Annotated in this window: 65 protein-coding genes and 4 pseudogenes (1 of these 69 only partly in view); 22 read left to right on the top strand and 47 right to left on the bottom strand. The window is 72.6% G+C overall.

The window, feature by feature from the left end:
- The 5 genes in view from EDD93_RS38810 to EDD93_RS38830 are tightly spaced (each overlapping or abutting the next) and all read left to right on the top strand, a layout consistent with a single transcriptional unit that may run on beyond the window.
- Positions 1-830, top strand: partial view of a KamA family radical SAM protein gene (locus EDD93_RS38810; protein WP_260256158.1) — the 3' portion only. 583 nt of this gene lie to the left of the window's left edge; 830 of the gene's 1413 nt are visible here — the last part of the coding sequence; the start codon falls outside the window, past its left edge; its stop codon occupies positions 828-830.
- Entirely contained in the window at positions 827-1906 is a 1080-nt protein-coding gene (locus EDD93_RS38815) for an L-erythro-3,5-diaminohexanoate dehydrogenase (RefSeq protein ID WP_123531752.1), read from the top strand. The genes EDD93_RS38810 and EDD93_RS38815 overlap by 4 nt, the downstream gene beginning before the upstream one ends.
- Positions 1903-3486, top strand: a complete 1584-nt coding sequence (locus tag EDD93_RS38820) for a lysine 5,6-aminomutase subunit alpha (RefSeq protein ID WP_123531754.1) — start codon at positions 1903-1905, stop codon at positions 3484-3486. Before EDD93_RS38815 ends, EDD93_RS38820 begins: the two co-directional genes overlap by 4 nt.
- Positions 3483-4301 carry an OAM dimerization domain-containing protein gene (locus EDD93_RS38825; RefSeq protein WP_123531757.1) on the top strand — a complete coding sequence of 273 codons (819 nt, stop codon included), beginning with the start codon at positions 3483-3485 and terminating at the stop codon, positions 4299-4301. The genes EDD93_RS38820 and EDD93_RS38825 overlap by 4 nt, the downstream gene beginning before the upstream one ends.
- A complete protein-coding gene (locus EDD93_RS38830) occupies positions 4298-5815 on the top strand; it encodes an amino acid adenylation domain-containing protein (RefSeq protein ID WP_123531759.1) in 1518 nt (505 codons plus the stop codon). The genes EDD93_RS38825 and EDD93_RS38830 overlap by 4 nt, the downstream gene beginning before the upstream one ends.
- Before the next feature lie 294 nt (positions 5816-6109).
- Here EDD93_RS38830 and EDD93_RS38835 read toward each other — a convergent pair whose 3' ends face one another.
- On the bottom strand, positions 6110-6367 hold the full coding sequence (locus tag EDD93_RS38835) for a DUF5302 domain-containing protein (protein WP_123531761.1): 258 nt from the start codon (positions 6365-6367) through the stop codon (positions 6110-6112).
- Positions 6368-6577: 210 nt separating this feature from the next.
- On the opposite strand from EDD93_RS38835, the gene rfbH reads away from it, so the two are divergent.
- Positions 6578-7879, top strand: a complete 1302-nt coding sequence (gene rfbH / locus EDD93_RS38840) for a lipopolysaccharide biosynthesis protein RfbH (RefSeq protein ID WP_123531763.1) — start codon at positions 6578-6580, stop codon at positions 7877-7879.
- 70 nt (positions 7880-7949) lie between these two features.
- On the opposite strand, the gene hflX is transcribed toward rfbH, so the two are convergent.
- Entirely contained in the window at positions 7950-9362 is a 1413-nt protein-coding gene (gene hflX, locus EDD93_RS38845; RefSeq protein ID WP_123531765.1) for a GTPase HflX, read from the bottom strand.
- Positions 9363-9838: 476 nt separating this feature from the next.
- Between hflX and EDD93_RS40665 the strand changes: the two are divergent.
- Positions 9839-10540, top strand: a pseudogene (locus EDD93_RS40665) (IS701 family transposase); the annotation flags it as partial.
- A 502-nt stretch (positions 10541-11042) separates the two neighbouring features.
- Here the strand turns inward: EDD93_RS40665 and EDD93_RS38855 are convergent.
- From EDD93_RS38855 to EDD93_RS38950, 12 genes and pseudogenes are all read right to left on the bottom strand, one after another.
- Positions 11043-12989 (bottom strand): helix-turn-helix domain-containing protein, encoded by a 1947-nt coding sequence (locus EDD93_RS38855; protein WP_123531768.1) that lies wholly within the window; start codon positions 12987-12989, stop codon positions 11043-11045.
- Between the two features lie 317 nt (positions 12990-13306).
- A complete protein-coding gene (locus EDD93_RS38860) occupies positions 13307-14008 on the bottom strand; it encodes a 4'-phosphopantetheinyl transferase (protein WP_123531770.1) in 702 nt (233 codons plus the stop codon).
- Positions 14009-14015: 7 nt separating this feature from the next.
- On the bottom strand, positions 14016-14759 hold the full coding sequence (locus tag EDD93_RS38865; protein WP_123531772.1) for a bifunctional 2-polyprenyl-6-hydroxyphenol methylase/3-demethylubiquinol 3-O-methyltransferase UbiG: 744 nt from the start codon (positions 14757-14759) through the stop codon (positions 14016-14018).
- Complete coding sequence (locus EDD93_RS38870; protein ID WP_123531774.1) at positions 14756-16063, bottom strand: activator-dependent family glycosyltransferase; 1308 nt, start codon at positions 16061-16063, stop codon at positions 14756-14758. The genes EDD93_RS38865 and EDD93_RS38870 overlap by 4 nt, the downstream gene beginning before the upstream one ends.
- Positions 16064-16148: 85 nt before the next feature.
- Positions 16149-17351, bottom strand: a complete 1203-nt coding sequence (locus EDD93_RS38875; RefSeq protein ID WP_123531776.1) for a hypothetical protein — start codon at positions 17349-17351, stop codon at positions 16149-16151.
- Positions 17352-17364: 13 nt separating this feature from the next.
- A complete protein-coding gene (locus EDD93_RS38880) occupies positions 17365-22833 on the bottom strand; it encodes a type I polyketide synthase (protein WP_260256159.1) in 5469 nt (1822 codons plus the stop codon).
- 85 nt (positions 22834-22918) lie between these two features.
- Complete coding sequence (locus EDD93_RS38885; RefSeq protein ID WP_123531780.1) at positions 22919-27700, bottom strand: SDR family NAD(P)-dependent oxidoreductase; 4782 nt, start codon at positions 27698-27700, stop codon at positions 22919-22921.
- A 29-nt stretch (positions 27701-27729) separates the two neighbouring features.
- Complete coding sequence (locus EDD93_RS38890; protein ID WP_260256160.1) at positions 27730-38826, bottom strand: type I polyketide synthase; 11097 nt, start codon at positions 38824-38826, stop codon at positions 27730-27732.
- A 31-nt stretch (positions 38827-38857) separates the two neighbouring features.
- A pseudogene (locus tag EDD93_RS38895) lies at positions 38858-44560 on the bottom strand (SDR family NAD(P)-dependent oxidoreductase); the annotation flags it as partial.
- Positions 44555-44656: pseudogene (locus EDD93_RS40915) on the bottom strand (polyketide synthase docking domain-containing protein); the annotation flags it as partial. The pseudogenes EDD93_RS40915 and EDD93_RS38895, both read right to left, overlap by 6 nt.
- Positions 44653-57624: an SDR family NAD(P)-dependent oxidoreductase gene (locus EDD93_RS39845; protein ID WP_185092673.1), complete on the bottom strand. Its 12972-nt coding sequence runs from the start codon at positions 57622-57624 to the stop codon at positions 44653-44655. The gene EDD93_RS39845 and the pseudogene EDD93_RS40915, both read right to left, overlap by 4 nt.
- Before the next feature lie 100 nt (positions 57625-57724).
- Positions 57725-58936, bottom strand: coding sequence for a cytochrome P450 (locus EDD93_RS38950; RefSeq protein WP_123531786.1), 1212 nt, complete (start codon positions 58934-58936; stop codon positions 57725-57727).
- A gap of 360 nt (positions 58937-59296) precedes the next feature.
- Here EDD93_RS38950 and EDD93_RS38955 point away from each other — a divergent pair, with 360 nt between their 5' ends.
- The 10 genes from EDD93_RS38955 (at position 59297) to EDD93_RS39000 (ending at position 69397) form a co-directional block, all read left to right on the top strand.
- Positions 59297-60526: a macrolide family glycosyltransferase gene (locus EDD93_RS38955; RefSeq protein WP_123531788.1), complete on the top strand. Its 1230-nt coding sequence runs from the start codon at positions 59297-59299 to the stop codon at positions 60524-60526.
- A gap of 63 nt (positions 60527-60589) precedes the next feature.
- Entirely contained in the window at positions 60590-61846 is a 1257-nt protein-coding gene (locus EDD93_RS38960; RefSeq protein WP_123531790.1) for a cytochrome P450, read from the top strand.
- A gap of 53 nt (positions 61847-61899) precedes the next feature.
- Positions 61900-62346 carry an FdtA/QdtA family cupin domain-containing protein gene (locus tag EDD93_RS38965; protein ID WP_123531792.1) on the top strand — a complete coding sequence of 149 codons (447 nt, stop codon included), beginning with the start codon at positions 61900-61902 and terminating at the stop codon, positions 62344-62346.
- Positions 62343-63482, top strand: a complete 1140-nt coding sequence (locus EDD93_RS38970) for a DegT/DnrJ/EryC1/StrS aminotransferase family protein (RefSeq protein ID WP_123531794.1) — start codon at positions 62343-62345, stop codon at positions 63480-63482. The genes EDD93_RS38965 and EDD93_RS38970 overlap by 4 nt, the downstream gene beginning before the upstream one ends.
- Positions 63483-63537: 55 nt before the next feature.
- Positions 63538-64443: a glucose-1-phosphate thymidylyltransferase RfbA gene (gene rfbA, locus EDD93_RS38975; RefSeq protein WP_123531906.1), complete on the top strand. Its 906-nt coding sequence runs from the start codon at positions 63538-63540 to the stop codon at positions 64441-64443.
- A gap of 72 nt (positions 64444-64515) precedes the next feature.
- Positions 64516-65556: a dTDP-glucose 4,6-dehydratase gene (rfbB, locus tag EDD93_RS38980; protein ID WP_123531908.1), complete on the top strand. Its 1041-nt coding sequence runs from the start codon at positions 64516-64518 to the stop codon at positions 65554-65556.
- Positions 65540-66139 (top strand): dTDP-4-dehydrorhamnose 3,5-epimerase family protein, encoded by a 600-nt coding sequence (locus EDD93_RS38985; RefSeq protein WP_260256162.1) that lies wholly within the window; start codon positions 65540-65542, stop codon positions 66137-66139. The genes rfbB and EDD93_RS38985 overlap by 17 nt, the downstream gene beginning before the upstream one ends.
- Positions 66136-66936 (top strand): thioesterase II family protein, encoded by an 801-nt coding sequence (locus EDD93_RS38990; RefSeq protein ID WP_123531796.1) that lies wholly within the window; start codon positions 66136-66138, stop codon positions 66934-66936. The genes EDD93_RS38985 and EDD93_RS38990 overlap by 4 nt, the downstream gene beginning before the upstream one ends.
- Positions 66926-68359 (top strand): NDP-hexose 2,3-dehydratase family protein, encoded by a 1434-nt coding sequence (locus EDD93_RS38995; RefSeq protein ID WP_221217396.1) that lies wholly within the window; start codon positions 66926-66928, stop codon positions 68357-68359. The genes EDD93_RS38990 and EDD93_RS38995 overlap by 11 nt, the downstream gene beginning before the upstream one ends.
- 45 nt (positions 68360-68404) lie before the next feature.
- On the top strand, positions 68405-69397 hold the full coding sequence (locus EDD93_RS39000) for a Gfo/Idh/MocA family protein (RefSeq protein ID WP_123531798.1): 993 nt from the start codon (positions 68405-68407) through the stop codon (positions 69395-69397).
- Here the strand turns inward: EDD93_RS39000 and abc-f are convergent.
- The 14 genes from abc-f to EDD93_RS39065 all read right to left on the bottom strand — a co-directional run bounded on the left by abc-f (position 69387) and on the right by EDD93_RS39065 (position 89915).
- Positions 69387-71042 carry a ribosomal protection-like ABC-F family protein gene (gene abc-f / locus EDD93_RS39005; protein ID WP_221217397.1) on the bottom strand — a complete coding sequence of 552 codons (1656 nt, stop codon included), beginning with the start codon at positions 71040-71042 and terminating at the stop codon, positions 69387-69389. The genes EDD93_RS39000 and abc-f overlap by 11 nt on opposite strands.
- A 402-nt stretch (positions 71043-71444) precedes the next feature.
- Positions 71445-72266, bottom strand: coding sequence for an AfsR/SARP family transcriptional regulator (locus tag EDD93_RS39010; protein ID WP_123531802.1), 822 nt, complete (start codon positions 72264-72266; stop codon positions 71445-71447).
- 148 nt (positions 72267-72414) lie between these two features.
- The gene (ahcY, locus tag EDD93_RS39015; RefSeq protein WP_123531804.1) at positions 72415-73851 is read right to left on the bottom strand and encodes an adenosylhomocysteinase; all 1437 of its coding nucleotides are present in this window, start codon (positions 73849-73851) and stop codon (positions 72415-72417) included.
- Between the two features lie 143 nt (positions 73852-73994).
- Entirely contained in the window at positions 73995-77492 is a 3498-nt protein-coding gene (metH, locus tag EDD93_RS39020; protein ID WP_123531806.1) for a methionine synthase, read from the bottom strand.
- 125 nt (positions 77493-77617) lie between these two features.
- A complete protein-coding gene (gene metK, locus EDD93_RS39025; RefSeq protein ID WP_123531807.1) occupies positions 77618-78841 on the bottom strand; it encodes a methionine adenosyltransferase in 1224 nt (407 codons plus the stop codon).
- A 74-nt stretch (positions 78842-78915) separates the two neighbouring features.
- Entirely contained in the window at positions 78916-81039 is a 2124-nt protein-coding gene (locus EDD93_RS39030; RefSeq protein ID WP_260256163.1) for a condensation domain-containing protein, read from the bottom strand.
- A 182-nt stretch (positions 81040-81221) separates the two neighbouring features.
- Positions 81222-82073, bottom strand: coding sequence for a 4'-phosphopantetheinyl transferase superfamily protein (locus tag EDD93_RS39035; RefSeq protein WP_311318363.1), 852 nt, complete (start codon positions 82071-82073; stop codon positions 81222-81224).
- Positions 82074-82140: 67 nt separating this feature from the next.
- On the bottom strand, positions 82141-83898 hold the full coding sequence (locus EDD93_RS39040) for an acyl-CoA dehydrogenase (RefSeq protein WP_123531811.1): 1758 nt from the start codon (positions 83896-83898) through the stop codon (positions 82141-82143).
- A gap of 279 nt (positions 83899-84177) precedes the next feature.
- Complete coding sequence (locus tag EDD93_RS39045) at positions 84178-84438, bottom strand: acyl carrier protein (protein ID WP_123531916.1); 261 nt, start codon at positions 84436-84438, stop codon at positions 84178-84180.
- A gap of 247 nt (positions 84439-84685) precedes the next feature.
- Positions 84686-85642: an aromatase/cyclase gene (locus tag EDD93_RS39050; RefSeq protein ID WP_123531918.1), complete on the bottom strand. Its 957-nt coding sequence runs from the start codon at positions 85640-85642 to the stop codon at positions 84686-84688.
- A 25-nt stretch (positions 85643-85667) separates the two neighbouring features.
- Entirely contained in the window at positions 85668-86450 is a 783-nt protein-coding gene (gene fabG, locus EDD93_RS39055) for a 3-oxoacyl-ACP reductase FabG (protein WP_123531813.1), read from the bottom strand.
- A 2-nt stretch (positions 86451-86452) separates the two neighbouring features.
- On the bottom strand, positions 86453-88162 hold the full coding sequence (locus EDD93_RS39060; protein ID WP_123531815.1) for an FAD-dependent oxidoreductase: 1710 nt from the start codon (positions 88160-88162) through the stop codon (positions 86453-86455).
- A complete protein-coding gene (locus tag EDD93_RS39850) occupies positions 88159-88299 on the bottom strand; it encodes a hypothetical protein (protein ID WP_185092674.1) in 141 nt (46 codons plus the stop codon). The genes EDD93_RS39060 and EDD93_RS39850 overlap by 4 nt, the downstream gene beginning before the upstream one ends.
- Complete coding sequence (locus EDD93_RS39065; RefSeq protein WP_123531817.1) at positions 88296-89915, bottom strand: class I adenylate-forming enzyme family protein; 1620 nt, start codon at positions 89913-89915, stop codon at positions 88296-88298. The genes EDD93_RS39850 and EDD93_RS39065 overlap by 4 nt, the downstream gene beginning before the upstream one ends.
- Positions 89916-90064: 149 nt before the next feature.
- Here EDD93_RS39065 and EDD93_RS39070 point away from each other — a divergent pair, with 149 nt between their 5' ends.
- On the top strand, positions 90065-90571 hold the full coding sequence (locus EDD93_RS39070) for a nuclear transport factor 2 family protein (RefSeq protein ID WP_260256164.1): 507 nt from the start codon (positions 90065-90067) through the stop codon (positions 90569-90571).
- Between the two features lie 58 nt (positions 90572-90629).
- Positions 90630-91088 carry a nuclear transport factor 2 family protein gene (locus EDD93_RS39075; RefSeq protein WP_123531819.1) on the top strand — a complete coding sequence of 153 codons (459 nt, stop codon included), beginning with the start codon at positions 90630-90632 and terminating at the stop codon, positions 91086-91088.
- Between the two features lie 7 nt (positions 91089-91095).
- Here EDD93_RS39075 and EDD93_RS39080 read toward each other — a convergent pair whose 3' ends face one another.
- The 6 genes from EDD93_RS39080 to EDD93_RS39105 all read right to left on the bottom strand — a co-directional run bounded on the left by EDD93_RS39080 (position 91096) and on the right by EDD93_RS39105 (position 96637).
- Positions 91096-92028 carry an MBL fold metallo-hydrolase gene (locus tag EDD93_RS39080; protein ID WP_398906706.1) on the bottom strand — a complete coding sequence of 311 codons (933 nt, stop codon included), beginning with the start codon at positions 92026-92028 and terminating at the stop codon, positions 91096-91098.
- A 64-nt stretch (positions 92029-92092) separates the two neighbouring features.
- The gene (locus EDD93_RS39085; RefSeq protein ID WP_123531821.1) at positions 92093-92356 is read right to left on the bottom strand and encodes an acyl carrier protein; all 264 of its coding nucleotides are present in this window, start codon (positions 92354-92356) and stop codon (positions 92093-92095) included.
- Between the two features lie 54 nt (positions 92357-92410).
- Positions 92411-93667, bottom strand: coding sequence for a ketosynthase chain-length factor (locus EDD93_RS39090; protein WP_123531822.1), 1257 nt, complete (start codon positions 93665-93667; stop codon positions 92411-92413).
- Positions 93664-94929, bottom strand: a complete 1266-nt coding sequence (locus tag EDD93_RS39095; RefSeq protein ID WP_123531824.1) for a beta-ketoacyl synthase — start codon at positions 94927-94929, stop codon at positions 93664-93666. Before EDD93_RS39095 ends, EDD93_RS39090 begins: the two co-directional genes overlap by 4 nt.
- 40 nt (positions 94930-94969) lie before the next feature.
- Complete coding sequence (locus tag EDD93_RS39100; protein ID WP_260256165.1) at positions 94970-95773, bottom strand: thioesterase II family protein; 804 nt, start codon at positions 95771-95773, stop codon at positions 94970-94972.
- A 42-nt stretch (positions 95774-95815) separates the two neighbouring features.
- Positions 95816-96637, bottom strand: coding sequence for an AfsR/SARP family transcriptional regulator (locus tag EDD93_RS39105; protein ID WP_123531828.1), 822 nt, complete (start codon positions 96635-96637; stop codon positions 95816-95818).
- A 329-nt stretch (positions 96638-96966) separates the two neighbouring features.
- Here EDD93_RS39105 and EDD93_RS40015 point away from each other — a divergent pair, with 329 nt between their 5' ends.
- Positions 96967-97239, top strand: coding sequence for a hypothetical protein (locus tag EDD93_RS40015; protein WP_221217398.1), 273 nt, complete (start codon positions 96967-96969; stop codon positions 97237-97239).
- Positions 97240-97276: 37 nt separating this feature from the next.
- Here EDD93_RS40015 and EDD93_RS39115 read toward each other — a convergent pair whose 3' ends face one another.
- From EDD93_RS39115 to EDD93_RS39130, 4 genes are all read right to left on the bottom strand, one after another.
- Positions 97277-97690: a MarR family transcriptional regulator gene (locus tag EDD93_RS39115; protein ID WP_123531830.1), complete on the bottom strand. Its 414-nt coding sequence runs from the start codon at positions 97688-97690 to the stop codon at positions 97277-97279.
- Entirely contained in the window at positions 97690-98226 is a 537-nt protein-coding gene (locus EDD93_RS39120; RefSeq protein WP_185092675.1) for a MarR family transcriptional regulator, read from the bottom strand. The genes EDD93_RS39115 and EDD93_RS39120 overlap by 1 nt, the downstream gene beginning before the upstream one ends.
- Positions 98227-99208: 982 nt before the next feature.
- A complete protein-coding gene (locus EDD93_RS39125) occupies positions 99209-100228 on the bottom strand; it encodes a 3-oxoacyl-ACP synthase III family protein (RefSeq protein ID WP_123531832.1) in 1020 nt (339 codons plus the stop codon).
- Positions 100225-100989 carry a thioesterase II family protein gene (locus tag EDD93_RS39130; protein WP_123531834.1) on the bottom strand — a complete coding sequence of 255 codons (765 nt, stop codon included), beginning with the start codon at positions 100987-100989 and terminating at the stop codon, positions 100225-100227. Before EDD93_RS39130 ends, EDD93_RS39125 begins: the two co-directional genes overlap by 4 nt.
- Positions 100990-101199: 210 nt before the next feature.
- Between EDD93_RS39130 and ccrA the strand changes: the two genes are divergently transcribed.
- Together ccrA and EDD93_RS40670 are read left to right on the top strand one after the other, a co-directional pair.
- Positions 101200-102552 carry a crotonyl-CoA carboxylase/reductase gene (gene ccrA, locus EDD93_RS39135; RefSeq protein WP_123531836.1) on the top strand — a complete coding sequence of 451 codons (1353 nt, stop codon included), beginning with the start codon at positions 101200-101202 and terminating at the stop codon, positions 102550-102552.
- A complete protein-coding gene (locus EDD93_RS40670) occupies positions 102549-104297 on the top strand; it encodes a 3-hydroxyacyl-CoA dehydrogenase family protein (RefSeq protein WP_123531838.1) in 1749 nt (582 codons plus the stop codon). The genes ccrA and EDD93_RS40670 overlap by 4 nt, the downstream gene beginning before the upstream one ends.
- 63 nt (positions 104298-104360) lie before the next feature.
- Here EDD93_RS40670 and EDD93_RS39145 read toward each other — a convergent pair.
- From EDD93_RS39145 to EDD93_RS39185, 9 genes and pseudogenes are all read right to left on the bottom strand, one after another.
- Positions 104361-106964, bottom strand: a pseudogene (locus EDD93_RS39145) (AAA family ATPase); the annotation flags it as partial.
- Positions 106895-107740, bottom strand: coding sequence for a 4'-phosphopantetheinyl transferase superfamily protein (locus EDD93_RS39150; RefSeq protein WP_123531842.1), 846 nt, complete (start codon positions 107738-107740; stop codon positions 106895-106897). The pseudogene EDD93_RS39145 and the gene EDD93_RS39150, both read right to left, overlap by 70 nt.
- Complete coding sequence (locus tag EDD93_RS39155) at positions 107737-109644, bottom strand: polyketide synthase (protein ID WP_123531843.1); 1908 nt, start codon at positions 109642-109644, stop codon at positions 107737-107739. The genes EDD93_RS39150 and EDD93_RS39155 overlap by 4 nt, the downstream gene beginning before the upstream one ends.
- A 28-nt stretch (positions 109645-109672) precedes the next feature.
- Positions 109673-110518: an acyl carrier protein gene (locus tag EDD93_RS39160; protein WP_260256166.1), complete on the bottom strand. Its 846-nt coding sequence runs from the start codon at positions 110516-110518 to the stop codon at positions 109673-109675.
- A 137-nt stretch (positions 110519-110655) separates the two neighbouring features.
- Positions 110656-111375 carry a ScbR family autoregulator-binding transcription factor gene (locus EDD93_RS39165; RefSeq protein ID WP_148083935.1) on the bottom strand — a complete coding sequence of 240 codons (720 nt, stop codon included), beginning with the start codon at positions 111373-111375 and terminating at the stop codon, positions 110656-110658.
- A gap of 16 nt (positions 111376-111391) precedes the next feature.
- Positions 111392-112222 carry an AfsR/SARP family transcriptional regulator gene (locus EDD93_RS39170; RefSeq protein ID WP_123531849.1) on the bottom strand — a complete coding sequence of 277 codons (831 nt, stop codon included), beginning with the start codon at positions 112220-112222 and terminating at the stop codon, positions 111392-111394.
- Positions 112223-112463: 241 nt separating this feature from the next.
- Entirely contained in the window at positions 112464-113120 is a 657-nt protein-coding gene (locus tag EDD93_RS39175) for a ScbR family autoregulator-binding transcription factor (protein ID WP_123531851.1), read from the bottom strand.
- A gap of 76 nt (positions 113121-113196) precedes the next feature.
- A complete protein-coding gene (locus tag EDD93_RS39180; protein ID WP_123531853.1) occupies positions 113197-114783 on the bottom strand; it encodes an acyl-CoA carboxylase subunit beta in 1587 nt (528 codons plus the stop codon).
- Between the two features lie 111 nt (positions 114784-114894).
- Positions 114895-115110, bottom strand: coding sequence for an acyl-CoA carboxylase subunit epsilon (locus EDD93_RS39185; protein WP_148083936.1), 216 nt, complete (start codon positions 115108-115110; stop codon positions 114895-114897).
- Positions 115111-115343 lie beyond the last annotated feature (233 nt).

Consider the following 115343-nt stretch of genomic DNA (forward strand, 5'->3'; position numbering starts at 1 on the left):
CCAAGTACCGCTTCGTGATGCGCCCCGCCGACCGGCTGGACCGCATGATCGACTACCTGCGGGCCACCCCGACGGTGCGGGACGTCGTCGTCTCGGGCGGCGACGTGGCCAACGTGCCCTGGCCCAGGCTCGCGTCGTTCGTCGGCCGGCTCCTGGAGATCGATTCGATCCGGGACATCCGGCTGGCCAGCAAGGGCCTGATCGGGCTGCCGCAGCACTGGCTCGCCCCGCAGGTCGTCGACGGGGTCGCGAAACTGTCCGCCGAGGCCCGCGCGCGGGGGGTGTCGCTGGCCCTGCACACCCACGCCAACGCCGCCCAGCAGATCACCCCGCTGGTCGCGGAGGCGTCCCGGGCTCTGCTCGACGCGGGCCTGCGCGACATACGCAACCAGGGCGTACTGCTCGACGGGGTCAACGGCACGACGGAGGGGCTGCTCGACCTGTGCTTCGCGCTGCTCGACTCCGCCGGGATCATGCCCTACTACTTCTACCTCTGCGACATGATCCCCGGCGCCGAGCACTGGCGGCTGCCGCTGGCGCGCGCCCAGGAACTGCAGCACTCACTGATGGGTTACCTGCCCGGGTTCGCGACCCCGCGGCTGGTCTGCGACGTGCCGTACGTCGGCAAGCGCTGGGTGGACCAGGTGGACGGCTACGACCGGGAGCGCGGCATATCCTCCTGGACGAAGAACTACCGCACGACCGTCGACCACGACGACCCGGCGGCGCTGGAGCGGGTGCACCACTACTACGACCCGGTGCACACGCTGCCCCGGGCGGGCCGGGAGTGGTGGACGAGCGCACAGGCGCTGATGGGCGGGGCGTCATGACGACCGCACCGGTGGACACCGCGTCCGCACTGGGGCTGCACCGGGTGCGCGAGCCCAGGGGCGTGCTGCCGCAGGCGGCCCTCCGGCTCGACACCGATCCCCGGCCGGCCCCGGACGAGGTCCGTATCGACGTCAGTTGTCTGAATCTGGACGCCGCGTCGTTCCGGCAACTGCGCGAGGAGCACGGCGGGGACGGCGACGCCGTGCGGGCCGCGGTGTGCGCGCTCGTGCGGAACCGCGGCAAGATGCACAACCCGGTGACCGGGTCCGGCGGCATGCTGATCGGCACCGTCGCCGAGGTGGGGCCCGCCTCACCGCTGGGTCTGCGCCCCGGCGACCGGGTGGCGACCCTGGTGTCACTGACCCTGACGCCGCTGGAGATCACGGACGGACTGCGCGACTGGGACGGGCTGAGCGAGCGGGTCCCGGCGCGCGGTCACGCCATCCTGTTCGGCCGCTCCGTCGCCGCCCTGCTCCCGGACGACCTCCCCGACGAACTGGCCCTGTCGGTACTGGACGTGTGCGGCGCCCCGGCGCTGACCGCGCGCCTCGTCACCGCGTACGCGCACCGTGGAACCGCTCCCTCGGTGCTGGTGCTCGGCGCCGGCGGCAAGTCCGGTTCCCTGTCGCTCGCCGCCGCCCGCCGCGCCGGTGCCGGCCGGATCACCGGCGTGGTGCCCGGCTCCGCCGAGGAGACGGCCCTGACCGCCGCCGGCCTCGCCGACGAGGTGGTACGGGCGGACGCCCGGGACGCCGTCGCCCTGCACGCGCTGATCGAGAGCCGTGGCGGCCCCGCCGACGTGACGGTCGTCTGCACCGACGTGGCGGGTTGCGAGCACGCCGCGATCCTGGCCACACGGGACGGCGGCACCGTGGCGTTCTTCTCGATGGCGACATCGTTCAGCACCGCCGCGCTCGGCGCCGAGGGGCTGGCCCGCGATGTCACGCTGCTGATCGGCAACGGATACCAGCCCGGCCACAGCGCCCTGGCCCTCGACCTCGTGCGCGAGGAGCCGGGCGTGCGCGCTCTGTTCGACCGGGTGCGGGTCCCCGCAGGCGACGGAGCCGGGCGGTGAGCGCCCCCGCGCCGCCCGTCGCAGGCAAACTGGGCCTCGATCCGGGCACCGTCGCCCGCGCCCGCGCGCTGGCCGCCCGGGTCGGCCGCCCCGTCGTCGAGCTCGCCCGCTCCCACACCACCGCCTCCGTGGAGCGCGCCACCCTGCGCCTGGCCGGACTCAACGGCGCCGACGCCGAGGGCATCCCCTGGGTGAACCGGCTCGTCGACGCCGTGGCCGACTCCGTCGGTCTGGAACACGGCGTCTGCCTGCCGGTCTGGGACGCCCTGCGCACCGGGCCGTACCACGACCTGACCGCCCTGGCGGCCCACGCCACCGCCCGTACCGTGCAGTTCCGCGTCCCCGAGGGCGAGGACGCCGAGCAGGCCGCCCGGACGGCCCACTCCGCGGTCGCCCGGGGCCTGGCCGCCATCGACACCCGGCGCGCCGAACGGGAGCGGCTGGTCGGCGACCTGAGTGACCCTCCCTCTCCCTGGCTCTATCTGATCGTGGCGACCGGCGACATCTACGAGGACATCCGGCAGGCGCAGGCGGCGGCGCGCGGCGGCGCCGATGTGATCGCGGTGATCCGCTCGACGGGTCAGTCGCTGCTGGACTACGTGCCGCAGGGCGCGACCCGCGAGGGCTACGCCGGCACGTACGCCACCCAGGAGAACTTCCGGCTGATGCGGGCCGCGCTCGACGAGGTGTCGGCCGAGCTCGGCCGCTACGTACGGCTCACGAACTACGCGTCCGGCCTGTGCATGCCGGAGATCGCCGCACTGGCCGGTCTCGAACGCCTCGACATGATGCTCAACGACTCGATGTACGGAATCCTCTTCCGCGACATCAACCCGGTGCGCACCTTCGTCGACCAGCGCTTCTCCCGGCAGCTGCACGCCCGTGCCGGCATCGTCATCAACACCGGCGAGGACAACTACCTCACGACCGCGGACGCCGTGGACGCCGCCCACACGGTGACGGCGAGTCAGCTCCTGAACGAGTACTTCGCCAAGGAGGCGGGGCTCCCGGACGGGCAGCTCGGTCTCGGTCACGCCTTCGAGATCGACCCGGACCGGCCGGACTCGTTCCGTCTGGAGCTGGCGCACGCGATGCTCGCCCGGGAGCTGTTCCCCGACGCACCGCTGAAGTGGATGCCGCCGACCCGGCACATGACCGGTGACGTCTTCCGCGGCTATCTCCTCAACGGCTTCTTCAACCTCGCGGGCGCGCTGACCGGACAGAACATCCTGCTGGTCGGAATGATGACCGAGGCCGTCGTGACACCGTTCCTGTCCGACCGCGACCTGGCGCTGCGCAACGTCCGCTACGTCCTTGGCTCGGCGGGTTCGCTCGCCGAGGACTTCCGCCCCGCGCCGGGCGGGTTCATCGCGAACCGCGCCCACCAGGTGCTCGGCGAGGCGGTGGACCTGCTGGAGAACATCTGCGACCGGGGGCTGCTGCACGCCATCGGGCAGGGCACGTTCGGCGGGATGCGGCGCCCCTCGGACGGCGGCCGGGGCTCCGACGGCGTCGTGGCGCGCGCGCCCGGCTACCGCAATCCGGCCGCCGATCTCCTGGAAGGAAACGAGGGCGGATGAGCACCGATCCCAGCAACACCGCTTCCCCGTACGGCGACACGCGGCACGGCGGCGTCGTCCGCCCGTACGGCGACACCACCGACGACGGCATGGTGCAGCTGTCCTACACCCTGCCGCTGCCGCACGGCCCGCTGGCCGAGGGCGCCGCGCTGCAACTGGCCCGCCGTATGGGCATGGAGCGCCCGATGGTCGTGCACAGCAAGGCGGTCGGCGGCAGCGACTTCAGCTTCTTCGTCGTGTACGGAGCCGTGACCCACTCCGTGGACCTCGACCGGATCGTGATCGCCGAGCGCGGCTACCCCCTGCTGGCAGCCAAGGACGCCGACGCGGCGGTACGCGACAGGCTCGGCCGCAGGCTCGTGGTCCTCGGGGCCTGCATCGGCACGGACGCACACACCGTGGGGATCGACGCGATCCTCAACATCAAGGGCTTCGCCGGCGAGAAGGGCCTGGAGTACTACAAGCAGATGCGGGTCCTGAACCTGGGCGCACAGGTCCCGGTCGGTGATCTGGTGCGCCGGGCCCGCTCCGAGGGTGCCGACGCCGTCCTCGTCTCACAGGCCGTCACCCAGCGGGACGCCCACCTCACCAACGTCCGGGAGCTCAGCGCCGAACTGCGCGCCGAATTCGCCGAGCACGAACGGCCCCTGCTGGTGGTCGGCGGTCCCCGCTTCGATCCGGATGCGGCGGCGACGCTGGGCGCGGACCGGGTCTTCGGCCGGGGCACCACGCCGGGTGACGTCGCCAGCTACCTGGTGCACGCCCTGGCACCGGCTCCCTCCGTGACCGAGGCCGTTCTGCAGGACGTCCGATGACCGCCGCCTCCGCCGGCCGCATCGACACCCGGTTCACCGCGGTGGCCGCCCGCAACGCCGCCCGCACCGCCGTGTCCGACGCCGGGGGCGAGGTGAGTTACCTCGAACTGGACTGGCTGGCCGACGCCGTCGCGCGCCGCTTGGAGGGCCGCACCGGGCCCGGCCGGCTGGTCGCGCTGCGTGCCGCCCGGACCCGTTACGCCCCGGGAGCCGTCCTGGGCATTCTGCGTTCCGGCGCCGCGTACGTACCCATCGACCCCGGCTACCCGGCCGCCCGCCAGGAGTACCTCCTGCGGGACTCGGGGTGCGAACTGGTCGTCTCCGACAGCGGGCTGCTGGACGGGGAGGTCCCGGTCGCGAAGGCGGGCCCGTTCGTCCTGGCGGCCCGGACCGTGTCCGGGGCGGACGCAGCACCGGGCGGCCGCCGGGTGCCCGACGACACCGCCTACGTCATCCACACGTCCGGGTCCACCGGTGCCCCCAAGGGCTGCGTCGTCGGACACGGTCAGGTGCTGGCCCTGCTGGACGCGGCGGTACCACTGCTGGGCACGGGCCCGGACGACGTGTGGACGCTGTTCCACTCGCTCAGCTTCGACTTCAGTGTGTGGGAGCTGTGGGGCCCGCTGCTGTACGGCGGCCGCACGGTCGTCGTCGACCGTGAGACCGCCACGGAACCCCTGGAGTTCGCCCGTCTGCTCGCGAGCCGGGGCGTCACCGTCCTCAACCAGGTGCCCTCCGCCTTCCGCAACCTGACCGCCGAGGCCATCGCCGAGAAGGTACGGCTGCCCGCACTGCGCCGGGTCGTCTTCGGCGGCGAGGCTCTGATCCCCGCCGATGTGAGGCGCTGGTGGGCGGCCGGGATCGCCCCGGACGCCGAACTGGTCAACATGTACGGGATCACCGAGACCACGGTCCACGTCACGTACTGCCCGCTCACCCCTGCCGTTCTGGAGGGTGCGGCGCCAGGCCGTACGCCACTCGGGCGTCCGCTGCCGCACCTGTCGGTCTCGCTGCGCGACGCCGGGGGCCGGCCCGTCCCGGCCGGGGAGCAGGGCGAGATGTGGGTCGGCGGGAGCGGGGTCGGCAACGGCTACATGGGACGCCCGGAACTGACCGCTCAGCGCTTCGTCGACCCGGGCGACGGCTCCGGCCGGCACTACCGCAGCGGTGACTGGGCCGTGGCCGACGAGAACGGGCTGCTGTACTACGCGGGCCGTCAGGACGGCCAGGTCAAACTGCGCGGCTTCCGCATCGAACTGGGCGAGATCGAGTCGGCGCTGCGCGCGGTGCCGGGTGTCTCGGGCGCGGCCTGCCTGGTGACGGACAGCCCTCACGGGGACCAGTCCCTCACCGCGTACGTCGTGGCGGAACGCGAGGCCGTCCCGGCGGGCACGGTCCGCGGGGCGCTCGCAGCGCGGCTGCCGGCCCACATGATGCCGCAGCGGATCCGCTACCTGGACCGGCTGCCGCTGACGCACAACGGCAAGCTGGACCGGGCCGCGCTGGCCGCCTGAGGGCTGTCCCCCGGGCCGCTCTCCCACACGCTCACTCTCTCTCCCACACGCTCGCTCTCTCTCGCACGCTCGCACTCGTGCCCGCGTGGGAAGACAATCACCGCACCCTCCGACGGAACATATTTCGGCCGGAATGCAGAGCTCATTCCAGGAAATCATCGAGTGATTCTCCAGCGAGAATCCAGGGAAACTCCGACGGGCCTTCCGGAGAGGAATCACCGAGCGCACGAAAAAAGGGTCGCCGCGACCCCCCGGGAGGGGATCGCGGCGACCCTCAGAAATGCCCGTCCGGAGTCAGCCGGCCTTGCGGCGGAAATTCCGGTGCTGGCGGTTGAGACCACTGGCGCCGTTGATCTTCAGCCGCGCCTCGTGATGCGCCTGCTGGGACCTGGCGTTGCGGGACTTGCGCTCCAGAGCCTCCTGGAACTTGCGCTTGGCGTCGGTCTCGGCGGCATTGGTCTCGACGGCGCTGGTCTCGACGACGTCGGTTTCGACGGCATTCGTTCCGGCCGCTTCGGTTTCGGCCGCGTTGGTTTCCGGCGTATCAGTCATGCATTACCTCCTGAGCATGTTCCAGAGCATTTTTAGTGTGCCATCCGAGCGACCGTCCGGCGAGCCCCTTTCGGTCTCGACAGAAGATTTTTCGCCACCCGACGCCATTCCTCCCCGACCTGATGAAATCAAGCGGCGCTCCACCGGTTCGATGTGTTTTCGGGCCTAGGCTCACGGTTCCGTCAGCGGTGCCATCAGAAGGGAACGACCATGGGCGAGACCAAGGACCGGATCGCGGAGCTCGTCCGTGAGTACCACCGGGAGCAGGCTCCGGGCCCCTTCGAGCCAGGTGTCTCCCCGGTACAGGTCTCAGGCGCCGTGCTGAGCGAGGAGGACCGGCTGGCGCTGGTCTCCGCGGCGCTCGACATGCGGATCGCCGCCGGCGTCAGCTCCCGGCGCTTCGAGCGGGACTTCGCCCGCTTCATCGGCACCCGCAAGGCCCACCTGACGAACTCCGGCTCCTCCGCGAACCTGCTGGCGCTGAGCTCCCTGACCTCCCCGCAGCTGGAGGAGCAGCGCCTGAAGCCGGGCGACGAGGTCATCACGGTGGCGGCGGGCTTCCCGACCACGGTCAGCCCGATCCTGCACAACGGCCTGGTGCCGGTCTTCGTGGACGTCGAGCTGGGCACGTACAACACGACCCCCGAGCGGATCGCCGCGGCCATCGGGCCGAAGACCCGCGCGATCATGATCGCGCACTCCCTGGGCAACCCGTTCCAGGTCGAGGAGGTCGCTCAACTCGCCGAGGAGCGAGGCCTGTTCTTCGTCGAGGACAACTGCGACGCGGTCGACTCCACCTACCGGGGCAAGCGCACCGGCTCCTTCGGCGACCTGTCGACCACCAGCTTCTACCCCGCCCACCACATCGCGATGGGCGAGGGCGGCTGCGTCCTGACGAGCAACCTGGTGCTGGCGCGGATCGTGGAGTCCTTCCGCGACTGGGGCCGGGACTGCTGGTGCGAGCCGGGCGAGGACAACCGCTGCATGAAGCGCTTCGACCAGCAGATGGGGAAGCTGCCGCACGGCTACGACCACAAGTACATCTTCTCCCACGTCGGGTACAACCTGAAGGCGACCGACCTGCAGGCGTCCCTGGGCCTGAGCCAGCTGGGGCGCATCGAGGAGTTCGGCGCCGCCCGCCGCCGCAACTGGGCCCTGTTGCGCGCCGGGCTCGACGGGCTGCCCGGCCTGCTGCTCCCGGAGCCGACGCCGGACAGCGACCCGAGCTGGTTCGGCTTCCTGATCACGGTGGACCCGGACGCGGCCTACACCCGCGCCGCGCTGGTGGACTTCCTGGAGTCGCGGCGCATCCACACGCGCCGCTTCTTCGCGGGCAACCTGACCCGCCACCCCGCGTACGCCGAGCGGCCGCACCGGATCGCCGAGCCGCTGACCAACAGCGATCTGATCACGGACCAGACCTTCTGGATCGGTGTCTACCCGGGCATCACCGAGGAGATGATCGAGTACGTCCTCTCCTCCGTCCGCGACTTCACCACCCGCGCCCACTGACCCACGGGATCCCGCACACGGGCCGGCCCCCTCCCGAGGCATTCGGGAGGGGGCCGGCCCGTGGGGCGTGTCAGGCGGTGTAGGCCTCCAGATCGGCGGCGAGGGGGGCGTCGACGTTCGCCTTCAGGCGGGTGCCGTTCTCCTCGTGCGACTCCTCCAGCACCTCACCCGAGTCATGGACGCGCGCCACCAGCTGCCCCTCCGTGTAGGGGACCAGCACCTCCACCTCGATGTCGGGGTGCGGGAGTTCCTCCATGACGCGGGCCAGGAGGTCTTCGATGCCCTCGCCGGTACGGGCCGACACCGCGATCGCCGTCGGCTCGGCGAGCTTGAGCCGCGCGAGCGCGTCGGCCGTCGCCGCGTCCGCCTTGTTGATGACGACGAGCTCCGGCACGCCCTCTCCGCCGATCTCGCCGATAACCGTGCGCACGGCCTCGATCTGGGACTCCGGGTCGGGGTGCGAGCCGTCGACCACGTGCAGGATGAGGTCCGCCTCCGCGACCTCCTCCAGAGTGGAGCGGAACGCGTCGACGAGCTGGTGCGGCAGGTGTCGCACGAAGCCGACGGTGTCGGCCAGGGTGTAGGCCCGCCCGCCGGGCGTCTCGCTGCGGCGCACCGTCGGGTCGAGGGTGGCGAACAGGGCGTTCTGGACGTGGACTTCGGCGCCGGTGAGGCGATTGAGCAGCGAGGACTTGCCCGCGTTGGTGTAGCCGGCGAGGGCGACCGAAGGGACCTGGTTGCGGCGCCGTTCCTGCCGCTTGAGGTCGCGGGCGGTCTTCATCTCCTCGATGTCCCGGCGCATCTTGGCCATCTTGTCGCGCAGCCGGCGCCGGTCCGTCTCGATCTTCGTCTCGCCGGGGCCTCGGGTGGCCATGCCACCGCCCGCGCCGCCACCGCCGCCCATCTGCCGGGACAGTGAGGCGCCCCAGCCGCGCAGCCTCGGCAGCATGTACTGCATCTGCGCGAGCGCGACCTGTGCCTTGCCCTCGCGGGAGGTGGCGCGCTGGGCGAAGATGTCGAGGATCAGGGCGGTCCGGTCGACCACCTTGACCTTGACGAACTCCTCCAGGCGGACGAGCTGGGCGGGGCTCAGCTCGCCGTCGCAGACCACGGTGTCCGCACCGGTGGATTCGACGAGAGCGCGCAGCTCCCCGGCCTTGCCCGAGCCGATGTACGTGGCCGGGTCCGGCTTGTCGCGGCGCTGGATGACACCGTCGAGGACCAGAGCGCCCGCGGTCTCGGCGAGGGCGGCGAGCTCGGCGAGGGAGCTCTCGGCCTCCGCGACCGTGCCGGAGGTCCACACGCCGACGAGCACCACGCGCTCCAGGCGGACCTGGCGCTGCTCGACTTCGACGACGTCCCGGAGTTCGGTGGACAGGGCCGGGACACGGCGCATGCCGGTTTCCTGGGTGGTGTCGATGGCGTCGGCGGCGGCGATGCGGCCGCCGCCGGCGGCGGTGGGCTCGTGATCTGTCGCGGTCATGCGTTTCCTCTCACTGGGGTGGGGGTCGGGGGGGCGAGGAGGCCGGTGAGGCGGATGTCCGCCGAGAGGCGGTCCCAGCCACTCGTGGCGGGGGTGTGCGCGCGTGGAGCGCGTGCTTCCACGCTCACGGAACGGGCCGCAGGAGACGAGGTCGGCCCGTCACACTCTACGGAGTTCGGGCATTTTTCTCCGTGCCACAAGGGCTCGAACGCTCAAGGATCGCTTGAGCCCGGCGGGGCCGGGGCGCTGACGGGGCGACAGCCGGGGCCGCGGGCCGGAGCGTGGTGGCGGGGCCACCACCCGCCGCCGGTGCGGGGCGCGCACCGCGGCACGAGGAGGGCCGAGGGGGTGCGGGCCGGAAAGTGTGTATCCGACCTACCTGGGCCTCGGCCGGGCCGCCGGAGACGGTGGAGGGGTCCCAGCGATCGCAGCTCCGGGCCCGGCGGATTCCGGGCGTCGAGACCCCGAGGAGCGTCATGAGTGCCACTCTCCACACGGTGGAAGCCCCGGCCCTGCCGCCCGGTCCGGCGGCCGGTGCGTCACGGGCCCTGGTCGCGTCGGTGCTGTCCTCGCTGCGCCGCCGCGACCAGCGGCACAAGGGCGAGCTGTACGTGAACGGGCTCCTGCACGCCCCGGGCCGCAAGACGATGCGCAATCTGGCCGCGAGCACGGACGAGCCGGCGGCGGAGCAGAGCCTGCACCACTTCATCAGCTGCTCGACGTGGGACTGGTCCCCGCTGCGGGCGGAGCTGGCGGCCCGGATGGACCAGCTGCTCGCGCCGAAGGCCTGGGTGGTGCGCCCGCTGGTCATTCCGAAGACGGGCCGTCATTCGGTGGGCGTGGGGCGCCGGTTCGTCCCGCAGCTCGGGCAGGTGGTCAACAGCCAGCACGGGTACGGACTCTGGCTGGCCTCGGGGGCCGCATCGGCCCCGGTGAACTGGCGGCTGTCGCTGTCCGGCGACTGGCTGGAGGACACCGAGATGCGCCAGCGGGCGGCGATACCCGACTCGGTGGACGCCGGTTCCGCGGAGGGCCTCGTCCTGGACATGGCGCTGGAGACGGCGGGCTGGGGGGTGACCCGGCTGCCCGTGGTGACGGACGCACGCGAGGAGGCGGTGCCCTCGATGGTGCGGGCCTTCTCCCGGGCCGGGCTGCCCTTCCTGCTGCGGATCGGTGGCAGTACGGGCCTGCTGGCCCCGGCTCTGTCCGGTAGCGGGAGCCGGTCCGTGTCGGCCCCGGCGGGACACCTCGCCGAACTGGCACGCTCCCAGCGCCGGCCGGTGGAGTGGTTCGAGCCGGTGGGTAGGGGGCTGCCGAAGACCTCGCTGGTGTCCCTGCTGCCGGTACGGCTGCCTGGGCCGCGTCAGGCGTTCGACGGGGTGCCGTCGGCGGACGCGCCGCTGACGCTGGTGGGGGTGTGGTCGCCGAACAGCCGCGAGGCATCGGAGCTGTGGCTGACGAACCTGGCCGGTGCGAGCCGGAGCACACTGCTGGGGCTGGGCAGGCTGATCGGGCGGGCCGATGCCGATTTCACGGGCACGAGCCTGCCGGTGGGGGCGCTGGACTTCGAGGGCCGCTCGTACCACGGCTGGCACCGGCACGTGACCCTGGTGTCGCTGGCGCACGCGGTGCGGCTGCTGGGCCCGGGGGCGCGCCGGCCGCACGTCGGCCGGGTCGCGCTCACGCCGGTTCCCATGACCGGGGGTCGTCGGGTGCGGGACTCTGGAAGATACGTGCCCGTTGCAGGCGCAGGGCGAGCTGGAGTTCCAGCGAGCGTTCCGGTTGCTGCCAGTCCGGGCCGAGCAGCTGGGTGATGCGCTCCAGCCTGCGGGAGACCGTGTTGGGGTGGACGTAGAGGATCTCGCCGGCCCGGGTGGGGCTGCCGGCGGCGGTGAACCAGCCGTCGAGGGTCTCGACGAGGTTGCCGAACCGCTCGGCGTCGTGGTCGAGGAGCGGGCCGAGGGTGCGTTCCACGAACCCGGGGGCGTCGTGCTCGTCGCCGAGCAGCATGCCGATGAACCCGAGGTCGCGGGCGGCGGCCGAGCGCCCGGCGCCGCCGAGCGCGGTGAGGGCGTCCAGGCAGCGGACGGCCTCCTGGTGGGCGCGGCGGACCGCGTCCGGGCCCCGGGCGACCCGGGCCGCCCCCGCCGTGACGGGTGCGCCGGTGGCCTCGGCGAGTTCCGCGCGGACCTGGGCGGCGCAGGCGGCCGGGTCGTCCCCGGGCAGGAGGAGGGCGAGCCGGTCGCCCTGGACGGTCTTCATGCCCCGGTGGCGGCGGGCGTGGCCGGCGGCCCAGCTCTCGACGAGGTCGGCCGCCGCGTTACGGGGACGGGCGACGACCATGACGTGGGGGCGTTCCAGACGGTCCGCCAGCCGCCGGGAGCGCCGCTCCAGGCCCTCGGCGGACCCGTCCCAGGTGACGAGGTCCTCCAGGAGGTCGTCGTCGGCCCGCCCCCCGACGTCCGTGGAACGCTGCATGACGAGCAGCAGGGACACGGTGCGTGCGTAGGAGAGGATCTTCTCGCCGGGCCACCCCGAGGTGCCGGTGGCCGGCTCCGCAGGGTGGAAGTGGAGCGAGCCGACGTCCTCGGAACGGACGGAGAGCGGCACGACCAGGGTGCCGCCGGTCAGCGGGCAGGCGATGCCGGTGGCCGCGGCGTTGAGCCGTACGCGCTCCAGTTCGGCACTGTCGGGGCGGGGGGTGTGGCCGTGCCCGGCGAGGCGTTCGCCGCCCGGACCCCGGACGGAGATGCCGCCGCCCAGCTCGGCGACGGCGCGGGCCAGGAGTTCGTCCATGCCGATGCCCTCCAGGACGAGGCGGACCAGGTCGTCCTGGAGGTTCTTGGCCTGCAGGGCGTCACTGAGTCCGGCGCGGGCCCTGGTCCCGGCGTCCTCGAGGACGGTGTTGGCGGCCTGCACGGTCTCCAGCAGGCGGGAGGTCTCGATGGCGACGGCGGAGAGGTCGGCGAGGGAGCACATGAGCGACACGTCGTCAGGGGTGAAGTGCCGGGTCCTGCGCTCGGCCACGTAGAGGAAGCCCAGGCAGCGGTCGCCGGCGCGCAGCGGGACGCCGAGCACGGCGTGGAGGGACTCGGCCTGCAGGAGGTCTTCGAGGGCGTCCGTGTGGCCGGCCCCGTCGTCGGCCAGATGGTCCGCGGTCCAGAAGGGGCCCGGCAGTTCGCCCAGGGTGCCGCCGGCGAGGGCGGCCGCGGGTATGCGGTGGCCGGCGGTGCGGGCGCTGACGGCACCGTCCGCGGTGCCCACGGTCAGGTCTCCGGTGGTCTCGTCGGCCAGGGCGGTGCAGGCGAGGTCCGTGTTGAGCAGCAGCCGGGCGCGGCGGGTGATCAGACGGAGGGTGGCGTCGAGCCGGGAGGGCGCGGTGAGGTCGAGGGCGGTGCCGACGAGCGCGGCGAGTTCGGCCTCGCGCTGGCGGCGCCTCTCGAAGAGGGCGTTGACTTCCAGGGCGAGGCCCTTGGCGCGGGTCAGCTGGTCGATCAGGTGGGGCGCGGCGCCGGAGCGGCGGGCGCGGGCGACGAGCTGCTCGTACGCGTGGGCCGGTGCCTCCTCCGCGAGGAGTTCGAGAATGTGCAGGACCTCGGTCCCGGTCTGCGAGTCCTCCTCTGTCATCCCAGCCCCCCAGCGGATGAATCGGCCTGATCCTGACGACCCGGGGAACGTAACCGGCCCGCCGACAGGGCGTCAACCGGCTTCCGGCGGGCAGGTCGGCGGCAGCCGCGGTGACCGGGCCACCGCGGGAGGGCCGTGCCGGGGCGCCGGGGGGTTCTCCGAACACCTTGAGCGGCGGCGCGCCCCGTACCTACGCTGGCAGGTTCGCCGCGGCGCGGGGGCGCGGGAGGGGTGGGCGCGGGCCGGGCGGGCCCGGCGGGCGGGAAGTCCCGGGAACGGGCGGGGCGTTACTCCGCCGGTTCACGAGCTGTTCTGCCTCACGGCGCGAACGGATCCCGAGCGGTGCCGGAGGATCGGCGGGCCGGGGCCGGGACGGCCACGGCGGTCAGCAGGATTCCGTCCGCCACCGTCCACCGGCCGGTCAGCCCGGTCAGGGCCCGGCCGTCGAGCACCGGTCCGGGGATCCGCATCCGGGCGGTGAACGTCCGTGCGGCCGGGTCGAGTTCGAGTTCTGCGGAGTCGAAGTCCAGGGTCCGGTGGGTGAGCGGGGACCAGGCCTTGAACACGGACTCCTTGGCGCTGAACAGCAGCCGGCCCCAGTGGGTGCCGGGGTGGCGGCGGGCGAGTTCGCGCAGCTGCTCGCGCTCGGTGGCCGAGGCGACTCCCCGGGTCACGCCCGGCGGCAGCGCCAGGTGCGGCTCCGCGTCGATGCCCAGCGCCCGCCAGCGGTCGGCGGGCGCCAGGGCGGCGCCCCGGTAGCCCTCGCAGTGGGTGAGGGAGCCGGTCGTGCCGGCGGGCCACAGGGGTTCGCCGCGGCGGCCGGTGAGCACCGGCCCGGCGGCCCGCCCGAGGGCGGCGAGCGCCCGGTGGGCGCACACGCGGGCCGTGGCGAACTCGCGGCGCCGCTCCTCGACGGCGTCGCGGACCAGGGCCCGCTCCTGCGCGAAGAGGAGTTCCGGCGGGAACTCCCCGTGGGTGTCGGCCGAGACCGTCCCGGGCGGGAGGATCTCCTCGATCACGCGGTCGTCACGTCCGGACGCCGATGAAGAGGCCCCGCCCGGACGGGCCGCCCTCCTGGAACTCGACGGCGAGGCCGGCGCGGACGAAGGCCAGCTCGTAGGCCTCGCGCGTGAAGAGGGTGATGAGGTGGGTCTCGGAGAGGTGCGCGATGTCCTGGCCGGGCTCGGCGATCAGGTAGTGCACGTCGATGCGGGTGGCGTCGCCCTCCAGCCGCGAGTGCGAGACGCGGGAGACGGTCTTGCCCTCGGCCTCGGTGATGGACGCGCCGACGAAGCCCGGGGTGAACGTGGCGGGGAACCACCAGGGTTCGACCAGGACGACGCCGCCCGGTTCGAGGTGGGCCGCGAAGCGGGCCAGGGCCGCGTCGAGTTCGGCCTGGTCGCGCATGTGGCCGATGGAGCTGAACATGCAGGTGACAGCGGAGAAGGTGGTGCCGATCGCGAAGTCGCGCATGTCGCCGAGGTGGACGGGGACGTCCGGGTTGCGGCGTACGGCGATGTCCCGCATGTCCGCGGAGATCTCCACGCCCTCGACGGTGTCGAAGGCCCGGGTGAGGTGTTCCAGGTGGAGGCCGGTGCCGCAGGCCACGTCGAGGAGGCTGCGGGCGCCGGGGGCGCGGGAGGCGACCAGGGCGGCCAGGTCGGCCGCCTCGTTCGCGTAGTCCTTGCCCTTGCCCTGGTGGACCAGGTCGTAGAGGCGGGCTATGCCGTCCGCGTAGCCGCTGTCCGCGGGGGCTTCGGTGGTGGTCACGTCGTCTCTCCTTGGCTGGGGTGTGCGGTGTGGGGGCGGCCCCGTCGGGCCGCGAGGCGTTCGAGGGCCGGGACGAGTTCGGCCGGCGCCGGGTCGGCGAGGGCCTCGTCGCGCAGCCGGTGCGCGGCCGCGGTGATCGAGGGGTCGGTGAGGGCCCGTACGACCGCTTCGCGCAGGGAGGCGGCGTCGAGCTTCTCGGGCGGCAGGTCGATGCCGGCCCCCTGCCGCTCGTGCAGGCGGGCCTTGAGCGGGGCGTCCCACAGGGAGGCCACGATGATCTGGGGCACGCCGTGCAGGGTGGCGGTGTAGCCGGTGCCGGCGCCGCCGTGGTGGACGATCGCGGCGCAGGTCGGCAGCAGTGCGTCCATCGGGACGAAGTCGACGACCCGGATGTTGGCGGGGAGGGCCTCGCGGTCCTGGAGCTGGGTCGCGTCGAAGGTCGCGACGATCTCGGCGTCGATGTCGCCGAGGGCGTGCAGCAGTTCCTCGAAGGGCACCGCGTCGCGGCCGAAGGTCTCTCGGGCGGAGACGCCGAGGGTGACGCAGACGCGCGGCCGGGCGGGCGGGGTGTGCAGCCAGTCCGGTACGACGGCGGGCCCGTTGTAGGGGACGTAGCGCATCGGCAGCAGTTCGCCGGGCACGGGTATGCGCAGGCTCGCCGGGGCCGGGTCGACGGTGGCCTGCCCTCGGACGACCTCCTCGACGGCGGCGGCGTCGGGGGTGGCACCGAAGCGTTCGAGGGTCCACGTCAGCCATTCGCCCATCGGGTCCTCGCGGCGCTCCTCGGGCTGTGCGGCGAGCAGTTCGAGGAACTGACGGCGCGCGTTGAGGACCACGTCGGGGCCCCACAGCAGGCGGGCGTGGGCTGCGCCCGTGACGTGCGCGGCGACGGGTCCGGCGTATGTGAAGGGCTCCCAGAGCACCAGGTCGGGCCGCCAGGCGCGGGCGAACTCCACGATGGCGTCGATGGTCGTGTCGCCGTTGAGCGGCGCGAACGACATGGCCGTCATCATGGTCTGCTGGCCGAGGGCGTGCTCCCAGCCGATCGGCTCGGTGACCGTGTCGGCGAAGTCGAAGCCCGCCTGGTACGGGGTGGGGTCGCCGCCGATCTGCGTCATCAGCTCGACGATCGAGTCGAGGTCGCCGACGGGTACGGCGGTCAGCCCGGAGCCGTTGATGACGTCGGTGAGCGCCGGCTGGCTGGCCACCCGGACGTCGTGCCCGGCGGCGCGCAGCGCCCAGGCCAGCGGCACCAGGTTGTAGTAGTGCGTGTTGTGCGCGAAGCACGTGATCAGTACGCGCATGGCATCGTCCGCCCTTGTCTGGCTCTTCGCGGTCGGGGTCGTGGTCCTCGGTGGCAGGGGCCGCCGCTGCGGCCGGCTCCGGCCATCAGGCGGTCCTGGCGACGGGGAAGCGCGCCGGGGCGCCCAGGACCGGTGAGCGCAGCCGCACGACCTCCTCGCCGGCGGTGCGCAGGGCGGGCAGGGCCTCGGCGAGCGCGCCGAGCGCCGCGCGGGCGATCACCGTGACCAGCCAGCCGGAGAGCGCGAAGTGCAGGTCGGTGGGGAGGCCGAAGGGTGCGGCGTCCGCAGGGGCCTTCGGGTCGCGGTTGATAGCGGCGACGAGGAGGGTGACGCGGCTGCCGGCGGGCAGTTCGGTGCCCGCGAGGACGGTGTTGGCGCGGGCGGTGCGGGTCTCCAGCCGGACGGGCGGGGCCTGGCGCAGGGTGCCCTCGACGGCAGTGGCGGCCAGGGCGGGATCGGCGGCCAGCCGCTGCCAGGCACCGGGTTCGGCGAGCAGCCCGCGCACGGAGTTGGCGATGAGCACGGCGGTGGTCTCGGCGGCGCCGACGGCGAGCGTCCGGGCGGCCCGGACGGTGTCGGCACCGGCCTCGTGGAGTCCGTCGGTGAGCAGCGCGGAGAGGGTGGCCTCGGCCCGCTCCGCGGTGCGGACGACGGCGTGGGGCTGGGGGGAGAGCAGTCCGTCGAGGGCGTGCCGGCAGTCGGGCAGGATCCGGACGAACCGCGTGTGGGCGGCTTCGGGCAGTCCGAGCTGTTCGGCGATCACCTGGCCGACGAGGCGGCGTGCGAAGTCCTCGGCGAGGTCGAAGCGGTCGCCGAGCCCGGCGAGGATCGCACGGGCGAGCTTCACCGTCCGCTTCTCCACGCACTCCTCCTCCGGGGCCCACAGCATGGGGCCGCCGAGGGCAGTGAGCGGGGCCAGGCGGGCGGCGGTCTCCCGGTCCACGGCGAGCGCGGCGCTGCGGTACGGGAGCCCGTCAGCGGCGGCGGCCTCCGGGCCGGGTCCGGGGCCGTCGAAGGCGGAGCCGGCGACGACCTCATCGGCGACGGCTCGGTCGGCCGTCACCCAGGTGTCGAGCGGCGCGCTGTGGAACAGCGGCCCCTCGGCGCGGATGCGCTCCTCGTAGGGGCGGGGGTCCTCGGTGCCGGAGCGCAGGATCAGGCCGTAGGGATCGTTCCGGGTTCCCGCGAACCACTGTGCGGCGCGGGCGAGTTGGTTTCCTCGGGCCCGTCGGGCGTCGGCCAGGGCAGTCTCGCGGCCCGGGGTGTCGGTCAGCAGCTCCGCTGTCATGTGCGACTCCTCGTCATCGGTCACCGCCGGGCAGCGCGTCGAGCCAGGCGTCGACGGTGCGGGCCATGGCCGGGGCGTGCTCGGTCATCATCGTGAAGTGGTTGCCGGGTACGTCGGCGACGGTGCGGGCGCCGTCCCAGACGGACCGCCAGTCCGTCAGCGGGTCGGTCCACGCGGCCATGGGTTCGCCGGCCCGCAGGTGCAGGACGGGGGCGCGGGTGGGCCGGGGGGTCCAGTCCAGGAGCAGCCGGTGGAAGGCGCCCATGGCGGTGAGCCGGGTGTCGTCGAGCGGTACGACCGCGCGGTCCGCGGCCCAGCGGAGCATGACGTCCCGCCAGGTGCCCATGGCCCCGGGGGCGCTGGGGGTGTAGATGTCGGCCAGTACCAGGGCGGCGGGGCCGGTGCCCCGGGCCTCCAGGTGCCGGGTGAGCGCGTGGGCGACGTTGGCTCCGGCGGAGTGGCCGATCAGGGCGTACGGCCGGCCGGCGGCGTACCGGGCGATGGCCTCGGCGTGGGTCCCGCACAGCGCTTCGAGGGTGCCGGGCAGCAGTTCGCCGGGCCGGAAGCCGGGGTGGGGCAGCGCCGCCACGGTGCGGCGGCCGGCCAGGGCCGCGGCGAGGGCGGCGAATTCGGCCGGACCGGAGACGGCCGTGGTGCCGGTGACCGCGATGAGCAGCGGTCCCCGGTCCCCGGCGGGTCCGTCGGTCAGCCGGACGGGGGTGACGGGCTGCTGTCCGGGGTCGGTGAAGACCGGGCGCAGGGCGGAGACGGCGCCGAGTGCCTCGACGGCCTCGGCGACCCTGCTGTCGGCGATCGCGGAGCGGTAGACGGCGACCAGGGTAATGTCGCCGGTGCCGTCGCCCCCGGCCGGGGGGCCCGCCGCTCCGGCCGGGTCCTGCAGGAGGTCCAGCAGGTGGGCGGCGAGCAGGTCGGGGGTGTTGTGGTCGTAGAAGGCCTCGGGTTGCAGTTCGGTGGCGGCCGCGGTGGCGAGCCGGCGCCGGAGCTGCCCGATGGCCAGGGAGTCGAACCCGGTCAGGGTGAAGGGCTCGTCGGCGGCGATCTCGTCGGGGCTCTCGTACCCGAGCACGGCGGCGGCCTCGGTGCGGACCAGGGTCCGGACGGCTGCGGCGCGTTCGGCGGGGCCGAGGGCGGCGAGTCCGGGGCGCGGGTCGCGCGGCCGGGGGCCGGCCGGGGCCCCGTGGCCGGCGGCCGGGGCGGCGGCCACGGGGACGACGGCGGGGACGACGAGGCCGGAGATGAGCGGGCTGGGCCGGTGGGAGGTGAACCCGAGGGCGAACCGTTCCCAGTCGGTGTCGGTGACAGTGATCTGGGCCTCGCCGGCGGCGACGGCGCGGAAGAGTTCGGTGAGGGCGTCCTGCGGGTCCATGGGGCGCACTCCCCTGCGGCGCAGGTACGCGGCGCCCTCGCCGTCGCCCATGCCGCCGCCGCCCCACAGGCCCCAGGCCACGGAGGTGGCGGGCAGGCCGTCGGCGCGGCGCCGTTCGGCGAGCGCGTCGAGCGCGGCGTTCGCCGCGGCATAGGCGCACTGCCCGGCGCTGCCCCACACCCCCGCGCCGGAGGAGTAGAGGACGAAGGCGTCGAGGCCGAGGTCCCGGGTGAGTTCGTCGAGGTGCTGGGCACCGGCGACCTTCCCGGCGTAGACCTCGGAGACGAGTTCGGGTCCGGTCTCGGTCAGCGGGCTGACCTGGGGTACGCCCGCGGCGTGGAAGACGGCGGTCAGCGGGGTGTCGGAGGGGATCCGTCCGAGGAGCGCGGCGAGCGCGTCCCGGTCGGCGACGTCGCAGCTCGCGAAGGTGGCCTTGGCGCCGAGGGCGAGGAGGTCGGCCTCCAGGTCCGCCGCGCCGGGGGCCCGGGCCCCGCGCCGGGTGACGAGCAGCAGGTGCTCGGCGCCCTCCCGGGCGAGCCGGCGGGCGAGGTGGCCGCCGAGGGCTCCGGTGCCGCCGGTGACCAGGACGGTGCCGCGGGGGCGGTACGGGCCGGGGACACGCGGCGCGGGGGCCGCTGTGAGCCGGCGGCCGAGGGTGCCGGAGCCGCGGACGGCCACCTGGTCCTCGGCGCCGCCGAGGGCCCCGGCCAGCAGCCGCCAGGCCTCGTCCTGTCCGGGTTCGGCTCCGGTCGCGGTCGCCGGCAGGTCGACCAGGCCGCCCCACAGCGTGGGGAGTTCGAGCGCGGCGACGCGTCCGAGGCCCCAGAGCTGGGCCCCCGCCGGCCCCGGCCGCTCACCGGGGGCGGTAACCACGGCTCCTCGGGTGGCGCACCAGAGACGGGCCGTCATGGACGTCTCCGCCATCGCCTGGACAAGGGACAGCGTGGCCCGGACAGCGGCCGGGACGAGACCGGTGGCGGGCTCCTCCCGGTCCTCCGCGCCCAGCAGGGAGAGGACCCCCTCGACGGGAGCGGCTGTGTCGCTCCGGGCATCGGTGAGCAGTGCGGCGAGGGCGGCCCGGTCGGTCCGCCCTGGGCCGACGGGGAGCCGCCGGACGTGGGCGCCCCGGGCGCGCAGGGCCCGCTCGGCGTGGTCGGTGACGGCTCCGGAGGACTCGACCAGCAGCCAGGTGCCGGTCAGGGGGGCGCCGGCGGGGGCGGGCAGCGGGCTCCAGGTGACGTGGTGGCGGCGCGGTCCGCCGGCCGGGCCGTGTCCGCCGCCTCGGGGGGTGGGGGCGATCCAGTACCGGCGGTGCTGCCAGGCGTACACGGGCAGCGGCACCGGCCGGGCCGGGGCGGTGGGGAAGAGCCGTCCCCGGTCGAGAGCGGCGCCCCGGGTCGCGGCGGTGGCCACCGCCCGCAGCAGGGTGGCGGTCGCGGGGCGGCCTCGGCGCAGTACGGGGACCATGGCGGCCGGTTCCGTACCGGGGTCGTCGACGGACAGCACCTCCTGGGCCATGCCGCAGAGAACGCCGTCGGGGCCGAGTTCGACGAAGGTGGCCGCGCCCAGGTCGCGGGCGGTGCGCACGCCGTCTGCGAAGCGGACCGCCGCGCGGACGTGTCCGGCCCAGTAGGCGCCGGTGCGCAGGTCGTCGCCGGCGGCCCGGCGTCCGGTGACGTTGGAGATGACGGGGATCCGGGGTGCCCGGTACGAGAGCCCGTCGGCCAGGGCCCGGAACTCCTCCAGCATGGGGTCCATGAGCGGGGAGTGGAAGGCATGACTGACTGTCAGGCGCTTGGTTTTGACGTCCCGTTCGGCGAGCAGTTCCGCCGCCTGTCCGACGGCCTCCCCGGTGCCGGAGAGAACCACGGACCGGGGGCCGTTGACGGCGGCGACGGCGAGGACGTCCTCGCGGCCGGCCAGGAGCTCGCCCAACTCGTCCTCGCCGGCCCGTACGGACAGCATCGCGCCGCCGGCCGGGAGGGCCTGCATCAGCCGGCCGCGTGCGGCTACGAGGGTGCAGGCGTCGTCGAGGCCGAGGACGCCTGCCACGTGGGCGGCGGCGATCTCGCCCACGGAGTGGCCGAGGACGACGTCGGGGCGCATGCCCCAGTGCTCCAGCAGCCGGAACAGGGCGGTTTCGACGGCGAAGAGGGCGGCCTGTGCGTACTGGGTCCGGTGCAGCAGGGCTTCGTCGGGGGTGCCGGGGGCGGCGTCGAGCACGGCGGCGAGCGGGCGGTCGAGGTGCGGGTCGAGGCGTTCGGCGACGGCGTCCAGCGCTTCGGCGAACACCGGTTGGGCAGCGCGCAGTTCGCGGGCCATGCCGGGGCGCTGGCTGCCCTGTCCGGTGAAGAGGAAGGCTGTCCTGGCCTCGCGGCGGCGCACTCCCGTGACGACGGAGGGTGAGGGGTCGCCCCCGGCGAGGGTTCCCAGGGCGCGGGTGAGTTCCTCGTACGAGCTGCCGAGGACGACGGCCCGGTGCTCGAAGGCTGTGCGGGTGGTGGCCAGCGCGTGGCCGACGGCCTGTGCGGTGGCACCGGCGGCGGCCGCTCCGGCGAGGTGCGCGTGCAGCCGGCCGGCCTGGGCCCGGAGGGCTTCGGCGGAACGGCCGGAGAGGAACCAGGCGGTCGGCCGCTCCTCCCCCGGCCCGTCCCCGGGGGAGGCTGCGGGAGTCGTGCCCGGGGTTTCGGCACCGGCCGCGTCCTCGGTGTCCCGCGCCGCTTCCTCCACGATCAGGTGGGCGTTCGTACCGCCGACGCCGAAGGCGGAGATCCCGGCGCGGCGCGGGCGCGGGCCCGCCGGCCAGGCCACCGGCTCGGTCAGCAGCCGTACCCGGCCGGAGGACCAGTCGGCGTGCGGGGTGGGGGTGTCCGCGTGCAGGGTCCTGGGCAGCAGTCCGTGGCGCATGGCCTGGATGGTCTTGATGACGCCGCCGACGCCTGCGGCGGCCTGCGAGTGGCCGATGTTGGACTTGAGGGAGCCGAGCCACAGGGGCCGGTCCGCCTCGCGGCCCTGTCCGTAGACGTCGAGCAGGGCCTGGGCCTCGATGGGGTCGCCGAGCTGGGTGCCGGTGCCGTGCGCCTCGACGGCGTCGATGTCCTCGGGGCGCAGTCCGGCGTCGGCGAGGGCCTGGCGGATGACGCGCTGCTGGGAGGGGCCGTTGGGGGCGGTGAGGCCGTTGCTGGCGCCGTCCTGGTTGACGGCGGAGCCTCGGATGACGGCGAGCACCGGGTGCCCGTTGCGCTCGGCGTCGGAGAGCCGTTCCAGTACGAGCACGCCGGCGCCCTCCGCCCAGCCGGTGCCGTCCGCGTCTGCGGAGAAGGCCTTGCAGCGGCCGTCCGCCGCGAGGCCCTTCTGCCGGGAGAACTCGACGAACGCGGCGGCGTCGGGCATGACGGCCGCGCCGCCGGCCAGTGCGAGGCCGCACTCCCCGCGGCGCAGGGCGGCGACGGCCAGGTGCATGGCGACCAGCGAGGAGGAGCAGGCCGTCTCCACCGTCAGGGCCGGGCCCTCAAGTCCGAGGACGTAGCTGATCCGGCCGGAGAGCACGGCGTCGGCGCTGCCGGTCAGGAGGTAGCCCTCGGAGCCTGCGGGCACCCGGTCCAGATCGGTGGCGTACTCGGCGTGGGCGGCACCGATGTAGACGCCCGTACCGGTCCCGCGCAGGGTGCGCGGGTCGAGGCCGGTACGTTCCAGGGCCTCCCAGGACACCTCGAGGAGCAGCCGCTGCTGGGGGTCCATGACGACGGCCTCGCGCGGCGAGATCCCGAAGAACGCGGCGTCGAAGTCGGCTGCGCCGGCGAGGAATCCGCCCTGGTTGCAGTAGGTGGTTCCGGGCGACTCGGGGTCCGGGTCGTAGAGCCCTTCGAGGTCCCAGCCGCGGTCCTCCGGGAAGGGCGCGACGGCGTCCGTCCCGGAGGCGACCAGCTCCCAGAGTGCCTCGGCGGAGTCGGCTCCGCCCGGATACCGGCAGGCCATGCCGACGACTGCGACGGGCTCGTGGGCGGCCGCGGTCAGCTCCCGGTTGCGCCGGCGCAGCCGCTCGGTCTCCTTGAGCGAGGTCCGGAGCGCCTCCATGAGCTTTTCGGAGGACATGGCCATCGGTGGGGCCCCTCTCTGAGTCGGGCGGAGCTGCGTTCGGACGGAGCGGCGTTCTCGCGGCCGCCGGCTGGGGTACGGCTCAGGCCGCGTCGCGCAGCGCCAGCTCGATCAGCGCGGCCTCGTCGAGTTCGTCGAGTTCGTCGAGGGCGGCGATCTCGTCGAGGTCGCCGCTTGCGCGGGCGGCGCCGAACCGGTCCGCCCCATCGAACCCGCCGCCGCCTGAGAACCGCTCGGGCGCCGCCGTACCGGGCGCCGCGGAGGCCAGGGCGAGCAGCGTGTCCAGCAGCTCCGCCTCGCGCAGCACGCCCAGCGGGATCGTGGCCAGGGCGGCCCGGATCCGCTGCTCCTCGGGGGTACCGGTGCCTGCTGGGGCGGCCGGGCTGAGGACTTCGGCCAGATGGGCGGCCATGGCGGCGGCGGTGGGGTGGTCGAAGACCAGGGTGGGGGGCAGCTTGCGGCCGCAGGCGCGGCTGAGCCGGCCCGCCAGCTCGCCTGCGGTGAGGGAGCTGAACCCGAGGTCCTTGAACGCCTCTTCGGGGTCGACGTCCTCGGGTCCGGTGTGGCCGAGCACGGCCGCGACGCTGCCGCGGACCTCGTCGAGCACGATCTCGTAGCGCTCGGCGGGGCCGGCTGCGGCGAGCCGGGCGGGCAGCCCGTCCGCCCCGGCTCCGTCGGGCTGCCCGCCGGACGCCCCGGCGGTTCCGTCGCCGCCGGATCCGCCCACGCCGGGCAGTTCGCCGATCAGCGGGCTGGGGCGGAACGTCGTGAACCCCTTGGCGAAGAGCGGCCAGTCCATGTCGGCGAGCGCGACGCAGCCGTCCTCGCGGTCCAGAGCCCGTGCCAGGGCCTGCACGGCCCTTACGGGGTCCATGGCCCGCAGTCCTCGGCTGCTGAGGAACTCCTCGCCGGCGCCCTCGCCCATGCCGCCGCCGCCCCACAGGCCCCAGGCCACGGAGGTGGCGGGCAGGCCGTCGGCGCGGCGCCGTTCGGCGAGCGCGTCGAGCGCGGCGTTCGCCGCGCCGTAGGCGCTCTGGCCGCCGCTGCCCCAGACTCCGGCCCCGGAGGCGTACAGGACGAACGCGTCGAGTTCCCGGGTGCGTGTCAGCTCGTGCAGGTGCTGGGCACCGGCAACCTTGCCCGCGTACACCTCGGCGAGGGAGTGGGCGTCGGTGTCGAGGAAGGCGGCCGAGTGCGGGACGCCGGCGGTGTGGAAGACGGCGGTGGGCGGGTGGGCGTCGAGGAGGGCGGCCAGCGCCTCGCGGTCGGACACGTCACAGGCGGCGAGGGTGACTTCGACACCCAGGGCACGCAACTCCTCGGCCAGCCCGGCAGACCCGGGAGCATCCGGACCGCGGCGCCCGGTCAGCACCAGATGCCCGGCCCCGGCCCCCGCGAGCCAACGCGCGACATGAGCACCGAGAGCACCGGTACCACCCGTCACCAGGACAGTGCCCCGGGGGGTGTAGGTGCGGCGGGCGGGGACGCCGGCAGCGGGAACGAGCCGGCGGCCGTAGCTGCCGGAGGCGCGGACGGCGATCTGGTCCTCGTCGGCGATTCCCGCCAGGGCGGCGGCCAGCCGCTGCCAGGCGCGTGCGTCGGGGGCCTCGGGCAGGTCGACCAGGCCGCCCCAGAGGAGGGGGTGCTCCAGTGCGATGCCTCGGCCGAGTCCCCAGACCTGTGCGCCTTCGGAGCCGGGCCGTTCGGCGGGCGAGACGGCGACGGCGCCACGGGTCACGGCCCAGAGCTTCGCGGTGAGGCCGGCGTCGGCCGCTGCCTGCGCGAGGAGGGCGGTGCCGAGCACGGCGAGGGCCAACTCGGGGCTCTCGGGGTGTGGTCGCCGGTCGGTTCCGAGGAGGGAGAGGATGCCGTCGACGGGCCGGGCGGTGCCTCCTGCGGTCTCCTCGCCGCTCTTGTACGCGGTGAGCAGGCCGGTCAGGGTCTCGCGGGTGGCGGTGTGCGCGTCGAGGGTCAGGCGTTCGATGCGGGCACCGTGCCGGACGAGGGTGGCCTCGGCCGCGTCGGCGAACGCGTCCGCGTCGGCGTCCGGGCCTTCGGGGAGGACGAGGAGCCAGCGCCCGGAGAGGTCGGGGGCGGTGGCGGATACCGGCTCCGCGAGGCCCTTCCAGGTGGTGCGGTAGCGCCAGGAGTCCGTACCGGTCGGGTCGGCGGCGGGCGCGGACCGGGCGGAGGGCTCCAGCCAGTAGTCCTTGTGCTGGAAAGCGTAGGTGGGCAGGTCGACAACCCTGGCTCCGGTGCCGTCGAAGAGGACACCCCAGTCGATGTCGACGCCACGGACGAACAACTCGGCGGCCGAGGTCAGGAAACGCTCCCAGCCACCCTCATCACGCCGCAACGAACCACCGGCCAGGACATCCCTGCCCTCGGCGGTCTCCTGAATACCCATGATCAGCACAGGATGCGCACTGGACTCGATGAACGTCCCGAAGCCCCGATCCAGGAGCAGCCGGACCGTCTCCTCGAAACGAACCGTCTGCCGAAGATTCCGGTACCAATACGCGGCGTCCAGCACCGTCGTATCAACCAGCTCACCGGTCACCGTCGAATAGAACGGAATCTCCGAACGACGCGGCGTGATCGGAGCCAGGACGTCGAGGAGTTCGGTCTCGATCCGCTCCACATGCGCGGAGTGCGACGCGTAGTCCACCGGCACCTGCCGAGCCCGCACCTCCTCACCCTTATACGCGGCCACGATCTCCGTGATCGCATCGGCATCACCGGACACCACCGTGCTCGACGGACCATTCACCGCCGCCACACTCAACCGACCGACCCACTCCACCCCGGCAAGACGCTCCTCGACCTCCGCCAACGGCAACGGAATCGACGCCATGCCGCCGAGGCCGGCCAGCTCACGGCCGATCACACCCGCCCGCAACGCCACCACACGAGCCGCGTCCTCCAAAGACAACGCCCCCGACACGGCAGCGGCCGCGATCTCTCCTTGGGAGTGCCCCACCACCGCATCCGGAACAACCCCGAACGAACGCCACAACTCAGCGAGCGACACCATCACAGCCCACGTGACCGGCTGCACCACACCCACATCGTCCAGCGAACCCCCCGCACGCACCACCTCAACCACATCAAAATCAACAAACGGCGCCAACGCATCCGCACACTCACGCAACCGGGCAGCGAACACCGGCGAGGACTCCAACAGCCCCGCACCCATCCCCACCCACTGCGTCCCCTGACCCGGGAACACCAACACCCGACGCCCCACCGGACCCACCGAGTCCTCGACGATCCGGGACCCGAGCGTGACCTGACGGTGCTCGAACACCGAACGCGAGGTCACCAGCGAATACCCGACATCCAGCAGACGCGGCGCACCCTCCACCTCAAGACGGGCCCGCAACCGCTCCGCCTGGACCTTGAGCGCCGCCCCCGACTTCGCCGACACCACCAACGGAACCACCGGCAACTCACGAACCACCGACTCCTCCGCCGCATCCGGCACAGGAGCCTGCTCAAGAATCACGTGGGCATTGGTCCCGCTCACACCGAAGGAGGAGACGCCCGCACGGCGCGAACGTCCGGTCTCCGGCCACGGACGCGACTCGGTGAGGAGGGAGACGACGCCGTCCTCCCAGTCGACCTGCGAGGACGGGGCGTCCACATGCAAGGTCTGCGGCAGCACGCCCTCCTGCAGGGCCATCACCATCTTGATGACCCCGCCGACACCGGCGGCGGCCTGGGTGTGCCCGATGTTCGACTTCAACGAGCCCAGCCACAGCGGTCGTTCGGGGGTGTGCGCACTGCCGTACGTGTCGATGAGGGCGTGCACCTCGATGGGGTCGCCGAGCTTGGTGCCGGTACCGTGCGCCTCGACCACGTCGACGTCGCCGGCGGTGACCTGCGCGTCGGCGAGGGCCTGGCGGATGACGCGCTGCTGGGCGGCGCCGCTGGGAGCGGTGAGGCCGTTGCTCGCGCCGTCCTGGTTGACGGCCGAGCCCCGCAGTACCGCGAGGACGCGGTGACCTTTGCGCACGGCGTCGGAGAGCCGTTCCACCAGGATGATGCCGGCGCCCTCTCCGGGGCCGAACCCGTCGGCGGCATCGGCGAAGGCCTTGCAGCGCCCGTCGGCGGCCACGCCGCGCTGGCGGGAGAACTGTACGAAGACGGCGGGTGTGGACATGACGGTGACGCCGCCGGCGAGAGCGAGGTCGCACTCGCCCGAGCGCAGTGACCGGGCGGCCTGGTGGAGGGCCACCAGGGAGGAGGAGCAGGCGGTGTCCACGGAGACGGACGGCCCTTCGAGGCCCAGCGTGTAGGAGATGCGGCCCGAGGTGAAGCTGACCACCCCGCCGGTGAGCAGGTCGCCCTCCAGCTGTGCGGAGGGCTCGTGCACTCCGGAGGTGTAGCCGCCGTCCCAGGCGCCGACGAACACACCGGTGCGGGACCCGGCCAGGGACCGGGGGTCGATCCCGGCGCGCTCCAGGGCCTCCCAGGAGGTTTCGAGCAGGAGCCGCTGCTGCGGGTCCATCGCCACCGCCTCACGGGGCGAGATCCCGAAGAAGCCCGGGTCGAAGGCCCCGGCGGACCCGAGGAAGCCGCCTTCGCGGCAGTACGAGCGGCCGGCCGCGTCCGGGTCGGGGTCGTAGAGCCCCTCGACGTCCCAGCCCCGGTCGCCCGGGAAGGGCGAGACCGCGTCGGTGCCGCCGGACACGAGGTCCCACAGGTCCTCGGGGGAGCCGGCGCCGGGGAAGCGGCAGGCCATGCCGACGATCGCGATCGGCTCGTGGGCCCGTGCCTCCAGTTCCTTGAGGCGCTCGCTGGTGCGGTGCAGTTCGGTCGTGGTCCGCTTCAGGTACTCGCGGAGCTTCTCTTCGTTCGCCATGTCTCGTCACCCGTCACGTGCTGTGCGGTTCAGAACCGCTCGTCGATGAATGCGAAGATCTCGTCGTCGTCGGCGTCCTCGATGGACTCGGCCACCGATTCGGCCTTCGCGTCCGCTGGATGCGTGCTGCCGGGTCCGCCGCCGATTCCGCCCCACAGGCCGGTGAGGGCGGTGAGCCGGTTGGCGATCTCCTTGTGCGCTGTTTCGTCGGGGGTGGCGGTGCCGTCGGCGGTCTGTCCGGCGAGGGCACCGAACAGGGCCTCCAGGCGGTCGAGTTCCGCCATGACGGAGGTGCCGCGCGCGTCCGTGGCGGCCTCGGGTGCGGTCCCGTCCTCGGGCGCCAGTTCGCGGCGCAGGTGCGTGGCGAGGGCCTCCGGGGTCGGGTGATCGAAGACCAGGGTGGCCGCAAGGCGCAGACCGGTGGCCTCGGCCAGCCTGTTGCGCATCTCGACGGCGGTGAGGGAGTCGAACCCGAGCACCTTGAATGCCCGGTCGACGATGATGCCTTCCGGTCCGCCGTGGCCGAGCACGGCCGCGGCGTGGATCCGTACGGTTTCCAGGACCAGTTCCTGCTGCTCCTGGGGGGCCAGGCCGGCGAGCCGGTCGGCGAGGGTCTGCTCGGGGCTGTCCTGGCTGGGCCGGTCGGTCCGGTTCTCCGTGCCGCCGACGAGCGAGCCGAGGAAGGCGGGAACGGGGCCGGCTGCGCGCAGGGCCGCGTGGTTGAGCCGGATCGGGACCTGGAGGGGGCTGTCGACGGCCTGCGCGGCGTCGAAGAGCGCGAGCCCCTCGGCGTCGGTGAGGGGCATGACGCCTCCTCGGGCGAGCCGGCGGTGCATTCCGCTCTGGTCGAGGTGTCCGGCCATGCGGCTGCTGCTGGACCACAGTCCCCAGGCGAGGGACACGGCCGGCAGGCCGAGGGAGCGGCGGTAGCCGGCGAAGGCGTCGAGGAAGGCGTTGGCCGCCGCGTAGCCGCCCTGGCCGGGGCTGCCGAAGAGTGCGGAGGACGAGGAGTAGAGGACGAAGGCGGACAGGTCGAGGTCGCGGGTCAGTTCGTGCAGGTTGAGCACGGCGTCGACCTTGGGCCGCAGGACGGTGTCCAGGCCCTCGGGGGTGAGTGTGGGCAGGGTGCCGTCGGCGAGGACGCCGGCGGTGTGGACCACGGCGGTCAGCGGCTGGTCCTGCGGTATGTCCGCGAGGAGCGCGGCGAGCTGTTCGCGGTCGGCCGCGTCGCAGGCCCGTACGGCGACCTCGGCGCCCAGGGCGGTCAGTTCGGCGGCGAGGTCGCGGGCGCCCTCGGCCTCGATGCCCTGGCGGCCGGCGAGCACGAGGTGGCGGACGCCGTGCTCGGCGACCAGGTGGCGGGCGGCAATGCTGCCGAGGGTGCCGGTGCCGCCGGTGACCAGGACGGTGCCGTACGGCCCGAAGGACGGCGGCAGGGTGAGGACGAGCTTGCCGGTGTGCCGGGCCTGGCTGAGGGTGCGGAACGCCTCGCGGGCGTGCCGGATCTCGTAGACCGTCAGCGGCAGGGGCTTCAGGACCCCGGCCTCGAAGAGGGTGAGCAGTTCGCGGAGCATCTCGCCGACGGTCTCGGGACCGGCCTGCACCAGGTCGAAGGCCTGGTAGACGGTGCCGGGGTGGTCGGCGGCGATCTGCTGCGGGTCGCGGACGTCGGCCTTGCCGAGCTCCAGGAAGTGACCGCCTCCGGGGAGCAGCCGCAGACCTGCGTCGACGAAGTCGCCGGCGAGGGAGTTGAGGACGATGTCCACGCCCTTGCCGCCGGTCTCGGCGAGGAACTCGTCGGCGAACTTCAGGGTGCGGGAGTCGGAGATCGCCTCGTCGCCGAGGCCGAGGCGTCGCAGGGTGTCCCACTTGCCGGTGCCGGCCGTGGCGTACACGGTCAGTCCGTGGTGGCGGGCCAGCTGGAGGGCTGCCATGCCGACGCCGCCGGCGGCGGCGTGGATCAGGACGCGCTGGCCGGGTGCGGCCTTGGCGAGGCGGGTCAGGGCGTACTGGGCGGTGAGGAACACGGCGGGCACGGACGCGGCCTCGGCGTAGGTCCAGCCGGAGGGGATCGGGGCGACCATGCGGTGGTCGGCGATCGCGTACGGGCCGAAGCCGCCGGTCCACATGCCGAGGACGCGGTCGCCGGGGGCGAGTCCGGTCACGCCGGGCCCGACCTCGGTGACGACGCCCGCGCCCTCGGCTCCCATGACGCCTTCGCCCGGGTACATGCCGAGGGCGATGAGGGTGTCGCGGAAGTTGAGCCCGGCGGCGCGTACGGAGACGCGCACCTGCCCGTCCCGGAGTTCGCCCAGGGTGTCGGGCGCTTCGGCGAGGCGCAGCCCCTCCATGGTTCCGGTGCCGCTGGTGGTGAGCCGCCAGGCGGTGGTGTCGACGGGCGGTACGAGGGTGTCGCCCCGGGCGGCGTCGGTGCCGGGCCTGGCGAGCCTGGGGACGCGGACGCCGGTGCCTCGGACGGCGGCCTGGGGTTCGCCGCAGGCGAGGGCGGCGGCCAGGGCGGTGCCGTTGACGGAGTCGGTGTCCACGTCGAGCAGGGCGAAGCGGCCGGGCTCCTCGGACTGGGCGGAGCGGATCAGGCCCCAGACGGTGGCTGCGGCGGGATCGTCGAGTTCGTCGTCGGCGCCTGCGGCGACGGCGCCCCGGGTCACCAGGGCGAGGGTGGTGGCGGTGAGGGCGCTGCCGTGTTCCAGCCAGGTCTGGGCGAGGTCCAGGGCCCGGTGGGCGGTGGTGTGCGCGGAGGGCGCGTCGGGGCGGGGCAGGTGCGGGAAGGAGACGACGGCGGTGTCCGGCGCCTGTCCGGCGGCGGCGGCTTCGAACAGTTCGTCCAGGCCCGGGTACCAGTCGCAGGAGGTGCCGGTGGTCTCCAGCGCGGAGGCGACCTTGGCGTGGTCGTCGCCGACGACGGCGATCCTGCGTACGGGCAGGGCCGGGGCGGCGGGCAGCGGCTGCCAGTCGACCTCGTACAGGGCGCCGTTGCGCTTGGCGCGGCCCTCGGGGCCGACGGCGAACTGGTCGTCGGAGACGGTCCGTACGACGAGTTCGTCGACGGAGAGGACGGGCCGGCCGGATTCGTCGGTGCACAGCAGGCGCACCGCCTCGGCGCCGGCCGGGGAGATGCTGACGCGCAGCCGGGCGGCGCCCTCTGTGTACAGGCGGACGCCACGCACGGCGAACGGCATGCGGGCCTTGCCGTCCTCGGGGAAGAACGACCCGAGGTTCATGGCCTGCAGGGCGGCGTCGAAGAGCGCGGGGTGCAGTCCGAAGCCGGCGGTGGCGTCGCCGGCCTGCGGCGGGAGGGCGACCTCGGCGTGGACGGTGGTGCCTTCGGCCCAGCCGGTGGAGAAGCCCCGGAAGAGCGGGCCGTAGTCGTAGCCCCGGTCGGTGAACCGTTCGTAGAAGGCTTCGGGGTCGGTGTCGGCGGGCCGGGCGGCTGCCGGGGGCCATACGGCCGGGCCGACGGGGGCGGGTGCGTCCTCGGCGGGGGCGACGACGGCCTCGGCGTGGCGGCGCCACGGGGAGCCCGGGTCGGCGCCGGCCTCGCGGGAGTGGACGGTGAGGGTGCGCCTGCCGTCGTCGGCGGCGGCGGTGACGAGCAGGTTCAGCTCGACGGCGCCGTTGTCGGGGAGGACCACGGGCGCCTGCAGGATCAGCTCGTCGAGGCGGTTGCAGCCGTGCTGGCGGCCGGCCCACAGGGCGAGGTCGACCAGGGCGGCGCCGGGCAGCAGAGCCGTACCCATGAGGGCGTGGTCGGCCAGCCACGGCTGGGTGTCGGAGCCGAGCCGGGCGGTGTAGGCGACCGAGCCGGACTCGGGGAGTTCGACGCCGGCGCCGAGCAGCGGGTGGCCGGCCTCGCGGATGCCGATGCCGGCGGCGTCGCCGCGGCGGGCGGGTGCGTGGTACCAGTAGCGCTTGCGCTGGAAGGGGTAGGTGGGCAGATCGACGCGGCGGGAGTCGGTGCCGAAGAGGGCGTCGGCGTCGATCTCGACCCCGCTGATGTGGGCCATGCCGAGCGCGGCGCCGAACCAGCGGGCGCCGCCCTTCTCCCGGCGCAGGGTGCCGAGCACGGCGGCCCGCCCGCCGACGTCGGCGGCGGTCTCCTGCACGGAGGTGGCGAGCATCGGGTGCGGGCTGGGCTCCAGGAAGACCTCGTAGCCGTCCGCGATGAGGGAGCGGGTGGCCAGCTCGAACTCGACGGGCTCGCGCATGTTCCGGTACCAGTACGCGCTGTCGAGGGCGGTGGTGTCGAGGAGTCCGCCGGTGACGGTGGAGTAGAAGGGGATCTGCCCGGTGCGCGGGGAGACCGGTGCCAGGACCTCCATGAGGTGGTCCTTGAGGGCGTCGACCTGGGCGGAGTGCCCGGCGGTGTCGACGCCGGGGATGGCGCGGGCGTGGATGCCCTCGGCGGTGAGCTCCTCCAGGAGTTCGCGGAGGGATTCGGGGTCGCCCGCGACGGCGGCGGTGCCGGGGCTGTTGACGGCGGCGACGGACAGCCGGTCGCCGAACCGCGCGAGGCGGACACGTATCTGCTCGGCGGGCAGGGACACGGCGAGCATGCCGCCCTTGCCGGCCAGGGTCAGCCAGGCCTGACTGCGCAGGGCCACGATCCGGGCGGCGTCGTCGAGGGAGAGGCCGCCGGAGACGTACGCGGCGGCGATCTCGCCCTGGGAGTGGCCGACGACGGCGTCGGGGTGCACCCCGATGGCCCGCCAGGCCTCGGCCAGGGACACCATCATCGTGAACAGCACGGGCTGGACCACGTCGACGCGGCTGAGCGCGGGGGCGCCGGGCACCTGCCGCAGCACGTCCATGACGGACCAGTCGAGGTACGAACGCAGGGCGGCGTCGCAGGCCTGCGCGGACTCGCGGAAGGCCGGCGAGCGGTCGAGTAGGCCCTCGGCCATGGCGGGCCACTGGGAGCCCTGGCCGGGGAAGACGAACGCGATGCGGTCGCCGGGACCGGCGGTGCCCCGGAGCACGGCCAGGTGCGGCCGGTCCTGGGCGAGGGAGTTGAGGGCGTCGAGGAGTTCCTCACGGCTCTCGCCGATGACGGCGGCCCGGTGCTCGAAGCGGGAGCGGGCCGCGACCAGGGTGTAGCCGGCGTCGGCGGGGTGCATGCCGGGGTGCTCGACGAGCCCGGCGCGCAGCCGGGCGGCCTGGGCGCGCAGGGCCGAGTCGGAGCGGGCCGAGAACAGCAGCGGGACGGTGACCTCGTCCCACCAGTCCGTGGCCCGGCCCTCGTCCTGGGCGCTGTCGTCGGCGGGACCGGCCGCGGTGTCGGAGCGCGGCGCCTCCTCGACTATGACGTGAGCGTTGGTGCCGCTGATACCGAAGGCGGACACGGCGGCGCGGCGCGCGGTGGCGCGCTCGGGCCAGGGCACGTCGTCGGTGAGCAGGGACACCGCTCCCGTGGTCCAGTCGACCCGCTGGGTCGGCTCGTCCACGTGGAGGGTGCGGGGCAGTGTGCTGCCGCGCAGGGCGAGGACCATCTTGATGACGCCTGCCACACCTGCGGCGGCCTGGGTGTGACCGATGTTGGACTTGACCGAGCCGAGCCACAGCGGGTCGTCGGCGGGCCGGGCCTCGCCGTAGGTGGCCAGTACGGCCTGGGCCTCGATGGGGTCGCCGAGCTCGGTTCCGGTGCCGTGCGCCTCGACGGCGTCGACGTCCTCGGGGCGCAGTCCGGCGTCGGCGAGGGCCTGGCGGATGACGCGCTGCTGGGAGGGGCCGTTGGGGGCGGTGAGGCCGTTGCTGGCGCCGTCCTGGTTGACGGCGGAGCCTCGGATGACGGCGAGCACCGGGTGCCCGTTGCGCTCGGCGTCGGAGAGCCGTTCGACGAGGAGCATGCCGGCGCCCTCGCCGAGGGCGACGCCGTCGGCGCCCGACGCGAAGGCGCGGGAGCGCCCGGAGGGGGACATGACGCGCTGGCGGGAGAACTCGACCAGCATTTCCGGGGTCGACATGACGGTGGCACCGCCGACCAGGGCCATGCCGCACTCGCCCCGGCGCAGCGACTGGACGGCCAGGTGCAGGGCGACCAGCGAGGCCGAGCAGGCGGTGTCGACGGTGACGGCGGGGCCTTCGAGGCCGAAGACGTACGAGAGGCGGCCGGACATGACACTGGCGGAGTTGCCGGTGCCGAGGTAGCCGTCGAAGTCCTCCTCGCTGTTCTGCAGCAGCGGCATGTAGTGCTGGCCGTTGGTGCCGACGAACACGCCGGTGCGGGTGCCGCGCAGGACGTTCGGGTCGAATCCGGCGCGTTCGCAGGCCTCCCAGGAGGTTTCGAGCAGGAGCCGCTGCTGCGGGTCCATGGCGAGGGCCTCGCGCGGGGAGATCCCGAAGAACTCCGGGTCGAAGTCGGGGGCCTCGTGGAGGAACCCGCCCTCACGGACGTAGGTGCGGCCCTGGGCCTCGGGGTCCGGGTCGTACAGCCCGTCGAGGTCCCAGCCCCGGTTGGTGGGGAAGGTGGTGATGGCGTCGCCGCCGTGGGTCACGAGCTGCCACAGTTCGTCGGGCGTGTTGATGCCGCCGGGGAAGCGGCAGGCCATGGAGACGATGGCGATGGGCTCGCTGTCGCCGCCGGCGGGCGTGGTGGCGAACGGGGCCGCTGTGTCGGGTTCCCGCACCCCGCCGGCCAGCTCGCCGAGGTGGCGGGCGACGGCCTCGGTGGTGGGGTGGTCGAAGACGAGCGAGGGGGCCAGGCTCAGGCCGGTGGCCTCCCGGAGCCGGTTGCGGAGTTCGACCGCGGTGACCGAGTTGAAGCCCAGTTCCTTGAAGGGCCGTTCGGAGGCGATGCCGTCGCCGGTGGCGTGGCCGAGCACGGCGGCGACGTGTGTGCGCACGAGGCGCACCAGCTCGCGCTGCCGTTCCTGGTCGGTCTTGTCGCGCAGGGCTGCCGCGAGGCCGGTGCCGCTGCTGTCCCGCTCGTCGGCGGCGGCCCGCTCGGCGGCCCGGAGCCGCTGGACGACGGGCAGTTCGTCGAGGAGGGCCGAGGGCCGGGCGGCGGTGTACGCGGGCTCGAAGCGCTCCCAGTCGATGTCGGCGACGGCGATGCCGGTCTCGCCGCGTCCGACGATCCCGTCGAGCACGTCGAGGGCGCGCTCCGGGTCGAGGAAGGACAGGCCGGTACGGAACAGCTGCTCGGCGGCGGGGCCGACGGCGACGCTCTGCCAGGGGGTCCAGGCCACGGAGGCGGCGGGCAGTCCGCGGCTGCGGCGGCCCTCGGCGAGGGCGTCGAGGTACGCCGTTCCGGCCGCGTAGCCGCCCTGGCCCGCGCCGCCCCAGACACCGGCGACGGAGGAGAAGACGACGAACGCGTCGAGTTCCGCGTCCGCCAGCAGGGCGTCGAGGCGGGTGGCGAGGTCGGTCTTGGCCGCGACGGAGGCGGCGAAGCCCTCCATCGTGGTCTCGGTGAGCAGGGTGAGGGGGGTCGTCGGCGGGGCGACGTAGACGGCGGTAGGGGTGTGCTCGGCCAGGAGTGCACGAAGCCCGTCCTGGTCGTCGAGCGCGCAGGGAAGGACGGTGGTGCGGTCGGCCAGGCCGGCGAGCGGCCCTTCGGTCCCGGCGGTCTCGTCCGTGAGGGTGCCGGTGAGCCCGGCGAGGACGATCCGTTCGGCGCCGCCGGTCAGCAGGCGGCGGGCGAGCGGGCCGGCCACGGCGGCGATGTCGCCGACGACGAGGACGGTGCCGCGCGGGCGGGTGACGGCGGCGGCCGGTGCGGCCGGCGCCTGGATCAGGCGGCGGCCGTACGTGCCGGAGGCGCGGACGGCGACCTGGTCGTCGGTGCCCGGGGCGGCGAGGATGCCGGCCAGCTGCTGGAAGGCGCGGGCGTCGGCGTCGGCCGGCAGGTCCGCGAGTCCGCCCCAGCAGACGGGGAGTTCGAGGGCGGCGACCCGTCCGAGGCCCCAGACCTGGGCCTGTACGGGGGACGGGGTCTCGGCGGGGGACACGGCCGCGGCGCCGAAGGTGACGGCCCACAGCCGGGCCTCGGTGCCGGCGTCGGCAGCGGCCTGGGCGAGGGTGAGGGTGCTGGCGAGGCCCAGCGGGACGGCCGGGTGGTCGGGGTGCGTGCCCTCCGCGAGGGCGAGGAGGGACAGGATGCCGGTGAGCGGCTCGGTCCCGGCCCGGTCGGCGGACTCGGCGAACCGGGCCCGCAGCAGGGACCGGTCGGCGGTGGCCGGGTTCACGGCGAACGGCTCGACGGTGGCGCCCCGGGCGGCCAGTGCCTGTCGGGCGGACTCGGCGGCCGGGGAACCGGTGAGTGCCTCGGGGAGGACGAGGAGCCAGCGCCCGGAGAGGCGGGCGGCGGGGTCCTTGGCGCTCAGGCCCTTCCAGGTGGTGCGGTAGCGCCAGGTTGCGGGACCGGAGGCCTCGGCGGCGGCGACTGCGGGAGCAGCCGTCTTCTCCAGCCAGTAGTGCTCGTGCTGGAAGGCGTAGGTGGGCAGGTCGACGATCCTGGCCCCGGTGCCGTCGAAGAGGACGCTCCAGTCGATGTCGACGCCACGGACGAACAACTCGGCGGCCGAGGTCAGGAAACGCTCCCAGCCACCCTCATCACGCCGCAACGAACCACCGGCCAGCACATCGACCCCGGCCGCATCAGCACTCTCCTGAATACCGATACCCAGCACCGGATGCGCACTGGATTCGACGAAGGTCCCGAAGCCCCGATCCAGGAGCAGCCGGACCGTCTCCTCGAAACGAACCGTCTGCCGAAGATTGCGGTACCAATACGCGGCGTCCAGCACCGTCGTATCAACCAGCTCACCGGTCACCGTCGAATAGAACGGAACCTGAGAACGGCGCGGCGTAATCGGGGAAAGGACGTCGAGGAGCTCGGTCTCGATCCGCTCCACATGCGCGGAGTGCGACGCATAATCCACCGGAACCTGACGAGCCCGCACCCCCTCACCCTTATACGCGGCCACGATCTCCGTGATCGCGTCCGCGTCACCGGACACCACCGTGCTGGAAGGGCCGTTAACGGCGGCCACACTCAGCCGACCCGCCCACCCAGCACCGGCAAGACGCTCCTCGACCTCCGCCAACGGCAAAGGAATCGACGCCATACCGCCGAGGCCGGCCAGCTCACGGCCGATCACACCCGCCCGCAACGCCACCACACGAGCCGCATCCTCAAGAGACAACGCCCCCGAAACAGCAGCCGCCGCGATCTCACCCTGCGAATGCCCCACCACCGCATCCGGAACAACACCAAAGGAACGCCACAACTCGGCCAACGACACCATCACAGCCCACGTCACCGGCTGCACCACACCCACACCATCCAACGAACCCCCCGCACGCACCACCTCAACCACATCAAAATCAACAAACGGCGCCAACGCATCCGCACACTCACGCAACCGAGCAGCAAACACAGGCGAAGACTCCAACAGCCCCGCACCCATCCCCACCCACTGCGTCCCCTGACCCGGGAACACCAACACCCGACGCCCCGTCTCGCCGGCCACACCCTCGACCTTCAGATCACCGAAGGAGACCGAGCGGTGCTCCAGATGCGAACGCCCGGCAGCAAGACTCACACCCACATCCAGCGGACGCAGCGCAGGATCCGTCTCCATCCGGGCACGCAACCGGGAAGACTGCGCTTCCAGGGCGGCTGCCGACTTCGCGGACACCACCAACGGAACCACCGGCAACTCACGGATCGGGGTGTCGTCGGCGGGTTCCGTAACAGGAGCCTGCTCCAGGATGACGTGGGCGTTGGTCCCGCTCACGCCGAACGCGGAGACCCCCGCGCGGCGCGAACGTCCGGTCTCCGGCCACGGACGCGACTCGGTGAGGAGGGAAACCGCGCCTGCGTCCCAGTCGACCTGTGAGGACGGGGCGTCCACGTGCAACGTCCGGGGCAGCACACCCTCCTGGAGCGCCATCACCATCTTGATGACACCACCCACACCCGCAGCGGCCTGCGCGTGACCGATGTTCGACTTCAACGAGCCCAGCCACAGCGGCTGCTCCGCCGAGCGCCGCCCGTAGGTGGCCAGCAAGGCCTGCGCCTCGATCGGGTCACCCAACCGGGTCCCCGTGCCGTGCGCCTCGACCGCGTCCACATCCGCAACCCCCAGACCGGCACTGGCCAGAGCCGCCCTGATCACCCGCTGCTGCGAAGGCCCATTCGGCGCCGTCAGACCATTGCTCGCACCGTCCTGATTCACCGCCGAACCCCGCACCACCGCCAGCACCCGACGCCCCGCAGCCACCGCATCCGACAACCGCTCCACCAACAGCACACCCACACCCTCGGCCCACCCCGTGCCGTCGGCGGCGTCCGCGAACGCCTTGCACCGACCGTCCGAAGCCAGCCCCCGCTGCTGCGAGAACTCCACGAAGGTGCTGGGTGTGGCCATGACGGTGACGCCGCCGGCGAGGGCGAGGTCGCACTCGCCGGAGCGCAGTGACTGGGCGGCGAGGTGAAGGGCCACCAGCGAGGAGGAACAAGCCGTATCGACCGTGACCGCCGGGCCTTCGAGACCCAGCGCATAGGAGATGCGACCGGAGACCACACTGCCGGAGCTGCCGGTGCCGCCGTAGCCGCCGGCGTCCTCGCCGTGGGCGGCCCGGTCGGTTCCGTAGTCGTGGTACATCGATCCGACGAAGACGCCGGTGCGGGAGCCCTTCAGCGAATCCGCCGGAACACCCGCCCGCTCCAACGCCTCCCACGACGTCTCCAACAACAACCGCTGCTGCGGATCCATCGCCACCGCCTCACGCGGCGAAATACCGAAGAACCCCGCATCGAACCCACCCGCACCATGAAGGAAACCCCCCTCACGCACATACGAACGCCCCGCAACACCCGGCTCCGGGTCAAACAGCGACTCCACATCCCAACCACGGTCACCCGGGAACGGCGACACCGCATCCACCCCCGACGACACCAACTCCCACAACCCCTCCGGAGAACCCACCCCACCCGGGAAACGGCACGCCATCCCCACGATCGCGATGGGTTCGCTGCCGCGCTCCTCGACCGCGCGCAGCTTCTCTCGGGTCTCGTGCAGTTCGGTCATGGCACGGCGCAGGTAGTCGCGGAGCCTGCCCTCGCTGCCGGTGGCGTCGTTGTGGGTGTCGTTAGCAGACACAGCTCTCCCCTGGAGGTGTCGGTGCCGGACTTCAGGCAGTGCGGAAGTCATTGTCGAGCAGCTGGAAAAGCTCGTCGTCGGAGGCGGAATGGAGTAGTTCGGTGACGTCGCCGGTGTCCGGGGCGTCCGGATCCGGGGTGTGCCCGGCCGGGTCCGCGGCGGTGGTGCCGAGGTCGGCGAGCAGTGCCGCGAGGCGGTCGGCCATGGTCTGCCGGGCCTCTTCTCCGAGGTCCGGCAGACTGCCGGCGCGGCTCGCGGCCTCGGTGAGCTGGTCGAGCAGGGCGAGTACGGAGGCCTCGGCGCCCGGCAGTTCCCCATCGAGGTGTTCGGCGAGGGCCAGGGGCGTCGGATGGTCGAAGACCAGGGTCGCGGTCAGCCGCAGTCCGGTGGCCTCCGTGAGCCGGTTGCGCAGTTCCACGGCGGTGAGTGAGTCGAAGCCGGCTTCGTTGAAGCTGCGGTTCGGGGCGATTTCGGCCGGGCCGGCGTGACCGAGCACGGCTGCCACCTCGGTGCGTACGAGATCGAGGAGGAACGCGGCGCGTTCGGCGCGGGGCAGTGCCGCGACCCGGTCGGCGAACCCGGCGGTCTCCGCGTCGGTGGTCCCGGCGGTCGGCCGTGCGGTGTGCGCGGCCGGGCGGCGGCGGGCGGCGGGTCCGGTGAGGGTGTGCAGGACCTCGGGCAGTGCGCCTCCCGCGTCGCGGGCTGCGGCGGGGTCGATGCGCAGGGGTAGCAGAACGGGTTCCTCGCGGGTGCAGGCCGCGTCGAAGAGGGCGAGGGCCTCGGGGTGCGAGAGGGGGACGAGCCCGCTGCGGCGGAGCCGGGCGGCGTCGGCCGCGGAGAGTTCGCCGGCCATGCCCTCGCCGGCCCAGGGGCCCCAGGCGAGGGAGAGGGCGGGCAGGCCCTGGGCGCGCCGCCAGGAGGCGAAGGCGTCCAGGTAGGCGTTGGCGGCGGCGTAGGTGGCCTGTCCGGCGCTGCCGAGGAACCCGGCCGCGGAGGAGAAGAGCACGAACGCGTCGAGGTCGTGGTCGCGGGTGAGTTCGTGCAGGACCTGTACGGCGTCGGCCTTGGGCCGCAGTACGGCGGCGAGGCGGTCGGCACTCTGGGCGGTGACCAGTCCGTCGTCGAGTACGCCCGCGGTGTGGACCACGCCGGTCAGGGGGTGGGCGGCGGGCAGTTCGGCGAGGAGCGCACCGAGGGCCTCGCGGTCGGCGGCGTCGCAGGCGGCGACGCGGACCGAGGCGCCGGCCCCGGTGAGTTCGGCGGTGAGCCGGGCCGCCTCGGGGGCGTCCGGGCCGCGCCTGCTGGTCAGCAGCAGCCGGCGTACGCCGTGCCGGTGGACCAGGTGGCGGGCGACGACGGAGCCGAGGCCGCCGGTGCCGCCGGTGACCAGCACGGTGCCCTCGGCGTTCCAGACGGTGCCGGTGGCGGGTTCGGTGCCGGGTGCGGCACGGACAGCGGCCGGGGCGTGCGGGGTGCCGTCGCGCAGGGCGAGCTGCCCGGGTGCGTCGCCCCGGGCGATGGCGGCGGGCAGGGCGGCGTACGAGGCCGGGGCGGTGTCGAGGTCGACGAGGGCGAAGCGGCCGGGGTGCTCGGTCCGCGCGGAGCGCAGGAGGCCCCAGGCCGCGGCGGCTGCGGGGTGGGTAACGGGACCGGCGCAGTCGACGGCGCCGTGGGTGAGCAGGGTCAGGCGGGCTCCGGCGAGGTGTGGGGCCAGGAGCCAGGACCGGGCGAGTGCGAGGGCGCGGGTCCCTGCCTCGTGCGGGTCCCGCGGTCCGCGCAGGTCGGCGAGCACCTGGACGGGTGTGCCGTCGCCGGTGCGTACGCCGTCCAGGTCCTGCAGGCCGGTGCAGTGCCGTACGCGTGCGCCGGCGGCGGTCAGGGCCTCGGCCACGGCCGGGTCGTGGTCGCCCACGAGGTACCAGTCGGCGTCCTGGACGGTGACCGCCCCGGCGGCGGGCGCGGTCCGCAGGGGGTTCCATGCGGGGCGCAGCAGCAGTTCGGCAGAGACGCGGTCGGCGGCCACGCGGTCGGCGGAGATCCGGCGCATGGCGAGGGAGCGGGCGGCGAAGACGGCCCGGCCCCCGGGGTCGGCGGCGGTGACCGCGACGGAGTCGGGGCCGGCCGGGGAGATCCGGATCCGCAGGGCGTCGGCGCCCGCTGCGTGGAGCGTGGCGCCGGTCCAGGCGAAGGGGACGAGCCCGTGGGCGTCCTCGCGGGTGGCGGTCACGGCGTGCAGGGCGGCGTCGAGGAGGGCGGGGTGGATCCCGTATCCGGGCGCCTCGGCCGCCTCGGGCTCGGGCAGGGCGGCGTACGCGTAGACGTCCTCGCCGAGCCGCCAGGCTGCGCGCAGGCCCCGGAAGGCGGGGCCGTAGCCGATGCCGGCCGCTGCGAACCGCTCGTACTCCCCGTCGAGCGCGACGGGTTCGGCGCCCTCGGGCGGCCAGGTGCCGGTCAGGCCCGTGAGGTCGGGGCCGTCGGCGGACGGGCCGGCGGGCTCGGTGCGGCCGGTGGCGTGCAGGGTCCAGCCGTCGTCGTCGGGGCCGTCGGCCCGCGCACCGGCCGGAGCGGAGTGGACGGCGACCGGCCGGGTGCCGTCGTCGGCGGCCGGGCCGTGCCACAGGCGCAGCCGTACGGGCGTGTCCTCGGGCAGGACGAGCGGGTGCTCGAAGGCGAGTTCCGCGACGCCGTCCTCGCCGGCTGCGGTCAGGGCGAGTTCGAGGAGGGCGGTGCCGGGGAGGACCGGCCGGCCCGCGAGGGTGTGCTCGGCGGTCCACGGGTGGGTGCGGGTGGACAGGGTCGCCGTCCACACGGTGCCCCGGGCGTCGGGGAGCGCGACGACGGCGGCCAGCAGGGGGTGGCCGGCCGGGGAGAGGCCGGCGGCGGCCAGTGGGGCCTGCGGGGCGGGGGCGTCGAGCCAGTAGCGGCTGCGCTGGAAGGCGTACGTGGGCAGTTGGGCGGCCAGGGCGGTGCCGGCCCCGGGGTCCGGCGCGGGGGCGGTGGCCACGGGCAGACCGTGCACGTGGGCGGTGGCCATGGCCTGCTCGAAGGCGACGCCCTCGGGGCGGCCCCGGCGCAGCACGGAGAAGGTGAGGGTGGCCGGGCCCGTCTGCCGGGGTTCCGGCTCGTCGGTATCGAGGGCGGCGCGGCTCATCGCGGTGAGCACGGCCTCGGGACCGAGTTCGACGAAGGTGTCGATGCCTTCGGCGCGCAGGGCGCGCAGACCGTCGAGGAAACGCACCGGGCGGCGCGCGTGGCGGACCCAGTGGTCCGCGCCAAGCACGTCGCCTTCCGCTTCCGCGATCTCTCCGGTCAGGTTCGACATGACAGAAATCTTGGGCAGTCTGTATTCGAGACCGCGAGCGATCGTTTCGAACTGTGTCAACATGCCGTCCATGTGCGGCGAGTGGAAGGCGTGACTGACCTTCAGGAGCTTGGCGGCGCGACCGAGGCTCTTCCAGTGCTCGACCAGTTCACCGACGGCGTCCCCGTCCCCGGCGACGACGACGGCGTTGGGTCCGTTGACGGCGGCGAGGTCGAGTTCGGCCTCGCGGCCCACGAGCTGGGGCTCGATCTCCTGAGCGCTCGCGGCGATGGCGCCCATGGCGCCGCCCCCGGGCAGCTCGCCCATGAGGCGGCCCCGGGCGGCGACCAGGCGGGCCGCGTCGGCGAGGGTGAGCACGCCGGCGACGTGGGCGGCGGTGATCTCGCCGACGGAGTGTCCGGTCACGGCCTCCGGGTGCAGGCCCCGGGAGGTGACGAGGGCGTAGAGGGCGGCCTCAAGGGCGAACAGCGCGGGCTGGGTGTACTCGGTGCGGTCGAGCAGCGCGGCGTCGGCGGAGCCGGGCCGGGCGAACATCACCTCGCGCAGCGGGCGCCCCAGGTGCGGGTCGAACGCGGCACAGATCTCGTCGAGGCTGTGCGCGAACACCGGCTGGGACTCGTACAGTTCGCGGCCCATGCCGGGGCGCTGGCTGCCCTGGCCGGTGAAGAGGAAGGCGGTGCGACGGCCGGCGGCCGCGCGGCCGGTGACCACGCGGGCCGGGTCGGTGCCCTCGCCGGCGGCCAGGGCCTCGACCCCGCGCAGCAGTTCACCGGCGTCCGTCCCGAGCACCACGGCGCGCTGAGGGAACGCGGTGCGGGAGTGAGCGAGTACGGAGGCCACGGCGGCCGGGTCGGCCGGGCTCCCGGCGCGGTCGGCGGCGGTGAGGTGGCCGGCGAGCCGCCGGGCCTGGGCACGCAGGGCGGTCCCGTCGCGGGCGGAGAGGGCCCAGGCGAGGCTGCCGGGGGGCGGGGAGGCCGCCGGGTCCTCCCGGTCCTCGCGGTCCTCGGGGGTGGGTGCGGGGACGGCGGGTGCGGGTTCGGCCGGCGTCCGGTCCTCCTCCAGGATGATGTGGGCGTTGGTGCCGCTGGCGCCGAATGCGGAGACGCCGGCCCGTCGGGGCTCGCCCGGCCGCTCGGGCCACGGGGTGTGCTCGGTGAGGAGGGAGACCGCGCCGGCCGACCAGTCGATCCGGGTGGACGGCGTGTCGGCGTGGAGGGTCCGGGGCAGGGCGCTGTGCCGCAGTGCCAGCACGGTCTTGATGACGCCCGCGACGCCGGCGGCGGCCTGCGTGTGCCCGATGTTGGACTTGAGGGAGCCGAGCAGGAGCGGCGAGGAGGCCGGCCGGCCCTGGCCGTACGTGGCGAGCAGCGCCTGTGCCTCGATGGGGTCGCCGAGCCTGGTGCCGGTGCCGTGTGCCTCGACGGCGTCGACCTGGTCGGCGGTGAGCCGGCCACTGGCGAGGGCGGCGCGGATGACCCGCTGCTGGGCCGGGCCGTTGGGGGCGGTGAGACCGGCTCCGGTGCCGTCCTGGTTGACGGCGGAACCCCGGATGACGGCCAGGACCGTACGGCCTTCGCGCCGGGCGTCGGAGAGCCGCTGGAGCAGCAGCATGCCGGCGCCCTCGCCGAAGCCGGTGCCGTCGGCGCCGTCGGCGAACGCCTTGCAGCGGCCGTCCTCGGCGAGCCCGCGCTGCCGGGAGAAGTCGATGAACATCGTCGGCGTGGACAGGACGGTCGCGCCGCCCGCGAGCGCGAGGTCGCACTCCCCGGCGCGCAGGGCCTGCGCGGCCAGGTGGACGGCGACGAGCGAGGAGGAGCAGGCGGTGTCGACGGTGACGGCGGGGCCGCGCAGGCCGAAGGTGTAGGAGATCCGGCCGGAGGCGACGCTGCCGGCGCTGCCGTTGACGAGGTAGCCCTCGAGCCCCTCGGGTATGCGGCCGCCGGGGACGTGCGGGACGCGGGCGCCGTAGTCGTCGTACATCACGCCCGCGTACACGCCCGTACGGCTGTCGCACACGGTGTCGCGATCGAGCCCTGCCCGCTCCAGCGCCTCCCAGGAGGTTTCGAGCAGGAGCCGCTGCTGCGGGTCCATGGCGAGGGCCTCGCGCGGCGAGATCCCGAAGAACTCCGGGTCGAAGTCCGCGCAGTCGTAGAGGAATCCGCCTTCGCGGGCGTAGCTGGTGCCGTGCGTGTCCGGGTCCGGGTCGTACAGCGCCTCCAGGTCCCAGCCCCGGTCCTCGGGCAGCGCGGAGACGACGTCGGTGCCGGACTCCAGGAGCTTCCAGAGCGCCTCGGGGGTGTCGGCCCCGCCGGGGAGGCGGCAGCTCATCGAGACGATGGCGATCGGCTCCCGGGCGGCCTCGGCGATCTCTTCGGCGGCGCGCAGCCGGGTGCGGGTGGTGACGAGCTCCGCGGTCACGCGCTTGAGGTAGTCGCGGATCCTGTCGGTGCTGCCGGCGTCGTCGGTGCCGGTACCGGTGCTGGTGCCGTTGGCGGCGCTTCCCGTCACAGCTGCTCCTCGATGAAGGCGAAAAGTTCGTCGTCGGCGAGTTCGAGCGCCGGCTCGGGGGTGGCGGCCGCGGGCCCGCCCAGGACGGTGACCAGGGCGGCCAGCCGACGGTGGACGACCTCGCGACGGATGTCGTCCTCGGCGAGCTTGGTCACGGCGGCCTCCAGGGCCTCCAGTCCGGCGAAGGCGGCCTCGCCGGCCTCCCGGCCACCGCCCGCGGCGGTGTCCAGCTCCTCGCCGAGGTGCGTGGCGACGGCCTGAGCGGTGGGGTGGTCGAAGACCAGGGAGGCGGCAAGGCGCAGTCCGGTCACGGCGTTGAGCCGGTTGCGGAGTTCGACCGCGGTCAGGGAGTCGAAGCCGATCTCGCGGAAGGCGCGGGCCGGTTCGACCGCCTCGGGCCCGGCGAAGCCGAGTACGACGGCCACCTCGGCCCGGACCAGTGCCAGCAGCTCCCGGCCCCGAGCGACGGCGCCGAGCGGTGCCAGCCGCCGGGTCAGCGCCTGGGCGGCGCTCTCGCCGGAGCCGGTGGCGGCTGTGCCGGCCGACGCGGCTGCCGGTGTGACGGCCGAGCCCCTCGGGGCGGTGGGAGCCGGGACCAGGCCACGCAGCAGGGCGGGAACGGCCTCGGGGCCGTGCGCAGCCCGCTCACGGCGCAGGGCCTGAGCGTCCAGACGCAGCGGTACGAGGAGTGCCTCGCCGCCCGGTTCCCCCTGGCCCGCGAGGGCCAGGTCGAAGAGGGCGAGGCCCTGGTCGTTGGTCATGGGCGCGATGCCGGAGCGCCGCATACGGCGCAGGTCGGCCTCGGAGAGGTGCCCGGTCATTCCGCTGGCCTCGCCCCACAGGCCCCAGGCCAGGGAGACGGCGGGCAGCCCGGCCGCGCGGCGGTGCTGCGCCAGGGCGTCCAGGAAGGTGTTGGCCGCGGCGTAGTTGGCCTGGCCGGGGCGGCCGAGGAGACCGGCGGCGCCGGAGAACAGTACGAAGGCGGACAGCGGCAGGCCCCGGGTCAGCTCGTGCAGGTGCAGAGCGGCGTCGGCCTTGGGCCTCAGTACGGTGTTCAGCCGCTCGGCGTCGAGGGCGGCGAGTGCCCCGTCGTCGAGCACACCGGCCGCGTGGATCACCGCGGTCAGCGGGTGCGCCGGGTCGATGCCGTCGAGCAGGGCCGCGACGGCGGGGCGGTCGGCCATGTCGCAGGCAGCGATCTCGACGCGGGCGCCGAGCGTGGTCAGCTCCCCTTCCAGTTCTGCGGCCCCGGCCGCGTCCCGGCCGCTGCGGCTGACGAGGAGCAGTCGGCGGGCGCCGTGGGCGCTGACGAGGTGGCGAACGAGCAGGCGGCCGAGGGTGCCGGTCGCCCCGGTGACCAGCACGGTCCCCTCGGGGTCGAACGCGGTGCGGGTGGTGCCGGTAGTGCTGGTGGTGCCGGTGGTGTCGACCCCGGTCCCGGCGGTCGCCGCTCGGGTGAGAGCGGGAACGAGTACTTCGCCGGCCCGCAGGGCGAACTGGGGCTCGCCGGTGGCGAGCACCGCGGCGAGCGCGTCCGCCGAGGCGGGCGTGCCGTCGGTGTCGACGAGCGCGAACCGGTCCGGGTGTTCGGTCTGGGCGGACCGTACGAGCCCCCAGAGGCCGGCAGCCGCGAGTCCGTCCGCGGTGTCGTCGGCGGTGGCCGCGAGGGCCTGCCCGGTCAGCACGGTCAGGGGGATCTCCGCGAGGGGCCCGTCCTGCTCGAGCCAGTCCTGCACCAGGGCCAGGCCCCGGGCGGTGAGGGCGCGCACGTCCTCCGGCGTGGTCTGCGGACCGGCCGGGAACTGCGCGACCACGGCGTCCGGCAGGGCGGCGCCCGCGTCGACGGCGGCGCGCAGTGCCGAAGCGTCCGCGTGCGCCCCGGCCTCGGCGAGACCTGCGGCGGCGAGACCGAAGCCGTCGGTGCCGAGTACCGCCAGGCGGGCCGGCGGCTCGACCGCGGGCCGGCCGGCGGGCCGCTGCCAGGCCACGCGGTAGAGGGGGAGCCCGCTGTCGGCGGTGGCGCCGAGCAACGCGTCCAGGCGGTCCTGCGCCAGGGGCCGCATCACGAGGGCGTCCAGGGTGAGGACGGGGGCCGCGGTGAGGTCCGTGGCGTCGAGGCGTACCGCGCCGTCCCCGGCAGGGGTGATGCGCACGCGCAGCGAGTCCGCGCCCGTCGCGTGCAGGGTGATGCCCTTCCACGCGAACGGCAGCAGCACGGAGCCGTCCGGCACGTCGAGCAGCCCGCCGGCCAGCCAGGGCTGCAGGGCCGTGTCGAGCAGCGCGGGGTGTACGCCGTAGCCGGCCGCGTCGGCCCGGACCCGAGCGGGCAGCCGGACCTCGGCGAACACCTCGCCGTCGCCGCGCCACAGGGCCTCGATGCCGGCGAAGACCTCGCCGTACTCGTAGCCGAGGTCGGAGAACTGCCCGTAGACGTCGGCGGGTTCGACTTTCTCGGCGCCGGTGGGCGGCCAGGCCGTGGCCCAGTCCGCGACGGCCGGGGGTGCGGAGGGGGCGGCGGGGGCGACGAGGCTCTCGCCGTGCCGGGTCCACGCGGCTTCTTCGGCGCCGGCGGTGGCCTCGGGGCGGGAGTGGATGGTCAGCCGTCGGCGGCCCTGCTCGTCTGCGGTCTCCACGCGCACCTGGATCTGCGCGGCGCGGTGGCCGTCGAGGACGAGCGGGGCCTCCAGGGAAAGCTCCTCCACGGTGGCGCAGCCGGTCGCGGCCGAGGCGTGCAGGGCGAGCTCGACGAAGGCCGTGCCGGGCAACAGGGTCCGGCCTCGGACGGCATGGTCGGCGATCCACGGGTGCTCGGTGAGGGAGATCCGGCCGGCGAACACCGTCTCGCCGGTCGAGGCGACCGGCAGCGCGCCGCCGAGCAGCGGGTGGGTCTCCCACACCATGCCGAAGCGGGCGGCCGCTGCGTCGCCGACGCCTGCGGGCGAGGTCGGCGCCCAGTGGCGGGTGCGCTGGAAGGGGTAGGTGGGCAGGTCGACGGTCCTGGCCCCGGTGCCGTCGAAGGGGGCGGTCCAGTCGATGTCGATGCCTCGGACGAAGAGTTCGGCGGCCGAGGTAAGGAAACGCTCCCAGCCACCTTCCTCACGCCGCAACGAACCACTGACGACGACGTCGAGCCCGGCCGCATCGGCACACTCCTGAATACCGATACCCAGCACCGGATGCGCACTGGACTCGACAAACGTCCCGAAGCCCCGATCCAGGAGCAGCCGGACCGTCTCCTCGAAACGAACCGTCTGCCGAAGATTGCGGTACCAATACGCGGCGTCCAGCACCGTCGTATCAACCAGCTCACCGGTCACCGTCGAATAGAACGGAATCTCCGAACGACGCGGCGTGATCGGGGAAAGCACGTCGAGGAGTTCGGCCTCGATCCGCTCCACATGCGCGGAGTGCGACGCATAATCCACCGGAACCTGACGAGCCCGCACCCCCTCCTCCACATACGCGGCCACAATCTCCGTAATCGCATCGGCATCACCCGACACCACCGTGCTCGAAGGACCATTCACCGCGGCCACACTCAGCCGACCCGCCCACCCAGCACCGGCAAGACGCTCCTCGACCTCCGCCAACGGCAACGGAATCGACGCCATACCCCCCAACCCGGCCAGCTCACGGCCGATCACACCCGCCCGCAACGCCACCACACGAGCCGCATCCTCAAGAGACAACGCCCCCGAAACAGCAGCCGCAGCGATCTCCCCCTGCGAATGCCCCACCACCGCATCCGGCACAACCCCAAAGGAACGCCACAACTCGGCCAACGACACCATCACAGCCCACGTCACCGGCTGCACCACACCCACACCATCCAACGAACCCCCCGCACGCACCACCTCAACCACATCAAAATCAACAAACGGCGCCAACGCATCCGCACACTCACGCAACCGAGCAGCAAACACAGGCGAAGACTCCAACAACCCCGCACCCATCCCCACCCACTGCGTCCCCTGACCCGGGAACACCAACACCCGACGCCCCACCGGACCCACAACGTCCTGGACAACCCTGGCGCCGACAGTGACCTGGCGGTGCTCGAACACCGACCGCGACGTCACCAGCGAATAGCCGACATCCAACAGACGCGGCGCACCCTCCACCCCCAGACGGGCCCGCAACCGCTCGCCCTGAACCCCGAGCGCCGCCCCCGACTTCGCCGACACCACCAACGGAACCACCGGCAACTCACGAACCACCGACTCCTCCACCGCATCCGGCACAGGAGCCTGCTCAAGAATCACGTGCGCATTGGTCCCGCTCACACCGAACGCGGAGACGCCCGCACGACGTGGACGACCGGTCTCCGGCCACGGACGCGACCCGGTCAGCAGCTCGACCGCACCCGCATCCCAGTCCACCTGCGAGGACGGCGCATCCACATGCAACGTCCTCGGCAGCACGCCCTCCCGCAACGCCATCACCATCTTGATGACCCCAGCCACACCTGCGGCGGCCTGCGGGTGGCCGATGTTCGACTTCAGGGAGCCGAGCCACAGCGGCTGCTCCGCCGGGCGCTGCCCATAGGTGGCCAGCAGTGCCTGCGCCTCGATCGGGTCACCGAGCCGGGTCCCCGTCCCGTGCGCCTCGACCGCGTCCACATCCGCAGTCCCCAGACCGGCGTTGGCGAGGGCCTGGCGGATGACCCGCTCCTGGGAGGGACCGTTGGGGGCGGTGAGGCCGTTGCTGGCACCGTCCTGGTTGACGGCGTCACCGCGGATTACGGCGAGCACCGGGTGGCCCTTGCGGACGGCTTCCGACAGCCGCTCGACGGCGACCACGCCGGCGCCCTCGGCCCAGCTGGTGCCGTCGGCGGCGTCGGCGAAGGCCTTGCTGCGGCCGTCGACGGCCAGCCCGCGCTGCCGGGAGAACTCAACGAACAGGCCGGGGGCGGCCATGACCGTCACACCGCCGGCGAGGGCGAGGTCGCACTCCCCCGCGCGAACCGCCTGCGCGGCCATGTGCAGGGTGACGAGGGAGGAGGAGCAGGCGGTGTCGACGGAGACGGACGGGCCTTCGAGGCCGAGCACGTACGAGATGCGCCCGGACACCACGCTCGCGGACTTGCCGGTGAGCAGGTAGCCCTCGTGTTCCTCGGACGCCTCGTGCAGCCGGGAGGCGTACTCCTGGTGGGTGAGGCCCACATAGACGCCGGTACGGGTGCCGCGCAGGGACAGCGGGTCGATGCCGGCCCGCTCCAGGGCCTCCCAGGAGGTTTCGAGCAGGAGCCGCTGCTGCGGGTCCATCACCAGGGCCTCGCGCGGCGAGATCCCGAAGAACTCGGCGTCGAACTCGGCTGCCTCGTGGAGGAACCCGCCCTCGCGGACATACGTGGTGCCTCGGCGGCCCGACTCCGGGTCGGGCTCGTAGACCTCGTCGAGGTTCCAGCCGCGGTCGGTGGGCGCGGCGCCGATGACGTCGCGTTCGGCCATGACCAGGTCCCACAGGGCCTCGGGGCTGTCGGCCTCGCCGGGGAAGCGGCAGGCCATGCTCACGATCACGATCGGGTCCTCCGCGTCCCCGGCTGCTCGGACTGCGGGGACGGGGGCGGGGGCCGTCTCGGGGGTGTCTCCGAGGAGCTTGCCGAGCAGGTACGTGGCGAGCACGGCCGGATTGGGGCGGTCGAACACGACGGTGGCGGGCAGCCGCAGACCGGTGGCACCGGCGATGCGGTTGCGCAGCTCCAGCGCGGTGAGGGAGTCGAAGCCGGTGTCCTTGAACGCCCGGTCGGCGCGGACGGCGTCGGTGCTCGGGTGCCGCAGCACCGCTGCGGCCTCACCGCGCACGAGCTCGACCAGCGTGCGGATCCGTTCGGCCTCGGGGAGTGCGGCGAGCCGCTGGGCCAGTCCGTCGGCGGGGCCCACGGAAGCTCCGACGGGGTCCTGCTGCCGCGCCTCCTCCAGCGCGTGCCGGGCTTCCGGCACGGTGTCGAAGACGGGCCCGGGGCGCAACGCTGCGGTGCGCGGGGCGAAGTCGGCCCAGTCGACGTCCAGGACGGTGACGCAGGTGTCGCCCAGGTCGAGCGCGCGGTGGAGGGCCTTGATGCCTTCGTCGGGGTCCATGGCCCTGATGCCGCGGCGGCTCAGGCTCTCCTCGCCGGCGCCCTCGGCCATGCCGCCGCCGCCCCACAGGCCCCAGGCGATGGAGGTGGCGGGCAGGCCCTCGGCGCGGCGCTGCTCGGCGAGTACGTCGAGGGAGGCGTTGGCTGCGGCGTAGGCGGCCTGGCCACCGTTGCCCCAGGTGCCGGTGACGGAGGAGAAGAGGACGAAGGCGTCCAGTTCCAGGCCTCGGTCGCGGGTGAGTTCGTGCAGGTGATGCGCCGCGTCGGCCTTCGGGGCCCGGACCCTGCGGAAGGCCTCGGCGGTGACGGAACCGATCACCCCGTCGTCGAGCACGCCGGCGGTGTGGAAGACGGCGGTGGGCGGGTGGGCGTCGAGGAGGGCGGCCAGCGCCTCGCGGTCGGACACGTCACAGGCGGCGAGGGTGACTTCGACACCCAGGGCACGCAGTTCCTCGGCCAGCCCGGCAGCCCCGGGAGCATCCGGACCACGGCGCCCGGTCAGCACCAGATGCCCGGCCCCGGCCCCCGCGAGCCAACGCGCGACATGAGCACCGAGAGCACCGGTACCCCCCGTCACCAGGACAGTGCCCCGGGCCGTCCAGCGGGAGTCCTCGGCCGTCCCGGCGGTGGTCTGACCCGCACGGGTCACCCGGCGGCCGTAGCTGCCGGAGGCACGGACGGCGACCTGGTCCTCGGCGCCGGGTCGACCGCCCTGGGCCAGCGCGGCGGCCATCCGGTCGAAGGCACGGTCGTCGGGGTGCGCGGGCAGGTCGACGACGCCTCCCCAGAGGGTGGGCAGTTCGAGCGCGGCGACCCTGGCGAAGGCCCACACCTGCGCCCCGGAGTCCTCGGGCAGCTCGCCCGGGGTAACGGCCACGGCCTGCCGGGTCACCGCCCACACCCCGGCCGGGGCGAGGTCGGTGTCGGCAGCGGCCTGCAGGAGCGCGAGGGAGGCGAGAACCGCTTCCGTGCCCCCTGCCAGGGGAAGGAGGGACAGCACTCCGTCGAAGGTCTCGCCCGAGGTCCGGTACGAGTCCAGCAGGCCGGCCAGGGTCTCGCGGGTGGCGGTGTGCGCGTCGAGCGTCAGGCGTTCGGTACGGGCACCGTGCCGGACGAGGGCGGCCTCGGCCGCGTCGGCGAGGGCAGCGGTGTCTTCGGGGAGGACGAGGAGCCAGCGCCCGGAGAGGCGGGCGTCGGGGTCCTTGGCGCTCAGGCCCTTCCAGGTGGTGCGGTAGCGCCAGGAGTCCGTACCGGTCGGGTCGGCGGCGGGCGCGGACGGAACTGAAGGCTCCAGCCAGTAGTGCTCGTGCTGGAAGGGGTAGGTGGGCAGGTCGACGGTCCTGGCCCCGGTGCCGTCGAAGGGGGCGGTCCAGTCGATGTCGATGCCTCGGACGAAGAGTTCGGCGGCCGAGGTCAGGAAACGCTCCCAGCCACCCTCATCACGCCGCAACGAACCACCGGCCAGCACATCCTTGCCCTCGGCGGTCTCCTGAATACCCATGATCAGCACAGGATGCGCACTGGACTCGATGAACGTCCCGAAGCCCCGATCCAGGAGCAGCCGGACCGTCTCCTCGAAGCGAACGGTCTGCCGGAGATTGCGGTACCAGTACGCGGCGTCCAGCACTGTCGTATCAACCAGCTCACCGGTCACCGTCGAATAGAACGGGATCTGCGAACGGCGCGGCGTGATCGGGGCGAGGACGTCGAGGAGTTCGGTCTCGATCCGCTCCACATGCGCGGAGTGCGACGCGTAGTCCACCGGAACCTGCCGAGCCCGCACCCCCTCACCCTTATACGCGGCCACGATCTCCGTGATCGCATCCGCGTCACCGGACACCACCGTGCTGGAAGGGCCGTTGACGGCGGCCACACTCAGCCGACCCGCCCACCCAGCACCAGTAAGACGTTCCTCGACCTCCGCCAACGGCAGCGGAATCGACGCCATGCCGCCGAGGCCGGCCAGCTCACGGCCGATCACACCCGCCCGCAACGCCACCACACGAGCCGCATCCTCAAGAGACAACGCCCCCGCCACCGCAGCCGCCGCGATCTCCCCCTGCGAATGCCCCACCACCGCATCCGGAACAACCCCAAAAGAACGCCACAACTCGGCCAACGACACCATCACAGCCCACGTCACCGGCTGCACCACACCCACACCATCCAACGAACCCCCCGCACGCACCACCTCAACCACATCAAAATCAACAAACGGCGCCAACGCATCCGCACACTCACGCAACCGAGCAGCGAACACCGGCGAGGACTCCAACAGCCCCGCACCCATCCCCACCCACTGCGTCCCCTGACCCGGGAACACCAACACCCGACGACCCGTCTCGCCGGCCACACCCTCGACCTTCAGATCACCGAAGGAGACCGAGCGGTGCTCCAGATGCGAACGCCCGGCAGCAAGACTCACACCCACATCCAGCGGACGCAGCGCGGGATCCATCTCCATCCGGGCACGCAACCGGGAAGACTGCGCTTCCAGAGCGGCTGCCGACTTCGCCGACACCACCAACGGAACCACCGGCAACTCACAAACCACAGACTCCCCCGCCGCATCCGGCACAGGAGCCAGTTCCACCGCTTCCGGCTCGGGACCCTGTTCCAGGATCACGTGCGCGTTGGTCCCGCTCACACCGAACGCGGACACGCCCGCACGACGCGAACGACCGGTCTCCGGCCACGGACGCGACCCGGTCAACAACTCGACCGCACCCGCATCCCAGTCCACCTGCGGGGACGGCGCATCCACATGCAACGTCCCCGGCAGCACGCCCTCCCGCAACGCCATCACCATCTTGATGACCCCGCCGACACCCGCGGCAGCTTGCGCATGACCGATGTTCGACTTCAGCGAACCGAGCCACAGCGGCTGCTCCGCCGGACGCTGCCCATAAGTGGCCAGCAGTGCCTGCGCCTCGATCGGGTCACCCAACCGGGTCCCCGTCCCGTGCGCCTCGACCACGTCCACATCCGCAACCCCCAGCCCCGCACTGGCCAGAGCCGCCCTGATCACCCGCTGCTGCGAAGGCCCATTCGGCGCCGTCAGACCATTGCTCGCACCGTCCTGATTCACCGCCGAACCCCGCACCACCGCCAGCACCCGACGCCCCGCAGCCACCGCATCCGACAACCGCTCCACCAACAGCACACCCACACCCTCGGCCCACCCCGTGCCGTCGGCGGCGTCCGCGAACGCCTTGCACCGACCGTCCGAAGCCAGCCCCCGCTGCTGCGAGAACTCCACGAACATGCCAGGGCTCGCCATCACCGAGGCTCCGCCGGCGAGGGCGAAGTCGCACTCACCCGAACGCAGTGACTGGGCGGCGAGGTGAAGGGCCACCAGCGAGGAGGAACAAGCCGTATCGACCGTGACCGCCGGGCCTTCGAGACCCAGCGCATAGGAGATGCGACCGGACATGACGCTGGCCGTGTTGCCGGTGAGCAAGTAGCCCTCGTAGCCCTGGGCGTTCTCGAAGAGGCGCGGACCGTACTCCTGGGTCATGGCGCCGACGAAGACGCCGGTGCGGGAGCCCTTCAGCGAGTCCGCCGGAACACCCGCCCGCTCCAACGCCTCCCACGACGTCTCCAGCAACAACCGCTGCTGCGGATCCATCGCCACCGCCTCACGCGGCGAAATACCGAAGAACCCCGCGTCGAACCCACCCGCACCATGAAGGAAACCCCCCTCACGCACATACGAACGCCCCGCAACACCCGGCTCCGGGTCGAACAGCGACTCCACATCCCAACCACGGTCACCCGGGAACGGCGACACCGCATCCACCCCCGACGACACCAACTCCCACAACCCCTCCGGCGAACCCACCCCACCCGGGAAACGGCACGCCATCCCCACGATCGCGATGGCGTCCTCGTCCTGGCCGGAAGCCGGCTGCTCACGGCGGGCCGGGACCCCGGCCGGGGCCTCGGGCGGAGCCTCGGTGGTGGTCTCGGCGGCGTCGTCGCGGATCAGTCGGGCGACGGCCAAGGGGGTCGGGTAGTCGTAGATCAGGGTGGCGGGCAGACGTAGGCCGGTCGCGGCCCGCAGCCGGTTGCGCAGCTCGATGCCGTTGACGGACTCGAAGCCCTGCTGCTTGAAGGTCTTCTCGGCCGCGATCGAATCGCCCGTGGCCCGGCCTCGTACGGCGGCGGCGTGGACGCGCACCAGCTCCAGGACGTGGGCGAGCTGTTCGGCCTCGGAACGGCCGCGCAGCTCCCGACTCAGCAGGGTCTCTTCGGCATCGGCCACGGAAGCCTGGCCCTGCTCGGCGGAGCCGTCCTCGGTGAGCCAGTGGCGGGTGCGCTGGAAGGCGTAGGTGGGCAGGTCGACGATCCTGGCCCCCGTGCCGTCGAAGAGAGCACTCCAGTCGATGTCGATGCCTCGGACGAAGAGTTCGGCGGCCGAGGTCAGGAAACGCTCCCAGCCACCCTCATCACGCCGCAACGAACCACTGACGACGACGTCAAGCCCGGCCGCATCAGCACTCTCCTGGATACCGATACCCAGCACCGGATGCGCACTGGACTCGATAAACGTCCCGAAGCCCCGATCCAGGAGCAGCCGGACCGTCTCCTCGAAACGAACCGTCTGCCGAAGATTGCGGTACCAATACGACGCATCCAGAGCTGTCGTATCAACCAGCTCACCCGTCACCGTCGAATAGAACGGGATCTCCGAACGACGCGGCGTAATCGGAGCGAGGACATCAAGGAGTTCGGCCTCGATCCGCTCCACGTGCACCGAATGCGACGCATAATCCACCGGCACCTGACGGGCCCGAACGCCCTCGGCCCCGCACGCGGCCACGAACTCCGCTATCGCATCGGCATCACCGGACACCACCGTGCTCGACGGACCATTCACCGCCGCCACACTCAACCGACCGACCCACTCCACCCCGGCAAGACGCCCCTCGACCTCCGCCAACGGCAACGCGACCGACGCCATACCCCCCAACCCGGCCAGCTCACGGCCGATCACACCCGCCCGCAACGCCACCACACGAGCCGCATCCTCAAGAGACAACGCCCCCGAAACAGCAGCCGCCGCGATCTCCCCCTGCGAATGCCCCACCACCGCATCCGGAACAACCCCAAAAGAACGCCACAACTCGGCCAACGACACCATCACAGCCCACGTCACCGGCTGCACCACACCCACACCATCCAACGAACCCCCCGCACGCACCACCTCAACCACATCAAAATCAACAAACGGCGCCAACGCATCCGCACACTCACGCAACCGAGCAGCGAACACCGGCGAAGACTCCAACAACCCCGCACCCATCCCCACCCACTGCGTCCCCTGACCCGGGAACACCAACACCCGACGCCCCGTCTCGCCGGCGACTCCGTGGACGGCGGAGCGCTCCAGACGGGTGAGGAGTTCCTCGCGGTCGCCGGCCAGGACCACGGCGCGGTGGCCGAAGACGGTGCGGGCGGTGGCCTGGGTCCAGGCCAGGTCCAGGAGGCTGTGCTCCGGGCCGTGTTCGATGCGGGCGCTGAGCTGGGCGGCCTGGTCGCGCAGGCCTTCCGCGGTGCGGCCCGTGACGATGACGGGGAGGACGGGCAGGGTCCTGGTGGCGGGCTCGGCCGGGCGCGGGGCCGGGGCCTGTTCCAGCACCAGGTGTGCGTTGGTGCCGCCCATGCCGAAGGAGGACACGCCGGCCCGGCGCGGGCGGGCGCCGTCCGCCTCGTCCGTCGGCCAGGGCAGCAGGTCGGTCTGGACGCTGAGGTTCAGCTCGTCGAGCGGGATGTCGGGGTTCGGGGTCGCGTAGTTGAGGCTGGGCGGGAGTTCGCCCTCCCGGACGGCGAGCGCGGCCTTGAGGAAGCCGACGATGCCGGCGGCGCCTTCGAGGTGGCCGACGTTGGTCTTGGCGGAGCCGACGGCGAGCGGGGCGCCGGGGGTGCGGGCGCTACCGAGGACTGCGCCGAGGGCCGCGGCCTCGACGGGGTCGCCAGCGCGGGTGCCGGTGCCGTGGAGTTCGACGTAGCGGACGTCCTCGGGGCGGACACCGGCGCGCTCGTACGCCTCGCGGAGGACGGCCTCCTGGGCGTCCTGGTGCGGGGTGGTCAGGCTGGGGCCGCCGCCGTCGTTGTTGATGGCGCCGCCCTTGACGACGCAGTGGACGCGGTCGCCGTCGGCGAGTGCCTGGCGCAGCGGCTTGAGGACGACGCAGACGCCGCCCTCTCCGCGTACGTAACCGTTGGCGCGGGCGTCGAAGGTGTGGCAACGGCCGTCCGGGGAGAGGGCGCCCATCAGCTCCATGGTGGCGGTGCTGTGGCCGGACAGGATGAGGTTGACGCCGGCGACGACGGCGAGGTCGCTCTCGCCGCGGAGCAGTCCCTCGCAGGCGAGGTGGACGGCGACGAGCGAGGAGGACTGGGCGGTGTCGACGGCCATGCTGGGGCCGCGCAGTCCGAGGTGGTACGAGAGCCGGTTGGCGGTCATGGCCCGGTGAAGGCCGGCCGCGCTGTAGCCGCCGGCGGTGTGGTCGTGGGTGCGGGCGAGGGCCGCGTAGTCGTCGGAGGCTACGCCGACGTACACGGCGGTGCGGGTGCCGGAGAGCCGGCCGGGGACGATTCCGGCGTGCTCCAGGGCCTCCCAGCCGAGTTCGAGTACGAGGCGCTGCTGCGGGTCGGTGGCGGCGGCCTGTGCCGGGCTCATCCCGAAGAATTCCGCTTCGAATTCCCCATGGTTCTCCAGGGCGGCCCGCCAGGTGCCGTCCTCCTGCCGGGTGATGCCGTGATTTCCGGTCCGCAGGAGCTGCCAGAATGCGTCGGGCGTATCGGCTCCGGGAAGTCGGCACGCCATCCCCACGACGGCTATGTCGTTGTCACCCACGAGCTGTTCACCGGTCTTGGGGGTCATTAATTCTCCATAGCCAGAGATGAGGTGCGGAAAATCCACGAGCAGTTCGAGAGACCCGGAAGGGCCGGTACTGCCGGGGGAGCCGGGCGCCGGGGCGCCGTCACCACGTGACGGGGAGCTCCACGAGTCCGCGGACGAGCATGTCCGGGTGCCAGGCGAGTTCGTCGGCGGGGACGGCGAGGCGCAGTCCGGGCAGGCGGCCGGTGAGGACTTCCAGGGCGCACTGGAGTTCGGCGCGGGCCAGCGGGGCGCCGAGGCAGAAGTGCGGGCCCTGGCCGAAGGCGAGGTGCTGGTTGGGCTCACGGTCCAGGACGACGCCTGCGGCGTCCTCGAACACGGTCCCGTCGTGGTTGGCGGAGGCGAGGGAGTAGACGACGGCCTCGCCGGCGCGGATGGTCACGCCGCCGATCTCAACGTCCTCGGTGGCGACGCGGGTGGGGCCGACGCTGTTCCACAGCGGGACGACGCGCAGGAGCTCCTCCACGGCGGCCGGCACGAGTTCGGGGTTGGCGCACAGCCGCTCGTAGCGGCTGCGGTCCTGCAGGAGGACCAGGACGTGGCCGGCGATCTGGGTGGCGGTGGTCTCGTGGCCGCCGATGAGCATGCCGCCGGTGAGCATGAGCAGTTCGTTCTCGGTGAGGTGTTCGCCCTCGTCGTGGGCCACGACCAGGGCGCTGAGGAGGTCGTCCTCCGGCTGCGCGCGCCGCTTGACCACGTATCCGCGCAGGTAGTCGGCGTACTCCTCGGCCGCCTGGGCGACCTGCTCGTCGGTGTAGCGGCTGGCGGACATCAGGGCCTCGGTGAAGGCCCGGAAGATGTGCTGGTCCTCGTGGGGGATGCCGAGCATTTCGCAGATGACCGAGGTGGGCAGGGGCAGTGCGAGCTTCTCGACGAGGTCGGCGGGCCCGCCGTCGGCGACCAGGTCGTCGACGAGGGCGTGGGTGATCTCGGCGATGCGGGGGCGTATCGCGGCCACGCGGCGGGCGGTGAAGGCGCGGGAGACGAGCCGGCGCAGCCGGGCGTGGTCCTTGGGCGGCATGCCCATGAGGCCGACGGAGTCGAGGCCGCGGGGGGCGGCGCGGGGCACGTCCTTGTCGGCGCCCGCGTGCATGCTGAGCCGGGGGTCGGCCGAGGCCTTCTTGATGTCCGCGTGCCGTGTCAGGAGCCACGCCTCGCCGCCGTAGGGCATGCGGACCCGTGCCACGGGCTCGCCGGACCGGAGTTCGGCGTACGCGGGGTCGAGCACGAGGTCTACTCGGTCGCCGAACGGATACGTCCGGACGGATCCGGCGACGGCATGAGGGCAGGTCATGACTGAATCTCCTCTGTACGCGGACCCTGACACCGAACAGCAGCACCGCACCGTTGCCATCGGCGCGTTTTTGATTGTGTCAAGTCACCGCGAATTGGCCAGGAAATTCGAGTCGAATTTGAGCGGTGTGCAAGTGGCGCGCGACAGTGATTTGAGCCGGGCGCGACACGGCCGGCTCAGAATGGAGAAACGCAGACGACTGTGTCAGGTCTCCCCTTGCGCCGCACAAGCGGGGAGCCGTAATTTTCCGTTGCACCGAAGACCTGCACCGAAGAACTGCACCAAGGATTTCTGCCGAAAAGCTTCATCGAAGAGCTGCATCGAAAAGCCGTATCCGTATTGCCTCGAAAGGCTGCCCCGATGGCACATATCGCCTTCTTCATTCTCCCTGCGGCCGGTCACGTCAACCCGACGCTGTCCGTGGCCAGGGAACTCGTCGCGCGCGGCCACCGGGTCACCTACGCCCTGTCCGAGAGCTACGGCGAGCGGGTGCTCGCGACGGGGGCGGAGTTCGTCCCCTACCCGATGGACCAGGACCGGTTCCTGGCCACGATGGTGCCGCAGCAGGACTCCGCCGAGTACACGGACCAGCAGGAGTTCGTGAACATGATGAAGTGGATGCTGGAGCTGACCCGGCAGACGCTTCCCCGGTTCGAGGAGCACTTCGAGACCGAGGGCCGGCCGGACGTGTTCGTGTGCGACCCGTCCTCCTTCTGGAGCGGGGCCGTCCTGGCGGCGAAGTGGGGCGTGCCGGTCATCCGCAGCACGCCGACGTACGTGGCCAACGAGCACTGGTCCCTGCACCCGCCGGTCGACACGGCGGAGGAGCAGCAGCAGGACCCGGAGACCGGGGAGCTGTTCGAGACCGTCGCCGGGCTGCTGGCGGAGCACGGCGTCGACAAGAGCATCGGGGAGTTCGCGCAGGACGTGCACTCGGGTCCCGCCCTGGTCTACCTGCCGCGTGCCTTCCAGTACGCGGGCGAGACCTTCGGTGAGGAGGTCGCCTTCGTCGGCCCGTGCACGAGCGACAACAGCTTCCACGGCGACTGGGAGGCGCCCGCCACGGGCCGCCCGCTCGCGCTGGTCAGCCTGGGCACCCTGTACAACAAGCAGCCGGAGTTCTTCCGCGCCTGCGTCGACGCCTTCGCGGGCCTGGACTGGGACGTGGTGATCGCGCACGCCGGCGGGGTCGCGGAGGGCGGTCTCGGCGAGCTGCCGCCGAACGTGCGGGTGCACTCCTTCGTGCCGCAGGGCGCCGTGCTCAAGCACGCGTCCCTGATGATCAATCACGGCGGTACGAGCACCGTGCTCCAGGCCGTCTCCGAGAGCGTCCCGGTCATCTCGGTGCCGCAGATGGCGGAGCTGCACGCGACGGCGACGCGGGTGGAGCAACTGGGCGTGGGCGCCAAGATCCTGCGCAAGGACATCTCCCCGGAGAAGATCCGCGAGACCGTGCTCGCCCTGGCCGCCGACGAGTCCGTTGCCGCGAAGGTGGCGTGGCTGCGGCAGGAGATCCAGTCCGCGGGCGGCCCGGCCGCGGCCGCCGACGCGGTCGAGCGACTCCTGGTGCCCGCGCCCGCCGCCGGCTGAACCGCCCCGTACCGCCCCTCCCTCTTTCCAGACTTCTTGCCGATACCAGCTGAGGAAGCCGATATGACGACACAGATCGCCGAGGACACAGACGTCGTGGCCCTGGACATCCCGGAGACCGAGGCGCCGCACCCGCTGGCGCAGCCGGCCGACGCCGACGCCCAGGGGCTGCTGGACTGGTTCGCGCGGTGCCGCGCCGAGGCCCCCGTGTTCTGGGACTCGACGCGTTTCGCGTGGCAGGTGTTCTCGTACGAGGACTACAACACCGTCTCCACCAACCCGCAGATCTTCTCCTCGGACTTCTCGCCGGTCTTCCCGGTACCGGAGGAGCTGGCTCTGCTGATGGGGCCGGGCACCTTCGGCGGCATCGACCCGCCGAAGCACGGCCCGCTGCGCAAGCTGGTCAGCCAGGCGTTCACCCCGCGCCGGATGGCCGCGCTGGAGCCCCGCATCGCGGAGATCACCCGCAAGCTCCTCGCCGACTTCGGCGACCGCACCGAGATCGACGTGGTGACGGACCTGGCGTACCCGCTGCCGGTGACGGTGATCGCCGAGCTGCTGGGCGTGCCGGCCTCGGACCAGGATCTGTTCCGCGAGTGGGTCGACGTCATCCTCAACAACGAGGGCATGGAGTACCCCAACCTCCCGGCGGACTTCGCTGAGACCATGGGCCCCGCCATCAAGGAGTGGGCCGCGTACCTGTACGCGAAGATCGCCGAGAAGCGGGCCACGCCGTCCGACGACCTGATGAGCGGGCTCATCGAGTCCGAGGTCGACGGCCGCCGCCTCACCGACGAGGAGATCGTCAACATCGTGGCGCTGCTGCTCACGGCGGGCCACATCTCCAGCGCGACCCTGCTCGGCAACCTGTTCATCGTGCTGGACCAGCACCCCGAGGCGCAGGCGGCGCTGCGGGCGGACCGCTCGCTGATCGCGGGCGCGGTGGAGGAGACGCTGCGCTACCGCAGCCCCTTCAACAACATCTTCCGGCTGCTGAAGGAGGACACCGACATCCTCGGCGTCCCGATGAAGGCCGGCCAGATGGTCACGGCGTGGAGCGCCTCGGCCAACCGCGACGGCGGGCAGTTCCCGGACCCGGACGTCTTCGACGTCCGCCGGACCGCGAACAAGCACATGGCCTTCGGCCACGGCATCCACCACTGCCTCGGCGCGTTCCTGGCCCGGATGGAGGCGAAGGTGTTCCTCGACCTGGTCTTCGACGCCTTCCCGTCGTTCAAGGTCGACCTGGACGGGGCGGAGTTCTACGAGGCGGATCAGCTGACCCCGCGTCACCTCCCCGTCTCCGTCGTCCGCGGCTGATCCAGCCGCGCCTGAGGCACCGGCCGGACAGGGCAACCAGGGAGCGCGATCGCATGTCGGTGGGCATCATCACAGAACCGAAGGTGGGCAGGGTCAAGCCCTGTGCCTTCATCGAGTTGGAGCAGCACAACGACGCACGGGGCAACCTGTCGGTCGTCGAGTCCGAGTGGACGGCGGGCTTCCCGATCGAGCGGGTGTACTACCTGCACGGTCTGGACACCGGCTCGTCCCGCGGCGGGCACGCGCACCGGGCGCTGGAGCAGCTCGTCATCGCCGTCCACGGCAGTTTCACGATCACCGTGGACGACGGGGTCAACCAGGCGGAGCACCGTCTGGACGACGCCGGCCAGGGCCTGTACATCGGGCCGATGGTGTGGCGGAACCTGAGCGACTTCTCCGAGGACGCGGTCAGTGTGGTCCTGGCCTCGCGGCACTACGACGAGTCCGACTACTACCGCGACTACGACGAGTTCCTGCAGGACGCGAGGAGGGGGCTGTGACGGCCCGGGCGCCGGCCCGCCCGGCGCGTGTCCCCTTCCACGACCTGCGGGACCTGCACGCCCTGGACGGTGTGCAGGCCGAGATCGACGCCGCCCTGCTGCGGGTGTCGCGTTCCGGTCGTTACCTCCTCGGCCCCGAACTGGAGGCGTTCGAGGAGGAGTACGCCCGGTACTGCGAGAACGCGTACTGCGTCGGTGTCGGCAGCGGCCTGGCCGCCCTGGAGCTGACGCTGCGGGCGCTGGGCATCGGTGCGGGCGACGAGGTGGTCGTCCCCGGGCACACGTACATCGCGAGCTGGCTCGCGGTCTCCGCCACGGGGGCCCGCCCGGTCCCCGTGGAGCCGGAGGCCGGCTCGTACCTGATCGACCCCGACCGCCTCGCGGCCGCGATCACCCCGCGGACCAGGGCGGTCATGCCGGTGCACCTGTACGGGCACCCGGTGGACCTCGACGCGATCGAGGCCGTCACCGCGCACCGGGGCATCCCGGTCGTGGAGGACGCGGCCCAGGCGCACGGGGCCCGTTACCAGGGCCGGCGGATCGGCTCGCGGTACGCGGCGGCGTTCAGCTTCTACCCGGGCAAGAACCTGGGCGCGCTGGGCGACGGCGGCGCCGTGGTCACCTCCGACCCGGAGCTCGCCGGGCGGATCCGGCTGCTGCGCAACTACGGCTCCCGCGAGAAGTACCGGCACGAGGTGTGCGGCACCAACTCCCGGCTGGACGAGCTGCAGGCGGCGGCGCTGCGGGCGAAGCTGCCGCACCTCGACGCGTGGAACGCGCGCCGGGACGCGATCGCCGCACGCTACACCGAGGGCCTCTCCGGCCTGCCGGGGGTGGTCCCTCCGGCCGTCCGGTCCTGGGCCGAGCCCGTCTGGCACCAGTACGTGCTGCGCACCGCGCACCGCGAGGAGCTGCGGCAGGCTCTGACCGGGGCCGGGGTGGAGAGCCTGGTCCACTACCCGATCGCCGTCCACCGATCCGGCGCCTACGCGCGCACCCCGACCGCGCCGCTGCCCCGCTCCGAGCGGCTGGCGGCGGAGGTGCTGAGCCTGCCCATGGGCCCGCAACTGATCGAGCGGGACGCGGAGACCGTCATCGCGGCGGTCCGTCATGCCACGGAGAACAGCCATGTCTGACGTCACGAAGGTCCCGGCCCTCTCGGCACTCGGCGCCCCCGGCTCCCGCCGTCCGATGAAGGGCATCGTCCTGGCCGGCGGCAGCGGCACCCGGCTGCGCCCGCTGACCGGCGCGCTGTCCAAGCAGCTGCTGCCGGTGTACGACAAGCCGATGATCTACTACCCGCTGTCGGTGCTGATGCTGGCGGGTATCCGCGACATCCAGATCATCTCCGCCAAGGACCACCTGGAGATGTTCCGCTCGCTGCTCGGCGACGGAAGGCAGCTCGGCATCCGCCTGAGCTACGCCCAGCAGGAGGAGCCCCGCGGCATCGCGGAGGCCTTCCTCATCAGCGAGGAGCACATCGGCGACAGCCCCGTGGCGCTGATCCTCGGGGACAACGTCTTCCACGGCCCCGGCTTCTCCCAGGTGATCGCGCAGGCCGCGGCCCGTCTGGACGGCTGTGAGCTGTTCGGCTACCCGGTCAAGGACCCCCAGCGGTACGGGGTCGGCGAGATCGACGCCGACGGCTCCCTGCTCTCCCTGGTGGAAAAGCCGGTCAAGCCGCGCTCCAACCTCGCGGTGACCGGCCTGTACCTCTACGACAACGACGTGGTGGACATCGCCCGCGGACTGAAGCCCTCGGCACGCGGCGAGCTGGAGATCACCGACGTCAACCGGGCGTACCTGGCCCAGGGCCGGGCCCGGCTGAACCCGCTGGGCCGCGGGTTCGCCTGGCTGGACATGGGGACCCACGACTCGCTGCTGCAGGCCGGGCAGTACGTACAGCTGCTGGAGCAGCGCCAGGGCGAGCGGATCGCCTGCGTGGAGGAGATCGCCCTGCGGACGGGGTTCATCAGCCCGGAGCAGTGCTTCGCCCTCGGCAGCGACCTGGGGGCTTCCAGTTACGGCGACTACGTGCGGGAGATCGCCCGCCGGGCCGCCGCGGAGGGCCGGACCGCCAGTTCCTCGGCCGCCTGACCAACCACCGAACCCACCGACCGAACCACCGAACCCACGCCCCGTCCCCTCCCCCGGAAAGGCCTGTTGGAGATGCGAGTCCTGGTGACCGGAGGCGCGGGCTTCATTGGCTCGCACTTCGTCAGAGAACTGCTGTCCGGGGCCTATCCGGACCTCGACGGGTCACGGGTGGTGGTCCTGGACGCCCTCACCTACGCCGGGAACCCCGCCAACCTCGACCCGGTGCGCGACCACCCGGGGCTGGAGTTCGTCCACGGCGACATCTGCGACAGGGAGCTGGTCGGCCGGCTGATGGCCGGGACCGGCATGGTGGTGCACTTCGCGGCCGAGTCGCACGTGGACCGCTCGATCGCCGACGCCTCGCAGTTCGTGCGCACCAACGTGCTCGGCACCCAGACCCTCCTGCAGGCGGCCGTCGAGGCGAAGGTCGCGCGGTTCGTCCACGTCTCCACGGACGAGGTGTACGGCTCGATCGACTCGGGCTCGTGGCCGGAGGAGCACCGGCTGGCGCCCAACTCCCCGTACGCGGCCTCCAAGGCCTCCTCGGACCTGATGGCGCTGGCCTTCCACCGCACCCACGGGCTGGAGGTGTGCGTGACGCGCTGCTCCAACAACTACGGTCCCTACCAGTTCCCGGAGAAGGCGATCCCGCTGTTCACCACCAACCTGGTCGACGGGCTCGACGTGCCCCTGTACGGCGACGGCCTCAACAGCCGCGACTGGCTGCACGTGGACGACCACTGCCGGGGCATCGCCCTGGTCGCCGCGAAGGGCCGGGCCGGCGAGGTCTACAACATCGGCGGCGGCACGGAGCTGACCAACCTCGAACTGACGGAACACCTGCTGGAGCTGTGCGGCCGGGACCGGTCGGCGGTGCGCAGGGTCACCGACCGGGCCGCGCACGACCGCCGGTACTCGGTGGACATCTCGAAGATCTCCCGCGAGCTGGGCTACGAGCCGCAGGTGCCCTTCGCCGAGGGCCTGGCGGCCACGGTGGCCTGGTACCGGGAGAACCGCGCGTGGTGGGAGCCGCTGAAGGAGCGTGCCGCACTCCCGGGGGCGGCCGCCGCCGGGCGGGGCACGGAGCAGCCGGCAGGTGCCCGTGCGCATTGACGAGACGGTCATACCCGGCACGTACCGGCTGCTGCCGGAGCGGTTCGAGGACGAGCGCGGCCATTTCTACGAGGCCGCCAGGCACAGTGAGCTGACGGCGGCGACCGGGCTGCCCTTCGAGGTCCGCCAGGTCAACAACTCCGTCTCGCGGCGCGGCGTCCTGCGCGGGGTGCACTGCAACGACGTACCGGCCGACGCCGGGAAGCTGGTGACCTGCGTCCGGGGCTCGATCCTCGACGTGATGGTCGATCTCCGTCAGGGCTCGCCGTCCTTCGGCCGGTACGCCGTGAACCGGCTGGACGCCGGGGACGGCATCGCCCTCTACATGTCCGGCGGCATCGGCCACGCCTTCCTCGCCCTGGAGGACGGCACCTGCGTCAACTACCTGTTGTCCGCGGAGTACGTGCCCGGGGCGATGGTCGACCTCGACGCGCTCGACCCCGAGCTGGGCCTGCCGTGGGAGCTCGCGGAGCCGCCGGTGCGCTCCGCCAAGGACGCGGCCGCACCCTCCCTCGCGGAGGTGGTGGCATCCGGCAGGCTGCCGCGGTACGTACCGACGGGCGGGGAGCTGATCCGGCCGTGACCGTTCCCGCCACCCGCGCCCCCTCGTCTCCCTCCTCCCTCTCTTCTCCTTCTGCTCCCTCCGACGTGTGGCTGCGCCGCTACCGGCCGGTCGCGGATCCGGCCGTCCGGCTGGTGTGCTTCCCGCACGCCGGCGGCTCGGCCACCGCCTACCTGCGCTTCGCCGACGCCCTCGCCGGCGTCGGCGTCGAAGTCCTGGCGGTGCAGTATCCGGGCCGCCAGGACCGGCGCGGGGAACCCTTCGTCGAGACCGTCGACGCCCTGGTCGAGGCGGTGCTGCCGGAGCTGCGGGAATGGACCCGCAGCCCGTTCGCCCTGTTCGGGCACAGCCTGGGCGGCACCCTCGCCTACGAGACCGCGCGCCGGCTGACCGGAACGGGCGAGGAGCCCGTGCACCTGTTCGTATCCGGCCGTCGCGCGCCCACCGTGCCGCGCACGGACACCGCGCACCTGCTGGACGACCGGGCCCTGATCTCCCGGATCTCCGCGCTGCAGGGCACCGATCCGGCGCTCCTCCAGGACGAGGAGCTGCTCCGGATGGTGCTGCCGGCGCTCCGCAACGACTACGGGATGGCGGGCGGCTACCGGCACCGCGCCGGAGCGCCGCTGTCCGTGCCGCTGACGGTGCTCACCGGGGACAGCGACCCCAACGTGTCCGTCGACGACGCGCGGCGCTGGTCGGAGGTGGCCGGGGGTCCGGTGGACCTGCGCGTGCTTCCGGGCGGGCACTTCTTCCTCAACGACCGCTCGGAAACCGTCTGCCACATCATCGAGGAGGCGCTGGACCATGTCCGCTGACACCCTGGCCCGGACCGCAGACCGAACGGACACCGCGCACCGCCTGCTGGTGTCGGCCCGTACCCCCGACAGCGCGGCCACGCCCATGGACCAGGTGCTGGGCTGGCTGGCCGAACAGGCCCGCGCGGGAAGCTTCCGGGTCACCCGGGTGCCGTTCGCCGCGCTGCGGGGCTGGCACTTCGACGGCGACGGCAACCTGCGCCACGAGTCGGGCCGCTTCTTCGCCGTGGAGGGCCTGCACGTCACCGCGGACGGGCTGCCGGAGCGGGGCTGGAAGCAGCCGATCATCGTGCAGCCGGAGGTCGGCCTGCTCGGAATCGTCGTCAAGGAGATCGACGGCGTCCTGCACTTCCTGATGCAGGCCAAAATGGAGCCGGGCAACATCAACACGCTCCAGCTCTCCCCCACCGTGCAGGCCACGCGCAGCAACTTCACGGGGGTCCACCAGGGCCTCGGCATCCCGTTCCTCGACCTGTTCCTGGAACGGGGGCGGGCGCGGGTCCTCGTGGACGTGCTCCAGTCCGAGCAGGCCGACTGGTTCCTCGCCAAGCGCAACCGCAACATGATCATCGAGATCGACGAGGACACCGAAACCGGGGACATCGGCGACGGCTTCCGCTGGCTCACCTTCGGACAGCTGCTGCGCCTGCTGCGGCTGGACAACGTGGTCAACATGGACACCCGCTCCATCCTGGCCTGCCTGCCCACGGCGGGCGCCGAACCGGACGGCGTGGACGTCGACCCGGTCCTGCGCTCCTTCCACGATCTGTCGGCCCCCTCGGTGCACGACACGAGCGAGGTGCTCAGCTGGCTCACCGGCATACGGGCGCTGCGCGAGCTGGTCCAGCGCCGGGTGCCGCTCGCCGAGGTCGCCGAGGACGGCTGGACGTTCACGGACGAGGAGATCGGGCACACCGGCGGACGCCGGTTCCGGGTGATCGGGGCCGACATCTCGGCGAGCAACCGCGAGGTCGCCTCCTGGACGCAGCCCCTGATCCAGCCTCAGGTGCCGGGCCTGATGGCCCTGATCGTCAAGCGGATCAACGGCACCCTGCACGCCCTGGTGCAGGCCCGGGTCGACGTCGGGCACCTGAACGTCGCCGAACTGGCGCCGACCGTGCACTGCCGGCCGGCCGACCACACCGGCCCGGGAACCGACCCGTACCCGCCCTTCCTCGCCGACGTGCTGGCTGCCCCGACGGCGCGGATCCACTACGACGCGGTGCAGTCCGAGGAGGGCGGCCGCTTCTACCACGCGGAGAACAGGTACACGATCATCGAGGTGCCCGAGGAGTTCGGCGAGGACGTGCCGCGCGACTACGCCTGGCTGACCTTCTCCCAGCTCACCGAGCTGATGGCGCACGGCAACTACCTCAACGTCGAACTGCGCACACTCGTCGTCTGCGCCCACACCATGTACTGACCGTTCCCGCTGCCGACCGCCCCTGCCCCTCCCACCGAGGACGTCATGCCCGCTCCCCTGCGCCTGGGACTCCTCGGCTGCGGCGACATCGCCGCGCGCCGCACCCTGCCCGCGCTGCTGCGCACCCCCGGACTGGAACTGGCCGCCACCGCCGCGCGGGACCCCGCGCGGGCCGCGGCGTTCGCTGACCGGTTCGGCGGCACCCCCGCGCCCTCGTACGAGGACCTGCTCGGGCGCGCCGACGTGGACGCCGTCTACCTCTGCCTGCCCACCATGCACCACGCCGCCTGGGCCGAACGTGCCCTGCGCGCCGGCAAGCACGTCCTGGTGGAGAAGCCGCTCGCGACCTGCGGTGCGCAGGCCGAGGCCCTGTACGAACTGGCGCGGGAGCGCGGCCTGGTGCTGCTGGAGAACTTCATGTTCCTCCACCACGGCACCCAGCGGCGGGTCGCGGGCCTCCTCACGGACGGGGCCCTGGGCGAAGTGCGCGCCGTCTCCGCCGCGTTCACGATCCCGCCGCGCCCGCCGGGTGACACCCGCTACGACCCGCGCACCGGCGGCGGGGCCCTGCTCGACAGCGGGGTCTACCCGCTGCGGGCCGCCCTGCGCTTCCTCGGCTGCGGCCTGACCGTGGCCGGCGCGGTGCTGCGCACCGACGAGGAGCACGGCGTGGACCTGTCCGGGGCCGTACTGCTGGCCGCCCCGGAGGGCGCGGTGGCGCAGCTCCGGTTCGGCATGGAGCACCACTACCGGTCCTGGTACGAGATCCAGGGCAGCGCCGGCACCCTGTCCGTGGACCACGTGTACACGACGGCGCCCGATCACGAGCCGGTGATCCGGCTGGCGACCGGCACCGGGCGGACGAAGATCCGGGTGCCCGCCGAGGACCATTTCGAGGCGGTACTGCGGTTCTTCGCCGCGTCCGTGCGCGCACCGGAAGCGCGGCGGCCCGGCCTGCCGCTCCTCGGCGAGGAGTCGCGGCGGCAGGCCGGGCTGCTGGACGAGATCCGCGCGGCGGCGGTCCGCGTCAGCCGCTGACGGCGGCCTTCCCGCTCAGTTCGAGGTGCGAGCCCCGGAAGGCCCGGCGCATCCGCCGGTCATGCGTGACGACCACCACGGTCCCCGTGTAGTCCACCAGTGCCTGTTCCAGCTCCTCGACGAGCAGCGGGGACAAGTGGTTGGTGGGCTCGTCGAGGAGCAGCAGGTCCACGGGCCGGGTGACCAGGCGGGCCAGGTCGATGCGGCGGCGCTGGCCCACGGACAGGGAGCCGACCGGAAGGCTGAACTCGGACTCCCGGAACAGGCCCAGGGAGAGCAGTTGCTCGGTGTACTCGTCGGCGTGGCCGAGGCGGCCCTCGGCGAACTCCGCGAGCACCGAGCGCCGGGGGTCCTTGGGCAGTTCGTCCTGGCGCAGCCAGCCGATCCGCCCGGCCCGCCGCACGGTGCCCGCGTCGGGCTCCAGGTCGCCGGCGAGCACCCGCAGCAGGGTGCTCTTGCCCGCGCCGTTGGGGCCGGTGATCAGCAGCCGCTCACCATGGGCGAGGGACAGCGAGTCGAGGGCGAGCCGGCCGTCGACGCGCAGCCCGGAGACCTCGGTGATGGGTCCCTGGGGAACCTCGGCGGTCTCGTCGCCCACCGCGATGTCGGCGGTGAAGCGCAGCGGCTCGGGCGGCTTCGGTACCGGGTCGGTGTGGAGGCGGTTCAGCCGCTCGTTGGCGTTGCGGGCCTTGCTGGAGGTCGAGGACGAGGAGGACCTGGCCCGGTGGTGCTCGGAACCGCTGAAGGCCCAGGGGCCCTTCTTGGCGATGGAGGCCAGCATCCTTCCCGCGGTGGCCGCGCGGGTCTCCTGCCGTTCGATCTCGGCGAGGTGCTCCTCGTACTCCCGCTCCCAGCGGGCGCGGGCGGCGGCCTTGGCGGCGAGGTAGCCCTGGTAGCCGTTGCCGTACCGGTTGACGGTCTTCCGGTCGGGGTCGACCTCCAGGATGGCGGAGGTGACGGCCTCCAGGAAGGCGCGGTCGTGGGTGATGACGACGATGGTGCCGCGGTGGTCCTGGAGCCGCTTCTCCAGCCAGTCCACGGCCTGGTCGTCGAGGTCGTTGGTGGGCTCGTCGAGAAGCAGCAGCTCGGGGGCGGCGGCCAGGGTGGCGGCCAGCGCGAGCCGGGAGCGCTCGCCGCCGGAGAGGGTGTCCACCGGGCGGTCGCGGTCGAGTCCGGGCAGGCCGAGGCCGTGCAGGGCCGTGTCCGCCCGTGCGTCGGCCTCGTAACCGCCTCGGTCCTCGAACTCCGCGAGCAGGTTCCCGTACTCGGCGAGAAGCGCCGGATCGTCGTCCACCAGCGAGTCCTCGACCTCGTGGAGGCGCTTCTCCAGGGCACGCAGGTCCGCGAAGGCGCGGTCGAGGACATCCCTGACGGTGGCTCCGGCCGGCATGTCGAGTCGCTGCGGCAGGTAGCCGACGCCGCCGGGGGCGGTGACGGTCACCTCGCCGTTGTCCGCGGCCTCGGCTCCGGCGATCAGCCGGAGCAGGGTGGACTTGCCCGAGCCGTTGTCACCGATGACGCCGGCCTTCTCACCCGGCTTGACGGTGAGGGACACCCGGTCGAGCACGACGTGGTCGTCGTACCGCTTGATGACCTCCTCCAGCGTGAGCTGGGAATGCGCCCGTGATGCCGTGGGCGAGGACATGCGCATATGCGTACTCCTGGTGGTGCGGGGTCGGAGAGCGGGGACCGGACTCTCCGCGAACTGCTTGGCGAGGTTGCGCGTCGCGGTTTCGTTGCGGCCGGGTGCCTCCCTGACGTAGGTACGGGCCGGCGCCGTCCTGGGCGCCCGCACCGAGGATCTTCCGTACGGCCTTCCTCTCCCGCAAGACCGCGCTGTGCCGGGGGGGCCTGGACGCGGTGGAGGAACTCGCGGACCGCCTCGACCGGTCCGCCGACGAGGACGGGGGTCCTTGAGGCCGGGGACGAGCCCGGGGCCGGTGTACGCAGGTTCTCCGGCTCGGTGCGGCCGTTGGCGTCGGCCCTTGGCCGGACCTTTGCACACCGCGCTCGAGATCCGCTCGAACCCGTTGCCCCGGGCGGCATTCTATGCGGCGTAGAGGTCGAACGTGGAGCTGCGGCGTGGTCCGGAGGCCATGTCCAGTGCGGGGTCCACCATGAGCATCGCCCGGTGCAGGCGCTGGAGTTGTGGCGAGGGCTCGACACCGAGGTCGTCGATGAGCCGGGTGCGCAGGCGCCGGTAGACGTCGAGCGCCGTCGCCTGGCGGCCGGAGCGGTAGAGCGCCACCATGGCCTGCGAGTGCAGGCCCTCGTGCTGCGGGTGACGTGCTATCAGTTCGGCCAGCTCGACGATGAGTTCGGTGTGCCGGCCCAGGCGGAGGTCCGCGTCGATGCGGCGCTCGACGGTCACCAGCCGGCTCTCCTCCAGCCGCATGACCTCTATCTCCAGGATCGGGCCGACGCGCACGTCGACCAGCGCGGGGCCCTGCCACAGGGCGAGCGCCGTGCGCAGCAGCCCGGCGGCCTGCTGGTCCTCGCCGGCCTCGAAGGCCCGCTGCCCCTTGGCGACCAGTCCTTCGTACTCGTGCACGTCGACCGAGCCGGGTTCGATCTGCATCAGGTAGCCGCCGTGGCGGGTGGCGAGCACGTCCTTGGCCCCGCCGGGGGCGCCCGGCCCCATGGCCGTGCCCAGCCGCCGGCGCAGTTGGAGGATGTAGGTCTGCAGGGTGGTGAGGGCGCTCGGCGGGAGTCCGGTTCCCCAGATCTCCTCCATGAGCGTCGGTACGGGGATCACCCGTCCCGGGTACAACGCGAGAAGAGCCAGGATCTGGCGCGGCTTCCCTGCCGTCGGAACAATCGAGCCCCCGTTGACCTCGGCACTCAACGGACCCAGAACCTGAATCTTCACGGTTTCCTCCGCACGTGGTCGAGTTCGCATCGATTTTTCGGGCCTCGCCGACGAACGGTAGCGAAGCAACGGGGACGGGCCCGGAATCCTCCAGCGTCTGTCGAGCCGCTCTCTACTTCCCTCCCCTACGGGTGGACCGGAGTCCGGGTCAGTAGCGGTAGTGGTCGGACTTGTACGGGCCGTCGACCTCGACACCGATGTACGCCGCCTGCTCCGGGCGTAGCGTTGTGAGCCGCACGCCGAGTGCGGCGAGGTGGAGGCGGGCGACCTTCTCGTCGAGGTGCTTGGGCAGCACGTAGACGTCGGTCGGGTACTCCTCGGGCTTGGTGAACAGCTCGATCTGGGCCAGCGTCTGGTCCGCGAAGCTGTTCGACATCACGAACGAGGGGTGGCCGGTCGCGTTGCCCAGGTTCAGCAGGCGGCCCTCGGACAGCACGATCAGGACCCTGCCGTCCGGGAACGTCCAGGTGTGGACCTGCGGCTTGACCTCGTCCTTGACGATCCCGTCGATCTTCGCGAGACCCGCCATGTCGATCTCGTTGTCGAAGTGACCGATGTTCCCGACGATCGCCTGGTGCTTCATCCGGGCCATGTCGGAGGCCATGATGATGTCCTTGTTGCCCGTCGTCGTGACGAAGATGTCCGCCTGCTCCACCACATCATCGAGCGTGGCGACCTGGTAACCGTCCATCGCCGCCTGCAGCGCGCAGATCGGGTCGATCTCCGTGATGATCACCCGGGCACCCTGACCCCGCAGCGACTCCGCACACCCCTTGCCCACATCGCCGTAACCACACACCACGGCCGTCTTGCCACCGATCAGCACGTCCGTGGCCCGGTTGATGCCGTCGATCAGCGAGTGCCGGCACCCGTACTTGTTGTCGAACTTCGACTTCGTGACCGCGTCATTCACATTGATCGCCGGGAACAGCAGAGTCCCGTCGCGGTGCATCTCGTACAGCCGGTGCACACCCGTCGTGGTCTCCTCCGTGACACCACGGATCTCCGACGCCAGCTGCGTCCACTTCTGCGGGGACTCACCGAGCGTACGGTTCAGCGTCGCGAGGATATGGGCGTACTCCTCACTGTCCGCGGTCGACGGATCCGGAGCCGCCCCCTCCTTCTCGAACTCGACGCCCTTGTGGACGAGGAGAGTGGCGTCACCACCGTCGTCGAGAATCATGTTCGGACCACCGGTAGGGGTGTTCGGCCAGGTCAAAGCCTGCTCCGTGCACCACCAGTACTCCTCCAGCGACTCACCCTTCCAGGCGAAGACCGGGACACCCGCCGCAGCCACAGCGGCGGCCGCGTGGTCCTGGGTCGAGTAGATGTTGCAGGAGGCCCAGCGGACCTCGGCGCCGAGGGCGACCAGGGTCTCGATCAGCACCGCCGTCTGCACAGTCATGTGCAGCGAACCGGTGATACGGGCACCGGCCAGCGGCTGCGCGGCGGCGTACTCCCTGCGGATCGACATCAGACCGGGCATCTCGTGCTCGGCCAGCGTGATCTCCTTGCGGCCGAACGCCGCGAGGGAGAGGTCGGCGACCTTGAAGTCCGTGAAGTCGGCGGGCGGCTGCGAGGGCATGTGCACTCCTTGAGTTCTGAATGTTCCGGTGTATCCGGGGGTGTCGCTGTGGACCGGTCGGGCGTGATGCGGGGCAGGTCCGGGGGTGCGCGGGCCGGGACAGCGCCTCTACGCGGCGGACCGCCTCGCACAGCGCTGCGTGGTCATGGCCGGCGGCCTCCCGCGTTGAAGTAACCGGCCTCGGGGTGGTGCAGCACGATCGCGTCGGTGGACTGCTCGGGGTGGAGCTGGAATTCCTCCGACAGGACGACTCCGATCCGCTCGGGCCGAAGCAGCGCGGCGATCTTGGCGCGGTCCTCCAGATCGGGGCAGGCGGGGTAGCCCAGGGAGTAGCGGCAGCCCTGGTACTCGGTGCGGAACATGCCGTCCAGCGCGGCGGGCTCGGCCCCCGCGATGCCCAGTTCGGCGCGGACCCGGGCGTGCCAGTACTCGGCGAGGGCCTCGGCCAGCTGGACGGAGAGGCCGTGCAGCTCCAGGTAGTCGCGGTAGGCGTTGGCCTCGAAGAGCTTGGCGGTCTCGCCGCCGATCCGCGATCCGACGGTGACGACCTGGAGGCCGATGACGTCCGTCTCGCCGGACTCCTCGGGGCGGAAGAAGTCGGCGAGGCAGAGGCGGCGGCCGCGGCGCTGGCGCGGGAAGGTGAAGCGGGTGCGCTCCGAGCCGTCCTCGTGCAGCAGGATCAGGTCGTCGCCCTTGGAGACGCAGGGGAAGTAGCCGTAGACGACGGCCGCTTCCAGCAGGTTCTCGGTGTGCAGCTTGTCGAGCCAGCCCCGCAGGTGCGGCCGGCCCTCGGTCTCGACCAGCTCCTCGTACGTGGGTCCGTCGCCGGCGCGGGCCTGCTTGAGGCCCCACTGGCCCTTGAAGAGTGCGCCCTCGTCGAGCCAGGAGGCGTACTCCTTGAGCTGGATGCCCTTGACGACCCGGGTGCCCCAGAACGGGGGCTCGGGGACGGGGTTGGTGACCGAGACGTCGGAACGCACGCCCTCCTCCGGCTCCTCGACCTCCAGCACGGCGGTCTCCCGCTTGGGCACCCGACGCTGCTTCAGCTCAGGCAGAGAGGCTCCGGGAACGCCGCGCTTGACCGCGATCAGCGCGTCCATCAGCCGCAGGCCCTCGAAGGCGTCGCGGGCGTAGCGGACCTCGCCCTCGTAGATCTCGTGGAGGTCCTGTTCGACGTAGGCGCGGGTCAGGGCGGCGCCGCCCAGGATGACCGGGTACTCGGCGGCCAGCTTGCGCTGGTTGAGCTCCTGGAGGTTCTCCTTCATGATCACGGTGGACTTGACCAGGAGGCCGGACATGCCGATGACGTCGGCCTTGTGTTCCTCGGCGGCGTCCAGGATCGCGGAGACGGGCTGCTTGATACCGATGTTCACGACGTTGAACCCGTTGTTGGACAGGATGATGTCGACGAGGTTCTTGCCGATGTCGTGGACGTCGCCGCGGACGGTGGCCAGCACGATGGTGCCCTTGCCCTCGGCGTCCGACTTCTCCATGTGCGGCTCCAGGTGGGCCACCGCGGTCTTCATGACCTCGGCGGACTGGAGCACGAAGGGCAACTGCATCTGGCCGGAGCCGAACAGCTCGCCGACGACCTTCATGCCCTCCAGCAGGGTGTCGTTGACGATGTCGAGCGCGGGACGCGTCTGCAGGGCCTCGTCGAGGTCGGCCTCCAGCCCCTTCTTCTCGCCGTCGATGATCCGGCGCTGAAGCCGCTCGTCCAGAGGCAGCGCGAGGAGTTCCTCGGCCTTGCCCTCCTTCATCGACTTCATGTTGACGCCCTCGAAGAGCTCCATGAGCCGCTGCAGCGGGTCGTAGTCCTCGGCGCGACGGTCGTAGATCAGGTCGTGGGCGACCTTGACCTGCTCCTCGTCCAGCCGCGCGATCGGCAGGATCTTCGACGCGTGCACGATCGCGGAGTCCAGCCCCGCCTTCACACACTCGTCGAGGAAGACCGAGTTCAGGACGACGCGGGCCGCCGGGTTGAGACCGAAGGAGATGTTCGAGAGGCCAAGCGTGGTCTGGACGTCGGGGTGGCGCTTCTTCAGCTCACGGATCGCCCCGATGGTGGCGATGCCGTCCTTGCGCGACTCCTCCTGCCCCGTGCAGATGGTGAAGGTCAGGCAGTCGATGAGGATGTCCGACTCGTGAATGCCCCAGTTGCCGGTGAGGTCCTCGATCAGGCGCTCCGCGATGGCCACCTTGTGCTCGACCGTGCGGGCCTGGCCCTCCTCGTCGATCGTCAGGGCGATCAGTGCGGCACCGTGCTCGGCGGCCAGCCTGGTCACCTGCACGAACCGGGACTCGGGCCCGTCACCGTCCTCGTAGTTCACCGAGTTCAGGACCGCGCGCCCGCCGAGCTTCTCCAGGCCGGCCCGCAGCACGGGCAGCTCGGTGGAGTCCAGCACGATCGGCAGCGTGGAGGCCGTGGCGAACCGTCCGGCCAGCTCCGCCATGTCCGCGACCCCGTCACGGCCCACGTAGTCGACGCAGAGATCGAGCAGGTGCGCGCCCTCGCGGATCTGGTCACGCGCCATCTCCACACAGTCGTCCCACCGCGCCTCCAGCATCGCCTCACGGAACTTCTTCGACCCGTTGGCGTTCGTCCGCTCACCGATGGCGAGGTACGAGGTGTCCTGCCGGAAGGGCACGGTCTGGTAGAGCGACGCCGCACCCGGCTCCGGGCGCGGGTCCCGGGCGGTGATGGCGGACCCGCGGACCCGGTCGACGACCTGGCGCAGGTGCTCCGGAGTCGTACCGCAGCAACCGCCCACCAGCGACAGCCCGTACTCCTGAACGAACGTCTCCTGCGCATCCGCCAGCCCCTCGGGACCGAGCGGGAAGTGCGCCCCGTCCTTCGTCAGCACCGGCAGACCGGCGTTCGGCATACAGAGCAACGGGATACGGGAGTGACGGGTCAGATAGCGCAGGTGCTCGCTCATCTCCGCCGGACCGGTCGAGCAGTTCAGGCCGATCATGTCGATGCCCAGCGGCTCCAGGGCGGTCAGCGCGGCGCCGATCTCGGAGCCGAGCAGCATCGTCCCGGTCGTCTCGAAGGCCAACGACACCAGCAACGGCAGATCGCTGCCCAGAGCCTCCAGCGCGCGCCGCGCCCCCAGAATGCCGGCCTTCGTCTGCAGGAGGTCCTGCGTCGTCTCCACGATCAGCGCGTCGGCGCCGCCCGCGATCAGCCCCTCCGCGTTCCGCTGGAACCCGTCACGCAGCTTCACGTACGGGGCGTGCCCCAGCGTCGGAAGCTTCGTGCCGGGCCCCATCGAGCCCAGGACCCAGCGCTGCTGCCCCGTCGAGGCCGTGAACTCGTCCGCCACCTCACGGGCGATACGCGCACCCGACTCCGAGAGCTCATACACCCGCTCGGGAATGTCGTACTCACCCAGCGCCGCGCTGTTCGCGCCGAAGGTGTTCGTCTCCACACAGTCCACGCCGACCGCGAAGTACTCCTCATGCACGGAACGCACGATGTCGGGCCGGGTGAGGTTCAGGATCTCGTTGCAGCCCTCGAGGTTCTCGAAGTCCTCCAGCGTGGGGTCCTGGGCCTGCAGCATGGTGCCCATGGCACCGTCGGCCACCACCACCCGGGTGGCGAGCGCCTCACGGAGCGCTGCGGATCGGGTGCCCTTCATGACCGGTGGTCCGGGGCAGGTGCGAACAGTCCGGCCGCGTCCGCGGCGATGGAACCGGTGACAACGATGCGCACGTCGGGCTCTCCTCGGGAGTACGGAGCACGAAGGACGAAGGAGCCGGCCGGTCAGAGACCGGCCGCGGCCTTCAGCTGCTGGGCGCGGTCGGTCCGCTCCCAGGTGAAGTCGGGCAGTTCGCGTCCGAAGTGGCCGTAGGCGGCGGTCCGGAAGTAGATCGGCCGCAGCAGGTCGAGGTCACGGACGATGGCGGCCGGGCGCAGGTCGAAGACCTCCCTGATCGCCTGCTCGATGCGGTTCTGGGCGACGGCGCCGGTGCCGAAGGTCTCGACGAACAGGCCGACCGGCTCGGCCTTGCCGATGGCGTACGCGACCTGGACCTCGCACCGGTCCGCGAGGCCCGCCGCGACGACGTTCTTGGCGACCCAGCGCATCGCGTAGGCGGCCGAGCGGTCCACCTTCGACGGGTCCTTGCCCGAGAAGGCGCCGCCGCCGTGGCGGGCCATGCCGCCGTAGGTGTCGATGATGATCTTGCGGCCGGTCAGACCCGCGTCGCCCATCGGGCCGCCGATCTCGAAGCGTCCGGTCGGGTTGACCAGCAGCCGGTAGTCGTCGGACTCCAGCTTGATGCCGTCCTCGGCGAGTTCGGTCAGTACGTGCTCGACGACGTGGTGGCGGATGTCCGGGCTCAGCAGGTTGTCGAGGTCGATGTCGGAGGCGTGCTGCGAGGAGACGACAACGGTGTCGAGACGGACCGGGCGGCTGCCGCTGTACTCGATGGTGACCTGCGTCTTCCCGTCGGGGCGGAGGTAGGGGACGGTGCCGTCCTTGCGGACCTCGGTCAGCCGGCGTGAGAGCCGGTGGGCCAGCTCGATCGGCAGCGGCATCAGGGACGGGGTCTCGTTCGTGGCGTAGCCGAACATCAGGCCCTGGTCGCCGGCGCCCTGCTTGTCGAGATCGTCCCCCTCCCCGTCTGCCGCGGCACCCCCCACGCGCTTCTCGTACGCGATGTCGACGCCCTGCGCGATGTCCGGCGACTGCGCGCCGATGGACACCGAGACTCCGCAGGTGGCGCCGTCGAATCCCTTGGCCGACGAGTCGTAGCCGATGCCCAGAATCGTCTCGCGGACGAGACCGGGGATGTCGGCGTACGCCTTGGTCGTCACCTCACCGGCGATGTGCACCTGGCCGGTGGCGATCAGTGTCTCGACGGCGACCCGGGAGGACGGGTCCTGGCTCAGCAGTGCGTCGAGGATCGCGTCGCTGATCTGGTCGGCGATCTTGTCGGGGTGGCCCTCGGTCACGGATTCCGAGGTGAACAGGCGGCGGGACATGGCTCTCCAGAGGTGTGAGGTCCGTTGAACGGTCGAGCGTCCGCGGCCGGCCGGGTGGCCGTCCGACGTGTGCGTCATCCGGCGCGTTCGGAGGCGGATTCGAGCAGCCGGGCGAGATCGCGGGCGGACGTCGCGGCGCCGGTGAGCACGATGAGCGGCGGCCGGCCGCCGTTCGCCGCGATGAGCCGGGTGATCCGGTACGCGGCGACTCCGCAGCCGGAGAATCCGCCGAGCACGAGGTGCCCGCCCGCGTCGATGAGCGGCCCGAGCGCGTCGTACCCGGCTCTGTCGTCGAGCGCGGCGCTCAGCAGTACGAGGGCTTCGGGGCCCTGGTACGAGCGCGCGAGCAGTTCGTAGCAGAAGCGGGGGGTGCCGTGCGACGGTACGAGGCAGACGGTGCCCGCGCCGGGGTTCCGAGCCGGTCGCAGGGTGATGAGCGCGGGCGCGTCGGTGCAGGTGCGGGCCGGACGGTCCGCCGACGTGGCCGGGGGCGTACCGGCCTCCGTGCCCGTACCGGTGTCCGTGTCCGTGTCCGGCTCCGCGTCCGCATCCGCGTGGGCCAGCCGCGCCAGCACCTCGGCGATGGTGGTGGACGCGCCCGCCACACGGGGGAGTTCGTCCAGCAGGAATGCGGCGTGCGCCAGGACACCGCCGATTCCTGCGGGCTGGGTGTGGTCGTAGGAGACGGTCACGATGAGCCCGCCGTCGGCGTCGTGGTGGGCGGCGAGGGTGAGCGGGAAGCCGGTTCGGGCGCCGAGCGTCTCCGGTGGGTCCACACGGACTCCCTGGGCGGCGAGTTCCCGGATGAGTTCGTCCGGGCCGTCCGGACCGCCCTCGAAGGCGACCAGGCTGCCCAGCGCGTCGGGCGCCTCGGCCCGGTCCTCGGTCCAGGTACGGATCTGGCCCGCCGAGACCCACTCGTACGCGGCCATGTCCAGGGCCCGGTCACGCAGCAGGCCGAGCAGCTCCGGAACGCTCGCCCGCGGGTCGACGACGACGGAGATCGGCAGCGGGTTGCGCAGGGCGCCCGGCAGGCGCTCCACCCCGTCGAGCAGGATGCCGCGTCCGGACACCGTCACGCTGAAGCGGACCGGCTCCGCGTCGGCGCTTCCGGCGGCCCGGTAGAGCAGCAGGGCCCAGACGGCTTGCAGCGCACCGCTCTCGGTGCTGCCCCAGCCGGCCGCCCAGGCGCCGAGCCGTGCCGTCTGCACGGCGGTCAGCCGCAGCCGGGTGCGCCCGGTCCCGGTCCCGGTCCCCCCGGGCACGGGAGCGCGGACGGCGGCTGCGGGCAGGGGCGAATGCGTGACGCCGGGCGGTGGTGTGGCATCCGTCCAGAACGTGCGTGCGGGGCCGGTGTCCTGGGCGGCAAGCCACTGCGCGTAGTCGCCCATGTCGGGGCGGCGTTCACCGCCCGGCAGACGGCCGCCGGCCAGGTAGGCGCGGTAGAACTCGCGCAGCAGCAGGCGCGCGCTCCAGCCGTCGAGCAGCGCGTGGTGGAAGGTGAGCAGCACCCGGGTGGGCTGGGCCGTGGCCGATACGACGGGATCGCCGCCCAGCACGGTCACGCGCAGCGGTCCGGGACGGCGCGGGTCGAGGCCTCGGCACCGGTCGTACTCGACCACGCTTGCCCAGTCCCCGGCGCTGTGCGGCAGCCGTAGCACTTCGGCCCTGACCCGGTCGTGCACGACGATCTGCGGCTCGGGGCCGTCGGCGAAGGCGGAACGCAGCACGCTCTCCCGGTCGAAGAGCGACTGCCAGGCGGCGGTGAAGCGTTCGGGGTCCAGCGGCCCGTGCCAGACCCAGCTGAGCTGTTCGACGTGGCGGCCGGGGCCCGGGTGGGCGTCGGCGTCGGCGAGCATCTCGTGCTGGAGCGGGCTCGGCGCGACGGCGCATACCGAGCGGCCGGCCGGCGGGTCCGTGAGCAGGTCGGCCAGCAGGCCGGCCGGGAACTCCCCGGGGGCGCTCATGGTGAGAGTCAAGGTGTGCAGGCCGGGCCCGTGGGGCCGGAGCCGGTGCTGCCAGGCCGGGCCGTCCGGACGGCCGGCGGCGATCCGGTCCAGCGCGGATTCGAGGCGCCGGGTGTCCAGGGGGCCGCGGAGCTCCAGGAACGGCGGAGCGTCGTAGGGCGGTCCTCCGGGATCGACGACGACGGTGATCGGTCCGTCCGGGGACATACGTGAGAGATGATCGGCGGTCATGGTGTGTTCGGGGCGCGCACCCCCTCCCTCCCCTCTCTGCGAGCACGGAACGGGTATACGAGGCCCGCCCATACGGGCCTGATACGGCGCTCGGAGCCGTCTTCCGGCACGTTAGCCGCGCAGCGGAGCAAGGCCGGATTTCTCCACCGGCTCTGGACGGATCCGCGAACGTCGCGGCGGTGTCATACGTGGTCGAGGAGTCCGGCGACGGCTCCCATGAACCCTCCGTCGAGCATGGTGCGGGCCGCCGTGTCGCGTGAGGTGTCCAGTCCGGAGTCGTGGCAGGCCACGCTCAGCAGATAGCGGCCCAGCACCCGGCGGGTGGTGAACGCCCATTCGTCGCGGGCGGCCGGTGTCCCGTCGGGGGCGAGCAGGCCGCCCTCGCCGGCGCCGAAGCCGAATTCGGTGAAGCCGAGGCGCAGGCCTTGGCCGAGCGCCTTGGTGTACGCCTCCTTCAGGGTCCACAGCCGGAGCAGCTGAGCCCTCTGTTCGTCCTCGGACAGCGTCACGAGATCGGCGCGTTCGGCGGGTGTGCAGACATGGTCCTGGAGGAGTTCGAACGACATGTGCCGGTCGGCCGGTTCGGCGTCTACCCCGATCCTGCCGCAGCGGCTGATGCCGACGGCGATCAGGTCGTCGGTGTGGGTGAGGCTCACATCGATCTGGTCGAGCCCTCTCAGATAGGGCCGTCCGCCGATCTTGTACGCGAGGTCGAGTTCGGCGGGCCTGGTGCCCAGCGCGGCCGCGGCCGTGAACTTGGTGGCCAGCCGGGAGGCGACGAAGCGGTAGCGGATGGTGGGGTCGGCGGTGCGGCGGTAGCGCTGCCAGTCCCGGCCGAGCAGCGGGCGCAGCGAGGGGTCGGCGACGGCTCCGGTGAGCCACTCGCCCCAGGTGGTGTGCACCACGGCGTTGCCGTACAGGTCCATGCCTTCGCGCACCAGGTCCCATGGCCCGTCGGGGCCGCTGACGTGGATCGGCTCGGTGATACGTGCTGCGGCGTCCGGCGCCGCGGTCATCAGCTCTGTCTGCGTCAACGGTCTTTCCTTCCCTGTGTCGTTGTCGTCCGCCCCGTCCCCGTCCTCGGGTGCGGGTGCCGCCGGCTCACTGGGCGAGGGTGATGCCGTCCAGGTCGCAGCTGCGGCCCGTCCGGAAGCGGCGGACCAGTTCCTCCATGACCTGTGCCAGACAGCCCTCGGGCAGTTCGGGCACGGGGATGGCGAGCCGCTCGCCGAGGCGGGACAGCGCCAGCACCGCCCAGGCCGAATTGGCGAGGAACGGGTCCCGGCCGTCCTGGCCCTCCCACACGCCGAGTACCGCGGCGGCTGCGACGATCAGGCTGTAGCGGTCGCTGAGTACGCAGACGGCGGGGTCGGCGAGCGCCGTGGTGCCGTAGGCGGGCAGCCGGCGGCACTCCTCGCGCAGGGCGCGCAGTTCGGTGACGAAGCCCTCGGCCAGTTCGGCGAGCGCGGCGATCTGGCCGCCCAGGCCCCGGTACGAGGAGAGGCGGGCGGCGGAGCCCACAAGGGAGGCGGCCATGAAGTCGCCGCCGCCCGCGAGGCCCAGCAACCGGTAGTCCAGCACCGGGAGTTCGGCTCCCTGGCGGAACAGCTCGGGCGGTGGTTCCTCCTCCTGGAACCAGGAGTGTTCGGCCAGGCCGCGCAGCTGGGGGACGATCACGGACTGGCAGGAGGCGGTTCCGGCATGGCCGAGTCCGGCGACCGGCAGGTCCCGTACGAGCTTGCCGAGCGCGCCGTACTGCGGGCTGTCGTGCTCGTAGCCGCGCGCCCCCAGGACGGTGGCGAGCTCCTCCAGGTTCTCGCGCAGCAGGTCGGGCACCACGTACTTGACGGCGGCGGCGAAGACATGGGCCCGGTCGGGCAGCAGGCTCAGGGCGCGCAGGACGACGGTGGCCATGCTGTCGCAGGCCAGCAGGTCGGCGAAGACTCCGGCCAGCGGCTTGTGCCAGCGGCGCGCGATCGGGGCCTTGCGGCCGGTGGTCGCGGCCCGTACCGCGGAGTGCAGGACGGTGTCCGCTGCGGCGGTGACGACACCGCAGATGAGGCTCCGGTTGACCTGGAAGGTGCGCAGGGCGAGTGCGACGCCCTCGCCCGTGCTGCCGACGCGGGCGTCGCCGGGGACGGTGTGGTCGGTGAACTCCAGCCCGGAGAACAGCGCCCCGCGCATGCCGGGGGTGGGGACTCGCGACAGGTGCCGCACGGACGGGCTGTCCCGCCAGGCGTCGTCCAGGAGCAGCACCGAGTGGCTGTGCGGTCCGGGGGCCGGGTCGGTGCGGGCGTAGACGACCTGGGCGTCGGCGCGCGAGGCGTTGATGATCACGTCCTTGCGCCCGTTCAGCCGATAGCCGTCGGGGGTGGTGCCGGCGGTGAACTCGTGCCGCAGGATCGCGTTGGAGTGGGCCAGTTCGTGGTGGAGGATCGTGGCCCGGCCTCCGCCGAGCAGCAGGTCGGCGGTGCTGCGTCGCTGCGCGGGGGTGCCGGCCGCCCAGATCGCTCCGGTGGCGAACAGCGAGGTGATGCCGTAGCCGAAGCCGAGGGCGACGTCACGGCGGAAGACCGGCCGCAGGACGCGGGCGAGCAGGTCGGCCCGGGTGAGCCGGCCGCCGTATTCGACGGGGACGAACTCGGCGCCCAGGTCCGTGCCGGCCAGGAGGTCCTCGGTGGCGGCGGGCGGGGCGCTCCGGGCGTCGGCGGCGAACAGGGCGCGCAGCCCGTGCGGGTTCGCGGGGTCGTAGGGGTCGCCGAGCTGCGCTTCGAGCCGGGATGCCCGTGCGCGTGCGTCGGACTCCCACCAGCTGTGACCGGTGGCCGTGGTTCCGGTGAGATCGGCGGTGATGGTCATGGCAGCGGGAGTCAGCTCCGTCGTCGCAGGGTGCGCGCCACATATCGCGCCGGTACGCACGACTGTGACGGGCACGCCTCGTGCGGCACCGGAGCCGTACTCGACGCGTCGTCTGCCATTTCTCGATCGTTCGCCGAGTCACCCGGAGCCGGCTCCCAGCCGTTGCCCGGCTCTCCTCCGAGCGCGGCTCATCTGCGGTTCGAGCCGGATTCGAGCGGACTGCAGAAGTATTCGGGGTGAGACCCGGCGGAGCCGCCGGCCCCTCCCGTGCCGTCCCCGCTACCCCGCGACCGGGACCGGGACGGACAGCTTGCGTGCGACGAACGCGTCGAGGGCGGCGATGGAGCAGAAGTACTCCAGCTCCAGGTCCTCGTTCTCGACGGTGATGCCGAACTCGTGCTCCACGAAGGAGACGAGCCGCATCGCGAACACCGAGCTGACGAAGCCGAGCGCGAAGATGTCGTCGTCCGCCTTCAGGTCCTGAACCGGGAAGAAACGGGACAGGTATTCCGCGATCCGGGCTCTGTTGTCCGTGCTCATCTCTTCATCCGTCCTGATGTCGTGGAGCGCGGCGCCGGTGGCCGGCCGAAGGGTCAGTGGCCAGTACACGCACCACTGGCCCGCCGGCCGTCCGAAGAGAGCCCGGCCCGCCACTGCTGCCGCCCCGTTCCCCTCCGGGGAACGTCCGTAGCGGCAAGCCTCACAGCGGCAACTGGAGCGGGGCCGGAGCAGCGGTGGACATCGGCCGTACCGGGGCGTTCGGCCCCGGCACGGCGGGAGGGTCCGCTCACAGCACGCGGATCGCGGACTCCGCATGGCGTTTGGCCAGGTTGAGGGTGGCCGTCGAGTTCCGGCCGAGCGCCTCGCGTACGAAGCGGCGGGCCTGTGCCAGGTCGGCGCCCGCACCGAGCACGCTCTCGATGGCCTCCTCGCGCAGCACCACACTGTGCTGGGAGATGACCGTCACGCCGGTCTCGTCGGGCAGCACCGACCACTCACCGGTGTGCGCGTCCATCAGCGCGGGGGTGGTGGTCTGCTTGTAGACGATACGGCCCGCCTGCGGGAAGCAGACCCGTACCGACTCCGTGGTGTGGGTCGAGCCGTCCGCGGTGCGGGTGTCCATCGCCATGACCTGGACGCCGGGGGTGTCCTCCGTCAGTTCGAGGCGGGCCACGTGCGGAACGAGCTCCGGCCAGTCGCTCACCCGGTACAGGAAGTCGTAGACCAGCTCGGCCGGGCCCTTGACCCGTACGGCGTCCTCGAAGGACAGGACGAGTTCGTCGAGCCGGGACCAGCGCTCGGCCAGCCGCTTCACATGGTCCAGCTCCGCGCCCGAGTTGGTGTCGATCGCCCGCTCCACCCACGCCGCGTCCTCGGGCCGGTCACCGGTCACCGTGAAGTCGTGCAGCAGAGTCAGCACACTGGTGCCGCCCGGCCGCTCCTCGACGGTCCAGGTCCCGTTCATCGTCTCGACCGGGGCCTGCGGATGCTGCTGGCGGAAGGTGATCCGCCGCGCCTGCGGGTCCTGCACGCGCCGGGAGATCCAGGACCGGACCTGCCCGTTGGCCGTGGCCCACATCCGCAGCCGTTCGTTGCGCCCGTCGAAGTCCAGCCGCTCCACATGGACGTTCGGCGGGAGGAACAGCGGCCACTGCACCGCGTTCGAGATCAGCCCGTACGCGACCCCCGCCGGTGCGGCCACCTCGACCGAATGCGCCGTGCGGTACACACGCTCACTCGACACCACACATCACCTCTTCCTCACAGATTCAGAAATTGCCAAGTCCGCCACAGACGTTGAGCGCCTGTGCGGTGATCGATGCGGCGGATGCGGAGGCCAGATAGCCGACCAGTCCCGCGACCTCTTCCGGGGTGGAGTAGCGGCCGAGCGGAATCTTCGCCTCGAACTGCTCCTGCACGACGTCCTCGGTGGTGTCCCAGGCCGCCGCGTACCCCTGACGCACCCGCTGCGCCATCGGCGTCTCGACGTAGCCGGGGCAGACCGCGTTGACCGTGACGCCCGAGGGGGCCAGCTCCCTGCCCAGCGCCTTGGTGAAGCCGACGACCCCGTGCTTGGAGGCGCTGTACGGGGCGCCGAGCAGCACGCCCTGCTTGCCGGCCGTCGAGGCGATGTTGATGATCCGCCCGCGTCCGGTGCCCGTGAGGCCGCCGTTTTTCAGCACCTCGCGCGTCACCAGGAACACGCTGTTGAGGTTGGTGTCGATGACGTCGTGCCAGAGCTCGTCGGTGATGTCGGCGGTCACGCCGCCGCCGCTGCGCCCGGCGTTGTTGACCAGCACGTCGACACGTCCGTACGTCGCGACGGCGGCGCTCACGAGCGCGGCCACGGACTCCCGGGAGCGGACGTCGGCCGCCAGTCCGTCGGCCTCCAGGCCCTCGTCCCGGAGGTCCTCGACGGTCTGCTTGACGTCCAGTTCGGTGCGTGCGCACAGGAAGACGCGGTGCCCGGACCGGCCGAGCTGACGGGCCACCGCCAGTCCGATGCCGCTGGTGGCTCCTGTGATCAGGGCTACGGGGTCGTTGTCGGCCACGGTCAGTGCTCCTTCAGCCGGTGGGTGGGGGCGGGGAGGGCGAGTCCCGGTTCGGTCCTGGCCTCGTCGGCGAGCGGCCGGGCCGGCCGCAGCGGGGCGAGCGCCCGGCCCAGGGCAGCCCGGGTCAGGGCGCCGGCGCGCGCGGCGGTGTAGCCGTCGGGGCGCACCAGCAGCCAGTTGCCCGGCGCCAGGCCGAGTGCCGCGCGCAGCCGTCCGTCCGGGTCGGCGAGCGGGGCGGGCCCGTCGGGGCCGGTGCCGCCGACGGTGCGCACCGACAGCCACTCGGAGTACTGGGCGGCGGCCGTGACGGCCACGCCCACCGGGACGTCGCCGGGCCCGGTGCCGCCCGCAGCGAGCAGCAGGGACCAGCGGGGGTCGCGGAGTTCGGCGCGCAGTCCCGCGCAGCCGGAGTCGTCCGGGTCGTGGACCGGGGCCTGCGCGATCCGCTCGCCGGGTCCGGGTACCGGGGCGGGACCGGCGCCGCGCCTGCGACGGGAGGCGTCTGCGGTGGTCAGGGGCGAGTCGCCGTAGCCGATGCGCAGCCCGGACATGCCGCCGAGCACCTTGCGCTGAACAGCGCGGCGCAGCGGGGTCACGTTGCGCACGAAGGTGAAGACGACGGGCAGCGCCACGGAGGCGAACATGTTCTTCAGCTGGACGAGGAAGGTGGCGGCCCGGGTGGAGCCGAGCAGCGCCCGGCCGATGGGCACCCGTTCCTGGCCGTAGGTGTCCAGGAGTTCCGGGCCCGCGTGGCCGTGCTCGACCATGGCCAGCTTCCAGCCGAGGTTGTACGCCTCCTGGATGCCGGTGTTCATGCCCTGTCCGGAGGCGGGGCTGTGCACGTGCGCGGCGTCCCCGGCGACGAGGACGCGGCCCTCGCGCATCCGCTCCACCATCCGCTGCTGGAAGGTGAAGACCGAGGTCCACTCGCTCTCCCCGACCCGGACCGGGCGGCCGAGCCCGGCCGTCAGCTTCTCGGTCAGCCGCTCCTCGACGGGGCGCGGGTCGGTGCCCCGCCCGACGGGTGCGGTGTCCAGCAGCCGCCAGTGCCCCTCCCGGGCGTAGGGCACCATCATCAGCGCGTGTCCGCCGGTGTGGGCCCAGTAGATGGTGTCGGGCGGCAGGTCGGTGGCGACCGGTGCGTCGGCGAGCATCCAGGTCTCCCCGGCCCCGCCGAGCAGTTCGAGTCCGAGCAGTTTGCGTACGGTGCTGTGGCCTCCGTCGCAGCCCACGAGCCAGGACGTCTCCACGCTCTCCTCGGTGCCGTCCGGCCCGCTCAGGGTCACCCGCACCGAATCGGGGTCCTGCTCGAAGCCGGTGAGGCGCACCCCCCACTCGACCTCGACACCGAGACGGGCCACGGCCTCGCGCAGCACCTCTTCCGTCTCGGTCTGGCCGATGACGAGGGTGTACGGGTACGAAGTCGGCATGGTGGCGTAGTCGGCCTCCAGCCGCACCAGCCGGCGCCCTTCGGCGTACATGGTGAACGCGCGGTTGCGGCGGCCCCGTACGAGCATGTCGTCGACGATGCCCATCTGGTCGTACGTCTCCAGGGTGCGCGGGTGCGTGGCCACGGCCCTGCTGGTGCGGGCGGGGCCGGCGGCGGCGTCGATGAGCCGTACCCGCAGGCCCCTGCGGGCCAGTTCGTGGGCGGCGGTCAGGCCGACGGGTCCGGCGCCCGCGACGATCGCGTCGGGCCGGCCGGCGGTCATGCGCTCTCCTCGGGCATCGCCGGCGGCGCGTGGCCCGTGTCGGTGCGGAAGGGGTCGATGCCGCCGTGCGCGGTCGGCCTGTTGACGAAGGTCGCCATGGTCTGCTCCTGGTGGTGGGGCGGGATGCGGGCGTTCATGCGGCGGCGCGTGTCTTCAGCCGCTGCCGCAGCGCGCGTCGTTCGGGCTTTCCGGTGGGGGTGCGGGGCACCGCCTCCAGCGCCTCGGTCAGGCGGATCCGTTCGAAGTGCGCGAGCCGCTCGTTGGCGCGTTCGGTGACCGATGCGAGGACGTCGGGCCCCGGGGCGCGCCCGGATCCCGGGTGTCCGGGCGCGGGTCCGGCGTCCGCGCCGACGGGGTCCTCACGCAGCACGATCCCGGCCCAGACGAGGCCGCCGTGCACGTCGTCGGGCCAGTCGGCGACGATGCAGTCGGCGACCCGCGGGTCCTCGCCGATGACCCGTTCGACCTGGCTCGGCGAGACGATCTCGTTGTCGTACTTGAAGATGTCGTCGAGCCGGTCCACCAGGCGCAGCTCCCCGTCGTCGTCGAGGTAGCCGACGTCGCCGGTGGAGAACCAGCCGTCCTCGTCGATCCGGGACGGCTGTGCGTCACCGAGGTAGCCGGCCATCAGCTGCGGGCCTCTGACCTGGACCTCTCCGGTGGACCAGACCTCGACCGGGGTGCGGGAGTCCACGTCGACGAGACGGCACTCGGTCCCGGGGACGGTCCCGCCGACCTCACCCGTCCGGTAGCGCTCGGGCCGCTGGCAGTGCGTGAGCGGGGAGAGCTCGGCCATGCCGTAGCCCTGGATGACGGGGACGCCGAGCCGGTCGCGCAGGGCGCGCGCCGCCTGGGGACGCAGCCCGGAGCCGCCGGAGAGCACGGCCGTCAGCCGGGCGCCGCCGGGCGGGGGCCCGGGGGCGGCGGCCAGGCGTTCGTCGGTGGCGAGGCGGTGCAGCCGGGCGGGGAGTCCGTAGTAGTGGGTGGCGTCGGCCTCGGCGGCCGCGGCGAGCGAGGCGAACGGATCGGGGTCCTGGCAGAGCACCTGGCACGACCCGGCGTACACCGCTGAGTTGAGATGCATGACGTGGTACAGCGGCAGATGGTTGAGGGTGACGGAGGCCGGGCCGAGTCCGTGCGCGAGGGCGGTCTGCTTGGCGTTGGCGACCAGGTTGCGGTGGGTCAGCAGGACGCCCTTGGGGCGGCCGGTGGTGCCGGTGGTGAACTGGATGCAGGCGATCGAGCCAGGGTCGGACGGGCGGTGTCCGCAGGCCTGCGGGGCCGACTCCAGTTCCATGTGCAGCGAGACCGTGTCGCCCGGTGTCACCCCGTCCGGTGCGTCGGTCACCACGATCGTGCGGAGCCGGGGCAGCACGCCGCGCAGCTTGGTGAGCAGTTCGGCGGTGGCGGCGGGGACGAACGCCACCTCCACCCCGGCGGTGGCGAAGACGTGCCGCAGCCCGGTCTCCCCCATCAGCGGGTTGACCAGCACCGCCGTCGCACCGCTGCGGACCGTGCCGTAGTAGGTGGCGACGAAGACCGGGTCCAGGACATGGGCGACGCCGGTACGCACACCGGTCCGGCCCCCGTTCTCCCGCTGCAGCCAGGCGGCGACGCGATCGGTCAGCGTGTCCAGCTCGCCGAAGGCCAGGGCCGTGTCCGTGGTCCGCACGGCGATGCCGTCGGGGTCGCGCACCGCCGCACTGCGCAGCAGGCCGTCCAGCGGAAGGTCCGGAAAGGCAAAGTTCGGCATGCTCGTTCTCCTCCGGCTGGTCGGGGCGCGGCCGCCGTCTCACTGGCTGCGGTTCACACGTTCGACCAGGACGCTTGAGGAATCTTCGAAGAGCGCTCGATCTGTGCCGCAGAGAGTGTCCGTATCCGATGGAACGGAGGGCCGGTCACATGACCACCGAGATGCTCAGCCGCACCCGAGTCGCCACCACACCCGACACCGCAGCCGTCTTCGAGGCACCCACAGAGGTGCTCGGCGAGGCGGAGTTCGGCGTCCTGTACGCGCACATCCAGCAGTTCTACGGACGCCAGATGCAGCTCTTCGACCGGCACGAGGCCGAGCGCTGGGCGGGAACCTTCACCGAGGACGCCGTCTTCGACGTACCCACACTGGACGAGCCGGTGCGCGGACGCCTCGCTCTGGCGTCGAACGTGCGGCGCAACCAGGCCCAGCAGGCCCGCAGCGGGGAACGGTTCAGGCACTGGATCGGCATGCTCGACCTGCGGCCGCAGGCCGACGGGACGCTGCACACGCGCTGCTACGCGCTGGTGTACGTGACACCCGGCCAGGGCGGTTCGGCGGTGCACCGGGTGTGTGTCATGGAGGACGTGCTCGTCCGCTCGCGGGGCAAGTGGCGCACCCGCCACCGCGTCGTGACCCGCGACGACCTCGGCTGAGCGTGGTCACCTACGACCGGCAGCCGGCCAGGACGGCCTCAAGACCAGGAGACGCAGTATGACGACGTACGCGACCGAGCCGCGGCTCGGCACCGACCGGACCGCGCTCTACGTGGAGGTCCAGCAGTTCTACGCCCGGCAGGTCCGGCTGCTGGACGATCTGCGGGCGGAGGAGTTCGCCGCCACGTTCACCGAGGACGGGGTGTTCGCAACGTCACCCGGTATCCCGCCGGTGCACGGCCGCGAGGCCATCGCGGCGGCGCTGCACACCGCGCACACCCGGCGCTTCGGCACCGAGCCCGTGCGGTGCCGGCACTGGCACAACATGCTGCGCGTGGACCCCGGACCGGACGGCACCCTGGTCACGCACTACTACACGCTGGTGGTGGTCAGCCGCCCCTGGGACCCGGCGCCGGTCATCGCGCCGAGCGGTGTGGTGGAGGACGTGCTGGTGTACGAGGACGGGGAGCTGCGCACGCGTGAGCGGCGCGTCACCCCCGACCACCAGTCGTTCTGACGCCCTCTCAGGCGTGGCAGGCCGGCCGCCCGCCGTGGTGTTCGGACATCTCGCGGAACAGCGCGGGAATGTCCAGCGGATCGCCGGGCGCCGCGCCGAGCTCCTCCGCGTAGGCGCGGTGCAGGTTGGGCACCAGCCGCTCGGCGTCCAGCAGATCGGCGTACGCGCCGGGGCCCGCCTCGCGCGCGACCTGGAGCGGGGTGAGCCGGGCGGCCACCCCGTCCCTGGCGAGCTGCTGGAGGCGCAGCAGGTACCCCTCGTTGTCGTCCAGCAGGCCTGGGCCGCCCACCGGTCCGTGGCCCGGCACGACCGTACGGGCGCCGAGTGTGCGCAGGGTCCGCAGCGCGGCCAGGGAGCCGGCGACCGAACCCATCGGGCAGAACGGCGTGACGCCCGACATGACCAGGTCGCCGGTGAACACCACCCGCTGCTCGGGCAGCCACACGACGGTGTCGCCGGTGGTGTGCGCGGTCCCCGGGTGGATCAGTTCGGCCCGCAGGGCACCCGCGTACAGCGTCATGCGGTCGCTGTAGGTGATGCTCGGGGGCACCACCTCCAGGTCGCCCCAGCACACGTCGGGCCACAGCCCGGCCATGTGCAGCCCGGCCGCCGCGATGTCGGCGCGCGCCCGTTCGTGGCCGATGACGACGGCCTCGGGGAAGACGAAGTTGCCGAAGGTGTGGTCGCCGTGGAAGTGGGTGCTGACCACCAGACGCGGCGGGCCGCCCGCGACCCGCAGCGCCTCGGCGCGCAGCCGTCTGGCCCGTGCCTCGGTGGCGACGGTGTCGACGAGCAGGCCGGTGCCGCCGTCGACGATCACTCCGGCGTTGTTGAGGCACCAGCCGCCGTCCGGCTGGACGTAGGCGAAGACGCCGTCGGCGAGCTCCGTGAGCCGGGGCGCCGCCGCCTGCGCGGCGGGGCGGGTGTGTGACACGTTCAGCTCCTCGGCGTGGCCGCGACGGCGCACGCGCCCGTGCGCGGCCGCTGCGGACAGTCGCCGCTCATCAGGCGGCGATCCGGGCGGCCAGGGCACGGTTGACCAGGTCGAGGTACTGGCGCGGGGTCTCGGCGTCGTCCAGAGCCTCCTCGTCCAGCAGCACGTCGTAGTCGCGCTCGATCACGCCGGTGGTCTGCAGGAGGGCGAGCGAGTCGTAGCCCAGGTCGAGGAAGAGCGTGTCCAGTACGTCGCCGTCCAGGTCGATGCCCTCCCCCTCGCCCGCGCAGGCGCGCAGCAGGGTGGTCAGTTCGGTGAGCTCCAGCCGGTCCACAGAAGTGCCTTTCTCCTCGGGGTTGATTCAGAACGTCCGGCAGCGGGGACGTGGTCAGCGCGCGGCGCGCACCACGGTGGCCGCGTTGAAGCCGCCCCGGCCCCGGGCCAGTACCAGTGCGGTGCGCAGCACGGCCGGGCGCGGACTGCCGGTCACCAGGTCGACGGGGCAGTCCGCGTCGACCCGGGCGGTGCCGGTCGTCGGGGGGATCACCTGGTCGCGCAGGGCGAGCAGGGCGGCCGCCAGGTCGAGGGCGGAGCCGCCCGCCGAGAGCCGGCCGGTCATCGACTTGGGTGCGGTGACCGGCACCCCGTTCGGGCCGAACAGCGCGGCCAGCGCCTGTGCTTCGGCCCGGTCGGCGTTTCGTTCGCCCGCCCCGTCGGCGAAGACGACGTCGATGTCGCCCGGGGTGACACCGGCGTCCGCCAGGGCCAGTTCGGCGGCGGCCCGCAGCCGGGGCTCCCCGGTGCCGGGCGCCGGGTCGAAGGTGGCGGCGCAGCCCGCGATCGTGCCGTGGACGGTGGCGCCGCGACCGCGCGCGGCGTCCCCGTCCTCAAGGACGAACAGGGCGCCGCCCTCGCCGACGACATGGCCCGAGGCCTCGGCGTCGAAGGGCAGATAGGCGCGGCCGGGATCGTCGACGGTACTCAGTGCGCCGTCGGCCAGATGGGCCGTCCAGCCCCAGGGGCAGAGCGCCGAGTCGACTCCGCCGGTGACCACGGCCCGTATCCCCTTGCGCAACTGGCGGCGGGCCTGGGCGACGGCGTCGAGGCCGCCCGCCTGCTCGGAGACGATGACTCCGCTGGGGCCGCGCAGCCCGTGCCGGATGGAGATCTGGCCGGAGTTGGCGGCGTAGAACCAGGCGAACGACTGGTAGGCCCCGACGTGCCGGCTGCCCTTGCTCCACAGCGCCTGGAGTTCGTGCTGGCCGAACGCGAAACCGCCGCTGCCGTTGGCGGTGACCACGCCCACCGCGTAGTCGGGCAGCCGGGCCGGGTCGAGGCCCGCGTCGCCCAGGGCCTCGGCCGCCGCGGCGAGCGAGAACCGGGTCACCCGGTCGGTCTGGGGCAGCAGCCGGCTCGCGACGTGGTCCGCGTCGACGAACCCGGTCACCTCCCCGGCCAGGCGCGCGGGATAGCCGGAGGCGTCGAAGCGGGTGACGGGCCCGATGGCGTTCTCGCCCCGCAGCACCGCCGCCCACCACTGTTCGGCGCCGACGCCGCCGGGCGCGACGACACCGATGCCGGTGACGGCCGCCTCCACGCCCCGGACACCGATCAGCCCGGCGTCCTCGGGGGCCACGGCGGTCATGCGGCCACCCCCAGCCGGCGGGTGGTCAGCACCATCGCGCTCTGGAAGCCGCCGAATCCGCTGCCGACGCTGAGCACCGTCTCGGTGCGCTGCTCCCGTGCGACCAGCGGTGTGTAGTCGAGGTCGCAGGCGGGATCCGGATCGTGCAGATTGGCCGTCGGCGGCACGACTCCGTGCTCGATGGCCAGGGCGCTGGCGGCGATCTCCAGGGAACCGATCGCGCCGAGCGAGTGACCGATCATCGACTTGATCGAGCTGACCGGCACCCGGTGGGCGTGCTCGCCCAGGCTGCGCTTGAACGCCGCCGTCTCGTGCTTGTCGTTCTGCTTGGTGCCCGATCCGTGGGCGTTGACGTAGTCGACGTGCGCGCCGTCGATCCGTGCCTCGTCGAGGGCGGTCCTGATCGCCTCGGCCATCTCGTGCCCGTCCAGGCGCAGTCCCGTCATGTGGTACGCGTTGGACCGGCTCGCGAAGCCCGCGATCTCGGCGTACACATGGGCGCCGCGCCGCAGGGCGTGCCCGTACTCCTCCAGGATCAGCACCGCGCTGCCCTCGCCGAGCACGAAGCCGTTACGGCTGCGGTCGAAGGGGCGGGAGGCGGTCTCCGGCTCGTCGTTGCGCGGGGAGGTGGCGCGGATCGCGTCGAAGGACGCCAGGGTGATCGGGGTGACCGGTGCCTCCGCGGCGCCCGCCACCATCACGTCGGCACTGCCCTCGCGGATGAGCTCGACGGCGTGGCCGAGCGAGTCCAGGCCGGAGGTGCAGCCCGTGGAGACGACCGCGACGGGCCCCTGTGCGCCGACGTCACGCGCCACCTCGGCGGCGATGGAGCTGGGCACGAGGTAGTCGGTGAGCCTCGGCTCGGCCCGGGTGTGGTCCAGCAGCCAGTGGCTGCCGTGCTCGCTGACGTGCGCGTAGCTCTCGTCGAGTCCGCTGCTGCAGCCGACGGCGGTGCCCAGGGTGACCCCGGTACGTTCGGCCCGTAGCCCCGCTGACAGTCCGCTGTCGGCGACGGCCTCACGGGCGGCGACGAGCGCGAACTGGGCCGCACGGTCCAGGCGTCGTGCCTCCTGCGGGCCGAAGCCGTGGTCGGCCGGGTCGAAGTCGGCCTCGGCCGCGATCTGCGAGCGGAACGAGGAGGCGTCGAAGAGGGTGATGCGGCGGGTCGCGGTGCGGCCCTCGGTCAGCAGTGACCAGAACGCCTTGGTGCCGACCCCGCCGGGGGCGACCACCCCTATCCCGGTGATGACGGCGCGTCTCATCGGCTGTCCCTCATGTCTGTCCTCCTGTGATCGGCGGCGGTCAGCCGCGGGCCGAGGCCATGGCGCGGGCCGGCCGGGTGCGCCGGACGACCCGGCAGGCGCGCCCGAGCAGCCGGGGCAGCTCGTGGCCGCGTACGAAGAAGTGGTCCCCGGGCACGGTCCGGGTCACGACCGGCCCCGTGCTCCAGCGCCGCCAGCCCGCCATCACGTCCGGCCGCGCCAGCGGGTCGTCCGCGCCGGAGACGATCAGCACCGGCACGGACAGCGGCGGGCCCACCACCTGTTCGTGGGCGTTGATCCGCAGTTCGTGGGCGAGGGCCAGGTCGTCGCGCAGCACCGGCAGCACGGCCCGGTGCCAGAGTCCGCCGGGCTTGGCCCCCTGCGGGAGGGTGCCGGTCTCGTCGAGCAGTTCCAGCAGCTCGTCCTCGGGCCCCCAGGCGGCGTCCGACAGCAGGGAGGGGGCGTCGGGGGGCGGGCAGGCGCCGAGGGCGAGGAGCGCCGGACCGGGCAGCCCGGCCTCGTGCAGGGCGCGGGTGACGGTGTAGGCGACCATCGCGCCGAGGCTGTGCCCGTACAGCACGTAGGAGGCGTCCGGTGCCTGGGCGAAGGTGTCCATCACATCGGCCAGCAGCCCCTCGCGCCCGGTGACACGGGGCTCGCGGCGCCTGGCATCGCGGCCCGGCAGCAGTCCGGGCAGCGTCTCGACCCCGGGGCCCAGATCACCGGGCCAGTTGTAGAAGGCCGAGACACCGGCTCCGGCATGCGCGAAGCAGTGGAGTTGTACCGGCGGCTGTTCCTCGTACATCTGTCCTGCCTCCTGGGTGGGTTCGCCGATCGGCCTCAAGGTCGCCGATCCTCCTTGCCGGTGCCTGGACACCTGACCGGATCAGGCCGCGTAGAGATCGAAGGTGGAGCTGCGGCGCGATCCGCTGAGCGTGTCCAGCGCCGGGTCGACGGTGAGCATCGCCTGGTGCAGCCGCTGCAGCTGCGGCGAGGGCTCAACGCCCAGGTCCTCGATGAGTCGGGCACGCAGCCTGCGGTAGACGTCCAGCGCGGTGGCCTGGCGGCCGGAGCGGTACAGCGCCACCATCGCCTGCGAGTGCAGCCCCTCGTGCTGGGGATGACGTGCCATCAGATCGGTGAGCTCGGCGAGGATTTCGGTGTGCCGGCCCGTCCGCAGGTCGGCGTCGATGCGCCGCTCCACGGTCACCAGGCGGCTCTCCTCCAGGCGCAGGACCTCGATCTCCAGGATCGGCCCGACCCGTACGTCCACGAGCACCGGCCCGTTCCACATCCCCAGCGCCTCGCGGTACAGGCTCGCGGCCCGCCCGTCCTCGCCCTCGTCGAAGGCGCTCTGCCCCGCCGACACCAGTTGCTCGTAGCGGTGCACGTCGACGGACTCCTGCGGGATCTGCAGCAGGTAGCCGCCGTGCCGGGTCGCGAGCACCTCCTTGACGGTGCCGGGCGCGTCCGGTCCCATCGCGGTGCCCAGCCTGCGGCGCAGCTGGAGGATGTACGTCTGCAGGGTGGTCATCGCGCTCTGGGGCAGGTTGGTGCCCCAGAGCTCCTCCATGAGCGTGGGCACGGGCATGACCCGGCCCGGGTAGAAGGCGAGCAGCGACAGAATCTGCCGCGGCTTTCCCGCGGTCGGAACGATCGACACCCCGTTGACGTCGGCACTCAGCGGGCCCAGAACCTGAATCTCCACGATTTCCTCCCCGTTGCCCGGTCGATTCCCCAGGCCTGTCCGACGGATCGAAGGCGGACGGGGCCCTGGCCAGAAGCTGTTGGCGTTCCGACGCTAGCCCCGTTCGCCCCACACGCCCACAGACCTCGACCTGCGTTCGAGCGGCCCTCCAACGAACAGCCACCGCGGGGGTGCTGATGGACACCGACGTCCCTAGTTCTCGTACGCGTGGTAGCCGTACGCCTCACGTATCCCCCACGCGTGCTCGTACGCCGCCGTCTTCCACTCGGTGTACCGCTTGATCTGAGAGGCATCAGGGCGAGTCGGTGTGGATCGAGTACGCGTACCCGGTGAGTGATGAGAAGTGGGGCCGGTGGTTCCAGCGCGCGGTCCGCCTGCCCACCGAGCACCTCGAAGTCCAGCTGGCCTTCCCCGTCGGCCTGGGCCCCGTCGTGTGGGGCACCGAGACGTCCATGACCGCCGAGGCTGCCCCGCTGCGGACCGCGCTGGCAGGCGTCGAACCGGTCCCCGTCGAGGAGTACCGCCAGACGGGCCGCGTCTGGGCCTACGAGCAGTGGGCGTCAGTGTCCGAATTGATCTCCGGGTGGAGGACAAGACCGTGACGGTCCCGCCCCGGCCTGTAGCGCCCCCGGACAGGCCCTAGACGGAGCGGATCGAGCGCCGTCGCCGAGCGTCGGTGTTGCCGACCTTCCGGGGCGCGGCCGCGCGAGCGTCGGGGGTGATCGGCGGGTCAACCAGCGCCGCCGCGACCAAGCGGCGCAGATCGGGGTTGGCAGAGAAGAAGTACCGGGCGTTGATGCGGTGGCCGCCAGCATCGTCGCGCACCAGCAGGCCGATGGCGGTGAGCCGGGCCAGGGCCTCATAGACGGTGGACTCGGCGAGCTCCATGTCGTCCGCGGCTTCCTCGACCGGGACGGTGATGTACGCGAAGAGGCCGCCCTGACGCTCTATCCAGTCGAGCACGCAGCGCTGGGCGGCGCTCAGGTTCAGCGCGTAGAGCGGCGGGGTGACGAATTCCTGCTCGGGGTCGAACGGGGCGGGTGCTGTGGCCATCAGCTCGTCTCTCCAGCAGTTCGGCGGATCGGCGTCGCCGGCTCCGCAGCCTTCCCGGTCCTGAACCGGGCCGCCTTGGCGTCCGCGGTCCTCGCTCGGGCCTTCTCGTCGGGTACCGCCCTGGGCGGGGCCAGCCGCTTGCAGGCGGTGACGTGGGTGCTCCCGGCGCCCTCCCAGTATCGGAGGGGTGTCAACTGGTAGGCGGCGGCGCGCGGGGACGGCTTCAGCAGCAGCGCCATCTTCGTCAGCCGCGCCAGCGCCTTCTTGCACGTCGAGGCGTTCGTGTCGATCTCCTCGGCCAGCGTCTCCGGGGTGACGCGGATCGCCGCGCTCGCGGCACCGTGCTCGCGCAGCCAGTCCAGCGTCGCCCACTCCGCGCCGGTGAGGCCCAGCTTGTAGAGCGGGACCTCGCTGCCCGTGGACTGCAGGGTGTAGCCGTTTCCCTCGAACTGGTGCGGCACTCTGGGCTTCTGTTCGATCACCTCACCCGTGTCCTGGTCGACTAAGGCCAGTCGCCGGCCCCTTCGTGCTGCCATGCCGCTCGACGGCCGCAGACAGAGCATCAGCTAAGGGGCTATTTTTCGCCCCCTACGGGGCGGTTTTTCGCCCCTTAGCCTCACGTTTTCGCAGGTCAGAGGCACTGTGCCCTTCTGTCAGTAAACGCGCGCGCGTTTACCACACCAGCCCCACGTCCTCAACCACCCACGCCTTGGCCCGATGCCGGCGCGCACCTTCGGCCGCACCAGGCGCGGGCAGACCAGCAGCAACAAGGAACTACGGCCCGTCGGCGACCGCGGGTGGGAGGTGGGAGTCGTCTGGCTGAGCAGGCTCCGCGCGCGGCAGCGTACTCACCCGCGGACCGTAGGCGGCAGCAGCGTTGCTGCGTCTCGGGTGGCGCAAACCGTGACGTCACAAGCATGGAGGCGTGGCCGGGGCCGGTGGAGCCGGGCCGAGCCTCCCGCGCGCCGCATACCGCGCGGCGGCTTTCGTCGTGGCGGGCGGCCGGGGGCCGGGGTAGTGAAGGGGGCCGGTGGTCGTTTGCCGCAGGGGAGTACGCAGGGGCTCAAGCCACCGGTGCGGCGCGGTGAGGGTGGTCGGCGGGCGAAGAGCCGACCGCCATGCGGCTGCGCTGATATTGGCCCTGGGGAGGTCTTCCGGGTCAGTCGGGGAAACGTGACCCCGAGCTCGCAGCTCAAGCGGCGCGATGTGTGTGGGAGGTACTGACCAGCTGATCAGTACCTCCCACACACCGGGGGAACCTCACAGGCCAGTCCGGCAGTCGGCGTGGGGTGTACGCATTTCATGCGGCAGGGTCGGACGGAAGGGAGCGCATGGCGATCGAACCAGTGACCGACATCGGGGAGTGGGGCCGCGTCTACCTTTGCCGCGCGCCCGCGCCGACCGGCCCCGCCCGCCGGGGCGCGAAACCGCCCCTCCTCCTTGTCGCCGCAATCGAAATCGGCCCTACCCGCTGAATGCGCGACACCTCAACATGCGGGCTGACCAGTCCCAAGGCCGTCAGCGGCCCCAGCGCAGCAGAGCGGTGCCCACTGTCATGCCGCCGCCGAACCCCGCCAGCAGCACCAGGTCGCCGTCGGACGGCTCACCCGCGCGCCGGGCCTCGTCCAGGGCCAGCGGTATCGAGGCGGCTCCGGTGTTCCCGTGCCGCTCCACCGGGAGGTGCACACGCGCCGAGACCAGCCCGAGCCCGGCGGCCACGCTCCGCAGCATTTCGCCGTTGGCCTGGTGCGGGACGAAGTGGTCGACCGCGTCGGCCCTCACCCCGAAGGCGTCGAGGGTGCCCGCGACGGCGTCCGGCAGCTCCCGCTCCACGAAGGCCCGTACGTCCCGGCCCCGCATCCGGAAGAAGTGGTCCCCGCGGGCGACGGTCTTCTCCGACGCGGGCTGCCTGCTGCCGCCCGCGGCGACACCGATCAGCCCGTGCAGATGGCCGTCGGTGCGCATGCCCGTCCCCAGGAGCCCCCGGCCCCCGGCCACCGGCCCGAGCACCACGGCACCCGCCCCGTCCCCGAACAGTGGCGCGGTTCTGCGGTCCTCGGGGTCGATGATGCGTGAGTAGACCTCGCTGCCGATGACGAGCGCCAGGCGCCGGCGCCCATCGGCCTCGGGCCCGGCCAGCAGCCGAGAGCCGGTGTGCAGCGCGGCGATGAACCCGGCACACACCGCGTTCACGTCGAAGGCCGCCGCCCCGGATGCGCCGAGGCGGTGCTGCACGAACGCGGCCGTGGCCGGCTGCGGGTGGTCGGGGGTCGAGGTCGCTACGACGATCCAGGCGAGATCCTCGGGCCGCGCCCCGGCGTCGGCCAGGGCCCGTACCGCGGCCTCGGTCGCGAGATCGGATGCGGCTTCGTGATCCGCGGCGTAGCGCCGCTCCCGGATGCCGGTCTTGCGCTCGACCCATTCGGCGGTGACCCCGGCACGGGCGGCGACGGTCTCGTTGGTGACGACCCGTTCGGGCAGGTACGAACCGGTGCCGAGGATCCCGATGCCGCCCGGGGCGGGCGAGTACACGGTCATGCCGGCGCCGCCACCGGCGTACCGGCCAGCTGCTCCCGGATCGTGCGGAGCACCTCGTCCTGCTGCTCGACGAGGAAGAAGTGCCCGCCGGGCAGGACCCGCAGGCCGAAGCCGGACCGGGTGTGGTCCATCCATGCCCGGACGTCCTCGACGCGCGCCTTGGGGTCCTGGTCGCCGGTGAACGCGGTGACGGGGCAGTCCAGGGGCTCCCCCGGCCGGTAGCGGTAGCCGCGCAGCGCCCCGTAGTCGGCGCGCAGCGCGGGCAGGATCATGCGCAGGGTCTCCTCGTCGTCGAGCAGGGCGCCGCCGGTCCCGTTCAGCTTCCGGATCTCCGCGACGACCTCCTCGTCGGTGCCGGGCTGCCACTCGTCGGCGCGGTCCAGCGAGGGAGCGCGGCGGCCGGAGACGAACAGAGCGGTGGGGCCGTGGCCCGCCGCTTCCATCCGGCGGGCCACCTCGAAGCCGATGGCGGCGCCCATGCTGTGCCCGAACAGCGCGTAGGGCCGGTCCGCCCACGGCCCCAGCTCCTCGGCGATCCGGTCGGCCATCGTCTCCAGGCGGGTGACGGCCGGCTCGGCGCGGCGGTCCTGCCGGCCGGGGTACTGGACGGCCAGGACCTCCACCTGCGGTGCGAGCTCCCGCGCCACCGGGAAGTAGAAGCTGGCCGAACCACCGGCGTGGGGCAGGCAGACCAGACGTACGGGTGCGTCTGGAGAGGGACGGTAGTTCCTGAACCAGGGGCTGTCGGGGATTGCCGTCATGAGATCTCCTAGCCGGTCCGAGCGAAGCCGCGATACAGGCTCAGGATGGCCGTGTCCACCACCCCAGGGCTTCCCCTAACCGGCCCCTAGGGGCTGGGGGTGCGCGTTCAGGGGGCGGACAGGGGTGCTCCGCGGCGGCGCCGTGTCCCACGCTGATGAACTGCGGCCGGCTTCGCCCTCCTCGGCTCTCAAGAGAATCAGGGAATTCACGTGGACGAGATCATCAACGCCCTTCTCTCCGAGGACGCGACGCCCCAGGACTTCGCGGGTCTTCGGCTCCCGGAGACCTATCGCGGCACCGTTGTCCGGAAGGAGGACGCCGGCATCTTCGAGGGGATGGCCTCCGTGGACAAGGATCCGCGCAAGTCACTGCACCTGCAGGATGTGCCGACCCCCGAACCGGGTCCGGGCGAGGCCCTCGTCGCCGTCATGGCCAGCGCCATCAACTACAACACCGTGTGGTCGTCGATCTTCGAGCCGCTGCCGACCTTCGGGTTCCTGGAGCGGTACGCCAGACGCTTCCCGGGCGCCGCCCGCCACGACCAGCCGTACCACGTCCTCGGCTCCGACCTGGCGGGCGTGGTGCTGCGCACCGGTCCCGGCGTCAACGCCTGGCATCCCGGCGACCGGGTCGTCGCGCACTGCCTCTCGGTCGAGCTGGAGTCCTCCGACGGCCACAACGACACGATGCTCGACCCCGAGCAGCGCATCTGGGGCTTCGAGACCAACTTCGGCGGCCTGGCGCAGCTCGCGCTCGTGAAGTCGAACCAGCTGATGCCCAAGCCCGAGCACCTGACCTGGGAGGAGGCCGCGTCCCCGGGGCTGGTCAACTCCACCGCGTACCGCCAGCTCGTCTCGCGCAACGGCGCCGGGATGAAGCAGGGCGACAACGTGCTGATCTGGGGGGCGAGCGGCGGACTCGGCTCGTACGCGACCCAGCTGGCCCTGGCCGGTGGCGCCAACCCGGTCTGTGTCGTCTCCAGCGACCAGAAGGCGGAGATCTGCCGGAAGATGGGCGCCGAGGCGATCATCGACCGCAACGCCGAGGGCTACAGGTTCTGGAAGGACGAGCACGAGCAGGACCCGCGCGAGTGGAAGCGCTTCGGCAAGCGCATCCGCGAACTGACCGGCGGCGAGGACGTCGACATCGTCTTCGAGCACCCGGGCCGCGAGACCTTCGGCGCGAGCGTGTACGTGGCGCGCAAGGGCGGCACGATCGTCACCTGTGCCTCGACCTCGGGCTTCACCCACGAGTACGACAACCGCTACCTGTGGATGTCGCTGAAGAGAATCGTGGGCTCGCACTTCGCCAACTACCGCGAGGCGTGGGAGGCCAACCGCCTCGTCGCCAAGGGGAAGATCCACCCGACGCTCTCGAAGACGTACCCGCTGGAGGACACCGGCCAGGCCGCGTACGAGGTCCACCGCAACCTCCACCAGGGCAAGGTCGGCGTCCTGGCGCTCGCCCCGCGCGAGGGGCTCGGCGTACGGAACGGGGAACTGCGCGAGAAGCACATCGACGCCATCAATCGTTTCCGGCAAGAGGAGGCGCGGACCTCATGACTGCGCAACAGACCACCACACCCGTGACGGGCATCGTCGGCCTGGGCTCGACGGGCGAGGCTCTCCTGCGTCTGCTGCACCGCGCGGGCCACACCGTCGTCGCCGTGGACACCGACCTCGACGTCCTGGCCCGGACGGCAGGCCGCCTGAAGGCCGCCCTCGCCGCCGAGGACGGCCCGGAGCGCCCCGGTGTCACCTTCACCGCCGATCACGGGGCGCTGCGCGCGGCCGGCCTGGTCATCGAGGCGGTGCCGGACGACCCGGCCGTCAAGCACGACGTGCTCGGCAGGATCGTCGCGGCCTGTCCGCCCGGCACCCCCGTGGTGACCACCACGGCGTCGCTGTCCGTCGCACGGCTGGCCGTCGCCACCGGCCGGCCGGACGACATCGCGGGGCTGCGGCTGTTCACCCCGCCCGTCGCCGGCAGCCCCGTCGAACCGGTACGGACGGCGCTGACCTCCCCGGACACCGCCGCCGCCGTGGACGCGCTGGTGGCCTCGGCCGGACTGAGCCCGGTCGCGGTCGGCGCCCGGCCCGCCGCCGACGCCACCGCGCTGATCCTCGGGTTCCTCAACCGGGCCGTCATCCTCTTCGACGAGGGGTACGCCACCCAGTACGACATCGACACCGCCATGCGGCTCGGCTGCGGACTGCCGGCGGGCCCCCTGGAGACGCTCGACCACATCGGCCTCAAGACCGCGCACACCGCGCTGACGGAGCTGTGGCGGCGCACCGGCGACTGCGCCTTCGAACCCGCCCCGCTGCTCAGCCGCATGGTCGCGGCCGGCCGGCTCGGCCGCACGAGCGGCGACGGGTTCTACACCTACGACGAGACCGGCACCGCGACCGGCTGTACGGCCGACGGCCCCGGCGACCCGGGTGCCGCAGCCGTGCGGCGCGTCGGTGTGCTCGGCTCCGGCGCGATGGCGCGCGGGATCGCCGAGGTCACGGCGGCCGCCGGGTACCCCACGGTCCTGGTGGCCCGCACCGCGGAGAAGGCCGACCAGGCGCTGCGGGCCGTCGAGGAGTCCCTCACCCGGGGCATCCGGCGCGGCCGGGTCACCGTGCAGACCAGGGACTCCGCCCGGGAACTGCTCACCGGCGCCCATGACATGACGGCCCTGGCCGGCTGCGATCTGGTGATCGAGGCGGTGGCCGAGGACATCGACGTCAAGCGCGCGATGTTCGCAGCGCTCGCAGAGGTCTGCGCACCCGGCACCGTGCTGGCCACCACCACATCGAGCCTCTCCGTCGCCACCTGCGCCGATGCGGCCGGACGGCCGGCCGACGTCGTCGGGATCCACTTCTTCAACCCCGCGCCGGTGATGCGACTGGTGGAGCTGGCGCACACCGAGACGGTGGACCAGCAGATCCTCGCCACGGCCCGTGCCTTCTGCCGCACCCTCGGCAAGACGACGGTGGCGTGCCCGGACCGCACCGGCTTCATCGTCAACAGCCTGCTGTTCCCCTACCTCGGCGCGGCCCTCGCCCTGCTGGAGCGGCCCGACGTGGACATCGAGGAGACTGACCACGCGATCCGGTCCGGATTCGGCTACCCCATGGGGCCGTTCGCGCTGCTCGACACCATCGGCCTCGACGTCTCACTCGCCATCCAGAACCGGCTGTACGAGTCCTTCAAGACACCCGAGCACGAACCGGCCGCTGTACTGGAAGAGTTGGTGGCCGCGGGACTGCTCGGCCGCAAGAACGGACGGGGGCTGCGCACCTCGGTCCCACGTCGCTGACCGTTCCCCGGCCCCGGGGCCCGTCCCGCGGGCCGGGGGCCGCGCCGCCACGAGCTCCGCCAGGTCCCGGCGGGACTTCACGCGCAACTTGCGGTAGATCCGGGTGAGGTGCTGCTCCACCGTGCTGGTGGTGACGTACAGCCGGGCCGCGATGGCCCGGTTGGTGCAGCCGCCGGCCGCCAGCACCGCGACCCGCCGCTCGGCATCGGTCAGCCCGGCGATCGGATCGCCGGGCGCGGTGTCATCGCCGCGCAGGGCGCGCAGAGCGACGGCGGCGGGGGTGCTCCAGCCGGCGGCGCCCTGCGGCTCGAGCCGCCAGCCGGCCAGCAGGTCCCGGCAGGCGTGGAAGTCGCCGAGGGCGGCCTCGGGACGCCCCACGGCCAGCTGGTAGTGGCCCCTGGCCAGCAGATAGTGCAGCCCGGCCCGGGTGCGGAACATCGCGGCGGGCACCGGGACACGCAGCCGCGCCGCCGCCTCCTCGTACGCACCCCGGCGGGTCGCCGCCAGCACCGCGGCGGACAGCGGCATCCCGATGGCCACCCCCCAGGCCCCCGGCGACAGCAGCGACAGCGCCCGGCCCGCGTGCCCGGCCGCGAGGTCGTGCTCGCCGGCGCGCCCGTGCACCACGGCCGAGGCGGCGGCGGCCACCGCCCGGCGGGCCGGGGTCGCCCGGGTCCGGTCCCCGCCGGCGAGCAGCTCACACCACCGGGCGACCCGTCCGGTCTCCCCCGTGTGCAGCAGCGCCGACAGGACGGCGGCGACGGGCGCCGGTGGCGCGTGGTCGTAGACGATTGACTCCAGCACCCGCTCGGCTGCTTCGTCCCGCTGCTCGGCCGCGCCTTCGGCCGGCTCCCGGCCGGTCCCCGGCGCACCGTGCGGGAACGGCCCGGTGCCCGTGCCCGGGTAGACGTACGCCAGCGCCTCGGCCGGCGCGCCCGGCCATCCGGGGCCGTGCGGTTCCGGCAGGGCCCGCGCCGCGCCGGCCGGACGCCCGTGCCAGAGCAGCAGCCCCACCGCGTCCTCCGTGTCCGTGGCGGCCCCCGCCCCGGCGCCGAGGCTCCGTTCGAGGTCGGGCAGGTGCCGGATCACGGCTGCCGGATCGCTCTCCCACTCGGCGCGGGCCAGCATCGTCAGCAGCCCGGCCTCCTCGTGGCCGCCGGCCCGGTGTGCGGCACGCAGGAAGTCCGCGGCCTGCCGCGCCCCGCCGCAGCTCATCGTGTGCCGGGCCGCTTCGGCGAGCACTTCGGCGGCCCACGCCGGACCGGGCAGGCCGCCGGCCGTATCGGCGGCGACCAGGTGGCGGGCGACCGAGGCCGGTTCTGCGCCGTTCTCGTACAGCATCCGGCCGGCCGCGGTGTGCAGCCGGTGGGACTCCTCGGCGGACAGCTCCTCCAGCACGGCCGCCCGGACGCCCTCGTGGCGCAGCCGTCCGCCGTCGAGCAGCCCGATCGCGTCGAGTTCGTCCAGGCAGGGGCCGACAGCGCGTTCGGGGGTCTCCAGCAGCCGGGCGAGCAGGGTGAGCGTCGAGGCCTCGGCGAGCACGGCCAGCCCGCGCGCGGCCGACACCGCGGGTGCTCCGGCTCCCCGCAGGCAGCCGGTGACGCCGCGCCGGAACGCGGTGCCGGCCACCGGACGGGAGGGGCGCACCGGTTCACAGGCCCGGTGGTCGTCGAGCAGCCCGCGCAGCAGCCGCAGGTTCCCGCCGGTGAAGCGGTGCCAGTCGGGGGCGAGGCGCCGCGCCGTCGGCAGCTCCATCGCGCCGCCCGAGGACGCGGCCAGGAAGTCGGCGACCCCGTCGCTGTCCAACGTCGTGAGCGGTACGGCCTCGCAGCGGGGATGTCTCAGCAGCTCGGCCAGCGGCAGTGACAGCGGGGGCCGGGAGCAGGGCTGCGGGGCCCCGCTCATCACCAGCAGGATCCGGCTCGTCGCGAGCCGTCCGCACACATACAGCAGGCACCGCGCGGAGGCCTCGTCCATGTGGTGCACATCGTCGACGAGGATCACCACGGGGATGTCCGAGGCGAGTTCGCGCAGGGCCTCGTGGAGCACGGCCGGGTCGTCACCGCGCTCCTCGCGCGCCGAGGTGCCTCGCCCCGCTGCGGGGCCCCGTGCCCGCAGGTGGCGTTCGGCCTCCGGTCCGGCGCCGCTGAGCAGCTGCCCCACGACCCCCGACGGCAGATCGGTCTCGGCCGGGGACGCGGACGCGTTCAGCACCAGCGCGCCCGTGCGCCCGGCCTCCTGCGCGAAGGCCCGCAGCAGGCCGCTCTTGCCGGTGCCGGGGCTGCCGGTGACGAGCACAGCGCGGCCGTCGCCCCGCCGGGCAGCTTCGAACAGCTCCCCGAGCAGGCCGAGTTGTTCGCCCTGCCGCGCCAGCCGCACCGGCCGCCCCCTCGTCTCCGGGCCACTGTGATGGCCGCCGTCATCTCCTGGAAAGTCTGCACAGGACCGTGGAAGCCCCGCTGGTACCGGACCGGAGCCCCGGTCGAGCCGCTGGTGAGCGCCCCGGCCGGGCTGCCGGGCAGCGGGTCCTGATCGCCCTGGGGACCGAGCCGGCGGTGAATCCCGGCCGGTGCCGGGAGCGGCCTGCCCGCCGTCTCCTAGAACGGCACCGCCGGCACGGCCACCGGCTCCGGCAGTGCCAGCAGCCGGGGGGCGCTCCGGTCCCACGGGAAACCGTGGTGCAGGTGGAAGACGGACGGCACATCGGCATCGGCCGCCACGGCGACGGCCGCCAGCACATCGGGCACCGGCTCCAGCTCGATGAACCGCCACGGCAGCGCGCCCTCGGTCCCGGGCGGCCGGAATCCCCGCACACCCCGGTCCTCGGCCAGGGTGAACGCGAAGCTGTCGAAGGGCAGCCCCAGCCCGAGGCCGCGCGCCTTGGAGTACGCCTCCTTCAGCGTCCACAGCCGCAGCACCCGGCGGTTACGGGGGCGGCCCGGTGCCGCCAGCGCCACCCAGGCCTGTTCCTCGTCCGCGAAGGTCTCCACGATCGCCTCGAATCCCTGGTCGCCTCGGTCGAGGCGCTCCACGTCCACCCCGATCCGATGGCGCCGGACCACGCCGAGGAAGTTGTGGCCGGTGGTGTGGGACAGGTTGAAGTCCAGCTCCCGGCCGCCTCGCGGGAGCCCTTCCACGGGCTTCTGGAGGAACGGCCGCCCCCGCGAGGACCGCCAGATCACGGCCTCCGCCTCGGGCACCCCGCCCTCCAGCGCCAGTACCCGGCGTACGAGTGTGTGGGCGACGAGGTACTGACGCCGGTCGCGCTCGAACAGGAACTGGCTCGCGATCTCCCGCTCGTGCTCGTCCAGCCAGTGTGCGGCCAGAGTGGTGGCGATCCCGGGAGCGAGTTCGTCGTTGGGGCAGAACCACAGTTTGACGGGTTCGGGCCGGTCGGGCTCGAACCCGGTGACGGAGTGCCCCGCCACTGCGAGGCCGGTCATCCGTCCTTCCCCGTCTCCCGCGCGGCCACCTGGAGTCCGATCCACAGGGGGCGGCGCAGGAAGGCCGAAGGGGGCAGCGGCACCAAGGCGCCGCCGGGGCCCGGCCGGGACTCCAGGGCCGCCCAGTCGACGTCGAGCCCGGACAGCCACAGGCGCGTCAGCTGCTCGATGCGGCCACCGCGCCACAGGGCGCCGAGGAAGTCGCGGGTCTCCGGCGCCTCGCCCAGGCCCAGCGCATCCGATCCGCCCGTGCGCAGATCCACGTAACGCACACCGCTGTCAGGGACACAACCGTGCCGGGCACGGCTGTCGCGCACCTCGCCGCCGGCTTCCCCGGCCTCTGTGCTCCAGCCCACGAACCCCCTCAGCAAGCTCACCAGTTGGGGGATGTCGCGGGCCAGGAACGCGATCCGGCAGGGTTGTGCGACGCGGCCGGCCCGCAGGGCGCGGGCCACATCCGGGAGTGCCACCCGTTCGTCACCGGTGGCGGTGTTCCCGCTCCCGCCGTTGTCCGAGGCGAGCCAGTCGGCGAGCCGGGCGGCGGTGGCGGCGAGATGGCCGGGGGTGGGGGCGGACAGCAGGATCAGCTCGTCGCGTTCGACGGTGTCGTCCCACGCCTCGTCGCGGCCGGACCGCGGATGCCGGCCCGGGACGAACTCCTCCAGGACGGCACGGGCGTCGAACGGGCCGCCCGCACCGGCGACCTCGACGACGGCCACCCGGGGAAGCTCCCGGCCCGAAGCGTCGCGGGGCCGGGGCCAGGACGTTGCGGTGTCCCTGCCCCGGGCGGGCGCGAGCGTGCCGTACCGCAGCTGGAGCACAGCGGCGGTCAGGGCCGCGAGACCGGTGACGGCCCCGGCGTGGCCCACCCGGCAGGCGGTGGTCTCCCGGGTCTCGCGCACGCCCGGTGTACCGGTCGTCCCGCGCCCGCCCGGTGTGCCGGTCCTGGCGCCGGCGCCCGTCGAGGTGGAACGTACGACGGCATGCACATGGTCACCGTCGGCGAGGGCGCGGGCGAGCGGCTTGAGCACCACCGCGCCCACGCCCTCCCCCGCGCCCTGCCGCCCGCGCGAGGGATGCAGCAGCAACTCCACCCCGCCCGCCACGGCCGCCGCGCACTCGCCACGCCGCAGCGCACCGACGGCAAGGTGCACCGCGACGAGCGCGGAGGACTCGGCGGTGTCGACGGCCTGCGCCGGGCCGCTCAGTCCGAGCAGGCCGGACAGCCTGCCCGCCAGACTCCAGTGACCGCTCTCCGGCATCTCCCGGCCGCCACGCGCCCAGGCCTCGGCGGCCACCAACGCGTAGTCGGCGGAGCTGACCCCGACGAACACCCCGAGGCCGCGCGGCGCCCCATCGGGGCCGGTCAGGGAGTCGAGCCGGGTGCCGGTGCAGCCGGCGTCCTCCAGCGCCTCCCAGGCGGTTTCGAGGAAGAGCCGTTCCTGAGGGTCGATCAGGCTCGCCCGCTGCCCGGTCAGCCCCCAGAACTCCGCGTCGAAGTCGGCGACCCCGTCCAGGAAGTGTCCGCGCTGCCCCGCGCCGAGCGGCGACCCGCCGGGGCGGGTGAGCGGCGCGGCCGACGAGGTGTCCCGTCCCTCGCGCACGTTCTGCCAGTAGAAACGCAGATCGGGGGCGAGCGGATACCGGCCGGCCATGCCGACGACGGCGAACCGGTCGTCGGTGTCCAAGGCGTCGGCGCTGTACGGAGGCTGCGCCGGCAGCTGCTGCGGGAGCGCCGACGGTGTCTGCGGCGTCCCCGGACCGGGGCCCCGCGAAGGGGCCGGGTCCGCAGCCGGCGCCGGGCCGGGTCCGGGCGCGGCCTCCAGTCCGGCCAGCAGCTGTACGGCCTGCCCGCGCTCCAGGGTCCCGGCTTTGAACCGGATGAGTATTTCTCGTTCGTCCATGGTCTTCCGCCTGTTCGAGCCCGCCTGTTCAAGCCCGGCCGGGCAGCAGCGTGAGCGCCTCGTCGATGGTGAGCCGGTCGTCGCGTACCGCGTCGAGCAGCGCCCGTACCCCCAGTGGCTCGGTTTCGGGAGCGGCCGCCCCCGAAACCGCCGTCACCGGCGCCTGCACGGGTGCCGGGGCACCGTCTGCGGAGGCGATGTGCGAGGCGATGTGGGAGGCGAGGGCGGCAAGGTCGGGGTGGTCGTAGAGCGTGACCGCCCGCTCGCTCATGCCGTACGTACGGTTGACGACCGCCACGAACTGCGCGCCGATGATGGAGTCCACCCCCAGCAGACCGAAGGCGGCGGTGGGGTCGATGTCCCAGGGGTCGCAGCACAGGAGGCGGGCGAGTTCCTCACGCAGGAGGTCGAGGATCATCCGCGCCCCCGGGCCGGGGGGTGCGGGCGCCGCAACCGGCCCGCCCGGCAGGGGCGCAGGCCCGGCAACGGACGCAGGCGCCGGCACGGGCACCGGGACCGGCCACGGCATGGTCGGGGGCACGGCCCGGGTCCCGGGCCCGGACGACGGGCTCTCCGCAGCCTGCGAGGCCCGCACCCCCAGCTCACGCGCCATGTGCCGGGCGAAGTCCAGCGGGGTCGGATGGTCGAGCAGCACAGAGGCCTTCACGGCGGTGCCGTACCGGGCGTTCACCGTGGCGACGAACTCCACGGTCAGCAGCGAGTCGACGCCCAGCGACCGGAAGGTCTGCTCGGGATCGATCTTCTCGGGCTTCAGCCGCAGCGCGTCGGCGAGCGCCGCGACGAGATCGGTCACCATGTCGCGGGGCGGCACAACGGCACCCGTCCTGAGGGGAGTTCGACGTTCGTGGGGCATGGATGGGCTCCAAAGTGTCTGTCCCGGCCGACCGGCGAGGAAAGTATGCGAAGGTGCGTCCGAACAGGGTGAAGGCGCCGCCCGTGCTGAAACTGTGCGACCGCGGCCTGGTCCCGGGGAGAGCCGTTCCCTCGCGGCTACGTCGTACGAGCGAGCCCTGTCGTCGTACGCGGAGCGCAGGGTGTCTCGGGCCGCGCGTCCGCCGCCTCGGCTTCCGGCGCCGAGGGGGCGCTCGCGGCAGGGACCGGCGGGCTGGTGCGATAGTTCACGACGTCCTCCGGCGGCACCAGAGCCGACAGCAGCGGCTCCCACAGCGCGGCGACCCGGTCACTCAGCAGCGGATACGGCATACCGGTGCCGGCCAGCACCCCGATGCCGCACACCGTCGCGGACAGCAGCGTCGCGGGCCCGTTGCCCGTCGCACGGGCCCGCAGCGCCCCCGCCTCGCGGGCCTGGTCCAGGAGCCGCAGCACCTCGGTGATCCAGTCCTGGTGGAAGTCGGTGACGGGTGGCTGCCGCCCGGCGCACTCATTGGTGATCCGGAAGCTGGCCCGGATGACCGGGTCGTCGTGGAGCGTCCTGGCCAGCCAGTGCGTCATGTCGATGAGCATCTGCACCGGCGGTACGCCCGCCTCCCAGCGCTCCCTGACGAAGCCTTGCAGCATGGCGCGCCCGCGCTCCTGCACCGCGTCGGCGAGCCCGTCCTTGGAGGAGAAGTGGAAGTACAGCGCGCCCTTCGTCATCCCTGCGGCCACGGCGATCTGTCCCAGCGTCGCGTTGGCATAGCCGTTCCGGTTGAACATCTCAGCGCCCGCGTGGACCAGCCTCTGGCGGGTCCGCTGCGATCTGGCCTGCATCTCGACCGCCTTCTCCTCAGCCGACCCGGCTGAGACGCTCGCCACCGGCAGCAACCGGATCGAGGGTGGGCTCCGGACCTGACATCAGGATCGAACGCTGCAGCCGCCGCAGTCCGGCGGAGGGCTCGAACCCCAACTCCCGCACCAGAACGGAGCGCAGTCGCTGATAGGCGTCGAGCGCCTCGCTGCGGCGCCCGGAGCGGTGCAGCGCCAGCATGAACTGGCCGTGCAGGTTCTCGTGGGTGCGGTAGCGGCTGACCAGCACGCTCAGCTCACCCAGGATCTCGCGGTGCCGGCCCAGCCGAAGATCGGCTTCGATGCGCTGGTCGAGCGCGCAGAGCTGGGTCTCCTCCAGCCGCCGGATCTCCATCTCCAGCTGCGTCCCGGCCTGGATGTCGGCCAGCGCGGAGCCGGTCCACAGCGAGAGCGCCTCGCCCAACTGCCGGGCCGCGCCCGGGAAGTCCCCCGCGTCCATCGCCCGGTAACCCAGGCCCGCCAGCCGCTCGAACTCGCGCACATCGCTGGCGCCACCGGCGGTGTTGAGCAGGTAGCCCCCCGGCGTGGTGACGAGCACGTCCTTGGCGGAGCGCGGCGCGGCCCCTTCCGGGTCCCGCAGAAGTGCGGTCGCGATCAGGTCCCGCAGCTGCAGTACGTAGGTCTGCAGTGTGGTGCGGGCGCTGCGTGGTGGGCGGTCACTCCACAGTTCCTCGATCAGCGTGGCCACGGGCACGACCTGGTCGGCGTGCAACGCAAGCAGGGCCAGCACCTGACGTGGCTTCGGCGCCGTCGGCGTCACCGAGAGCCCGTTCTCGCGGACGGCCAACGCGCCCAATACATCGATATCCACGCCGTTTCCCCTATTCGTGCATGAATCGTGAGCCACTCGGAAGTACCTTGAGTAAAAAACAGGACACACGGTTTGTCAATATCAAACCGTCCACGCTGTTTTATTTGGCCGCAGCCGAGCCCATCTCGCGTCGCTGACCAGGACGTTCACAGATCGCACAAAACAGAGAACCCTCCGCACCCAGGGTGCGGAGGGGAGGCCCGACGGGTCTTCGTGCTGCCAGACCCTCAAAACAGCATGATCAGTCCGTTGCTGACGCGGCCGATGTCACGGTGCCCCGGAGGGGGTCTCTCGGGGACGGAACCGACCTGCACGGACTCTGCTGACTCGCCAGTCTCGGCAGCATCAGATCCCAGAATCCGGCGATCGTCTCCGTGGACAGCCATTCCTTGTCCTCGCTGCCGAGCACCTCGAGGCCCACGGTCACTGCCACGATGGCGGGCGAGGCGTCGGCAGGTGACACCCCTTCGGCGAGTCCGCCTTCCGCGTCGGCACGCCGCAGCATGTCCTCGATCCAGCGCTGCCACCGCTGCCGGAGCCGGGCCTCCGCCCGCCAGGCCAGGTCCCCGCCCAGCTCGAAGCCGGCCTGGATCACGATGTCGTCGGCCAGCCTGCTCATCAGCTCGTGCGTGGTGTCCACAAGTACCTGCAGAGCGCAGTCTCCCCCGTTCACCGCCTCTTCGATGATCCGGCGCACGGTCTCCGCCGCCTCGTCCTCGACGGCCTGGGCGAGCATCTTCTTGTTCTCGAAGTGGAAGTGCAGCGCACCGTTGCTCACTCCGGCCCGGCGGCTGATCGCAGCGAGCGAGGCGGGGGCGAAGCCCTCCTGCGCGAACACTTCGGCGGCGGCATGGATCAACGACTGACGTGTGCGCGCCGCACGGTCCTGCTTGACCATCAAATGTCTCCTGATTACAGGGCTCAGCGGCTTGGCCCCCAAGGGAGCGGACCCACCGCGCCCCGCCGTTCTTGACTTACTGCGGAGGGTTGCCGTGTTTGCGGGACGGCAGGTCTGCGTGCTTGGAGCGGAGCATGGCCAGTGAGGCGATCAGGACTTCGCGGGTCTGGGCGGGGTCGATGACGTCGTCGACCAGGCCGCGCTCGGCGGCGTAGTAGGGGTGCATCAGTTCGGCCTTGTACTCCTTGACCATGCGGGTCCGCATGGCCTCGGGGTCCTCGGCGTCGGCGATCTGCCGGCGGAAGATGACGTTGGCGGCGCCCTCGGCGCCCATCACCGCGATCTCGTTGGTCGGCCAGGCATAGGTGAGGTCGGCGCCGATGGACTGGCTGTCCATGACGATGTACGCACCGCCGTAGGCCTTGCGCAGGATCAACGAGATCCTCGGCACCGTGGCGTTGCAGTAGGCGTAGAGCAGCTTCGCCCCGTGCCGGATGATTCCACCGTGCTCCTGATCCACACCGGGCAGGAAGCCGGGTACGTCCAAAAGGGTGATGATGGGGATGTTGAAGGCGTCGCACATCTGGACGAACCTGGCGGCCTTCTCGGACGCCTCGATGTCCAGGACACCGGCCAGGGCCTGCGGCTGGTTGGCGACGATGCCGACGACCTGGCCGTCCAGGCGGGCCAGCGCGCAGATGATGTTGCGGGCCCAGCGCTCGTGGATCTCCAGGTAGTCGCCCTCGTCGACGAGCTCCTCGATGACCTTGTGCATGTCGTACGGGCGGTTGCCGTCGGCCGGGACCAGGTCCAGCAGGACGTCACCACGCCGGTCGGCCGGATCATCACTCTCCGCCACCGGCGGGTTCTCACGGTTGTTCGAGGGCAGCATCCCGATCAGGTACCGGACCTCCGCGATGCACGTCTCCTCGTCGTCGTACGCGAAGTGCGCGACACCCGAGGTCTCCGCGTGCACATCGGCACCGCCCAGACCGTTCTGGGTGATCTCCTCACCCGTGACCGCCTTCACGACGTCCGGTCCGGTGATGAACATCTGCGAGGTCTCACGGACCATGAACACAAAATCCGTCAGCGCCGGGCTGTAGGCCGCACCACCCGCACACGGGCCGAGCATCACGCTGATCTGCGGGATCACACCCGAAGCCCGCGTGTTGCGCTGGAAAATACCGCCGTACCCGGCGAGCGCCGACACGCCCTCCTGGATACGGGCGCCGGCACCGTCGTTCAGCGAGACCAGCGGCGCACCCGCCGAGATGGCCATGTCCATGATCTTATGGATCTTCGTCGCGTGAGCCTCACCCAGCGCCCCACCGAAAATCCGGAAATCGTGCGCGTAGACGAAGACCGTACGGCCCTCCACCGTGCCCCAGCCGGTGATGACACCATCCGTATACGGCTTCTTCGCCTCCAGACCGAACCCCGTCGCCCGATGCCGACGCAACTGCTCGACCTCCCGGAACGAACCCGGATCCACCAGCAGCTCAATGCGCTCACGCGCCGTCAGCTTGCCCTTCGCGTGCTGCGCCTCGGTCGCCCGGTCACTCGGCCCACGCCGCGCCTGCTCACGCAGCGCCAGCAGTTCGGCCACACGGCCACGGGTATCGCTCGGTTCACCGGCCCCGGCGGGCCTCCCCACCGACATGCCACAGCCCCTCTCGATGTTGCCTCTCGGCTTTGAACCAAGCGTAACAAACCACCTAAGCGGTTTTCTGCCTACGGGCTGCCTGACTGCGGGAACGCGCTTCCGGTGGCGCTAACGCCAGCTCTGCGGCGCCCTGTACGGGGCCTGTTCCCAGCGCCGCCACACGACCGGGCGACCCTCCACACCACTCCTGCGCGCGGGGGCCACGACCCGGTTGCGCGCGAGCACCGAGAGCAAAGCCTCGTTGAGTGCGCTCAGTTCGTCCTGGTTCGCCCTACCGCGCTCCACTCGCGCCACCCCGGCTGCGTCAAGGCGGAATCCACTCATGAAGGCCTCCTTCCTCGTCAGGAAACCCTGGAGCAACAAACTGGAGCGGCGGTCGAGCGGCAATCGCGGGGGACGCTCCCCGGCCGGGGGCGAGTTGTGAAGGCAGCATCACACTCTCAAGCGGAGCTCGCGGTTTCGCTTCTACGGAGCACCAAAGGGCGCTAGAAATTAAACCGGTTGGTATGTATCTTTGGTGTCCCGCGAGGGGCTCACCGGTTTTCGTTACCGTTGTT

This window comes from Streptomyces sp. 840.1 (assembly GCF_003751445.1).
Lineage (GTDB): Bacteria > Actinomycetota > Actinomycetes > Streptomycetales > Streptomycetaceae > Streptomyces.

What these genes read in the sequence shown, in the direction of transcription:
- EDD93_RS39125 (WP_123531832.1), bottom strand. Translation starts at nt 100,228, where the DNA reads ATGACCGTGTACTCGCCCGCCCCGGGCGGCATCGGGATCCTCGGCACC.
- ahcY (WP_123531804.1), bottom strand. Translation starts at nt 73,851, where the DNA reads ATGCCCTCGCAGCCGCCCGCCGACTTCACGGACTTCAAGGTCGCCGAC.
- EDD93_RS39180 (WP_123531853.1), bottom strand. Translation starts at nt 114,783, where the DNA reads ATGTCGGTGGGGAGGCCCGCCGGGGCCGGTGAACCGAGCGATACCCGT.
- EDD93_RS39845 (WP_185092673.1), bottom strand. Translation starts at nt 57,624, where the DNA reads ATGACCCCCAAGACCGGTGAACAGCTCGTGGGTGACAACGACATAGCC.
- EDD93_RS38825 (WP_123531757.1), top strand. Translation starts at nt 3,483, where the DNA reads ATGAGCACCGATCCCAGCAACACCGCTTCCCCGTACGGCGACACGCGG.
- EDD93_RS38880 (WP_260256159.1), bottom strand. Translation starts at nt 22,833, where the DNA reads ATGTCCTCCGAAAAGCTCATGGAGGCGCTCCGGACCTCGCTCAAGGAG.
- EDD93_RS38885 (WP_123531780.1), bottom strand. Translation starts at nt 27,700, where the DNA reads ATGGCGAACGAAGAGAAGCTCCGCGAGTACCTGAAGCGGACCACGACC.
- rfbA (WP_123531906.1), top strand. Translation starts at nt 63,538, where the DNA reads ATGAAGGGCATCGTCCTGGCCGGCGGCAGCGGCACCCGGCTGCGCCCG.
- EDD93_RS39185 (WP_148083936.1), bottom strand. Translation starts at nt 115,110, where the DNA reads ATGAGTGGATTCCGCCTTGACGCAGCCGGGGTGGCGCGAGTGGAGCGC.
- EDD93_RS39065 (WP_123531817.1), bottom strand. Translation starts at nt 89,915, where the DNA reads ATGCCGAACTTTGCCTTTCCGGACCTTCCGCTGGACGGCCTGCTGCGC.
- EDD93_RS39165 (WP_148083935.1), bottom strand. Translation starts at nt 111,375, where the DNA reads ATGCAGGCCAGATCGCAGCGGACCCGCCAGAGGCTGGTCCACGCGGGC.
- EDD93_RS38830 (WP_123531759.1), top strand. Translation starts at nt 4,298, where the DNA reads ATGACCGCCGCCTCCGCCGGCCGCATCGACACCCGGTTCACCGCGGTG.
- EDD93_RS39030 (WP_260256163.1), bottom strand. Translation starts at nt 81,039, where the DNA reads ATGACCGCCGATCATCTCTCACGTATGTCCCCGGACGGACCGATCACC.
- EDD93_RS39000 (WP_123531798.1), top strand. Translation starts at nt 68,405, where the DNA reads ATGCCCGCTCCCCTGCGCCTGGGACTCCTCGGCTGCGGCGACATCGCC.
- EDD93_RS38815 (WP_123531752.1), top strand. Translation starts at nt 827, where the DNA reads ATGACGACCGCACCGGTGGACACCGCGTCCGCACTGGGGCTGCACCGG.
- EDD93_RS39130 (WP_123531834.1), bottom strand. Translation starts at nt 100,989, where the DNA reads ATGACGGCAATCCCCGACAGCCCCTGGTTCAGGAACTACCGTCCCTCT.
- EDD93_RS39850 (WP_185092674.1), bottom strand. Translation starts at nt 88,299, where the DNA reads ATGAACGCCCGCATCCCGCCCCACCACCAGGAGCAGACCATGGCGACC.
- EDD93_RS38960 (WP_123531790.1), top strand. Translation starts at nt 60,590, where the DNA reads ATGACGACACAGATCGCCGAGGACACAGACGTCGTGGCCCTGGACATC.
- EDD93_RS38965 (WP_123531792.1), top strand. Translation starts at nt 61,900, where the DNA reads ATGTCGGTGGGCATCATCACAGAACCGAAGGTGGGCAGGGTCAAGCCC.
- EDD93_RS39095 (WP_123531824.1), bottom strand. Translation starts at nt 94,929, where the DNA reads ATGAGACGCGCCGTCATCACCGGGATAGGGGTGGTCGCCCCCGGCGGG.
- EDD93_RS39075 (WP_123531819.1), top strand. Translation starts at nt 90,630, where the DNA reads ATGACGACGTACGCGACCGAGCCGCGGCTCGGCACCGACCGGACCGCG.
- hflX (WP_123531765.1), bottom strand. Translation starts at nt 9,362, where the DNA reads ATGACCGCGACAGATCACGAGCCCACCGCCGCCGGCGGCGGCCGCATC.
- EDD93_RS39090 (WP_123531822.1), bottom strand. Translation starts at nt 93,667, where the DNA reads ATGACCGCCGTGGCCCCCGAGGACGCCGGGCTGATCGGTGTCCGGGGC.
- EDD93_RS38870 (WP_123531774.1), bottom strand. Translation starts at nt 16,063, where the DNA reads ATGCGCGTACTGATCACGTGCTTCGCGCACAACACGCACTACTACAAC.
- EDD93_RS39115 (WP_123531830.1), bottom strand. Translation starts at nt 97,690, where the DNA reads ATGGCCACAGCACCCGCCCCGTTCGACCCCGAGCAGGAATTCGTCACC.
- EDD93_RS39040 (WP_123531811.1), bottom strand. Translation starts at nt 83,898, where the DNA reads ATGACCATCACCGCCGATCTCACCGGAACCACGGCCACCGGTCACAGC.
- EDD93_RS39175 (WP_123531851.1), bottom strand. Translation starts at nt 113,120, where the DNA reads ATGGTCAAGCAGGACCGTGCGGCGCGCACACGTCAGTCGTTGATCCAT.
- EDD93_RS39120 (WP_185092675.1), bottom strand. Translation starts at nt 98,226, where the DNA reads ATGGCAGCACGAAGGGGCCGGCGACTGGCCTTAGTCGACCAGGACACG.
- EDD93_RS39155 (WP_123531843.1), bottom strand. Translation starts at nt 109,644, where the DNA reads ATGGACGAACGAGAAATACTCATCCGGTTCAAAGCCGGGACCCTGGAG.
- EDD93_RS39150 (WP_123531842.1), bottom strand. Translation starts at nt 107,740, where the DNA reads ATGACCGGCCTCGCAGTGGCGGGGCACTCCGTCACCGGGTTCGAGCCC.
- EDD93_RS38875 (WP_123531776.1), bottom strand. Translation starts at nt 17,351, where the DNA reads ATGACAGCGGAGCTGCTGACCGACACCCCGGGCCGCGAGACTGCCCTG.
- EDD93_RS39160 (WP_260256166.1), bottom strand. Translation starts at nt 110,518, where the DNA reads ATGCCCCACGAACGTCGAACTCCCCTCAGGACGGGTGCCGTTGTGCCG.
- EDD93_RS38950 (WP_123531786.1), bottom strand. Translation starts at nt 58,936, where the DNA reads ATGACCTGCCCTCATGCCGTCGCCGGATCCGTCCGGACGTATCCGTTC.
- rfbH (WP_123531763.1), top strand. Translation starts at nt 6,578, where the DNA reads ATGGGCGAGACCAAGGACCGGATCGCGGAGCTCGTCCGTGAGTACCAC.
- EDD93_RS38995 (WP_221217396.1), top strand. Translation starts at nt 66,926, where the DNA reads ATGTCCGCTGACACCCTGGCCCGGACCGCAGACCGAACGGACACCGCG.
- EDD93_RS39070 (WP_260256164.1), top strand. Translation starts at nt 90,065, where the DNA reads ATGACCACCGAGATGCTCAGCCGCACCCGAGTCGCCACCACACCCGAC.
- rfbB (WP_123531908.1), top strand. Translation starts at nt 64,516, where the DNA reads ATGCGAGTCCTGGTGACCGGAGGCGCGGGCTTCATTGGCTCGCACTTC.
- EDD93_RS40670 (WP_123531838.1), top strand. Translation starts at nt 102,549, where the DNA reads ATGACTGCGCAACAGACCACCACACCCGTGACGGGCATCGTCGGCCTG.
- EDD93_RS38835 (WP_123531761.1), bottom strand. Translation starts at nt 6,367, where the DNA reads ATGACTGATACGCCGGAAACCAACGCGGCCGAAACCGAAGCGGCCGGA.
- abc-f (WP_221217397.1), bottom strand. Translation starts at nt 71,042, where the DNA reads ATGTCCTCGCCCACGGCATCACGGGCGCATTCCCAGCTCACGCTGGAG.
- EDD93_RS38855 (WP_123531768.1), bottom strand. Translation starts at nt 12,989, where the DNA reads ATGACAGAGGAGGACTCGCAGACCGGGACCGAGGTCCTGCACATTCTC.
- EDD93_RS38955 (WP_123531788.1), top strand. Translation starts at nt 59,297, where the DNA reads ATGGCACATATCGCCTTCTTCATTCTCCCTGCGGCCGGTCACGTCAAC.
- EDD93_RS39060 (WP_123531815.1), bottom strand. Translation starts at nt 88,162, where the DNA reads ATGACCGCCGGCCGGCCCGACGCGATCGTCGCGGGCGCCGGACCCGTC.
- metH (WP_123531806.1), bottom strand. Translation starts at nt 77,492, where the DNA reads ATGAAGGGCACCCGATCCGCAGCGCTCCGTGAGGCGCTCGCCACCCGG.
- EDD93_RS39045 (WP_123531916.1), bottom strand. Translation starts at nt 84,438, where the DNA reads ATGAGCACGGACAACAGAGCCCGGATCGCGGAATACCTGTCCCGTTTC.
- metK (WP_123531807.1), bottom strand. Translation starts at nt 78,841, where the DNA reads ATGTCCCGCCGCCTGTTCACCTCGGAATCCGTGACCGAGGGCCACCCC.